The sequence below is a fragment of the Streptococcus sp. 151470009-6 genome (genome assembly GCF_053628175.1).
The window spans coordinates 1-115,343 of sequence record NZ_JBSEZF010000001.1 but is presented as its reverse complement, the minus strand read 5'-3'; the positions used below and the strand labels follow the sequence as shown (position 1 = coordinate 115,343).

The following is a 115,343-nucleotide window of genomic DNA, read 5'->3' as shown; positions in this document are numbered from 1 at the left end:
GACTTCCCCTCTTTTGATCTCAAGGTCAATCCCTTTCAAGACTTCGTTTTTCCCAAAAGACTTATGCAAGCCTTCAATTTTCATCAAGGTTTCTGTCATTATTTTTTGTCTCCTTGTCCAATGTAATTTTCAAATGCTTTCAAAGCCACTGTCAAAATAGAAGTCATAATCAAGTAATAAAAGGCTGCAAATAAAAGAGGAGTCAAGGGTAAATAAGTTGTTGTCGCTACTGTCGTTGCACCATTCCACAACTCCATCACCCCAATCGCTGACAAAAGCGAACTATCCTTGATAATGGTAATAAATTCATTTCCCAATGCTGGCAAAATATTCTTAATTGCCTGTGGTAAAATAACATAACGCATAGCATTTTTAGGACGAATACCCAAGGAATAAGCCGCCTCCAACTGCCCTTTAGGAACTGCATTGATCCCTGCACGAACGGTTTCAGACACATAAGCACCACTGTTCATCGAGATAATCAGAATACCTGGAATCAAACGAGAAAGGTCCACACCTAGAATCCCTACTTGAATAGTAGGCGCATCGATATGCATGAGGGCAAAAGCAATCATAATTTGCACCATCATCGGTGTTCCTCGGAAAATCCATACATAGACATTTGCAAACCAGACAAGAGGTTTAAAACGTGAACGTTGAGCAAAGGCCAATAAGACACCTAGAATGGTACCGATAAAGACTACCAGAATTGAAATCACTACCGTGATAAGAGCACCATAATTAAAATAAGGTAAATACTTTGGTAAAAAGGAAAAATTCATATAAACTCAGCTTTCTAAATATCAGATTGTATGATTATAACATGTTTTGAATTAAAATTCAATATTTTTTCACTGATTTTCACCAATAATTTTATGCAGAAGAGAAATAGCGAGAAATCTTAGTTTTTTCTAGTCAAGTCCCCGTGGTTTATGGTAAAATAGTAACGATAAGAAATGGAGGAGAATCATAATGGAATCACATTTGGTTAGAATCATCAACCGCCTAGAAGCTATGACAAAAGATGGCGGAAATCTTAAACGTAATTTTGAACGTGAAGGAGTTGTTGTTGCAGAAGTTGCTTACAGCTATGACGAAGAAAATGGATCACTCTTCACCCTTCGCGATGTTGAAGCACGTGAAACCTATACCTTTGATAGCATTGACTTGATTGCAATGGAGATCTACGAACTCCTTTACTAATAGAATAACAGTGGGGAAACCTGACTGATGAACGAGAATCCTTTTTGTCCCTACAAATAGGATTTTTTCTTACCATCAGTAACAGAGATTTTCTTAGAGAACTTTCTCTAGAAATCTCCCTAGCCCAATCTTTTTACTTGCTTTACACCTTAATCATGCTATAATGAGAATATAAAAACTTTGACTATTTTTGACCTTTTATCAGGCCAAGGGTAAGAATGAAATGAGGTAGATGTATGCTCTGTCAAAACTGTAAAATTAACGACTCAACAATTCATCTTTATACCAATCTCAATGGACAGCAAAAACAAATTGATCTCTGTCAAAATTGCTATAAAATTATCAAAACGGACCCAAACAATACCCTCTTTAAAGGAATGACTGACCTAAACAATCGTGACTTTGATCCTTTTGGAGACTTTTTCAATGATTTGAACAATTTCAGACCCTCTTCTAATAATGTCCCTCCAACTCAATCAGGTGGAGGATATGGGGGTAATGGTGGCTACGGACCTCAAAATCGCGGACCCATTCAAACACCGCCTCCAAGTCAAGAGAAAGGTCTTTTAGAAGAGTATGGGATCAATGTTACTGAGATTGCCCGTCGAGGAGATATTGACCCTGTTATCGGTCGAGACGAAGAAATAATCCGTGTTATCGAAATCCTCAACCGTCGAACCAAAAACAATCCTGTCCTTATCGGTGAACCAGGTGTTGGTAAAACAGCCGTTGTTGAAGGTCTAGCTCAAAAAATCGTTGATGGTGATGTTCCCCATAAACTCCAGGGCAAGCAAGTCATCCGTTTGGATGTGGTCAGTCTAGTTCAAGGAACAGGGATTCGAGGCCAATTTGAAGAACGTATGCAAAAGCTCATGGAAGAAATTCGCAAACGCGAGGACATCATTCTCTTTATCGATGAAATCCATGAAATTGTCGGCGCAGGATCTGCTGGCGATGGCAATATGGATGCAGGAAATATCCTCAAACCTGCCCTTGCCCGTGGTGAATTGCAATTGGTCGGTGCTACTACTCTCAATGAATACCGCATCATTGAAAAAGATGCTGCTCTCGAGCGCCGTATGCAGCCTGTCAAGGTAGACGAACCAACTGTCGAAGAAACCATTATCATCCTTAAAGGGGTTCAAAAGAAATACGAAGACTACCATCACGTCAAGTATACTGATGCTGCTATCGAGGCAGCCGCTAATCTGTCCAATCGTTACATTCAAGACCGCTTCTTACCTGACAAGGCTATTGACCTTTTGGACGAAGCTGGTTCAAAGATGAATCTGACCCTGAACTTTGTTGATCCCAAAGTGATCGACCAGCGTTTAATTGAGGCTGAGAATCTCAAGGCTCAAGCTACACGAGAGGAAGACTTTGAAAAAGCTGCATACTTCCGTGATCAGATTGCCAAGTACAAGGAAATGCAGAAGAACAAGGTGACCGATCAGGATACTCCTATCATTAGCGAGAAAACCATTGAGCATATCATTGAGCAGAAAACCAATATCCCTGTTGGGGAGCTAAAAGAAAAAGAACAGTCTCAACTCATCCATCTAGCAGAAGACCTCAAGTCCCATGTTATCGGACAAGACGAGGCTGTCGATAAGATTGCCAAAGCCATCCGTCGTAATCGTGTTGGACTTGGAACTCCCAACCGCCCAATCGGAAGTTTCCTCTTTGTCGGACCAACTGGTGTCGGTAAGACAGAACTCTCTAAACAACTAGCCATTGAACTCTTTGGTTCTGCTGACAGCATGATTCGCTTTGATATGAGTGAATACATGGAAAAACACAGCGTGGCTAAATTGGTCGGAGCCCCTCCAGGCTATGTCGGCTACGATGAAGCTGGTCAATTAACAGAAAAAGTTCGTCGTAATCCCTACTCTCTCATCCTTCTCGATGAGGTCGAGAAAGCCCATCCTGATGTCATGCACATGTTCCTTCAAGTATTGGACGATGGTCGTTTGACAGATGGGCAAGGACGGACAGTTAGCTTTAAGGATGCCATCATTATCATGACCTCAAATGCTGGAACTGGTAAAGCCGAAGCCAGCGTAGGTTTTGGAGCCGCTCGTGAAGGGCGAACCAACTCTGTTCTCGGTGAACTCGGCAACTTCTTTAGTCCAGAGTTTATGAACCGTTTTGACGGCATCATCGAATTTAAACCTCTCAGTAAGGACAACCTTCTCCAAATCGTCGAACTCATGCTAGCAGATGTTAACAAACGGCTCTCTAGCAACAATATCCACCTCGATGTAACGGACAAAGTCAAGGAAAAGTTGGTTGACCTAGGTTATGATCCAAAAATGGGGGCGCGTCCACTCCGTCGTACCATTCAAGACTATATCGAGGATGCTATCACAGACTACTACCTTGAAAATCCAAGTGAAAAAGACATCAAGGCAGTTATGACAAGCAATGGCAAGATTCAAATCAAATCTGCCAAAAAAACTGAGAAAACAGAAGAGATTGCTTCTGAAAAAGAAGAATAAAACGATCTAACAGGTGCAGGAAATCTAACAATTTCTGCACCTTTTTTACTAAAATAACTGTAAATTCTTGACAGCTCGCCCCCTCGTCCATTATGATAATAATAAAGATACTAGAGAATGAGGACAGTTCAATGGCAAACCCAACTTTTGGTGAAAAAAAAGAGAATGTGACCTACCAGCCCCGCTATGGTGTGTACGCAGTTATTCCTGATCCTGAAAAAAAACAAATCGTTTTAGTTCAAGCTCCCAATGGGGCTTGGTTCTTGCCAGGCGGAGAGATTGAAGAGGGAGAAAACCATCAAGAAGCACTGAAGAGAGAACTCATCGAAGAACTAGGTTTTACTGCTGAAATCGGGACCTATTACGGACAAGCTGATGAGTATTTCTACTCTCGCCACCGTGACACCTACTACTACAATCCAGCTTATCTCTACGAAGCCATTTCTTTTGAAGAAGTACAAAAACCTATAGAAGACTTTAATCATATTGCTTGGTTTCCTATTGATGAGGCAATAGAAAAACTCAAACGTGGTAGCCACAAATGGGGAATTGAAGCTTGGAAAATCCAGCATGGAATTGGCTAAAATACACGATTTTTTCCAAAAAGTGCTATAATAGAGTTAGAAAATCGGAGGAACTATTATGAAGCTTATCAACACGACTAATTCACACTCGCAACTTGTTAAAAGCCAATTAGAAAGCACTGACGCAACGCTTGTTGAAGTCTATTCAGCTGGAAACACAGATGTGATTTTCACTCAAGCTCCTCTTCACTATGAAATCCTCATTTCCAACAAACACCGCGCTATTCGTGAACCGGAAATCGAAACCATCCAAGATTTCTTCATGAAACGCAAAATCGATAAAGATAATATCGATGAAGCTAATATCAAGACGCTTTATTCAGATAAATTGATTGAAATTTCTATTCCTACAAAATAAGAAAGCCAGCCAAAAGCTGGTTTTCTTTTGCAAAAAAAGATTGGTAGTTTCTACCAATCTTTTATTTTTATTTTACAGCTTCTTTCAAAGCATCTACCTTGTCTAAACGTTCCCAAGGAAGGTCAATATCTGTACGTCCCATGTGTCCATAAGCCGCTGTTTGACGGTAAATTGGACGTTTGAGGTCCAACATTTGGATAATTCCTGCAGGGCGAAGGTCAAAGATTTGACGGGCTGCTTTCTCAAGCTTGCTTTCAGCTACTGTTCCTGTACCGAAGGTATCGATACGGACAGAAACAGGCTGCGCAACACCAATAGCGTAGGCCAATTGAACTTCTGCTTTCTTGGCAAGACCTGCTGCAACGATATTTTTAGCAATATAACGAGCTGCATATGAGGCTGAGCGGTCAACCTTAGTCGCATCCTTACCAGAGAAGGCACCACCACCGTGACGAGAGTAGCCACCATAAGTATCCACGATAATCTTACGACCAGTCAAACCGGAGTCTCCTTGAGGTCCACCGATGACAAAGCGACCAGTTGGGTTGATGAAAAATTTTGTTTGCTCATCCAAGTAAGAAGCTGGGATCACCTCTTTAATAACCTTGCTAATCACATCATTGTGAATTTGTTCATTGCTGACATCTGGATCGTGCTGAGTTGAAATCACGACTGTGTCCACGCGCACTGGACGGTCATTTTCATCATACTCAACAGTAACTTGTGATTTAGCATCTGGGCGAAGATAGCTGATTTCACCAGATTTACGAAGTTCCGCCAAACGACGAACCAGTTTGTGACTAAGTGAAATTGGTAATGGCATGAGTTCCTCTGTCTCATCTACTGCAAATCCAAACATGAGACCTTGGTCTCCAGCTCCAATCAAGTCGAGCGGATCTTGATCTGCATTCCCACGAACTTCCAAGGCTTCGTTCACACCTTGAGCAATATCTGGTGACTGCTCAACAAGTGAAGGATGAACTCCCACTGTCTCCGCAGAAAAACCATACTCGGTATTGGTATAGCCAATCTCTGCAATGGTATCACGAACCACACGGTTAATATCCACATAGGCATTTGTCGAAATTTCACCAAAAACGTGGACAGATCCAGTGTATACAGCTGTCTCAGCAGCAACGTGCGCTTCTGGATCCTCTGCTAAAATAGCATCCAAAATCGCATCTGAAATTTGGTCTGCAATCTTATCTGGATGCCCCTCAGATACAGATTCAGACGTGAATAATTTACGTTCTGACATAAAAATGTCCCCCCTTAAAAAAATATTGTTATAGAGTTACAAAGTACTGATAAAAATCCTATCCTCTACGGTTTCGACTCGAAAGAAATAAAAACGATGTTTTTTTATTTCTGAAGCTAGTAAGGCGCATAGGGTGACCGCGTTATAGCGGCAACCGTAGAAGGACGAGCTACTTTGGAGCCGTCATTCTTTGCGAGTTACAAAGTACTGATAGAAATTTCTACCATCTTATCGGGACTATATAACCTTATCATTATACCACTTTTTATTTTTTTTTGCAGTATTTTTAAAAATTCATAAAATGAAGTTAAAAAAGGAGCTATGCAGCTCCAATTTTATACTTAAAATGTTTGGCGTTTAGCTTTACGCTCGGCACGGCCACGCGCACGATTTTCAGCACGCTTGGTTTTGCGACGTTTTTCATCTACCGCCCATTGAATCTTCTTCTTATAGCCTGGTTTGACTTTTTTCTTTTTCTTTTTGACTAAGCCAATCATTTCAATATCAAGCTTATCCTGCTTCTTTTCACGGTTGGCACGACGATCACGATCATAGGTATCTTGAAACTCTCCGTCTTTGACCATCTTAGGAGTAAACTTGATTCCTAATTTCTCCAACTCACGGATATCCGAGTCATCGCTTGGCTGGTAAAGGGTAATAGCTGTACCAGGCAGTCCGTTGCGACCAGTTCGTCCAACACGGTGAACAAAGAAGGACAAGTCTTGCGGAATGGCGTCATTGATGACATGACTAACCCCTTCAATATCAATTCCACGCGCTGCCAAGTCCGTTGCGACAATGTACTCAAAATCAAGATTTTTCACCTGATTCATGATCCGCTTGCGCTCACGAGGGGCAATATCCCCATGAATCTTAGCCACCTTCAAACCTTGAGCTGTTAGATATGTATGCAATTCATCTGCACGAGTTTTGGTATTTACAAAAATCATAGCCAAATAAGGCTGCATGGCTTGCGTCAACTCATAAATCTGAGCATTCTTATCTCGTCCCTTGGTCGAAATCAACCAGTTATCAATGGTCTCAGAAATGACTGTTTTTGTTTTGATTTTTTCCATAACAGGATTTGACAAATATTTTTTCAAGAATGGCTGCAACTTCTGTGGAATGGTTGCTGAAAAGACCATGAATTGCAAGTCCTTAGGAAGGCTTCCTGCTATCTTATCAACTGTCTCTAAGAATCCCATATCCAAGGTCATATCGGCTTCATCGACAACAAAGGTCTTAGCCTTGTGAATAGCCAGATCACCAGATTTGACCAAGTCATAGATACGACCTGGAGTCCCGATGACAATGTGGGGCTGGTTACTTGCCAATTTATCAATCTGACGTGCCTTATCCGTCCCCCCCACATAATTAACCACACGAACTTCGACATCCGAGTGGGCCGCAATCTGACGTGCTGCTTGGTAGATCTGAGTAGCTAACTCACGACTTGGAGCAGTAATGACCGCCTGCACACTATCGCTAGTTTCATCTAATTGCTGGAAAATTGGTAACAAGAAAGTATGAGTCTTTCCAGAACCTGTTTTTGATTCACCAACCAAGTCACGACCTGCCAAGACTATAGGAATTAACTTATCTTGAACCTCTGTAGGAGTCTCAAATTTCAACTCCTCCAAGGCTTCTGCTATATAATTTTTAAATTGAAATTTCGTAAATGACATGCTATCCTCGATTCTATTCATCTAACCATTATACCATATTTTGAACATTTTCAGTAGTTAAGTCCGACTAGCAAAAAATGAAAGGGAACAATCCCTTTCATTTTCTATTTCCAGTTTAAAATGGCATTCAAACCATAATGATCACTGACTTGTGGACCATTCTGCCCATCAAAAACCACATGCAAACTTTCTACTTCTAACTCTTTCGTTGTAAAGACATAGTCAATTCGAAGCGGTTCAGTATTGCCTTTCCAACCATCAATTTCTGGTGGAACGGTATAGCTACCACTTCTCTCCTTAGCAACTTCAAAAGCATCTTGTAACTCTAGAGGACTAGCTAGGATCGCTTGATAACCTTCCTGACCAGCTGGATTATTGAAATCACCTGCTAATATTAGAGGTTTCTTCAAATCTTTCAGTACAGCCTGGAATCGTGCCCATTCTTCCTGAAAACCTTTATCCCACCATGAAAGATGGACGCTTGCAAGAGCGAGTTCTTTACCCTCAACTTCCGTCTCTACCAAGGCGACACGGCGAGTATGGTAGTCTGTTGGATCATCTACATCCGAAACTAAAATCTCACGCGCTTGAATAGGTGTCTTGGATAAGATAGCAACACCCTCATGGTAGCGGTCATAACCGATATGGTTATAGGCCCAGGTCCAATAGTAGCTTCTTCCTTTCTCAGCCAATTTTTCAACCAAAAGTCTAACATAGTGGTCTTGGTGAATTGGCTCTGCCGCTGGCAAAGCTTGATAGAGGTCATTAACCTCCACCTCAGGAGAAGTGATTTCCTGATTGATTTCTTGGAAACAAATCAAATCATAGTCTTTATCAAGAATATCTTGGAGCAAGAGCTGGAATTTTTCTTCTGCTTCTTTCTCCATCCAACTATGAGTATTGAGTGTTAAAAATTTCATGCTTTTCTCCTAAAACAAGAGGTTGGAAAACAGCTTCCAACCTCAAGTATATTACAATTCTACTTTTGCAACTGCTGTTTTCGCTGCAAGAGAACCAGTTTGTTCTAATTTAACAGATTTAATTGCTTCAGCATTTGTGAAGACAACCACTGTTGAAGTTTCACGATCTGCTGCACGGATAGCATCCAAGTCAGCTGTAACAAGAAGATCACCAGCAGCAACCTTTTGTCCTTCAGCTACGTGAACTGTGAATGGTTTTCCTTCAAGACTTACTGTGTCCAAACCGATGTGAACAAGTACTTCAAGACCTGCTTCAGTCACAAGACCGAGAGCATGTTTAGTTGGGAAGACACTTGATACAGTACCAGAAACTGGAGATACGATATTTCCATTTGCTGGTTCTACTGCAAAACCGTCACCCATCATTTTTTGAGCAAAAACAGGATCTTTAACTTCGCTCAATTCAACAACTTGACCATCAGCTACTGAGTAAACTTCCTCTGTTACACCTTTGTAGTGTACAGTGTTTTGTTGAGCTTCAGTCATTTGGCTTGGAAGAGTTTCAGGAATAATTTCACCTGAGTCAAGAATATCTTGAATATCAGATTTCAATACGTCAGCTTTTGGTCCGTAGATAGCTTGGACACCTTGTCCTTTCATGACAAGACCCATAGCTCCTTCTGCTTTCCATTGTTCCTCAGTACCAACGCGATCTGCATCTTTAACAGTTACACGAAGACGAGTCATACATGCATCCACATCTACGATATTTGCACGACCACCAAGAAGGTTAATGATATTTACGGCTTGAGAAGCTGCTGCAACTTTTGGAGTTCCAGAAGCTGCTTCTTCTGATACTCCTTCAGCTGTTTCGTAGTTTCCGTTACGTCCTGGGGTTGCGTAGTTGAATTTCTTGATCATGAAGTTGGCAATGAAGTACATGATAACCGCAAAGAGAACAGTTACCCAGATAAAGTTAACGATATCCATACCAATACCAGCATTAATTGCCAATGGTGTACGAGTCAAGAATTCAATTGAACCGAATGAGTGGACACGAAGGTGAACAATATCTGCCATAGCAAAGGCAGCACCTTGAACTACTGAATAAACAAGGTAAAGCGGTGTCGCGATGAACATGAACATATACTCGATAGGTTCAGTAACCCCTGTCAAGAATGTTGCAAGGGCTGTCGCAATCATCATACCCTTGTATTGGTGTTTCTTGTCAGCATCAACATTGCGGTAGATAGCAACGATGACACCCATCAAGATACCAAATGAACCGATCATTTGTCCAACTTTGAAACGAGCTGGATGTACTGTATCTAACAAGTGTTGGTATTGACCAGCATCAGTACCTTTAAGGTTTACAAGGTCTGTTACCCATGCAAGCCAAAGTGGATCTTGACCAAATACTTGGCTACCTTTTGCTGCACCAGTTAAGACTTCATAAGTACCACCAAGAGCTGTGTAGTTCATTGGGATAGTCAACATGTGGTGAAGACCAAATGGCAAGAGCAAACGCTCCAAAGTACCATACAAGAATGGTGCTAAAATTGGTGCAGTTTCTTGAGAGTTTGCAATCCAGATACCAAAGCTATTGATACCTGTTTGAACAAGTGGCCAGAAAATTGAAAGAACAATAGCAGCAATTACTGAACGAACAATAACTACAAACGGTACAAAACGTTTTCCGTTAAAGAATGAAAGTGCATCAGGAAGCTTACGGAAGTTATAGTATTTGTTAAAGGCAGTTGCCCCTATAAAACCAGAAATAATCCCTACGAAAACACCCATGTTAAGTGCTGGAGCTTCCATAACACTGATAAAGTAATCAGAAACTTTGATTGACCCACCCAATAGTGTTGAAACCATAGCATTTGGATCTTTTAGCATATCGCCAGATACGCCAAAGATTGTACCTGTGATACGGTTGATAAGGATAAAGGCAAGACCAGCAGCAAAAGCACCACCAGCGCGTTCTTTAGCCCAGCTTCCTCCGATAGCAAGGGCGAACAAGATATGAAGGTTAACGATAACTCCCCAACCGATTTGCTCTAGTACACCACCAGTAATTACAAGTGGTGAAAAGTTAGGGTTAATCATCACGAGCGACTTACCGATTGAAATCATCAATCCAGCCGCTGGCATAACAGCGATAACCACCATCAAAGCCTTACCGAATTTTTGCCAAAACTCGAAAGACAAGACATTTTTGAATGTAGCTTTCATCATTCAAATCTCCTTTATTTTATTTTAGGCAAACGTTTTACGAAAACGTTTGCACCAACTTATATACTAATTATACCACTTTTTATTTTTTTGTAAAGGCTTTTATAGAAAAATTTTCTCCTTTTTCTTAAATTTTTATACAAAAAAGAGAAGTTCTTTAAAACTTCTCCTTTAAACTGTCTGGATATTTCCACTAAGCTATGCAATTTGCATTGATATCCAATTAAATTTTCAAGAATCGACGCATTGAAATTCCTGATCCGATTGATCCAATGAAGATTCCGATGACAAACAAGAGAACTGTCATCAAAGGAATAAATAGATCTGGCGTAATCATGGATAGGTTTTGACCAACCAAGGATTTATTGACAGACTGGTAAACCATATTGTAGATAAAGAATACTAGGACTGAAGGAATAGCTGCTCCAAATAAACCAATGAAGGCACCTTCCAACAAGAATGGACCACGGATGTAACTATTCTTAGCTCCTACCAGACGCATGATCTGAATTTCACGACTACGCGAAATAATGGTGATACGAATGGTATTGGAAATCAAGAAGACCGCGATGAAAATCAAGAGTCCTGCAATAATCAATCCCCACACACGGATGAAGGAAGCTAGTTCAAAGAGTCGTTGAGTGTTGGCTCCACCATCTTGAACTTCTGAAACCCCCTCGATTTTCTTAGCATCTTCAGCTACTTTCTTTACATCACTTGGAGATTTGGTATCTACGATATAGGCATCATAGAGTGGGTTGGCATCCCCTTCAAAGACCTTCCAGTCATCCCCCATCGTTTCAGTCAATTTTTGGTATTGCTCCTCTTTACTTGAGAAGGTAACGCTTTTTACAGCTGGCATAGCTTTCAAAGCATCATAGACCTTGTGGTAGTCATTGTTGGTAACTGTCTGACCTTCTTTTTCAATCGTTTCACTGTTATCAGCCACATCCTTACGAATGTAAACCATGACACGAACGTTGTTTTCAATATCGGTAGCTAGTTTAGCTGTGTTAAAAATTACGGATGCAAACAGGGCAACGAGTGTCAAGGTAATCATAACCGAACTCACTGCTGCTACTGTCATCCAGCCATTTCGCTTTAAACTTTTAAGTGATTCAAATAAATGGCGAAAAAATCTACTAATCATCGTATCCATATTCTCCTTTTGCTTCGTCACGAACGACACGGCCATTTTCAATGGCAATGACACGGTGGCGCAAGGTATTTACAATCTGACTATTATGGGTAGCCATCAATACTGTAGTACCTTGGAGATTGATGCGTTCCAACAGATTCATAATTTCCCAAGAATTATCTGGGTCCAAGTTTCCTGTCGGCTCATCGGCAATCAAGACTTTCGGATTGTTGACAATCGCGCGAGCAATGGCAATCCGTTGTTGCTCTCCACCTGAAAGTTCATTAGGGAATGAACGAACCTTATGTTTCAAACCAACTAGGTCCAAAACTTCCATCACACGTTTTTTAATGGTACGGCGGTTCTCACCGATTACTTCCATTGCATAGGCAATATTTTCATAAACGGTTTTCTTTGGCAAGAGTTTGTAGTCCTGAAAGACAACTCCAACACTACGACGAAGAAGAGGAATATCTTTCTTCTTGATTTTAACCAAATTAAAACCTGCAACTGTTAAACTACCTTTTTCAATCTTTACTTCTCGATATAAAGCTCGAATAAAGGTGGACTTCCCTGCTCCTGAAGGTCCTACAATGTAGGCAAATTCTCCCGGTTCAATAGTGACAGACACACCACGCAAGGCAGTCGTCCCGTTGTCATACTTTTTGACAACATCTCGCATTTCAATGATTGACATGTGAGTTCCTTTCTATCTTAGCTGATTCTCCATTTGAGATAGGCATCGATGAAACCATCTAGATCTCCATCCATAACCTTATCTACTTGGGCAACTTCAAAGCTCGTACGGTGATCTTTCACCATAGTATAAGGTGTGAAGACATAAGAACGAATCTGACTTCCCCAAGTGATTTCTTTTTTCTCACCTTTGAGGGAATCAACTTCTGCAGCTTTCTTTTCTTGCTCCATTTGATAGAGCTTAGCCTGCAACATCTTCATAGCACGATCTCTATTTCCATACTGGGTACGATCGACTGTCGATTGAACGACTGTCCCCGTAGGAATGTGCGTCAAACGCACACCTGTTGAAACTTTATTGACGTTCTGTCCACCAGCACCACCTGAACGGAAGGTATCCATTTTGATATCGTCGTCACGGATTTCTACTTCGATGGTATCATCTAACTCAGGCATAACTTCCACAGAAGTAAACGAAGTGTGACGACGTTTAGCAGAGTCAAATGGTGAAATACGGACCAAACGGTGAACACCCATTTCCGACTTGAGAAGACCGTAGGCATTTGGACCTTCAAAGGACAAGGTCACAGACTTGATGCCCGCTTCATCACCAGCTTGGTAATCCAAGACTTCAACTTTAAAGCCTTTTGCATTTCCATAACGAGTGTACATACGAAGTAACATATCGCCCCAGTCCTGAGCCTCAGTCCCGCCTGAACCTGGATGAATTTCCAAAATTGCATTATTATGGTCATAAGGTTCTGACAAGAGAAGCGTCATCTCATAGCTGGTCATCATCTTATCCAACTCAGTTAGTTGCTCTACCAGTTCATCATGGACTGACTCGTCTTCTGCTAAAAAGTCTAATAAAATTTCAACTTCATCCTGCGACTCCTCCATTTTATGGAAGGTGTTGTAGGTATTTTTTAATTCATTTAATTCTTGCGACGTTTTTTGGGCCGCAATATTATCGTTCCAAAAATCAGGTTCTGTCATCTTGTTCTCCAAGATGGCAATCTCTTCCTCTAATCCTTCGAGGTCAAAGAGACCCCCTGAAAGAAGCTAATTTTTCACGATTTGCATCAATTTTTTGACGAATTTCTGAAATGTCCATAAATACTCCTTTTCATATCGTTTTATTATACCATAATCTCTCATTTCTTTCCATATTTTGCTTTTTTATGCTTTTATTGCCCAACAAAAAGAGGCTCTAAAGCCTCTGGTTTAAAGGATTTTTGCAGAGGTTCGAGCAATCTCCTCTACTTGAATTCCTTCTCTTTCAAATTTTTCTTTTAAGGAATCTAGGTCAATCATTCCATCAATTTGAACCTCAATGACAACCTTACCATCCTTACGAGGGATATTAACTGTGTGAGAAATATTCAAATTTTCCTCAACAATCAAGGTCACGATTTTTCCTAAAACTCCGACCTCGTTTTCCGTAATAAAACGAACACGAATCCCTTCTTCTCCATAACCAGCGATTTCCAAAAAGGCTTGGAAGACATCGCGGTCCGTAATCACTCCATATACCTGCTGGTTATCAACAACCGGTAAAATGCCAATCTTGTTTTTCAACATCAGGTAGGTCGCATCCTCTAGGCTTGCGTATCCAGAAACTGTCACAACATCCCGAATCATGACGTCTTTAACTTTAGTCTTATTGAGAAGATAATTCATCTCGTAGATAGAAAGACTGGTTGCTTTAGACGGACTTGCCTCTGCGATGGTTCCTTCTGTAACAAGACCAACCAATTGATCATTTTCGATAACAGGTAAACGGTGCAAGCCTTGCTCGCGCATCAAATCTGCTGCGTGTGCTACAGTCGTATCAGGACTGATATAAACTACCTTGCGTGTCATAAAATCTTTAACTGCCATGAGACTTCTCCTTCTCTATTTCTACTTTCATTATACACTTTCTTAGACAATCAATCAAACGCTTTCAGATCTTTTAAAAATTCTAAAAAAGCTAATCTCTTACAAAAAAGAGCTCTGATTTCGAGCTCTGTGAATGAGGGATTAACAATCCTCATTCGGTTTTATTTCATCACTTAGGAAATTGCTACGCAATCTCCATCCACAACCTAGACTGGTCTCCCAGACTAAAGGAGAATTGCATACGCAATTCTTATCCGCCGACTAAAACAATCCACTGGTTCTGATGATTGCTACGCAATCTCTATCTTCCGACTAAAAAGGTCCCCCGGACGTTAGGGGAATTGCTTTTGCAATTCTCATCCGCCGACTAAAACAATCCACTGGATTGTTTTAGCCACCTAGATATGCTTTTCTGACTTCGTCTGATGCTGCGAGTTCTTTTCCTGTTCCCGATAGGACAATCTCACCTGTTTCAAGTACATAACCTCGATCAGAGATAGCAAGGGCCTTGTTAGCGTTCTGTTCAATTAGGAGAACCGTTGTTCCCTGCTTCTGGATATCTTGAATAATATCAAAAATTTCTTGGATAAAGATCGGAGCCAGTCCCATTGACGGCTCGTCCAAAAGGAGAAGTTTAGGTGTAGACATGAGGGCACGTCCCATAGCAAGCATCTGTTGCTCACCACCAGATAGAGTTGCCGCATCTTGGTTTTTACGCTCTTCAAGACGAGGGAAACGCGAAAAGACTTTTTTCAAGTTAGCTTGATTTTCTTCACGATTTTTCTTTAAAAAGGCTCCCATTTCTAAGTTTTCCATAACAGTCAGGCCTGGAAAAACATGGCGTCCCTCAGGTACTTGTGAAAGGCCAGCAGCCACGATTTTTTGCGCTGGCAACTTTTGAATTTCTTTGCCTAAAAACTGAATTTTTCCAGCACTTGGACGAACCAGACCTGAAAGGGTACGAAGAATAGTTGTTTTACCCGCACCATTAGCACCAATCAAGGAAACAACTTCACCTTCATTAACCTTGAAACTTACATCACGAACCGCTTGGATCATACCGTAATGCACAGAGAGGTTTTCAACTTTTAACATAGACATTAGGCTTCACCTCCTAGATAAGCTTCGATAACACGTTTGTCGTTCTTGATCTCATCCGGAGTCCCATGAGCAATCAACCGACCATATTCAAGAACATAGATACGCTCAGTGACTTCCATAACCAAATTCATGTCGTGTTCGATGAGCATGATGGTAATTTTAAATTCATCTTTGATACGACGGATCAATTCTGTCAATTCAGCTGTTTCTTGTGGGTTCATCCCAGCTGCAGGTTCATCCAAAAAGAGGATTTTAGGTTCTGTTGCCAGAGCACGAACGATTTCTAATCGACGTTGTTGACCATAGGCCAGATTCTTCGCAAAAGTATCTGCGTCACCATCCAAATCAAAGATCTTCAGCAAGTCCAAAGCTTTGCTTTTTAATTCTTCTTCATTCTTATAAAAAGCTGGTAGGCGTAGAAAGCTCGCAAGGACATGTTGTTTATGATGATTGCTAAACGCAATCAAAACATTTTCCAAAACTGTCAAGTCCTTGAACAAACGAATATTTTGGAAAGTACGACTGAGTCCAAGTGAAGCAATCTTATAGGGAGTTTTCCCATTTAGGAGGTGACCATCTAGAGTCACAGTACCTTCACTTGGTTCATAAACACCAGTCAAGAGATTGAAAAGGGTTGTTTTACCAGCGCCGTTTGGTCCGATCAAACCAACCAATTCTCCCTCGTTCAATTCAAGAGTGACATCTCCAACAGCTGTTAGACCGCCAAAATGTTTGGTTAACTGTTTAACTTCAAGTAATGCCATTAGTTTTGTCCCTCCTTCTTAGATTTTTTAAAGAAACGTGATAGACTCAATTCCCATGTTCCAAGGAGTCCGCCTGGTCTGAAAATCATGACCAATACAAGGGCCAAAGCGTAGATAATCATACGTACGCTAGCTACATCTTGAAGGAGCATATTTAAAATTCCTAAAACAATCGCTGAAACGATGGTACCAGTAATAGATCCAAGTCCACCAAATACAACGATAATCAACACGTTGATGGAATTAATAAAAGTGTAATCTTTTGGGACAACAGAACCGATAAAACCGGCCTGAAGTGAACCAGCAATACTTGCTGTAATGGCACCAAAGACAAAAGCGATAATCTTGATCTTTGTAGTGTTTACCCCAACGGACTCAGCAGCAATCTCATCCTCACGAACAGATAGAGTAGAGCGTCCAATTGGACTACGTAAGAAGTTGAGAGTTGCAATAGTTGTGATCACCACAAATAGATAAACCATTTGCCAGTTGGTAAAGTTTGGAATACCCAAGATACCAGCGGCACCGTTGGTCAAACTTCCACCATTAATGATAAAGATACGAATGATTTCTGAAACACCTAGTGTCGCAACAGCCAGGTAGTCACCCTTCAAACGGAGTGTTGGAATCCCAACGAGCAAAGCAACTGCACCAGAAATCAAGGCGCCCAAGAGCATTGCACCAAAGAAGGCTCCATAGGTTGGTGATTTTGAGCCAACAATCGCTGCTGCATAAGCCCCAATTGCCATAAAACCTGCATGACCAAGTGAGAATTGTCCTGAAAAACCAACGATTAAGTTCAAACCTACTGCAAGGATGATATTAATCCCAATTTGTTCTAAAATTTGTACATGGAATAGATTGAGAACACCAGCAGAAACCAGTACGCTAATCAATCCATAACCCGCTAACAGAAGGAATAACCAGAGAATATTTACTTTAAGATTTGTCTTCATTGTTTACACCTTCTCTTTCACATTCTTACCAAGGATACCCGCAGGTCGAACAATCAGAATCAAAAGCAAAATTCCATATACGATAGCATCACGGAAATCAGACATACCGAAGGCAGTTGCAAAAGTTTCCAACAAGCCAATAACAAATCCCCCTAGAGCTGCACCAGGAATAATCCCGATACCACCAAGTACAGCTGCAACGAATGATTTTAGACCTGGAGTCACACCCATCAAAGGTTCAAGAGAGTTGTAGTAAAGGGCAATGAGGACACCTGCTGCACCAGCAAGAGCTGAACCCAAAGCAAAGGTAAAACTGATTGTACGATTTACATTAATTCCCATCAATTGAGCTGCATCACTATCAACTGATACAGCACGCATCGCTTTCCCCATTTTTGTTTTTTTGACGATCAATTGCAATAAAACCATTAACAATATAGAAACTGTTAAAATCATCAATTGAACATTTGTCAAGCTAATTGGCCCAAAATCAAAGCGAATTGTTTCAATCGCTTGAGGGAAAGCACGAGTATTGGCACCTACTAGATAAACCATCCCATATTCCAGTAGGAAGGACACTCCGATGGCAGTAATCAATACAGAAATACGTGTAGAGTTTCGCAGAGGACGGTAGGCAAGAAATTCGATCACAACACCAAGTAGTGCAGTTCCCGCCATTGAAATAATTAAAGCTAAAAAGAAATTCATTTGGAAAGAATTAATCAAAAAGTAACCAATAAAGGCACCCATCATATAAATATCACCGTGGGCGAAGTTAATGAGTTTGATAATTCCATAAACCATGGTATAACCTAGGGCCAAAAGTGCATAAACACTACCCAGAATTAGACCATTCACAAGTTGTTGGAGCATAGCATTCACTCTTTTCTATCCTTATTTTTTAGAAAATTTCATTATTTTCACAAGTTCATAAACACCGAAACAGGGAGTGAGTCAAAGGCTCATTCCCCATTTCAAGTACTATTCTAATGTTATGGTTTTACAACTTCTGCTTCTTCAACTTTACCATTGTTCATGGTCATCATGTAAGCAGTTTTCACTGTATTGTGGTCAGCATCAAAGCTTGTTTGACCAGTTACACCATCAAAATCTTTGGTTTTAGCAAGGTTGTCCTTGATTTCACCTGAGTTTTTAGCACCTTTTGCAGCATTTGCTACTAGGTAAACTGAGTCATAGGCTAAAGCTGAGAATGTTGAAGGTTCTTCGTTGTATTTAGCACGGTATGCTTCAAGGAAAGCTTTAGCTTTTGCAGAAACATCAACAGTAGTTGAGAATCCTGAGATGAAGTAAATGTTTGATGCTCTTTCAGCAGTTGCTTGTTGAACAAATTCTTCACCGTTAAATCCATCACCACCAATGATTGGTTTATCAATTCCCATTCCACGAGCTTGGTTTACAATTTTACCAGCTTCTGTGTAGTAACCTGGAACTACGATAGCGTCAAACTCTTTCCCTTTCATTTTAGTAAGGGCTGCTTGGAAGTCAGTATCACCTGCTACAAACGTTTCATCTGCTACAATCTCACCCTTATAGGATTCGCGGAATGATTTAGCAATACCTTTAGCATAGTCACTAGCATTATCAGTATAAAGAACAACCTTCTTAGCATTCAATTTGTTTGTTACATAGTTAGAAATAATCTTCCCTTGGAAGCTATCTTGGAATGTTCCAATAAATAAGTAATCTTGACCTTTAGTCAAACCGTCTTGAGTAGCACTTGGTGAAATCAATGGCACTCCAGCTTTAGTAGCGTTAGCTACAGCTGCAGCAGTTGCACCAGATGTCGCAGGTCCTACAATAGCTGCTACTTTTGATTGGGTAACAAGGTTTGTTGTAACAGAAGCTGCTTCAGCAGTTTCTGACTTGTTGTCTTTGTCTACAACTTCGATTTGTTTTCCATCGATTCCACCTGCAGCGTTGATTTCGTCTACAGCAAGTTGGGCACCTTTTTGTTCAGCTGTACCGTAAGCAGCTACAGCACCTGTCTCTTCAAAGTTAAAACCGATTTTGATTGTTTTTTCGTCTACTGGATTTCCAGTTGTGTTTGACGCTCCTGATTTAACTTCACCACATGCAGCAAGAAGGGCCACACTAGCAAGAGCCACAAAAGATAGGGCAAATTTTTTCTTCATTTTTAATCTCCTTATAGTCGTTTCAAAAATTGTATGTTAAGAATATACCGAATTATCAGAAAATTGTCAATACATTTATTTATTTTTTTAAATGATAACGTTTTCTTCGTTACGATAGAGATTGCCAACAAAGGGAGTCTCTAACTCTTGAATATGACAAGGCCTTACCTTTTTGATAAATCGTTCCTTAGCTAATTTCTCAACCAAGCTTTCTAGATTCTCAGTCGGAACATAAAGTTGCAGGTAGCGATGCTTTTTAGAATGATAGAAAATGTCTCCATATTCCTGTAGTTTTTTCGCATCTCTATTATAGTAGAGATAGATGATTAATCCTGATCGATTTGTTTTTTCAAACATGAGGAAGCCTCTTTCTAAGAAATCTTATCCTATTATATCAAAAAAAGCAAACTCCGTCGAGTTTGCTTTCATGCATTATTAGTTCAAAGAATTGTTAGCCATGATTTCATCAATAAAGCCATATTCAAGTGTTTCTTGGGCACTCATCCAGTAATCACGTTCCGCATCTGCATGAATCTGTTCAACTGATTTACCAGAGTTATCTGCAAGGATTTTTTCCAAGGTCTTACGGGTTTTGAGCAAGTGTTCTGCAGCGATTGCCATATCTGTTTGTTGGGTACCACCACCGGTTCCACCCATTGGTTGGTGAATCATGTACTCTGCATTTGGAAGCATGAAGCGTTTGCCTTTTGCTCCACTTGATGCAATAACAGTCCCCATAGATGCAGCCATTCCCATCACGATGGTTTGGACATCTGCCTTGATAAAGTTCATAGTATCAACGATTGCCAAACCAGCTGAAACAGAGCCTCCAGGTGTGTTGACATAAAGGTAAATATCTTTTGTACTGTCTTGGGCATCCAAGAAGAGCAACTGGGCAATAACGGAGTTGGCCATATTGTCTTCGACTGGACCTGTTAGCATGATGATGCGGTCTTTCAGAAGACGAGAGTAAATATCATAGGAACGTTCTCCACGGCTTGTTTGTTCGATAACTACAGGAATCATTTATTTCTCCTTTTAACTTTTATTTTTGTTAGTCACATGACTGAAGTTATGACTATTATAATATTTTGGTCAAAAAAGGTCAAATCTTTGCTCTATTACCTAAACAGAAACAAAAACTCAACCTCCTTTCAAGTCAAAAACGAACTTCTAGTTTCAATATTTACTTTGGAATTTTATTTAGTACCAAACAAGCGGTCTCCAGCATCTCCAAGACCTGGAACGATATAACCGTGTTCGTTCAAGCGTTCATCCAAGGCTGCAGTAAAAATTTCTACATCTGGATGTGCTTCTTGGAGAGCTTTCACTCCTTCTGGAGCAGATACTAGGCAGACAAACTTTATATTTGAAGCACCACGTTTTTTAAGGGAATCTACAGCCAAGATAGCTGAACCACCTGTTGCCAACATTGGGTCCACTACAAAGATTTGACGTTGGTCAATGTCCTCAGGCAATTTCACCAAGTATTCAACTGGTTGAAGGGTTTCTTCATCACGGTACATACCAATGTGCCCAACTTTCGCTGCTGGAACCAAGCTCAATAGTCCATCGACCATTCCGATACCTGCACGCAAAATTGGGACAATCGCCAATTTTTTACCAGCCAATTGTTTTTGAACTGTTTTTGTGATTGGTGTTTCGATTTCCACATCTTCAAGTGGAAGATCACGAAGTACTTCATATCCCATCAACATTGCAATCTCATCTACGAGCTCACGAAAAGCTTTTGTAGAAGTGTCTGTACGACGCAAGATTGACAACTTGTGTTGAATAAGTGGATGATTAATGACTTCAATTTTTCCCATTTTCTGAATTCCTTCTTTCAATTTATTCTTCTCATTATACCAAAAAATGGTTTAAAAATCTCTCTAAACCATTCATTTTTTTTAATTCTAAATTAAATTGGCTTCCTGGATAGCTCCTTGAACAGTCTCAAGTGGTAAATGGGTCAGCTCGGTCTCTTTTTCTTGATAGAGGTATTTGGCATAGTCATCCATACGGTACTGGTTGATATAGACTACACGTTTGCAACCGACTTGTAAGAGTTGTTTTGTACAGTTCAGACAAGGGAAATGGGTCACATAAGCTGTAAATCCTTTCGGAACCCCTCGCTCGGCTCCTTGTAAAATGGCATTGACCTCGGCGTGAAGGGTTCGGACACAGTGTCCTTCAATAACTAGACATTCATGGTCAATACAGTGCTCAGTTCCTGATACAGAACCATTGTAGCCTGTTGAAATGACCTTATTATCCTTTACTAGGACAGCTCCCACCTTGGCACGTTTGCAGGTCGAACGATTGGCAATCAGTAAGGCTTGAGCCGCAAAGTACTCATCCCAAGCCAGTCTTTTTTCTGTCATAAGTCTTCTCCTTATCCCCTATTTTTTGAAAAATGGCAAGCGTAAATCCGCAATTTTTTCAGCTGGAACCTTCATTCCATCCTTGATCCATTTGAGTAGAACCGATACGATGGCAGAACTCCAAAAGGAATGAAGGTAGCTGCTGACGCCTTTTGATTTTCCGTGGTATTTTTCCAGAAATTCCTGCATAGCTTGGACAAAAATCTTTTCCAAGTGGTAGTCCAAAGCAAGTTGGATAACCTTAGCTTCTTTCTTGGCTGCCCGAAAAAGATGAACCCAGACCAGATAAAGATCCGTTTTGACATCGTAATGGCTCAACTGTTCCATGATATTGTGAACACTGCGTTTAAAGACGCTTTCCAAAATCTCTTCTTTGGAGTCATAATTTCGATAGAAGGCAGCACGAGAAACGCCCGCCCGTTTGACCAGCTCTGAAATGCTGATCTTGGCTAAGTCTTTTTTTTCCAGAAGTTGCAAAAGAGCCGTCTCAATCGCTTCTCTGGTCAAGAAATTGGATTCTTGATTTGATTTTCTGAGATTTTCAAGTGATTTTTCAGATATTTTGCGTTCAGACATAACAATTTCTTTCTACTTGTGACAACAGAGAGGTGGTACTTTTGTTTCAAGGGCTTTCATGATATAATTGTAAAAAAAGACAGAACCTTTGTCAATGTATAAGTGACAAAGATGGAGAATTTCTATGACTTGGAAGATTGTAGCTGACTCTGGTTGTGATTATCGTCAACTGCCTACTCTTGCTATCGATACTGAATTTGTGAGTGTTCCTTTAACCATTCAAGTAGCTGATCAGGTCTTTATCGATGATGCCAATCTCGACATTGACCACATGATGGAAACTATGTATGCAACTTCTGAAGCTTCAAAATCAGCATGTCCTAGCCCTGATGATTACTTGCGTGCTTTCGAAGGCGCCAAACATATTTTTGTGGTGACGATCACTGGAACTCTCTCTGGTAGCCACAATAGTGCACAATTAGCTAAAAACATTTATCTTGAAGAACACCCTGACATTCAGATTCATGTAATCGACAGCTTATCAGCTGGTGGGGAAGTTGACTTGATCGTTGAAAAAATCAATGCCTTGATTGACCAAGGACTTTCTTTTGAAGAAGTGGTTGAAGTTATTACTACTTATCAAGAAAAAACTAAGTTGTTGTTCGTTCTTGCCAAGGTTGATAACCTGGTTAAGAACGGTCGCTTGAGCAAGCTTATCGGTACTGTTGTCGGGCTTCTCAATATCCGTATGGTTGGTGAAGCAAGTGAAACTGGAACCTTGGAACTTCTCCAAAAGGCTCGTGGTGCTAAAAAATCTCTTCAGGCTGCCTATGAAGAACTCATCAAGGCTGGTTATGCTGGAGGCCGTATCGTCATGGCTCATCGCAGCAATGAAAAATTCTGTCAGCAATTGTCAGAACGCTTGCTGGAAACATTCCCCCAAGCTGAAATTAAGATTCTTCCAACTTCTGGACTTTGTAGTTTCTATGCAGAAGATGGCGGTTTGTTGATGGGATATGAAATTAACTAAGATTATGAGCAACAAGAGATGCCAAGCATCTCTTGTTTTTTGTGGTACAATAGAGCTATGAAACATTTTGATACTATTGTCATCGGTGGAGGGCCTGCTGGCATGATGGCTACCATTTCCAGTAGCTTTTATGGTCAGAAAACTCTTCTCATCGAAAAAAATCGGAAACTCGGAAAAAAATTAGCTGGTACTGGTGGTGGCCGTTGCAATGTCACCAATAACGGAAGCTTAGATGACCTTCTGGCTGGAATTCCTGGTAACGGGCGCTTTCTATACAGTGTCTTCTCCCAGTTTGATAACCATGATATCATCAACTTTTTCACGGAAAACGGTGTTAAACTCAAGGTTGAAGACCACGGCCGCGTCTTTCCTGCCAGCGACAAATCTCGGACTATTATCGATGCGCTGGAAAAGAAAATCGCTGAGCTAGGAGGACAAGTTCTCACTCAAACTGAAATTGTTTCGGTTAAAAAAATAGATGACCAGTTTGTCCTTAAGTCCGCAGACCAAACCTTCACTTGTAATAAACTGATTGTCACAACAGGTGGTAAGTCTTATCCTTCGACTGGTTCGACTGGTTTTGGTCACGAGATTGCTCGCCATTTTAAGCACACCATTACCGAGCTTGAAGCTGCTGAAAGTCCTTTATTAACGGATTTTCCACATAAGTCCTTACAGGGGATTTCCCTAGATGACGTGACCCTAAGCTATGGCAAGCATGTCATCACTCATGATCTGCTCTTTACCCACTTTGGTTTGTCAGGTCCTGCTGCCCTACGTATGTCTAGCTTTGTCAAAGGCGGGGAGGTTCTCTCTCTCGATATCTTGCCTCAACTTTCTGAGAAGGACTTGGCTGCATTTCTAGAAGATAATCGGGAAAAATCCTTGAAAAATGCTTTAAAAACCTTGCTTCCGGAACGCTTGGCAGAATTTTTGGTGCAAGGCTATCTTGAAAAAGTCAAACAACTAACTGAAAAAGAACGCGAGCAACTACTCCAGTCTATCAAGTCTCTCAAAATTCCTGTCACTGGTAAAATGTCATTGGCTAAGTCCTTTGTCACCAAAGGAGGCGTCAGTCTTAAGGAAATCAATCCTAAAACCCTTGAAAGTAAGCTGGTATCTTGCCTCCACTTTGCTGGCGAGGTACTGGATATCAATGCCCACACGGGTGGCTTTAACATCACTTCTGCCCTCTGTACCGGCTGGGTGGCAGGCTCCAATCCAATAAATACCAAATAAGAAAGGAAGTCCTTTGGAACATATTATTTTACTAAGAGGCGTTACTCCTAATGGAAAAAATGCTATCCCGAAAATGTCTTATTTGGTAGATATTTTGACAGAAGCTGGTTTTCAACACGTTCGAACCTATATTCAAAGTGGGAATATCATTCTTGAGAGTGACTCAGATTTAGAAGAAATACGAGAACACGTTCGAACCTATATTCAAAGTGGGAATATCATTCTTGAGAGTGACTCAGATTTAGAAGAAATACGAGAACGCGTTCATACTTTGATACAGGAAAAAATTGGGGCCGACTTAAAAATGGTTATCAAGAATAAGAACGATTTTGAAAAGATTGTTCATGAGAATCCATTTAAAGAAGACTATCTTCATGATCGTGTGCATGTAATTCTTTATCAAGGACTTATCCAAAGTCTGCCACTAGAAAAATTGAAAACTGACTACGGCGAGGAAGAAATCTGTGTAGGCGATTACTGTCTCTACCTCTATCTTCCTAGAACTGCAAAACAAAAAAAGCTCAATACCAACTATCTTGAAAAATTGTTTGGCGTGGTTCTGACCATGCGAAAGTTAAACGTAGTTGAAAAACTATTAACCAAATAGTACTTGAAACCAGAAAAAATCAGCAGAGGTAACTCCGCTGATTTTTATTTTGTCTGTGTCTGAACGTAAGCTGCAATGGCATCTGATGTGTACTGGGCTGTTCCAGGTCCAAACTTGTCAATGTTTTCCTTAAACTCTGGGTTGTAGACGTATCCTTTTCCGATATGACCGAAGACTTCAATAGAGCAGTCAAATCCATAAGTACGAATGGCTTGCAAGAGCTTGGCTGCTTGCTCTTGGTTTTCGGCTGCTGTTGCAGGTAAACCAGCTTGAAGATTTTGTGCCAAAGTTTGAAAGACTTGGTTAAAGGCGGCCGTAGACTCATCTTCACGACCTTTTTGTCGCTCGAGGGCTTGATCCATGACTTCGTGCCCATATTTCTCTATCGCTTCTTGGTGGTATTTTTGGTTGTCTTGATAGCTAAATCCCGTGAATTTTTCCTCAATGGTCATTTTTCTTTCTCCTTTTTGTTCTTGAATGGTTTTTTGCAAGGTGGAAATCAAGGTATCTAGATGTTGCCTTTCTCGAGTCAAATAGTCCAACTGTCTAGTCAAGTGAGGCAACAAATCTGATCTATCTTCCTTTAACAGCTCTGCTATTTTTTCTAAAGAAAAACCTAGATATTTATAGTAAAGAATGACTTGAAGGCGTTCCAAATCCTCTTGACTGTAGGTTCGATAGCCGTTTTCCGACTTCAAGGGAATCAAGAGTCCTATCTTGTCATAGTGGTGCAGGGTCTTGACAGAGACACCTGTAAGCTGCGCAGCTTCTTTTATATGGTACATGATTTCCTCCTTACAAGAATAGTATAAACCCTCCCCTTAGGTCAGAGTCAAGCGTTTTTGCGAAACATTTTTAACTTTTTGTGAAAGGTGTGAAAACTTGAAAATGGTTTTCTTGACAGACATTAGAAAACATGATAGGATAGTCAAGTCTATCAATCAAACAGAAGGCTCATAAAGAGCCATTGAGAGAAGGCTATTTGACAACTCAAGTAGCCTTTTCTTATTTTAAAAAACGAGATTGGAGTTTAACTATGTCAGAAAAATCGCAATGGGGCTCGAAACTTGGCTTTATTCTAGCATCTGCTGGTTCAGCCATCGGTCTTGGTGCCGTTTGGAAGTTTCCCTACATGACTGCTGCAAATGGCGGTGGAGGCTTTTTACTGGTCTTTCTCATTTCTACCATTTTAATCGGTTTCCCGCTCTTGCTTGCTGAGTTCGCCCTAGGCCGTAGCGCTGGTGTTTCAGCAATTAAAACCTTTGGAAAACTTGGCAAGAATAGCAAGTACAACTTTATCGGTTGGATTGGTGCCTTTGCCCTCTTTATCCTCTTATCTTTCTACAGTGTTATTGGAGGATGGATTTTAGTCTATCTAGGCATTGAGTTTGGGAAATTGTTCCAGCTTGATGGAACAGGTGATTATGCTCAGTTATTCACTTCAATCATTTCAAATCCAGCCATTGCTCTAGGGGCTCAAGCTTCCTTTATCTTGTTGAATATCTTTATTGTATCACGTGGGGTCCAAAAAGGGATCGAAAGAGCTTCGAAAGTCATGATGCCCCTGCTCTTTATCATCTTTGTCGTGATCATTGGGCGCTCGCTCAGCTTGCCAAATGCCATGGAAGGGGTTCTTTACTTCTTAAAACCAGACTTTTCAAAACTGACCAGTGCTGGTCTCCTCTATGCTCTGGGACAATCTTTCTTTGCCCTCTCACTAGGGGTTACAGCCATGCTGACCTATGCTTCTTACTTAGACAAGAAAACCAATCTGGTCCAATCAGGGATTTCCATTGTAGCCATGAACATCTCGGTATCCATCATGGCAGGTCTAGCCATTTTCCCAGCCATGTCAGCCTTCAATATCCAGTCTGAAGGGGGACCAAGCCTACTCTTTATCGTCTTGCCTCAACTCTTTGACAAGATGCCCTTTGGAACCATTTTCTACATCCTTTTCCTCTTGCTCTTCCTTTTTGCGACGGTCACTTCTTCAGTCGTCATGCTGGAAATCAATGTGGGCAATGTCACCAATCAGGACAACAGCAAGCGTGCTAAATGGAGTACCATTTTAGGGATTTTGACCTTTATTTTTGGAATTCCTTCAGCCCTATCTTACGGTGTCATGGCGGAAGTTCACATTTTTGGAAAGACCTTCTTTGACGCTATGGATTTCTTGGTTTCCAACCTTCTCATGCCTTTCGGTGCTCTCTGCTTGTCTCTTTTTACAGGCTATATTTTCAAGAAGGCCCTTGCCATGGAGGAACTGCATCTTGATGAAAGAACATGGAAACAGGGACTTTTCCAAGTCTGGCTTTTCCTCCTTCGTTTCATCATTCCAATTATCATCATTGTGGTCTTTATCGCCCAATTTATGTAATCAAAAAGGACTTGAGTAGTGAACTCAGGCCCTTTCTTTTTTTTATGGATGACTGACAATCAATTCCAGCCCTTGCCCTTCTAGGATCCAAGTTTCAACATCACTTGGTAGGATAAAGTGGCTCCCTTTTTGAATCGGGTAGTTTTTCCCTTCAACAATAAGCTGACCTTGACCAGCCAAGACACTAAACAAGCTGTAGTCAGCAGTCTTTTCAAAATCAACTTTTTCAGTGATTTCCCACTTGTAAACGACGAAGAAATCATTGGATACAAGGAGAGTTGAACACAAATCATCAGCTTTGACTGTTACAGGACGGCTATTTGCTGGTTCACCAATGTTCAAGACATCGATGGATTTTTCAAGGTGAAGTTCACGCAAGTTGCCATTGTCATCCTTACGGTCAAAGTCATAGACACGATAGGTTGTATCACTAGACTGTTGGGTTTCAAGAATCAAGATTCCCGCCCCGATAGCGTGCATGGTTCCACTTGGTACATAGAAGAAATCTCCAGCCTTAACAGGGACTTTTGTTAATAGACCATCCCAGTCTTTAGCTTCGATTTGCTGACGGAGTTCTTCTTTTGACTTGGCATTGTGACCATAGATAATCTCTGAACCTTCGTCTGCTGCGATGATATACCAGCATTCTGTTTTTCCAAGTTCGCCTTCATGCTCTAGTCCATAGGCATCGTCTGGGTGAACTTGAACACTGAGCCAGTCGTTGGCATCGAGAATTTTAGTTAAGAGAGGAAATACTGGTTCTGGACGGTTGCCAAACAACTCACGGTGTTCCGCATACAAAGTAGCAAGGTCTGCTCCCTCAAAGCGCCCATTAGCGACCTTAGAAACTCCATTTGGGTGAGCTGAGATAGCCCAGTATTCCCCGATTTTTTCACTTGGAATGTCGTAACCAAACTCATCACGTAGCTTGGTTCCACCCCAGATTTTTTCTTGCATAACTGATTGTAAAAATAATGGTTCTGACATGTCGATCTCCTGTCTGATTTTTCTCCCCTCATTATAGCAAAAAAAGAGTTCGAATTGAACTCTTTTTCCTATCTTATAAAGTAGGGAGAAGATTTTGTAAAAATAGTAACGAAACAATCTTTTACTTGATGGAGGAAACCCTAAAGCAGCACTCAGAAAGCAAGCTGTCAACGGCTGTTTTCCTCAACTCTCATTAGACTTTCTTTACTTGAGAATCTATTTTTATGTACAAAAAAAGACTGAAACCAGTCTTCTTTTTAAATCAATGCCGTGATAGCCGTTACTAGACCAAAAACGATACCCGGTGCATTCGCTGCCGCAAGTGGAATATCTCTTTCCTTTTTGAAAAGACCGTAGTAAACCCAGAGACTACAGTTGATGGCTGCAACCAAGGGTTGTATGAAATTTCCTTTTTGACCAGCCAGGTTGTTCATGATTTGTGGGAAGTAAGAGACATACATCATAACGGACATGAAGGTCGCTACCCAACCCAAAATTTTCATTTGTTTTTCAGACATTTTCAAAACCTTTTTCATTTTTATGAATCATATTTTATAATCTTTTTTCAAAACAATCAAGACTTTGAAGCTTTTGTTATGAAGATGTAAACTATCACAATCTTGTGATAAGAAAAAGACCGGATTGCTCCGATCTTTCAATAGTTCCTATTCTCACATTCTGTTTCAAGAATGATTAAGGTTAACTTCAAATGACTAATCGTCCTATTTCATACGATAAAAGTCAATCACTAGGCCAGCAGGGCCTTTAACTAATAAGGACTCTGTTCCCCAATCCGTTTCAGAAGGACCGTATAAAATCTCAGTACCAAGCTCTTTCAATCGTTGGTAGTTCTGCTCTACATCCTCAACCTCGATGTGAAGAATGATTCCTGACTGAAAATTGTTCAAATGAATCAAATGATTCTCTGACAACATAAGACAGTGACTGCCAATCGTGAACTGAGCAAAACTGTTATCAACATAGTCCGCCTTTTTATCCAAGATACTCTCTAATTCAGCACAGACCTGGGGAACTTCTGACACGATAATATCTAATTGATTTAAATTCATTTACTATCCTCCACAAAAAGACCGGATTGCTCCGATCTTTTTAAGTTTCTCTCTATGAAAATCAAAGATTAAATTCGACGAGAGAAATTATTTGATTGCGCGTGATTGCAACCCTTCTTCTTCCAAGAAGAGGCGGAATGGTACAAGTTCTTCTGCTTCGTATTTTTCCTTGAAGGCTTTGATTGCTTCTTCTGAGTGAAGTTTTGGATCCAATTCAAGTACTTCTACTGGAAGTGGACGGTGTTGAGTGATGTGAGCATCGATAACAACAGTTTTACCTTCTTTGTTCAATTTAACAGCTTCTGCAACAACTGCATCGATGTCTTCGATACGGTCAACTGTAAATCCAACAGCTCCTTGAGCTTCAGCGATTTTCGCATAGTCAGCATTAGGGAAGTCACAACCAAACAAGTGTTTGTTTGTGTCTTCGTATTTGTCCTTGATGAAGGCATATTTACCATTTGAGAAGACAACGTTGATAACTGGAAGGTCGTATTGAACGTTTGTGATAACGTCTGGGTAGCACATGTTGAATGCACCGTCACCCATGATGTTCCATACTTGGCGATCTGGATTGTCTTTCTTAGCAGCGATACCACCAGGAAGGGCAATACCCATTGTCGCAAAGAGTGGAGATGTACGCCACATGTTCTTAGGTGTCATATGAAGGTGACGAGTAGATGTTTGAGTAGTGTCACCTACGTCGATTGAGTAGATAGCGTCTTGGTCAGCATGTTTGTTGATAGCATTGTAGACTTGGTACAATTGCAATTCACCCTCAGTTTTACCTTCGAGTTTGTTCATGTAATCACGCCAGTTTTGGTTGTTCTTAACGTTTGCACGCCACCATGGAGTAGACTCAACTGGGTTTACCTTATCAAGGATAGCTTGTGCTGCTTGACCTGCATCACCAAGGATAGAAGCGTCAAGGGCATGACGTTTACCAAGTTTGTAAGGGTCGATATCAACTTGGATGAATTTTTCAGTGTTCTTGAAGGCTTCGTAAACTTCAGCAAACGGGAAGTTTGAACCAAGGAAAAGAACTGTGTCTGCTTCGAAGACCACTTCGTTGGCTGGTTTCCAACCAACACGGTAAGCAGAACCTGTCAACCCTTCGTAGTTCCATTCGAAAGCTTCAAAGTTTTTACCAGTTGTGATGATTGGTGCTTTGATTTTACGTGACAACTCAGTAATCACTTCACCAGCTTTGACACCACCGTAACCAGCGTAGATAACTGGACGTTCAGCCTTGTTCAAGATTTCAACAGCTTTGTTGATTTCAACTTCGTTCAATGCAGGAGCGATGAATGAACGCTCGTATGAACCTGAACCGTAGTATGAGTTTTCATCGATTTCTTGGAAACCGAAGTTTACTGGGATTTCAACAACAGCTGGACCTTTTTTAGAAACTGCAGCACGGCAAGCTTCGTCAATAACTTTTGGCAATTGTTCAGCGTAAGCTACACGTTTGTTGTAGACAGCTACTCCGTGGTACATTGGGTTTTGGTTAAGCTCTTGGAAAGCATCCATGTTGAGTTCGTTAACTGGACGTGATCCAAGGATAGCAAGGAATGGAGTGTTGTCCATAGCTGCATCGTAAACACCGTTAATCAAGTGAGTCGCACCTGGACCACCTGAACCTACTGCAACCCCGATTGAGCCACCAAATTTAGCTTGCATAACCGCAGCAAGAGCACCTGTTTCTTCGTGGCGAACTTGCAAGAAGCGGATATCTTTGTCTTCAGCCAAAGCGTCCATCAATGAGCTGAGTGTTCCTGATGGGATACCGTAGATTGTGTCTACGCCCCATGTTTTCAATACGTTGAGCATTGCTGCTGATGCAGTAATTTTCCCTTGAGTCATTATAACTCTCCTTCAAATATTTTTAAAATTTGATTCATCCGTTTTCATATACTAATTGGAAACGTTTCAGCAAATTTTTACTCTACTACTTTACCATAATTGTTTTTTGTCTCCTAAAAATGTGCTCAGAAGTTTTTATTCTCTATTACAGTACAGTTTGAAAGCGTTTTTCAGAACTGTTTTATAATACTCAATGAAAATTAAAGAGCAAACTAGGAAACTACCCGCAGGTTGCTCAAAGCACAGCTTTGAGGTTGCAGATAAAGTTGACGTGGTTTGAAGAGATTTTCGAAGAGTATAAAAAGCGGGTAAGCCCGCTTTTAGTCTATCTTAGTAACGTTTAACATGAGTGAACTGATCAAAACAGATACAGAACTAAAGGCCATGGCTAGACCAGCCAGTTCTGGATTGAGAACGAGACCAATTCCTGAAAAGACTCCTGCTGCAATCGGAATTCCGATGACATTGTAGATAAAGGCCCAGAAAAGATTGAGCAAGATACGATGAAAAGTTTTCTTACTCATATCAAGGGCGCGAACCACTCCTAGGAGGTTATTAGTTGTCAACACCAAATCTGCTGACTCGATGGCAATATCTGTTCCAGCTCCCATAGCAATTCCCACATCCGCTACACTGAGGGCAGGAGCGTCATTGATACCATCACCAACAAAGGCTACTTTGCCAGCTTGTTGCAGTTTATGGATTTCATGGGCTTTTTCTTCTGGCAATACACCTGCAATGACCTCTTCAATGCCAATCTGATCTGCAATGGCATGCGCCACGCCAGCATTATCCCCTGTCAGCATGACTGTTTTAAGACCTCGTTTTTTCAACTGACTGATGGCAAGCTTAGCATTTTCCTTAGGAATATCTTGTAGTGCAAGCAAGCCTTTGATTTCATTGTCAACAGCCAAGAACACAACTGTCTTAGCTTCTTTTTCTAGTTCTTCAAGTTTTTCTTGATAATTGCTTGAAATATCCATACCATCTAGCATTTTAGCATTTCCAAGTAAGACTTGTTTCCCATTGATTTGCCCTGAGACACCTTTTCCGTGCAAGGCTTGGAAATTTTCAACAGTTTGAATCTCAAGTCCAGCTTCACTCGCTCTTTTGACAATAGCCTGAGCCAGTGGGTGCTGAGAGGCTTCTTCTAAAGAAGCTGCTAAGCCAAGTACTTCTGTCTCATCGCCAATGATATCAGTGACCACTGGTTTTCCTTCTGTCAAAGTTCCTGTCTTATCAAAGACGAGAGTTTTGACTTTCTGGATTTCCTGTAAGACGGTTCCATTCTTGAGGAGAACGCCCATTTTGGCACTACGCCCAGTTCCCACCATGAGAGCCGTTGGTGTTGCGAGTCCCAAGGCACAAGGACAAGCGATAATCAAAACTGCCACCCCATAAAGGAGAGAAGTCACAAAGCTAGCCCCAAGTAAGACAAACCAAACCCAAAAAGTCAGAATCGCTAAAATGACGACTGCTGGGACAAAAATCCCTGAAATCTTATCCGTCAAATCCTGAATTGGTGCTCGGCTAGTCTGGGCTTTCTTCACAAAGTCCACAATCTGAGCCAAAACTGTCTCTGAACCAACTTTTTCTGCTTTAAAAACCAGTGTTCCGCTATTATTGATAGTGGAGCCAATGACGGTATCTCCAACTGTCTTGTCTACCGGCAGGCTTTCACCTGTCACCATGGATTCATCAATACTGGACACACCTTCTACTACGACCCCATCAACCGCAATCTTTTCACCTGGTCGTACTCGAATCAGGTCACCTACCTTGACTTGCTCCAAGGGGACTTGAACATAGCGATCATCACGCAAGACTTCTGCAGTTTTAGCCTGCAAGTCCAGTAATTTCTCCACAGCTTGGGAAGTATTTTTTCGCATTTTTTCCTCAAAAACTGCTCCCAAAAGAACAAAGAAGAGGATAAATCCAGCACTTTCAAAGTAAACGGGGAGACCAGCGAAGAGGGCAACTAAGCTATAGAGATAGGCCACTAGGGTTCCAAGAGCCACCAAGGTATCCATATTGGCATTGTGCTTTTTAAAGCTGGCCCAAGCGCTTTGGATATAGGGACCACCTGCTACTAGCATAATGGGTGTTGTGGCTAGAAAGGTTCCCCAATGCATGACTTGGTGACTAATGCTGCCTGTCAACATCCCAACCATGAGAAACACAAGAGGAAGAGTAAAAATACTAGTAATCCAAAAACGTTGTAGGAGGGATAGAGATTTTCGAGTCTTCTCAACTACGGTGTAGCTTCCCTTTTGCATCTTCATGCCACATGAGAATTCATGCTCACCCAACTCTTGAGGTGTAAAACGAATTGTCTTCTCTTCATCCACGCCGATTGGTTCCAAGATGTCTTCTTCTTCAAAAAGGATTTCCTTGTAACAGTTTGAAGGAGTTATACGATGAAAGGTAATTTCAGCGGGAATCCCTTTTTGAAGCTGAATATGGGCTGGATGGTAGCCTTTGTCTGCCGTGATACGGATTTTTTGAACACCATTTTCAAGACTTGCTTTTACGATTTCAGTCATATCATTCTCCTATTCTACAATCATCTTACCGTGCATCATATTCATGCCACAAGAGAAACCATACTCTCCAGCCTGTTCAGGTGTGATTTCCACTACATACTCTTCACCCATAGGCAGGTCCGCATGCACTCCAAAATCTGGGAAAACAATCTGATCTAGGCAGGGTGAAGGGTCCTTACGGTCGAAGACGATACGGGCTGGCACTGATTTCTTGAGAATAATCAACTCAGGCGTATAGCCCCCCATGACCTCCACACGAATCTCTTGGTAGTCCTTTTTTTGCTGGGCCTTTTGTCCAGATTTTTCAGGCTTTTTGAAAAACCAAAACAAGATAAACGCTATAAGGGCAATACAAATAATGGTTACAATACTATTTAACATGACGTCTCCTTTACATACAATTACATCTTACTTCTGTTACAGCGCTAACTTTCTTCTCAGAAATCACAGCTTCTAAGTCTTCCAAGTCAGCCAGAGTAAAATCACATTCCATAATCAAATCAGCCAACAAGTTCTTAATCCTACGGGAACAAACCTTGTCTTTGATATCTTGGACAAGCAAATCCCGACTTTGGTCCAAAGTTAAAAGAGCCGAATAGACAAAGGACTTGCCTTCTTTTTTCCTTGTCAGACACTCTTTCTCAACCAAACGAGCCAAAAGAGTTTGAATGGTTGACTTGGACCAGTCGAACCGCTCCGCTAAAACCCTGATCAAATCGCTACTGGTCTGTTCCCCTTGCATCCAAATAATCTTCATGACCTGCCATTCTGCATCTGAAATCTGCATAATCACACCTCCTAAATCTACATTTGTCGATCACAGTCATTAGTATACTCCGAAAATCTACATTTGTCAACTATAATTTTTATTATTTTTTCGAAAAATAGAATAATAATCATGTAACGAGAGATTTTCAGTCAAATTTCACTATATAAACTATAAAAATATGCTATACTGTAGAAAAAAGAAAACAACCACTAGGGGTGCGTAAAGCTGAGATTAACGACTGTTAGATCCCTTTGACTCAATCTAGGTAATGCTAGCTGATGGAAGTGGAAATGATAATGAGGACTACTTGTCTTCTATTGCTTTCCTGAAACAGACTAGCTTGTTCTTAAGAATACAAACTTCAGTTGGTTGGGAGGTTTTAGATGACTTATTTACCCGTTGCTCTAACCATTGCAGGAACTGACCCTAGTGGCGGTGCAGGCATTATGGCTGATTTAAAGTCGTTCCAAGCTAGAGATGTCTATGGAATGGCCGTTGTGACAAGTCTTGTCGCTCAAAATACCAGAGGCGTTCAATTAATCGAGCACGTCTCCAACCAAATGCTGGAAGCTCAATTGGAGAGCGTCTTTTCGGATATCAAGCCTCAGGCTGTAAAAACAGGGATGTTGGCAACTACTGAAATCATGGAGATCATCCAACCCTATCTTAAAAAGCTGGACTGTCCCTATGTGCTTGACCCTGTTATGGTCGCTACGAGTGGGGACACCCTGATTGATTCCAGTGCCAGAGACTACCTAAAAACAAATCTGCTTCCCCTTGCGACCATTATCACGCCCAATCTTCCTGAGGCAGAAGAGATTGTTGGTTTTTCGATTAATGATACAGAAGACATGCAGCGTGCTGGTCGCCTGATTATAAAAGAATTTGGTCCTCAGTCCGTTGTTATCAAAGGTGGCCATCTTGAAGGTGGTGCCAAGGATTTCCTCTTTACCAAGGAGGAGCAATTTGTCTGGGAAAGTCCAAGAATTCAAACTTGTCACACCCATGGTACTGGATGTACCTTTGCTGCTGTGATTACGGCTGAACTAGCCAAGGGCAGAAGTCTTTACCAGGCAGTTGATAAGGCCAAGGCCTTTATCACGAAAGCCATCCAAGACGCTCCTCAACTCGGACATGGTTCTGGCCCAGTCAACCATACAACTTTTAAAGATTAAGAAAAAAACTCTCTAGTTCCCTCAATAAGGAAATTAGAGAGTTTTTGATTAGGAAACAATGTCATTTAGCTTTGTTAAAAAGGCTTGCGTTTTTGTCTCAATATCTTCTGCCTGCATCAGATCACGTACGACAGCTACTCCAGCTATACCCGAGCCGATAAGTTGGTCAATATTCTCTGACGTCAGGCCTCCGATAGCAACTACTGGAATGGCGACCGTTTGGCAAATTGTTTTCAAGGTTGAAATCAGGGTAATGGGTGCATTTTCTTTGGTCGTAGTCGGGAAAATGGCTCCTGTTCCCAAGTAATCCGCACCCGATGTTTCTGCTTCGAGAGCTCTTTTAACTGTTTTAGCAGTGACACCGAGGATTTTTTCAGGACCTAGGACTTTGCGGGCAACCGAAACTGGTAGTTCATCGTCGCCGATATGCAAACCTGCTGCATCGACTGCAAGACAAACATCCAACCGATCATCGATAATCAAGGGGACCTGATAGGCATCTGTTATTTCTTTGACTTGTTTTGCCAAGTGATAGTATTGATTGGTTGTGAGATTTTTTTCTCGTAATTGGACAATGGTAACACCTGAACGGCAGGCTGTCTCAACTTTTTCAAGAAAGCTTTCCAAGGAATCTTGGTAGCGATTGGTAACTAGATACAGTTTAAGTGCTTCTCTATTCATAAAAGTCTCCTTTGATAGCTTCTAGCCAGTTTTCGTCTCTTTTTAGGAGAGACAGTTGATTGAGAACTTGGTAACGAAAATCTTCTAATCCCATTCCTTGAACAACTATTCTCTCAGCAGCGATATTGAGATAAGAGACCGCTAGACAAGAAGCTTCAAAGGCAGTCATTCCTTGGCTAAGAAAAACGGCTGTCAAGGCTCCAACTAAGTCTCCTGTCCCTGTTATCCAGTCTAATTCTGCACAGCCATTTCCCAGTACAGCAACTTGATTTTCCGAAACGATGAGGTCCTTAGGGCCAGTGACTAAGAATGACATACCTGAATAGGTCTGACACCAGTCTTTCAAAACTTGAAGCAAATCCTCAGTTTCTTGATCTTTAGCACTGGCATCGACCCCAACGGCATGGTGTTTTAAGCCAACAAGACTTCGAATTTCTGACATATTTCCCTTAAGGACCGTAGGGCTATAGTCTAAAAGGTCTCTGACTAAGGTCTTACGAATGGATGAAGCCGTTACGCCAACCGCATCTACTACCATCGGGAGAGAAACTTGATCTGCATAAGAAGCTGCCATACGGATTGCTTTTTCCTTCTCAGCTGACAAATGTCCCAAATTAATGAAGAGTGCCTGGCTTTGCTTAGTAAAATCAAGAACCTCACGGGAATCATCTGCCATAACAGGTTTGCATCCCAGAGCCAAAATCCCATTTGCCAGCATCTCACAAGAAATCTCATTGGTGATGCAGTGAATTAAGGAGCTAGAGCTCAGAGGAAAGGGATTTGTCAATGCTTGCATCAGTCTATCCTTTCTCCAAAGAAATATCCTTGTACTTTTTTAAAGAATTCCTGCTTGATTAAAAATCGAAAGGCAAGAAAAGCTATGGCTGTACCGATCAAGGTCGCTCCGAAAAATCGCGGAGTATAGATAAACCAGCTGAGCTTGGCCGCAGATCCGGTAAAGAGAACCATGACAGGATAGGAAACAATAGAACCGATAATACCTGTTCCCAAGATTTCTCCTAGGGCAGAAAAGTAAAATTTTCTACCGTACTTATAAAAGAGACCTGCAAGAAGGGCTCCAAAAGTAGCTCCTGTGAGGGCCAAGGGCGGAATGCCTTGAGTAGACATACGGATAAAGGCTGTGACTGTAGCCATGACCAAGGCATAAACAGGCCCCATCAAGATTCCTGCAAGAATGTTGACTACACTGGACATTGGTGCCATCCCTTCAATTCGAAAGATGGGTGTAAGAACTACGTCAAGGGCAATCATCATGGATAAAATAGTTAATTTGTGAACTTGAAGTCGGTGGTTTCTCATTTTCTATTTCTTCTCTTTTCCTAAGGACTGCAAATCACTCGTCCATGTTTGGTGTTGGTAAGCCATCTCCCAAAACTTGGCTTCCATGTGAACACTGATGTGGAAGGCATCTAGCATTTTTTGTTTGTCCGTCTCATTGCTTTCTCGATAGAGCTGATTGACCAGCTCTCCCTCCTCTCTGATCTGCTGCTCTAACTCATCCGTAATATAAGTTTCAATCCATTGTTGGTAGAGAGGATTTGGTGATGGTTTAAGATTAAGTGATTTACCTATATCATGGTATAGCCAAGGACAAGGTAGCAAACTTGCAAAAGCAATGCCCAAGTTTGGCTCTGCAAATTGCCGATAAATGTGAGAAATGTAATGATAGCAGGTGGGAGCGATTGGATGTTGCTCCATTTCCTGATCGCTGATTTCCAATTCCTTGAAAAATTGTTGGCGGATAAACAACTCACCCTCCACTAGACTCTGAGCATTTTGTTTCAAGAGTCTTTTCATCTCTTGATTCGAAGTCTTATCAGCCAAGAGGTGATAGATTTCTGAGAAGGCCTTCAGATAGTAGGCATCTTGAATCAGGTAATAGCGGAAAATATCAGGTTCTAAATTTCCCTCTTGTAATTGTAAAATAAAGGGATGATGAAAAGAAGCCTGCCAAGCTTCCTTGGATAATTCCATCGCAATATCTGTAAATTCCATAATAACTCCTTTATAAAAATAGACTGGTTTGAAGCAATAAAAAGAAAAGCAGGTAGATTAATTTTGTTTTTTTAGGAATATAAAAAGTCCGATAGCTATTCTCCACCTGTGCATGCTCGTCATATCCGTGCGCAGATAGAGCTCTCAGATAAAGATGGCGCCATCTAAAGACCGTCATCAGAACCTTACTGTATATCAAGGGCGACCAAACATGCAATTTTTGGCCACGCAGTAAGCACGCTTCCTTGAGAGACTTGATTTCCTGCTGAATGAGGGGAAAGGCATTGAATACCACAATTAAGGCATAGGCCCAAGAACGCGATAACCCCTTTTGAGCCAAGTACAAGAGAAGCTCTTTTAGGGAAATACTGGAAACAAAGACAAGACCAATACAAACCGTCACAAAGGCCCTCGTTCCAAGCATCACTGCCTGCGAAGCATCTCCGTGTAACTGAACTGCCCAGTAGTTGGCCAAAGATGGTAAAATGGCGAGCACAATCATCCAAGCCAATACTTTAAATCGACGGTAATAGAGCATAAAGAGAATACAAAATGTGGCTACCGAAAGATTCAGAGCAATCGAAGGAATGAAAGATGTTTCCAAGGATAAAATTAGAAAGAAGAGACTGATAATCGGTGTCTGGGTTGCTACTTTGATCATACTACCTCACCTCCCCTAGAGTATCATTATTCAGAGATGGGAGAGGTTTGGTAATTGTAACTTCTTTCACATGACTGAGACCCTCACTAGTCATCTCAATCCAATAATCAACTACAGAGATCAAGGGATCTAAACGATGGCTAATGATCAAAAAACTTCTCCCTTGATTTCTCTCCTCCAGAATCCACTGACAAAAATAATGGCAGGCTCTATCATCCAAACCAGCAAATGGCTCATCTAGCAAGATCACAGAAGCCTTGCTGGTCAAGATGGTCAAGAGCTGAAGAATCTTTTGCTGACCACCACTTAATTGATAGGGACTCTTATCAAGTGCCTGCTCCAGATCAAAATATTGTAAAGCTTGGAGAATCCGCTGATTTCTTTCAGAATCAGCTCCATCTAATTGAAGCTCTTCTCGCAGACTGGCTCTGATAAACTGCTTCTCAGCTTCCTGAACAACACCCGTCAGGTCACGGTACAAACTCTTTTTCTTTTTCAGGACTATCCCCTTCCAGGTAATGCGCCCCTTATACTTTTGAAATTGAAGAATAGACCGAAAGAGGGTTGATTTCCCAACACCATTATCACCCAAAATACAGGAGATTCCTTGGTAGAATGTAAAATCCGCAATTGAAAAGAGGGGACGCTTATCCAGCTCACAAGTCGTTCTATCCATATGGAACAATTCCGGGCTAGAAGCAACATTCTTTGAAGAAACCTGTGTCATCTCAGAGGTAGGGATTTGAAACACTTCCCTTAGTTGTCCATCTCTTAGCTCCACCATATGGTCGATATAGGCTTCATAGTCTGATAAATCATGGTCACACAGGATGACTGTCTTCCCATCAAGAGCCAACTCTTTTAGAATCTCCAATATCTCGATTCTGCTCTTGCGGTCAATGGAAGCGAAGGGCTCATCCAAGAGATAGACCCTAGGATTCATAGCAAAGAGAACAGCCAAAGCAGCCTTTTGCTTTTCCCCACCTGATAGGTGATGAATGGGACGGTGCAAGATTGGCTCACAGCGACATTGCTGGACCACCTCTGCTATTTTAGAATCAATTTTTTGAAGTGGACAGCCGATATTTTCCAAGGTAAAAATCAGCTCCTCAAACAAGTTCTCCATGGTAAATTGATGATTGGGATTTTGAAAGAGAATGCCAACCGTCTGGACACGTTCGACGATAGAAAGCTGACTGACCTCGCTCCCATCTATCAGGACTTGACCACTATAGGGAAGAGAACTTACTTGAGCAATGACTTGAAAGAGGCTGGATTTTCCTGAACCACTGCTCCCAACTAACAAGGTAAAAGCTTGCCCATGAAAAGTAAAATCAAGAGACTCAGAGAAGATTGGGGACTGAATCGCTCGTAGTTCCAGCCCCATCTATGCCTTTCCTCCAGCTGCAAACTGATGATAGAGTTTGACAATGGCACGAACCAAAATGGTACAGAAGAAAAAGACGGAAATAAAACGCACCACCAGCAAGGAAAGGACAAAAGGAAGAGAGAAGGCGTAGTAACCTAACTTAATGTATTCATAGACAAAACTAACAAGCGTAATCCCAATACTATTAGCAGTTAGAGAGAGCCAACTTTCATAGCGATTCTTGGTTACGATAAAACCAAGTTCACTTCCCAACCCTTGAACCAAACCGGACAAAAGAGCACCTAGACCGAATTGGCTACCATAAAGAACTTCAGCAAGTGCAGCTAGCACTTCTCCAATCGTTGCGCTTCCCACTCTTGGAACAAAGATGGCAGCAATGGGCGCAGCCATACACCAGAGACCAAAGAGGATTTCATTGGCAAAGGCCTGCAAGCCAAGAGGGGCTAAAATCAGAGTGAGGATATCAAACAGATAGCCAGATCCCACAAAAACGCCACCAAAAAAGATAGACAAGAAAGCAAGTAAGATAACATCTTTTAATTGCCATTTTTTCAACATAAAAAACTCCTTTTTTTAAAGAAAAGTGGGGCATTCAAGGAGACCTACCTAAATGCTTTGTATCGCCTTCATCCAGCTTATATAAACAAAAAAACTCCAATTACAATCAAGAATTAGAGTTTAGCTTACAAGATTAGACAGTTCTTTTCGACATACGAAAAAACGTTTCACATTTCCCTTCGCCAGTCTTAACTGTATCAGGTTCAATGGGTATCATCTCAGCCTAAAGCACCCCAAATGTCTTTATTATTTTATTTCTTGACCAGTATAACAGAATTTGAAAGCTCTAGCAAGATATTTGACTGGAAAATATATTTATATGGTTTGTTTGTTAATTCTTTTAATCTACATAAAAGTATTGAATCTGTCCTATAATTCATAACCAATATCAAAAAAAGCTAATTCTAAAGCAACTGCTTGATTCCAGCGTTGCTGAAGTTCTGTCAAATCTTCTCTACCTTTCCCGACACGATTGAGTTCGTCAACCAGAAATTGAACCCACTCTGTAAAGAAAGGACCTCTATGGAGATTAATCCATTCCAAATGAATATAGGCTTCAGGTAGAGCCAAATCTTTAGAACCCCAGTCTAAATAGAGACCTTCTGCAATGACCAGCATGACTAAAAGATGAGCATAGTCTGATGAAGCAACAGCAGAATACATTAGCTCCTGAAAGGCTTTTGTTACAGGGTGCAAGGTCACTTCTAGATAGTCATTCTCTTCTACTTTTAACTCTTTGAAAGCCCTTTGGAAATAACCATCTTCATCTGCTTCAAGAAAGCCTAGTTGCTTGGCAAAACGAAGTTTGGATTCAAGCTGGTCTGCGTGAGCTACACAAGCACCCAGCATGGATAAGAAAGCATCAAAGAAATGATAATCTTGAATCAGGTAGTCTTTTAAGACCTTATTCTCAATTGTCCCCGCAAAAAGTTCCTTAATAAAACGATGATTGATTGCAGCCTGCCAATCCTTCTGACTGCTTTTTAATAATTCTCCAACGATCAAACCTGGCTGAAATGCATAGTCTTGTGTTTCCATATTTATTTTTCCTTTCTTTACTCCTTAGTAATCAATAAAATACCAAGAGATACCAAGCAAAATCGTAATTCCACTTGATACTTTTAAAGAACATCGAGGGCATTTGCAGAGAGCTACCTAAACAAGCCTATCCTCTTTTGATAAACAAAAAAACTCCAATTACAAACGAGAATTAGAGTTTACCTTACCAGATAAGACAGTTTCCTTCAACATACGAAAAAAACCTTTTCACATTTCCCTTCGCCAGTATTAACTGTATCAGGTTCAATGGGTATCATCTCAGCTTAAAGCACCCCAAATGTCTTTATTATTTTATTACTGGACCAGTATAACAGAATTTGAAAGCCCTAGCAAGATATTTGACTGAAAAATATATTTATATAGTTTCTGATAACGATTTAATCTTTCTATACACGAAGAAAAATCTCCACATCAAATGGAGACTTTCTACTTTCATCAATACAACTTCAAATCACGTGAATCAACTGGGAAGGATGGATTGTATGGATTGTGACGCAGTTTGAAGCGTTTAACATCTTCAATAGTCTGAGTTCCAGATAACTGCATGACTGTCTTTAATTCTGCATTCAAGTGTTCAAAGACTTGACGCACACCAACACTACCACCGAGAGCCAAACCATAGATTACAGGGCGTCCAATAGCCACTAGGTCCGCACCTGAAGCCAAAGCTTTAAAGACGTGCTGACCTCGACGAACACCAGAGTCAAAGACAATTGGTACACGTTTATCAACTGCTTCAGCCACTTCTTGAAGCGAGTCAAAGGATGCTGGTCCACCGTCGATTTGGCGGCCACCATGGTTGGTTACCCAGATACCAGAAGCACCTGCAGCAAGCGAACGTTCAACATCCTCACGGCATTGTGGCCCTTTCACATAGACAGGAAGACCTGAGTAAGCAGCGATAAATTCTACATCGCGTGGAGACAAGCGTTGTTTGGCTGATTTGTAAACAAAGTCCATTGATTTACCAGCACCTTCTGGCAGGTATTCCTCAACAATTGGCATACCAACGGGGAAGACGAATCCATTGCGCTTGTCGACCTCACGATTGCCCCCAACAGTTGCATCTGCCGTCAAGACAATCGCTTTGTAGCCTTCAGCCTTCACACGGTCCATGATGTGGCGGTTGATCCCGTCATCCTTACTGAAGTAAAATTGGAACCAGTGAGGCGTCCCTTGAAGGGCTTCTGTAATTTCTGGAAGATCTACAGTAGAGTAAGAGCTAGTTGTGTAAAGAGAACCAAACTCATGCACACCACGCGCAGTAGCTACTTCACCTTGTTCATTTGCTAATTTATGAGCTGCAACAGGCGCCATAATGATTGGTGAAGATAATTTTTCACCTGCAAATTCAATCTCTGTACTTGGGTTTTCAACATCACAAAGAGTATGTGGAACAATAAGCTTGTGGTTAAAGGCGCGGATATTCTCCCGCAAAGTGAAAGTATCTTCCGCTCCACTGGCGATATAGCCAAAGGCAGCTTTTGGAATGACTTGTTGAGCCATTGCCTCTAAATCATAAGCGTTAATAAAATCTACAGGTCCTTCTGCATTACTTGTTTTATATGACATAAAATGCCCTCCTTATTAAGTAAGCGTTTGCTTTTTATCTTACCTAAACATCTTAACTCTTTTTCAAACTGTTTTCAAAAAATTTGTCTGGGAATTTCAAACTGATTACCTGGACCTTTCAAAAAAATCAGGTAATCCTAGTGACTACCTGATTTTCTATGTTTTAGGCATTTTGCCAATTTTCTTGGTCTTCTTTAAAGCGTTTTAAGAGAGCCAATCCCTCTGGTGTGATGTAACCTTCTTCTTGGGCTAGGTGAATAAGCTCGCTATAGTTAGATAGTGTCACCAATTTGACACCAGCATCCGCAAAATTCTTATCTGCTTTTGGTAGTTGATAACTAAAAATCGCTACAACACCAAGAACATCTGCCCCTTCACGTTTGGCAGCTACAACGGCTTCTAGTACAGAACCACCAGTTGAAATCAAATCTTCGACAACGACCATCTTTTGACCTTGGGCTACACGGCCTTCGATTTGGTTGCCTGCTCCGTGGTCTTTTGGTTTGCTACGAATATAGGCAAAGGGCAGATTCATTTTGTCAGCAATGATGGCTCCGTGGGGAATCCCTGCCGTCGCTGTTCCTGCAATCACTTCTACCTCTGGAAAGGCTGTCTTGATAGCATCTACAAAACCATTTTCAATCAAGGTTCTAGTTTCTGGGTAAGCCAGAGTCACGCGGTTATCTGTATAGATAGGTGACTTGATACCCGATGCCCAAGTAAAAGGCTCTTCTGGTTTAAGGTAAACTGCCTGAATTTTCAATAGGTGGCTAGCAATGTCTTTAGCAAGTGTCATGGTTTTCTCCTTCTTATCCTTACATCTCTTAGCGAATACGCTTTAGGCCCAGTCTCGTGTCCATTCTTCCTTGATCGCATGGTAGGCTGCTACAGGGTCTTCCGCCTGCGTGATTGGACGACCTACTACAATGTAGTCACTACCGATTTGATAGGCCTGACCAGGGGTCACTACGCGTTTTTGATCCGCAGCTTCAGCACCTGCTGGTCGAATACCTGGCGTCAAGCAAATAAAATCTTCGTTTGTAGCTTCCTTGATGAGTTGGGCTTCTTGGGCTGAACAAACCACACCATCTAATCCAGCTTCTGCTGTTTTCTTAGCATAGTGAATCACTGATTCTTGCAAACTCGTTTGAATATTTTGGCAGTCTTGCATCTGTTCTTCGGATGTTGAGGTCAACTGGGTCACCGCGATGAGAATTCCCTTATCTCCCAACCCTTCACGCGCAGCCTGCATCATTTCAACCCCACCTGCAGCCTGAACATTGGTCATATCGACACCCAAACTAGACAAGATTTTCATGGTCGATTTGACTGTGTTTGGAATATCATGCAATTTGAGATCCAAAAAAACGCTGTGTCCTAATGATTTTAAATAACGTACAACCTCTGGGCCTACCGCATAATAGATTTCCATTCCAACCTTGACATAGAGCTTTTCCTCTGCTGGAAAAAGGGCTAAAAATTCCTTTGCTTCTTCAAAACTTGGAAAATCTAGGGCAATGACTGGGCGACTCTCACGCATATATTTCTCCTTCTCATTCTTCTTGCAGTCCACCAAACTCCTTAAAAGGACTATGAAAAAAGGAACCTGCTAGCAGCAAGGTTCCACGAAAAATGGGTAGTCTCCACCCTTTCACCGTCTAACCTTAGCTGCCTCTCTGGACTGCTTTAAAGGTTTTTTACTATTCTATTATTTATATAGGAACTTGTCAAGTAAAAACTGGGCTTTATTGTTGTTGCTGTTGTTGCTGTTGTTTCTTTTCTTCAGCTTCTTTTTCTTCCTGTTTTTTCTTCTCAGCTTCCTGTGCCTCTTTTTTAGCTTTTTCCTCAGCTTCTTCCAAAAGTTTATCCGCTAGGCTCGTACTATAGATTCCAGCTTCCATATCGATAAAACTCGGTTCTGCTAGTTGTGGCTTAATTTTGCTGTAATAAGGCAATTTCTTGCTCAATTCTGACAAGGGAACCAAAATCTCATCTGTATCTAGCATGGTGATTTTTAGAAGATCGGCAGTTGCCTTACTTGGGGCTAGTTCGATCTTCTGGATTTGACTCTTTATGTCCTCACTGATGCTAGAAAGACCCGAAATCAGATCCTTCACCTGCTGCTCATCGTTAAAGGTAACTGTTAGGTAGGTCTCAGGCAGGTTCAAAAGGTTGACAGGGCTTGAGTCAATTGTTCCACTAGACAGGATTGGATAGTGGTCTTCACCTGTCACATAGTAGCCCACAATCTCAAACTCTTTGACTTCAATCGTAAAGTTTGTTGGAAATTTGTAGTCAATCGTTGCTGACTCTATCCAGTGATTCGACTTGATCTGCTCAGCGTGCTTGTCCTTGTTCAATAACAAAGACAAGGTATAGTCACTATCCTGAATGCCAGAAACCTGTTTAATGTCATCCGCTTGGGTCTGGACATTCCCCTTAACCTCGATATGCTTAAGAGTCGAAAGAGGAGTCAAGAGATAGATAGAAAGGAGGAGAACCAGAACACTCGGCACCAAGATACTGACTGCCCTCCAAATATGAACAGGAGCAATTTTCGGCTTGGCAGGTTTTTCTGGCTTTTCTTTTTTCTTTTTCTCTTTCTCTTTTTTTACTTCGCTGTCTTCCTTTTGAGCTTTCTCATCTTTCTCGGAGGGTTTCTGACTTGGACTTGTATCTTCCTCGTCGGACTGACTCGAGGATTTCTTGGCCTCCTCCAATAACTTCGAGTTGGCTTCCTTTCGAGCTTGTTTTTCCTTTTCCTTCTCCGCAGCTAGAGCAGCTTCCTCCTCAGCCTTCTTTTTCAGGTATTCTTGGTTCCGTTTCTGCCATTCAGACAATTCTTGTTTCTGGTTTGATTCTTTTTTCTTATCCTTTGACATTGGTTTTCCTTATGATAAGTCTTTTCTTAGTAGGGCATAAAAATCATTAAGAGATTTCAATTCAGTTGAAGCCTTCATACTAACTTGGTATTGGTCCTTATGACTAAGCAGGTGACTGACTTTCTCCTCCAAGCTTTCCAAGGTCAATTCTGTCTCTTGGAGTTCTACTGCATAACCCTTTTTAACAAAATAGGCAGCATTTTCAATTTGGTCTCCTCGGCTAGCCTCACGTCCAAGAGGGACAATGAGATGGAGTTTAGCCATAGCCAAGAGTTCAAAAATCGTGTTGGCCCCACCTCGAGTCACCACCACATCCGCCATCTCCATCAAGGGTTGATAGAGATCCGTCACATAGTCGATACGGAAGAGATTTTGGCTCAACTCATTAAGGCTAGAATCTCCTGTGAGGTTAATAATATTGTAGCGTTCTGTTAGCACTTTCTTGTGGTCTGTTACCAGTTGGTTAAATACACGAGCTCCTGCAGAACCTCCGACAAATAATACGGTTGGCAATTTGGGATTAAAGTGAGTTTGGATATCCACCAACTCGTCTGGTTCTGGCGTCTCTTGATCTGTTACCTTGGTCACTGCCCCCACATGCTCGACTTTTGCAAGACTAGCAGGCTGCTCAAAGGTTGAGTACATCTTGGTTGCGAATTTATAGGCAATTTTATTGGCCAAGCCCATAGATAGGTCCGATTCGTGAATAAAGACAGGTACTCCTGACACACGCGCTGCGATAACCGGCGGTACTGAGACAAATCCTCCCTTAGAAAAAAGAGCCTGTGGACGCAGTCGTAACATGATAAAGAGGGATTGGACAATTCCCCAACCAACTTTGAAGACGTCCAGCATGTTTTGCCAAGAGAAATAACGACGCAACTTTCCAGTCGCAATAGAATGGAAAGTAACATCCAAACCTGACTTGAGGATTTCTTGGTGTTCGATTCCATGCTTGTCACCAATATAGTGAACTTCCCAGCCGTCTTCGATGAACTTAGGCATTAACAAAAGGTTGAGGGTGACATGTCCAACCGTCCCCCCGCCTGTAAAGACAATTTTTTTCATATTATTCCTTTAACTCCGCTACTGTGTCGATAAAGAGGTCTCCACGTACTTCAAAGTTAGCATACATATCCCAGCTAGCATTTGCAGGACTGAGAAGGACTACATCTCCTTGAGTCGCAAGCTCATAGGCCTTGCAGGTCGCATCAGCAATATCTGTCGCATCTACATAAGTCACACCAGCCTTATCCGCTGCCCGTTTGACACGTTCTGCAGACTGACCGAGGATGACCATTTTCTTGAGTCCAGTGATGTCTGGCACCAGCTCGTCAAATTCATTCCCACGGTCCAAACCACCTGCAATTAAGATGACCTGGCTGTTGTCAAATCCTGACAAGGCTTTTTGAGTAGCTAGGATATTGGTTGACTTGCTATCGTTATAGAATTTGACACCCTTAATCTCATCCACGAATTGGAGACGGTGTTTGACGCCACCAAAGGCTGAGAGAGTTTCCTTAATGGTTTGATTGTCCACACCACGAAGTTTGGCTACTGCAATTGTTGCAAGGGCATTTTCTACATTGTGGCTACCTGGAACACCGATTTCATCTGCTGCCATGACCTCTTCACCACGGAAGTAGAGCAGACCGTTTTCTAGATAAGCCCCATCAACCTTTTCCTTTGTTGAAAATGGTACAACAGTAGCCTCTGTTTTTGTGGCCAAGTCTTTTGCCAAGTCTTGGTTAAAGTTCAAGACAAGAAAATCAGCTGCTGTCATCTTGTTCTGGATATTCCACTTGGCTGCCACATACTCCTCAAAAGAGCCATGATAGTCAAGGTGGCTAGGCATGAGATTGGTAGTGACCGCAATTTCCGGATGGAACTCCTGGATTCCCATCAGTTGGAAAGAAGAAAGTTCCATGACAAGGGTATCCTTTTCTGTCGCAGTTTGAGCCACTTGACTAGCAGGATAGCCGATGTTCCCTGACAAGAGACCTCGTTGACCAGCAGCAGACAAAACTTCCCCAATCATGGTCGTTGTGGTCGTTTTTCCATTTGAGCCAGTGATACCGATAATTGGCGCTTCCGAAATCAAATAAGCCAATTCCACCTCAGTCAAGACTGGAATCCCCTTTGCCAATGCCTTTTCAATCATGGGATTGCTATACGGGATACCTGGATTTTTCACCATCAAAGCAAAATCTTCATCCAAGAGCTCCAAAGGATGGCCACCAGTGACAACCTTGATTCCCTCTTCTAACAGACTTTGCGCAGCAGGATTTTCCTCAAAAGGTTTGCCGTCATTAACAGTGACAATAGCACCCAGCTTGTCCAGCAAACGAGCCGCAGACTCACCAGACTTAGCCAAACCTAAAACAAGTACTTTCTTATTTTTAAATTGATCGATTACTTTCATGTCTCAAACTCCATTTCTACTCCTACTATTTTACCATTTTTATGGAAATAATACTAAACGAAAATGCTCTAACTCTCATTATACAATAGAAAAAGAGAGCCGTAGCTCTCTTTCTATTTATCTTCTTTTGCTCTTTTTTACAGACATGAGCGTAATGTCTCTCAAGCTAAAGTAGGCTAGGGCCAGCATGGCGATTGTGACAAAGAATTCTGTAGGTAATTGGAAGATTTGCAAGATGGACAACATCAGCAAAATCAAGAGTGCAACAACTACAAAGACCAAGATAACGATGTTGACTGTTCCTTTGATACTTTGGGGTGTCGCAAATACATAGAGTAGTAATAAGAGTATCCCTATGATTAAATAGACCATCTTTATCTCTTTCTAGCTCTTACTCAGCTGATTTTTTCTTTTTATTGGCTTTCTCACGCTCTGCCTTGTTAAGGATTTGCTTACGCAAACGGATAGACTCAGGCGTTACTTCCATGTACTCGTCGTCGTTCAAGAACTCAAGTGATTCTTCAAGGGTCAAGATACGAGGTGTCTTGATAACCGCTGTTTGGTCCTTAGTAGCTGAACGGACGTTGGTCATTTGTTTGGCCTTGGTGATATTAACTGTCAAGTCGTTTTCACGAGAGTTTTCACCGATGATCATTCCTTCGTAAACCTCAGTACCTGGGTTGACAAAGATTGTACCACGTTCTTCGATCGACATGATTGAGTAAGTTGTAGCCTTACCAGCATCGATGGAAACAAGGGCACCACGGTGACGTCCACCAATTTCACCTGGAATCAATGGCAAGTATTGATCAAAGGTATGGTTCATGATACCGTAGCCACGAGTCATTGACAAGAACTCAGTTGAGTAACCGATCAAACCACGCGCTGGAACAAGGAAGACCAAACGAGTTTGACCATTACCAGTTGAAATCATATCCAACATTTCACCCTTACGTTCAGAAAGGCTTTGGATAACAGAACCTTGGTATTCTTCTGGAGTATCGATTTGCACACGTTCAAATGGCTCACATTTAACACCGTCGATTTCTTTTACGATAACTTCTGGACGAGATACTTGAAGCTCATAGCCTTCACGACGCATGGTTTCGATCAGGATTGACAAGTGCAATTCTCCACGACCTGAAACAGTCCATTTATCTGGTGAGTCTGTTGGGTCAACTCGTAGGGAAACGTCTGTTTGCAATTCTGCTTGCAAGCGTTCTTCCACCTTACGAGAAGTCACCCATTTTCCTTCACGACCTGCAAATGGTGAGTTGTTGACCAAGAAGGTCATTTGAAGAGTTGGCTCATCGATATGTAGGATTGGAAGAGCTTCAACTGCATCTGTCGGAGTAATGGTTTCACCAACAAAGATATCTTCCATACCAGAAACAGCAATCAAATCACCTGCTTTTGCTTCTTGGATTTCACGACGTTCCAAACCAAAGAAACCGAAGAGTTTTGTAACACGGAAGTTTTTGGTTGTGCCGTCTAGTTTAGAAAGGGTAACTTGGTCCCCAACCTTAACCGTACCACGGAAGACACGACCGATACCGATACGTCCAACGAAGTCGTTGTAGTCCAAAAGTGACACTTGGAATTGCAAAGGCTCATCTGAGTTATCTACTGGAGCTGGGATGTGGTCGATAATCGTGTCAAAGATTGGCGCCATTGTTTTTTCTTGATCAGCTGGATCGTCTGATAATGAAGATGTTCCGTTAATAGCTGAAGCATACACTACTGGGAAATCAAGCTGATCATCATCTGCACCAAGCTCGATGAAGAGTTCCAATACTTCGTCCACTACTTCTGCTGGACGAGCTGATGGTTTGTCGATTTTGTTGACAACCACGATTGGGACAAGGTCTTGTTCCAAGGCTTTTTTCAATACGAAACGAGTTTGTGGCATGGTTCCTTCGTAGGCATCTACGACCAAGACAACACCGTCAACCATTTTCATGATACGCTCAACTTCTCCACCGAAGTCCGCGTGTCCTGGTGTGTCCATGATGTTGATACGAGTTCCGTTGTAAGCAACGGCAGTGTTTTTCGCAAGGATGGTAATTCCACGCTCTTTTTCGATATCATTTGAGTCCATAGCGCGCTCTGCCAATTCAGTACGTGCATCAAGCGTTTCTGATTGTTTCAACAATTCATCAACGAGGGTTGTTTTCCCGTGGTCAACGTGGGCAATAATGGCTACGTTACGGATATCTTCTCTTAATTTTGTCATGATTTCCTCTATATTATTTAAAATTTATTTTCTAACTGAGCAATTATACCACATTTTCAGTCAAATGACATAACTCAAGCAAGTGTAAATGTTTTCACTCTGTTTTTCTAGTCAAGGCAACTCTTTTCAAAGTCAGAGACTTATGATAAGATAGGCTGGTATGCGTTTAGATAGATTATTAGCCCAAGAAAAGGTCAGTCGCAAGGCTATGAAACAGGCTCTATTAAAAAAAGAAATCCTAGTCGACGATAGTCCAGCTCGCTCCCTCGCTCAAAATGTCGACACTGGATTGCAAAAACTAGTCTTTCAAGGACGGCAGATTCAAGGATACGAGCACAGCTACCTCATGCTTCACAAGCCAAACGGAGTCGTTACAGCGAGCAAGGATAAGAAACTGCCAACCGTAATGGACCTCCTTCCACCTGACATCCAGTCTTACCAGCTCTATGCTATCGGCAGACTAGACCGCGATACGACGGGACTGCTCCTTTTGACAGACAATGGACCTTTAGGCTTCCAACTCCTTCATCCCCAGTACCATGTCGATAAATCCTATCAAGTGGTAGTAAACGGACCGCTCACGTCAGAACATATCCAAAAATTCAAGGATGGAATCGTCTTTTTAGATGGGACCACTTGTAAACCAGCTCAGCTCGAAATTCTGTCCTCAAGCCCAACAGAGAGCCATGCCTCCATCACCATTTCAGAAGGGAAATTTCATCAAATTAAGAAAATGTTCCTCTCAGTCGGTGTCAAGGTGACCTCTCTCAAACGAGTTCAGTTCGGTGATTTCACTTTAGACCCAGAACTATCAGAAGGTCAATTCCGTTCCTTGAATCCAGAAGAATTAGAGTTGATTAAAAAACACTTAGAAAAAAGTGGATAAAACAAAAAAGCTTTATGTTTAAAGCTTTTTTGTTTTTACTTATCTAAAAAATATTGCGACGGCTAGAATCCAGTTAAGAACAGAAACTACAAGACCTACGATGTTGAGAATTTTTTCTGTTTTATAGTCCAGTCCAGATTCTTTTTGGTATGAAAAAGCCAAGACCAATCCTATGATCCCCAAAATCAGACCAACTATTGGAAATAGCAAACCAAGGACGATAGATAAGATACCTAAAATAAGTGAAGGTTTTTTCTTTTGTTGTGAATTCATATTACAAAATCTCCTTAAATTTATTATAAATGATGATACCTTAAGATACTAGCTTTATCTATCATTAAACAGTTTTTAATAAAATATTAGCTAGTCTTGACCTTACCAATCCAAGAATCCAATCCATAAGAAAGGATATAAATCTCAGAAAAACCTTGTTTTTTCAGATAGAGAGCTGCATTGGTCACTCGTTGTCCGCGTTGGTTTTCGTAGAGAAGGACAGGTTTATCCTTACGAAGGGCTGCAAGGCTTGACTTCAACTGATTTGAAGGAATATTGCGAGCTCCGAGGATATGTTTTCTGTGAAATTCTGCTGCATCACGGACATCAATCAACTGCCCTTTTCGAATCAAGGCTTCAAATTCTGCATTGTCCACAATCTTAGCCGCACGACGAATACGAAGGTAGTTATACCCCATCCATGCCGCCATCGCTAGTACGATTCCCCACAAAATCCAAATTGTCATAAGTTCTTATCTCCATTTTTCTCTATGTAGTCTAATTCTATCTTGTGCTCTCTACGAAGAACAGCTTCTGCCTCTAGATAGTCTAGCTTGTCCATCAGACCTGCATCATAGATCCGAGAGAGTTCGAGCTTCATCAGTTCAATATCATACAAGCGCTTCCCCACATAGACAATAATGCCAAACTGTTTGAGAAATTGCTGCACATCATAGAATGTTTTCATAGCTTTCATTCTAACAGATTTCAGACTTTTTTTCAATACTGGACCGGCTCTTTCCCCCTATTTTCTTCGTCTTCATTGCCCATTCTTCCGCAAGTATGGTACAATAAAAGCATGAGAATTCAACAATTACACTATATTATCAAAATCGTCGAAACTGGCTCTATGAATGAAGCAGCCAAGCAACTCTTTATCACCCAACCAAGTCTCTCTAATGCCGTTCGAGACTTGGAAAATGAAATGGGTATTGAAATCTTTATTCGCAATCCCAAGGGCATTACCTTGACCCGTGATGGGATGGAATTTCTCTCCTATGCCCGTCAAGTTGTCGAGCAAACCCAGCTTCTGGAGGAGCGCTATAAAAACCCTGTCGCCCACCGCGAACTCTTTAGCGTTTCCTCTCAACACTATGCTTTTGTAGTCAATGCCTTTGTCTCTCTGCTTAAGAAAAGTGATATGGAAAAATACGAGCTTTTCCTTCGTGAAACTCGGACTTGGGAGATTATCGACGATGTCAAGAACTTCCGTAGTGAAGTCGGTGTCCTCTTCTTAAACAGCTACAACCGTGATGTTTTAACGAAAATGCTAGATGACAACCACCTCTTGGCCCACCATCTCTTTACAGCCCAGCCCCATATCTTCGTCAGCAAGACCAACCCTCTAGCAAAGAAAGATAAGGTTAAACTAGAAGACTTGGAGAACTTCCCTTACCTCAGCTATGACCAAGGGACGCACAACTCCTTCTACTTCTCTGAAGAGATTCTCTCTCAGGAATACCACAAAAAATCTATCGTAGTCAGCGACCGTGCCACCCTCTTTAATCTCTTGATTGGTTTGGATGGTTACACCATTGCAACAGGGATTTTGAACAGCAACCTTAACGGAGACAATATCGTTTCCATTCCACTGGACATTGACGACCCGATTGAACTAGTCTATATCCAGCATGAAAAAACCAGCCTGTCTAAGATGGGCGAACGCTTTATCGAGTATCTACTAGAAGAAGTTCAGTTTGATAATTGATAAAAAATAAAGATTAAAAGGGAAAAAAAGAAAAAGTTAGGAAATAGAAAGTGAAAAAGATACTACTTGCCAGTGCTCTGATTCTGTCAATAGCAGGATCTACTCTAGCACCCGTCTCTGCAGAAGAAAACCAATCACAAACTCCTTCTGCAGTTAAAGAAAAGCAAACCAAAGATGATCAAAAAGATGCTATTGTTAAGGAGAATACAGAATCCGAAGTTCTTCCAAAAGTAGATGCGCAAGAAGCCAAACCCAAAAAGGAGGGCTGGTACCAAGAAGATCACCACTGGCGCTTCTACCAAGATGACCAACCTGCAGTGAACTGGAAAAAAATTCAAGGCAAATGGTACTACTTCGACCAAAATGGTGACCGTCTCCAGTCCACTATCTATAAAGGTTATGCCTTTGACCAAGAGGGTGCTATGGTGGAAAATAGCTGGACTAAATGGGAGAATCAATGGTATTACGCTGCTCCTTCTGGACGATTAACTCAAAATGCTTGGAAAAAAATCAATGGTGCTTGGTACTATTTTGACCAAACTGGAATCATGCTCAGCAATACAAGAATTGATGGCTATTTCTTAAGTCAAAGCGGAGCCATGGCATCACAAGGTTGGCAAGAGATCAATCAAGTTTGGTACTACGTTCTGCCGTCAGGAAAAATCTCTCAAGACAAATGGGAGAAAATCAAGGGTGCTTGGTACTATTTTGACAAAGAGGGAAGAATGTTGAGCGAAACAACCTTCAAGGGCTACCTCTTTAAGAAGAGTGGTGCCTTGGCTGAGAACAACTGGGTCAAAATCAAGAATACTTGGTTCTATGCTAGCGGTTCAGGGAGATACGTCCAAGACAAATGGCAAAAAATCCAGGGCTCTTGGTACTCTTTTACTCATGATGGGGGAATGCTAGCAGATAAATGGCAAGGAAGCTATTACCTCAAGGCCAGTGGGGCGATGGCTGAGAAAGAGTGGATATTTGATAAATTCTACAAGAGCTGGTTCTATCTAAAAGCGGATGGCCGTTATGCAAATCAGGAGTGGATTGGAGCTTATTATCTCAAGTCTGGTGGCTATATGGCCAAAAGCGAGTGGATCTATGATGGTCAAGACAAAGGGCGTTACTATTTGGATGAAAATGGTCGCTATGTCACAGGAATTCACAAGATTTCTGGAAAAGATCATCTCTTCCAAAAAGATGGGAAATGGATTTCTGAAGTTTCAACTGAGGGTGGATTTGTAAAAGGCCAATACAGTAACACCATCTTCCTCGATCCCGGACACGGTGGTCGAGATTCTGGCGCCTTTTACTACAATGTAGCCGAAAAAGATCTCAATATGCAAATCTACCGTAAACTTCGTACCAAGTTAGAAGAACTAGGCTACAAGGTTCTCACCTCACGTGATAGTGATATTGATGTAGATTTCATTACAGAACGTTCTCGTATGGTTAATAAGACCAACTCGGATATTTTTATCAGTATTCACTTCAACGCTACTGGAAACTCATACTCTAAAGCGAGTGGTATTCAAACCTACTCCTATAGCGATGAACCTGATTACCCAAGTAAGATTAATCCATACTGGCACAACCATCCTGATCGCATTAGTGAAAGCAAACGCCTCGCTGCTGCTATCCACTCCTCTCTCTTAGCCGAAACAGGGGCTAAGGATGCTGGTCAGTTAGAAAGAAGTTTTGCCGTACTACGCGAAACAGCTAAACCAGCCGTCCTCCTGGAGCTTGGTTATATGGATAATTTCTCCGAAAACCAACAAATCAGAGATAGCCGCTACCAAGATAAACTGGTGGCAGGCATTGTAAAAGGGATTCAAAAATATTACGCTGGTAAATAAAAATAAAGTCTCGAGAAACCTCGAGACTTTTCTATTTGCCTTCTTTTTTATCTTTATCAGGAAAGAGGTAGCCAAGTCCTACACAAGCTAGCACTCCCGCACCAATCACCAGACCACTTGAAATTGGCAAAATATCAAAAATAGCATTTGCAATGATAAAGGCAATAATCAAGCACATCAGACTAGCCTTATAGTCTTTTTTCAAAAGATTTTCTAGAGTGAAATAGAGGAATAAGCCAACTGGAATCAGTGACCAGAGATTGACATCCAAGCTTGGCCATCCAACAGATCCGAAATACAATACTAGCGCTGCTGCTACTAAAAATACAAGTCCCAATAATTTTTTCATTTTTTGTCTCCATTTTCTTTTTTATTGACTTGAGTTGTCTGATACTGACCCCTCACGTCCTTTACATGAACCATTATAGCAGAGGAATTTTTCAAGAACAAGCCCGTTTGCCTATCTGGTCAATATCTCTGTCTAAGTGGTTGAATAGTGGTGATAAAAGAAAAAGAAGCCCGTTTGGGCTTCTTGATTCTGCCGATTGTAACAGTATTTTTGAACGAATACCATCTAGTTTTTCTTTTCCTTTGACTCTAGAGAAGATTTGATTGCTTCACGATCAGCTTGCAGTTGAGCTAAGTTCTTTTCTTCTTCCTCAACTTTACTAGTATCTGGTTTCACACGATAATAAACATCTTCTGGTTTCATTAACATCGCTTCATATTGTTGTCCAGAAAAAAGTCTCTCCTCAGCATGATTGCTTTTATCCGTAATCTTCCCATCATCACCAGGTTGCATAACAACTCCACTTGGAACAGCAACTACTACAAATCCTCCAGCAACAGAATCTTTTACCCACGCACTGATAGACGCTGTCTCAGGGTTCCGACTATCTTGTCCTTTTGATACCTTTAATCCAACTACAGATTCGTACTTTTGATCATTTGTAAACCAAGTCGCATCTACTTCTCCAGAATTCTTAATGATATATTCATTACCAGATTGACTACGCCAAGTCCCCTCTAAACTAGACAAATCATTGTTCCTGATTGCTTCAATATCGAGTTTTGGAACGGTAGTTTCTTTCTTCAACTTGCTAACAAGTGCTTCTGCTTCCGTAATTTTGGTATCTAAAGTAGCCAGTTGATTCTTGAGTTTTTGAATTTCCTCTTGTTTATCCTTATCAGTCTCATCTGTTTTTCCTTGGCTTGTAGACGATTGACTTGTTGACCCTGTAGTTGAAACGGCAGACGATGCTTGATTTGACTCTTTCTTTCCAATCAAAGAATGCGAGAAAACACTTACTAGGATTATAGCAACCAAAATACCGAGTACTATGCCAATATAGATTTTTATATTTGGAGCCGACTTTGATTCAGACCGCTTAGGTCCATTGATCTCTTCAAATTGTTTTTCCCGTTCTTTCTTATTCATAATTTTCTCCTTTTTGATTTATATTCAGCCAATCTTGCGAGACTTCATCCGTTATTATCCATGGATTTTTATAATTTTTAGAAAATCTATGCAAAAAATTCTAAAATAATTAACTATATAATCATCTCTAGATTGCTATCAAAACAAGTGCTTATTAAAATATATTATACCACAAAATATAAACAACCGTTTGTAATTATATTTTAAATAAGCCGAAGAAATGGATTTTAAACAGAACCCATCTCCATTAGAAAAAGCCTGTCCTGAGACAAGGCTTTGATATTCTATTATTTACGAACCCGCACTTTCGTAGGCATCCAATCCCCTGTCCCAAAGTTTGAGGGAAATGATAAAGAAAACAAGAGAAATCAGAATCAAACCACCAATGTTAAAGAGCCCATCCTTGTCCTGCAAGAAATAGCTGGCAGGATAGTAGGCCGTAAAGGCGAAAGGCACGATAAAGCTAATCAACCAACGAAGGAGCGAATTGTAAATGGAAATCGGGTACTTGGCAAAGTCATTAAACATATAGAAAATGTAAATCATGGCTCCTGACTGCTTGGTCCAAAAAGCGATACTGGCAGTCGCGATTTTCAAGGAAGTATAGATCAAGGTCGCAAAAGGAATACAGACTAGGAAAAGCAGGAATTTGGGAAGAGTCCAAGCAATGCTAGTTACTGTTGTCGCTAGTAAGATCCCACCTACCAAAAGTTCACCCAAGGCATCAATCTGAAAGGTCTCGACTAGGATGTGGAAGAGCGGATTGATAGGACGCGTCAGGTACTTGTCAAACTCTCCTTTTCGCACCAAACGTTGTCCCAGAGCCCAGAGATTGTCAAAAAAGAGATGGTCCAATCCCTTGGGAATCAGGGAAAATCCATAGATAAAAGCGATTTCTTGGAAAGTCCAACCTTCTAGCGAGGGGATGTGTTGGAAGAGTACGTTGAGAAACAAGAGGTTCAAACCTTGGGTCAGAAAAACTCCAAGGACACCAACCACAAAATCCACCTTATATTCCATGATTTGCTTGATGTATTGTCTGATAAAAATCAGATGCATGCGTTGATATTTTTTCATACTAACCTCCCTGAATGGTGATGAATGACTGGACTCGTTTCCAAATCAATTGAGACAGACCCACCATCACTAAGAGCCAAAAAAACTGGAGCAAAAGCGCCTGAAGAATCTGACTGTCATCGTATTTCCCAACGATAATCATGACCGGAGTGTAAATCAAAGATGAGAAAGGCAAGAAGGACAGAATATCTGAAACCACCTTTGGAAAGAAAGCCAAGGGAATCAGACTTCCAGACATAAAGGCCACTATGGAAGTCTTGAGTAGATTGGAACCCCATAGATTTTTAAAGACAAAGGCTGAAAATCCAAAGCAGATATTAAAGAAAAAGTTAATCAGGTAGGCCAGCGTCAAGCTAAAGAGATAAAGGGTGGTTAATCCCAGCACTTCTACAATACCTTGCCCAGAAAGGATTTTCATCAAGACAATAACACTCAAGAAAGGAAGTCCGACACTGACAAAAATCAACCACTTAGAACCAAGCTCGGTGAAGAGATAAGAGGTCGCAAAATGCACTGGTCGCAACAAGCGCATGATAATGGAACCATCCTTGACCTCCTCCCCAATCATGAAGGAAGAATCTGACTTGGTCAACAGATTAGTCACAAAACTCATGATGATGTAGAGGGTAATATCTGCCATGCTGAAGCCCTGAATCAAAGACTCTTGCGAGGAATCAAAGACCGCCTTCCAGAGATAGAAAGCGACAAAAGCCCCCATGACATCGCCAATCCGATAGAGAATAAAGTTGACTCGATAGGTAATCAACTCCTGAATCCCTGCATTGATAAAGGGTTTATAACGTCTCCACAATTTGACCATCTTAGAGCTCCTTTCGGTAGAAGCGACGGATAATATCCTCGATATCCGTATCCAACATCTTCAAATCGCGAATTTCAAAATCAGACAGAGTTTGCTTGATAATATCAGCTGACTGGTAGCGGGAACTATCAAATTCAATATTAAGGCTATTCCCTTGTCTATCAATGGTCATATCCGAAGAGCCTTCATAGTGAGAAAGGAGATGACTTTGACCTGGTACCAGTTCAAAAGAAAGAGTCTTCATCTTGCCAAAGGTTTCCTTGAGCTGGCTAACCGTTCCATCAAAAATCTCTTGCCCCTTGTCAATCATAAAAATCCGATCACAGAGTTGCTCAATGTCACTCAGGTCATGAGTGGTCAAGAGAATGGTTGTTTCTTCCTCCTGATTGATTTGGGTAATGGCCCGACGAATATTGTCCTTGACCGACACATCCAAGCCAATGGTCGGCTCATCTAAAAAGAGAACCTTAGGATTGTGGAGCAAGGAAGCCGCAATGTCCGCCCGCATCCGTTGCCCCAGTGAAAGAGTGCGCACGGGGTCTTTGATAAAGTCCTTCAAATCCAAGACTTCATTCAAAAAGTCCATGCGCCTATGAAAGAGCGAGTCTGGCACATCGTAAATCTCTTTCAAGACCGTATAGGTCTCTTGCAGAGCCAAATCCCACCATAGCTGAGTGCGTTGTCCAAAGACAACCCCAATATCCTTGACATAATCTTGACGATTATCCTGCGGAATCTTGCCGTTAATCCGACAAAAACCAGATGTCGGTTTCAAAATCCCGGTCAGCATCTTAATAGTTGTCGACTTCCCAGCACCATTTGCCCCGATAAAGCCTAGAATTTGGCCTTTTGGAACTTCAAAGGTCAAATCCTTGACCGCTTCAAAGGTCTGCTTTTCAGGATGAATAAAGGAGCGTAAAGCCCCCTTTAACCCCGGCTCCTTGACAGTCTTTACAAAATTTTTCTGAAGATGCTCTACTTCTATCATTGCCATATCTATCTCCCTATCGCAAGGAATAGCAACATTGTATTTTTGACTACAAATATTCTAAGTCCTTACTTTCTAAACTTTCTAATTGTTATTCTTACAGAAGGCTTTATACCAACCTATTATAGTCCAATAAAAAAAGGAATGCAAGCGTTTGCCTAAAGATTATGAAATTAAAGATTTCACTCTTAAAATAATACTTTTGAATCAAAAATTCTGGTTTAATAGTTTCCTTAAAACACCAAAAAAATCTGCCCAATGGGCAGGTTACGAATTGTAAAAAGCAAACTATTTTAATCAATATGATTCACTATTTAATCAAAGAACTAATCTTTCAAAATTCTTTTCACAATCCCATCTCTATCAATTAGAAAACAATCTGGAAAGGTCATCTGCTCCCATTTTTCATAATCAAAACTGGAATCAAAGTGATGTAGTAGTATTCCTATCAAATTCCCGTGTGAACTAAGTAAAATCATTTTTTCTGAGTATCTCTCTTCCAATTCCATTAAAAAATTTAGTACTCTAGCTAGTGCGTCTTGATTTGATTCCCCTTCTGAAAGAGATTCACTAGGATTTTGCCATAAATATTTAATACTGTCTTCAAACTCAGAATCTTTTATAAAGGTTGAAGATAATTTTCGCTCTCGTAACCGATTATCAAGAACTATTTTATCAAATTGAATTGGCGAGCTATTAATCGTTTCAAATGCTCGTTTATAAGGACTAGAAAAATAATAATCAATATTAAAAGAATTCAAAAACTCTAACTGGTCAAGAGATGAAAATCCTTTTTCTGATAAAGTTCTATTAAAATCATCACTTGAAAATCTTGAATGAGCATGTCTAAGTAAAATATAAGAATTATTCATAAGTCATTACCTTTCAATTATTATCATCTGTCTCAATGGATTTTTAATCCCTCAATTATTCTCTAAAAATTCTTTAATGCGAGAAACAATAACGTCGCTTTGATAATGATAGAGGTCGTGAGGCGCATCCATATAGACGACTTGAACATTAGACTGGTCGCTTGCAAATCTCTCTGCATAACATTGCCACTCAGATTGGCTAAAGCTAGTACCATCAGCATTAGAAACCATTAGTAACGCTGGAATTTTCGGATTAATGTTTGAGGGAACTTTCTTGGCATTTTCCTTTACCGTTTGGGATTCATGAAGCATGGCTTGTGACATCAACTGCTTATAAGCTAGAAGTTTATATTGTTTTCGTTCATTTTCGGTCAGAGCTTGATTTTTTATATAAAAAGACTCAGGGAAGTAGCGTAATAAACCAATCTTGCTGCTCCAATAGGCCAACGTAAGCAAGGCCTGATTATTCTTTAAATTCTCATAACTTGACGGCAGTGCCCAATCCAGACCAATCAAGGCTTTCACTTCATCAGGATACTTCTCCTGCCAAGCCAAACTCTCTAGACTAGCCATGGAATGAGACAGAATGATAAACGGCCCTGTGATATTTGCTTGCGAAAGAGCTTGGCGAGTCTCAGACAAAACCTCCATCACATCTCTTGAATGATTGCTATCATCACTATAACCATATCCCGCCCGCTCCACGATAACTACCTTATACTGTTTTGATAAGGATTCCGATACTTCTTTAAAATCCAATATAGGAGAAGTAATACCAGCACCTGAGAGAACTACTATAGTCTCAGGACCATCCCCTTCAACGTAAACATTTATTTGATGTCCATTGACGAGAACTTGTTGCCCCATAGGTGTCAGTGAGGCTTCTTCCTTTTCCAAACTGATACGGTGAAAGATGAATGTAGCGAGTAAAAACAAAAGAATGAAACTGAGAAAGCCAAGAAACCATTTTTTCAGTATTTTCATAGCATTATTGTACAAAAATTAGACTCTTTTAGCAACTTAAGTTTAAGAATTTTCCTGTATAATCTGTCTATATCAAGAAACAAAAAACCCACCTTCACAGGCGGGTTTCGTTTTGTATTGTTCAGCTAGATTAAGCTTTACCTTCTGAACCGAATACGTCGATACGTTCTTCAACTGATGCTTGGATAGCTTTTACACCGTCAGCCAAGAATTTACGTGGGTCGAAGAGTTTTTTCTTGTCGTATTCTGCTTCGTTTGCTTCGTAGTCACGAGCAAATTTACGAGTTGCGTTAGCGAATGCGATTTGGCATTCAGTGTTAACGTTAACTTTCGCAACACCAAGTTTGATAGCTGCTTGGATTTGGTCATCAGGAATACCTGATCCACCGTGCAATACGATTGGGAAGCCTGGAAGAGCTTCTGTCAATTTTTGCAAGTGGTCAAGGTCAAGACCTTCCCAGTTAGCTGGGTAAGGACCGTGGATGTTACCGATACCAGCTGCCAAGAAGTCGATACCAGTTGCAACCATTGCTTTAGCGTCTTCGATTGGAGCCAATTCACCTTTACCGATGATACCGTCTTCTTCACCACCGATAGTACCAACTTCAGCTTCTACTGAGATACCTTTAGCGTGTGCTTTTTCAACAACTTCTTTAGCCAATTTAAGGTTTTCTTCAACTGGAAGGTGTGAACCGTCAAACATGATTGAAGTGTAACCAACTTCGATACACTCAAGTGCATCTTCGTAGTGACCGTGGTCAAGGTGGATAGCTACTGGTACAGTGATCCCCATTGACTCAACAAGGTTAGCGATCAAGTTGCGAGCAACTTTGTAACCACCCATGTATTTAGCAGCACCCATTGAAGTTTGGATCAAAACTGGAGCTTTTTTAGCTTCTGCTGCACGCAAGATAGCTTGAGTCCACTCAAGGTTGTTTGTGTTAAATCCACCAACTGCATAACCGTTGTCACGAGCTGCTTGGACAAATTTTTCTGCTGAAACGATTGCCATTTGTCAGGCCTCCTATATATTTTTTGGGACATCCCATTTACATTGTTCATTTTATCACTTTTTGACAAAAAAAGCTAGTTTTTCCCATACTTTAGATTGAATTTCTTCCAACTCAATCAATGTAAACCCTTTCTTTCCCTTAGTCTTGAGAGACTTTAGGATAAGACATGAAGAAGGTCAAACGATCATCTTGCATCTCAAAATGATAAGGTAATTTCTCGTGTTCTAATAAACTTTTGACCACAAAGAGCCCCATTCCTGAACCCTTGGCCTTGCGACTAGCATTGCCAGAAAAAGACTGGGCTAGTTTTTCTTGTTCTTCAGGACTACAGCTATTCTCGATAAAGAGTTCTCCGTCTCTCTCGCCGATGCGAACCAAGCCACCTGGAGTGGAGTGCTTGATAGCATTGCTGATGAGATTAGATAGAATCAACTTCATCACAGATGGATTTATGTAGGCTTGCTGATGGGTCAAGCTAATGTCTATCTGAACATTTCTTTCCTTGGCTAGTAAAGTATAATCCTTAACCAGAGTTTGCGTCATTTGGAGTAGGTCGATGTTCTCCTTCTCCTCTCGCAATTCCTGAACAGAAGAAAGAGAAAGTATCTGAAGAACGTGGTGACTGAGGTCGTCCACAATCCCCAAGGCAACTCCCAGATAGTGGTCTCTATCTTTATAACGACCGATATTTTCTTTCATATTTTCGATTAGGATTTTGAGACTAGCCAGAGGTGTTTTCAGCTCATGAGAGGCCCCTCGTAGGAATTCAACCTTCATTTTTTCTAACTGGAGAATGGCTTCATTCTTGTCATGCAAGTCCGCAATGACAGTCAAAAGATGCTGGTAAAGGCTATTGATTTGTTCCTTAAGATCACCGATCTCATCCTTAGAGTCCACGCGCAACCGCACTTGAGCATCCAGGTCCATCATCCGACGGGTCACCCGCTTGATTTCCAAGATCGGCGCAACAATGGTTCGAGCATAGATGTAAGATACCAAGAGGGAAATCAAAAACGATGCCAGCAAGGTATAGGGAAGAAACTGGAGGCTAATTTGCTCTGCTTCCTTTTGCAAATCCATGGACGCTAAAAACTGGAGAGTCATAGTGCTACCATCTTGGGTTGTCACCTCACGCTCCTCGATAAAGAGAGAGGTGGTCTGGCGGTCTGTATCTAGAGGAAGGTTGTCCTTGACCTCTAACTTGTCCTCTGTCATCTCTCCCTTGACGGCCCCCTTGATATCACTAGTCTGGGAATACAAGTCTAACACTTGCTCGATACTTTGCCTATCCTTTCCTTCTAGGGACTGGGAAATGGCTGTCGCTTTCTGACCGATGGTTTCCTGACGATGACTCAGATAAGTTGAGGGAAAGAGAAAATAAATAGCTAAATGAAGACAAATAACCAGAACACTAAAAATCGAGAAGGTATAGATGAATATCTTTGTAAATAAACCTGTTCGTTTCATTTTCGCTCCAATTTATAACCAACATTACGCACTGTGAGGATACAATCCAAGTCTAGCTTTTTCCGCAGTTCCTTGATATAAACATCAATAACACGGTCAAAAGGCACCTCATCTGTCACCTTCCAGACGGCATCGATTATCTGAGATCGAGTCAAGGCCCGTCCTTCATTTTTCACCAGATAGTCCAAAATTTCCAACTCTTTGGCATTGATAGCCACTTCCTGACCTGCTAGGCTTGCACTGTAGCTCTCAAAGTCCACCTTGGTATCCTTATAGGAGAAGATTCGTCCCGTATCGTAGTAGCGCTTGAAAATCGCATCTACTCTCACTTTTAAGAGGGAGAGTGAGAAGGGTTTTTCCAGATAGCCATCTGCTAGCGAAACAAAGGCACTCATCTTGTATTCCTCATCCTGAAAGGCAGTCAACATCAAGACAGGAACCTGACTGGTTTTGCGAATCTCAGCTAGGACTTCTAGACCATTCAGCTTGGGCATTTGGATATCCAGTAAAACCAAGGCTACTTCATAGCTGGAAAATTGTTCTAGGGCTTCCTGACCATCCGCCGCCTCAATAGTCTCATAACCACAATCTGTCAAATAGTCACTGATTCCCTCACGGATCATTTCTTCATCTTCTACAATTAAAATTTTCATAGAAAAACGTTTCACATTCCTTTAAATTTCTTATAAATCTTCTCTGTTTCATCCTGATAGGAAGAGTCCTTATCTAGATAAAATAGATAAAAATGCTACCTATATTATACCCCATTTAGGGGAGAATAGGTAGCAAGTTTTTTATTCGCTATCGAGCAAGAGTTCTTTTGGTTGTTTTCTGAGGAGATTGCTTGAAGCAAGCGCCATAACAAGAACGACTAGAACTAAAGCAAGGACAAAGACGATGATAAAGTCTGATGTCTGAATGGAAATGTCTAGGCTCGATAAGGTCTTACTAAAGCCATCTACTTCTGCACCACCACCAAGGTTAGAGGCTTGAGCTGCCTTGCTGGCTTGCTTGGCAACACCTGAAGTGACATTGCCAAGAACAGTATTTCCGATTGCTCGAGCTGTGTAGTTGGCTAGGAAGTAAGCCGAAACGAGAGCAGGGATGGCGATCAGGATAGATTCGGTGATGAATTGACCCAAGATACTTGCCTGCTTGAGACCGATAGAGAGGAGAATTCCCACTTCCTTGCGACGGGCATTGATCCAAAGGCTGAGCAAGAGAGCAAGGAGAAGGACTGAGAAGCTCAAGCTACCCCAGAAGAGGAGGTTGGCCATCTTGTACATACCAGAGATGGATTGCTCAAGAGCTGGGTAGTTAGATGAGCTCTTTACAAGTGTGTAGCTCTTCCAGTTGATACCACTGATGCCATTCAACTCTTTCATGACATCATCCAAGTTCTTGTCTGCTGTTACAAAGAAGGTTGCGTCCCCATAAATAGCTGTGTCTTCTGTGTATCCATAAAGTTTTGCAGCAGTGTGAATGTCTGTGATAGCTGTGTTTTCGTAGAGTTCTTGTGAGTAGGTTACTGCTGACTTATTGTGACCATCAAAGAGTCCCTTAATTGTCACTTCGACTGTTTCCTTGGCACCTTTTTCATTGTCTGCATCGTAGACATTGGAATCCAGTTTAACCTTGTCCCCTACTTTCCAGCCGTGTTTGGCTGCCAAGTCCTTGTGCAAGAGGATTTTGTCTTTGTCGTCGTTGGTTAGGTGCTCACCTTCAACCAGCTTATATGAGCCAGAGACAAACTTATCTTCTTTTGAGGAGTCATTGACACCTGTAATCATCAAACTGCTTCCAAACCGTTTGGCACGGTCTGCAGTGAGGTTTTTCTTGGTTTCTGGCGTTTCGATGAGGTCATATCCAGTCAAATCTCCGATAGCGTTGATGCGTTTCACATAAGACTCGATGGCCTTGTTTTCAGTGATTTTTTTGATATCCTCACCCTTGATATTCCCAGCACCACGAGGCGTTCCTTGATTGACGCGACGATTGATTTGCATGGAGAAGCTGTTGGTGATATTTTTAAAGGTCTCCTGAGAAGCCTTGGCTGTAGCTCCCTTGATCGACAAGCCGACCAAACTCAAGCTCGCCATGAGGAGAATAATCAGGAAGATAACAATCGATTTGAAAAACTTCCTTGTAACATAGGCAAATGCGTTGTGTAACATAGGTTCCCTTTCTAGATTTGATTTCATAATTCTATCAAAACAAGCTCATCTTATTTTGTAGTGTTGCGAGTTTCAGTCAGTTTCTTATTCTTCAATTCAAGTGTAATATCTGACGCTTGTGCCACTTCCTTACTGTGGGTGACGACGATCACACATTTACCTGTTTTCTCAGCAAGTGACTTGAGCAGTTCGATAATATCTCCAGCAGTTTTAGGGTCCAGATTTCCTGTTGGCTCATCAGCTAGAATAACTGGAGCTTCTGAGACCAAACTGCGAGCAATGGCGACACGTTGTTGTTGACCACCTGATAACTGGAGAACGTTCCGCTTAATCTGACTTTCATCCAAACCAAGCTCAAGAAGTGTATCCTTGCTTGCTTTTTTGTTGACCAAGCGGATATTTTCCAGCGGAGAAAGATAATCTATCAAGTTATAATTTTGAAAGACCAGAGAAATATGGTGCATACGATGGTAAGAATATCCCTTATTCCGAATGTCTTCTCCTTGGAAAAGGATAGAACCTTCGACAGGACTATCTAGACCAGCAAGTAGGGACAAGAGAGTGGATTTTCCTGCTCCTGACTCACCAATGATACTATAAAACTTTCCGGGTTCAAAATTATACTTGATCTGATATAAAACTGCCTCAGCAGTGTTCTTATAACGGTAGGTAACATCTTGCAATTGTAATAAAGTCATGATTTCTCCTTCTTAACTAATAGATGATAAAATTTCCTTAGGCGATTTTCTAAATAGAAATACGAAACAAAGGGCTACTGATAAGCAACCAATCAGTAGCAGAAAGACATAGGATTCTGCAAAGGATAGGAGACTGGTTGATAGACTGCTTGCTTTGGCTAGCGTATCTTGTAAGGTTGCCTGATCTCCACTGGCTAGTACAGTTTGTAGCAGATAGGATGTAATGGCTTTCCCAGCAATAAAGGATGGAAGCAAAGCTCCAAGAGATACCAACACCACCTCTAAACAGAACTGTAGGAAGATTGAGCTCTTGCCTTTTCCAAGTGCCAGTAAAATCCCTACTTCGTAGACCCTTTCTCTCAACCAGAGAGACAAGACCAAAATTAAGGCTCCAGCTCCAGCTATCAACATTCCATAAAGAAAGATAGTTAGGAAGGTTTGGAAGGTTGCCACTGAGTCTTTGATCTGTTCAAAGGCCTTGTTTTCCTTTTCGACTTGGTAGCCTTGATTTTCCAAGGCCAAGTTTTCCACCTGCTTCATGAGTCCGTCCATTTCCTTAGGATTTTCTACATAGAAGCGCGCTGCACTAACTTGAGGTTCACTATTTCCCAAAAGGGTTTGGTTACTTTCATAGTCTGTAAAGACTTGGTTTTCACTGAAGTCAGAAGACAAGCCTGTGAATTTCTCTTGTTTTTTACCAGAAAAGATGCCGACAATCTCAAACTCAACTGTTTGTCCTTTTCCTGATTCTGACTGTCCAGCATCCAAGCGAATCTTGTCATGAAGCGAAAGACCGTTCTTTTTAGCCAACTCTTCGTGGATCAGGATTTTCTTGGAATCCCCTTTTTGAAGGTGTCGGCCTTCTTTTAGATTGAAAGCTGAGCTGGTGAAGGTAACATCCTTGGATGAATCCTCAAGAGCCGTTAAGCTAACCAAATTCTTGTCCGCAGCTGACAAGTCATCACGTTCGACGCTCTGCTCACCACTGACCGCTTCCTTGTCTTTTAGTTTTGCGACCGTCTCGAGTTCAGGAGAGACATTTTCCAGTCCCTTAATCTTGCTAACTGATGCTAGGTCCGATAACTTGAAGGTCTGACCATTCTCTATCTTCTTAATAGAAAAAGAGGTATTAAGAGATTTGTAAAGATTGCTTTCTACTGTTTTGTTGGATTTCATCAGCGTCAAACAGGCTGAAATTCCTGCTAAAAGAACAAATAAAATCAGAAATAAAATAAAACTTCTCAGTCGTTTTCTGCTGACATAAGCCCAAGCTCTTTGGATTGGATTCATTTGTCACCTCCATATTTGTAAGACCATTATAAAATCCAAATATGAAATGTTTATGAAATCGAAAAAATTTTTGATTTATTTTTTATAAAAAATAAAAAAGCTAGCGACCGCTAACTTTTCTTCTTATCTAAACAAATAATTTACTAATCAAAAATCCACTCCATTCTATATATGATGGGCATCATCTTTCAGCTAAGTATTTTTCAATTTCTTCGACTTTTAATTTCTTGACTTGTGTTTGAGGAAATTCTTGATAAGGCGAGATAGAAAAGCTTGGTTGCAAATTGTCGCATCTTTTATCTGGATTCTTCTTGAGATAGTCTTTTAAAGCTTCCCTGTTAACAAAAATCTTATATGAAACCCTTCCTTTATTTGACTTGATTTGGTAAATGCCACAGCTTGTCTTCATACTATAATCTGCCGCCCGTAAATAATAGCTAGCAATTTCTAGCGATTTGAACGGAAAATTCCAACGCTGTAAACCGTTTTTCGTATGCTCTATACAGATACAACGATCACAATGGCTACAAATATATTGCCTATGCTCTCTTAAACACTCCAGAGGGTTCAGTAAGGGGGTCACACGATTTTTCTCACTATAACATTCGACACACATGATTTGACATTCCTTTCTCTCACCCTTAGTATAGCAAGCTTTCTCATAAAAAGACAGTTCTTGATACCAATCTCTTCCGATAGTCGAACTGCAGCTCTAGCCCTCCTTGAAAAAACAAAAAGAGCTAGCCAAAGCTAACTCTTACCCTATGCGGAGAGAGGGACTTGAACCCTCACGACCTAAAGCGGTCACAGGATCCTTAGTCCTGCGCGTCTGCCAATTCCGCCATCCCCGCGTCGATTACTTTACTAGTATATCAACTTTCAAAATCTTTGTCAACACTTTTTTCAGATTTTTTTCATTTTTCCAAGGGAATCATTCTTTAATTTCAGACAGATTTTCATCTAGCAATTTAGCTCCCAGAGTGTTCTTAAAATGTCCTAGAGCAAACTGATGATTTTCTGGCCAGATAGAGGCAACCGCAGGTTTGACAACTTCAATGTCATAACCTAAATTGTAGGCATCAATAGCCGTATGAAGGACACAAATATCGGTCAGAACCCCTGTCAAGATAACTGTAGTAACCCGACGTTCCCGCAGGCGAATATCGAGGTCCGTTCCTGAAAATGCTGAATAGTGACGCTTGTCCATCCAAAAGACGCGACTATCGTCCTTATTTTCCGCATAGAAATCAGCTAGGGAGCCATATAGGTTACGGCCACTAGTCCCAATGATGTTGTGCGGTGGAAAGAGCTTACTTTCCGGGTGGAAGGTATCCTTCTCCTCATGAGCATCAATAGTGAAGAAGACATAGTCTCCACGATCAAAAGCCAGTCTGGTTACTTGATTGATTGCCTCTGATATAGCTTGAGCTGGCACTCCAGCAGTTAGCTTTCCATGGTCTGCTACGAAATCCTCTGTATAGTCGATCGAGATTAAAGCCTTTGCCATTAGTAGTCCCTCTTTTTCACTTCCTCAAAAATATCACCAATTAGAACTTTGAGATAAGTCCCCTTCATTCCTAATGAACGACTCTCAATAATTCCCGCCGACTCCAATTTACGAAGCGCATTGACAATCACTGAACGCGTAATGCCAATACGGTCTGCAATGACAGATGCAGTTAATTGTCCTTCATTTCCATCCAACTCAGCTAGAATAGCTGAAACGGCACGAAGTTCTGAATAGGAAAGGGTATTAACTGCCATGGTTACAGCAGTACGACGGCGAATATTTTTCTCATCTTCTTCACGTTGGAAGTTCAAGAGTTGAATCCCTACCACCGTGCTTGCAATCTCAACAAGAATCAAATCCTCATCTTCAAATTTCTTATCATTGCGCCAAATAATCAAGGAGCCTAGACGAATCCCTGATACATGAATCGGAGCAATGGTTGTCAAGCCATCTGGAAAATCAGAGCGACTTTCGACTGGGAAGATACTCAAATCATGATCTACAGTAAGATTAGCTTCTGTATCGTAAATCATGTTTGCCCCTTGCACATAGTCCTCTGGGAAAATCTTAGTTTGGAAAAACTGCTCTACTCGATCTGTATTTGTCTTGTAACGCATGAAATAGCCCAAGAGACGTCCCTTACTATTCACAATACAAGCGTTACAATCAATGATATCTGCCAACTGGCGTGTAATCGCATTGTAGGGAAGTTCATCTTGAAGTTGTTCCTCTGAACGTTTCAAGATGGAAGTAATTTTTCTTGTTTTTTCTAATAAATGTGCCATTTTTTACCTCGCATTTAATCGCTATCATTATAACATAAAGAGCCTGAATTTTCAATTATTATCTGAAAATTGCTTATTTAATTGCAATTTTGAACAGCAAAAATATTTTAGAAAAAAAGCCATTTTTTTATTGACATCCTATTTTATTTTTGATATTATAACATTATAAGAAGATGACATGATAAATCCCTTTCCGTTTCACCTATCCTTTACTATCAACCATCTTCTTTTACCCTTGGTCTCCTTATATATAAAAGCGATTCACCCAGTGAATCGCTTTTTCCTATTTGTCTCCCTTGTTACGAATAACAAAGCCTGTTTTCTTTTCGCTTGAAGTGTTGCGAGGTTTTTTATTGTCTTTATTACGGTAACGTCTGTCTTTATCAAAGCGGTCGTTTCCACGACTACCTTTCTTGAACTCATCACGACGACCATTGCCACGGCGATCACGGTCTCGGCGGTCGTCTCCACGACGGCCTCCACGACCTCCCTTAGCTTTGCCACCAAAGCCATTACCTGATGGTTTAAATGGCAGTGGTTTTTCACGTGCAATCTCAACTTCTGGTAGGCTGTCAGGATCTTGGACAGTCAGACTCAGGATATACATAGCCAATTCTTCAGGACTAAATTCTGCAGCTAACTTACGAGCATCTTTAGCAAATTTCTCAAAGTTGGAACGAATTTCTTCATTTGCGAAATCACGTTCGATTTTCTTGAGCGCCACTTGCTTTTTAGCTTGGAAGGCTTCCTCTGCACTTGCAGGTTTAAGACCTTTCATGCGTTTTTTGGTCAAGTTTTCGATGATTTGAAGGTAGCCCATTTCATTTGGAGCTACGAAGGTAATGGATTGACCTGACTTACCAGCACGACCTGTACGACCGATACGGTGAACATAACTTTCAGGATCTTGTGGAATATCGTAGTTGTAGACATGAGTCACTCCTGAAATGTCCAAACCACGGGCTGCCACGTCTGTTGCTACGAGGACATCTAGATTGCCATTTTTAAAATCCCGAAGGACACGCAGACGTTTGTTTTGGTCCAAATCACCATGAATGCCTTCTGCACGGAAGCCACGGATTTTGAGTCCACGAGTCAATTCATCTACACGGCGTTTGGTACGACCAAATACGATAGCAAGTTCTGGTTGTTCCACATCCATAAGACGTGTCATAGTGTCAAATTTTTCTTGTTCCTTTACACGGATATAGTACTGATCCACCAGTTCTGTTGTCAATTCCTTGGCAGCAATCTTGACATGCTCAGGCTCTTTCATAAACTGAACGCCGATACGTTTGATGGCTTCAGGCATGGTTGCTGAAAAGAGCAAGGTTTGACGATTTTCAGGGACACGAGAAATGATGGCTTCGATGTCTTCAAGGAAGCCCATATTGAGCATTTCATCCGCTTCATCAAGGATGAGGGTTTCGATATCGTGCAATTTCAAAGCCTTGCGTTTAATCAAGTCCAAAAGACGGCCTGGTGTTCCTACCACGATATGGGCACCAGATTTAAGGGCCTTGATTTGTTTCTCGATGCTTGAACCACCGTAAACTGAGCGAACTTTCACTCCCTTGCTACGGCCAAAGCGGAAGAGTTCCTCTTGGCTTTGAACAGCGAGTTCACGAGTTGGAGCGATAACCAAGGCTTGGATGGTCGCTTCTTCTGTACGGATTTTTTCGAGGGTTGGCAAGCCAAAGGCTGCAGTTTTTCCTGTACCAGTCTGAGCTTGACCGATAACGTCTTTTCCTTCGAGAGCCAAGGGAATGGTCTGTTCTTGGATAGGACTGGCTTCTACAAATCCAGCTTTTTCAATCTCTGCTAGCAATTCAGCAGACAAGTTAAATTCATTAAATTTCACGTTATTCTTCTTTCTAAAGGTGGTGCGAAGCCATCCTATAGCGCTTAGTATATACTTTTCTTTTCATGACGTATCTTCAACAAAAATGAGATACCGTGTTGCTTCTTTTCCACGAAAGAAAAGTACGAGTTTCTTTGCAACCTATCTAGTATAACACAAGAGCCGGGGAAAAGATAGTAGAATCCTTAAGGAAAATCATGTAAGCGGTTTTTGGATTTCCTTTTTGATTGAACGACCTAGGTAATAAGACAAAGCCAAGGCTATACTATATAAAATGAGAAAAACGAACAAGGTTTGTGTGTAAGAATGAGCTATTTTATAAGTCTCTGCTAATAAAATAGGCCCTGCTAAACCAGCCATTGCCCAAGCTGTTAAAATATATCCATGCAGAGCTGCCAATTCCTTGGTTCCAAAAATATCACTGAGATAAGCCGGAATCAATGAAAAACCAGCTCCATAGCAAGTCATTAAAATAGACATAGCGACTACAAATAAAACGGAATCTGTAAAGAGCCAAAGTGAGAGAGAAAAGAAAAGATTGACAAGCAGTAATATACTAAAGGTTAGAGGGCGACCGATATAGTCAGATAAACTCGCCCAGAGCAAACGACCAAACCCATTGAAAATCCCTAAAACGCCCACCATTACTGCTGCATGACTTGTAGACATGCCAGCCATCTCCTGTGCCATTGGCGATGCCGCTGAAATTAAGCCTAAACCACAAGCTATGTTGATAAAGAAAATAATCCAAAGTATATAAAACCGATTGCTTTTCAGGGCCTGATTCGCAGCCATTCCTTGGGTCAAAGAGGCTGTTTTTTCTTTCCCTGAAACAGATAAAATTGCAAGCTCTTGCTCATTTGGACGCTTAATGAATTGTGAAGCTAGGAGCATGATAATAAAGTAACTTGCACCTAAAATATAAAAAGTTTCTACAAGCCCTACCCCTGCGATGAGATGTTGCGCTATGGGACTAGTCAATAAAGAAGCAAAACCAAACCCCATAATCGCTAAACCTGTTGCGAGACCACGTTTATCAGGAAACCATTTTATAATCGTTGACACAGGGGTAATATAGCCTGCTCCCAAACCAAGCCCACCTAAAATGCCATAAGCGAGATACAACAACCACAGCTCCTGACGGTCTATTGCAAATCCTGTTAAGATATTTCCACCTGCGTATAGAAAAGCAGATAGACTCCCCATGACTTTCGGACCAAATTTTTCTACCAAACGCCCCATAAATGCAGCCGATAATCCCAAACAAAAGATTGCTAAACTAAAGGCAAAGGCAACAGAAGCCTGATCCCATCCCGTTTTTTCAATAATAGGGTTGCGATAAACACTCCAAGCATAAGTCGAACCCAGCATTAAGTGTAAAATGACCCCAGCAAAGGCAATAATATAACGATTCGATTTCATAAAACCTCCTATTTTCGAACATTTATTCTATTTTATATAAAAATAGATAGGATTTTAGTCTATCAAGCTTGTCAAAAAATTACTAGTTTTTTGTCTGGAAAGCGTTTTTATCTTTTTCTGTCTTTTTCGTAGCAGAATTGTGCAAAAGTTTTTTTCTTGTGCTAGAATGAAATTCGAATAGGAGGACTATAAATGTTAACATATGATTTAATCGTTATTGGATTTGGTAAAGCTGGGAAAACACTAGCTGGTAAATTGGCTTCAGCTGGCAAAAAAGTTGCCCTCATTGAACGAAACAAAGCTATGTACGGTGGAACTTGTATCAACATCGGCTGTATCCCAACTAAAACCTTACTAGTTGCTGCTGAGAAAGACTTGTCTTTTGAAGAAGTCATTGCTACCAAAAATACCATCACTGGTCGCCTTAACGGTAAAAACTATGCTACTGTTGCGGGAACAGGTGTAGATATCTTTGATGCGGAAGCTCACTTCCTTTCAAACAAAGTCATCGAAATCCAGGCTGGTGATGAAAAACAAGAGCTGACTGCTGAAACTATCGTTATCAACACTGGTGCTGTTTCAAACGTCTTGCCAATCCCTGGACTTGCTACAAGCAAGAATGTCTTTGACTCAACAGGTATCCAAAACTTGGACAAATTGCCTGAAAAACTTGGAGTACTTGGTGGTGGAAATATCGGTCTTGAATTTGCAGGACTCTACAATAAACTTGGTAGCAAGGTCACAGTCCTAGATGCCTTGGATACTTTCCTTCCTCGTGCAGAGCCTTCCATTGCAGCTCTTGCTAAACAATACATGGAAGAAGACGGCATTGAATTACTTCAAAACATCCATACTACTGAAATCAAAAACGACGGTGACCAAGTTCTCGTCGTAACTGAAAACGAAACTTACCGTTTTGATGCTCTTCTCTACGCAACTGGACGTAAACCAAACGTCGAACCACTTCAACTTGAGAATACCGATATTGAACTAACAGAGCGTGGTGCTATCAAAGTAGACAAACATTGTCAAACAAACGTTACTGGTGTCTTTGCAGTCGGAGACGTCAACGGTGGACCTCAATTTACCTACATCTCACTTGATGACTTCCGTGTTGTCTACAGCTACCTTGTTGGTGATGGCAGCTACACTCTTGAAGACCGTCTCAATGTGCCAAACACTATGTTCATCACACCTGCACTTTCACAAGTTGGTTTGACTGAAAGCCAAGCAGCTGATTTGAAACTTCCATACGCAGTGAAGGAAATCCCTGTTGCTGCGATGCCTCGCGGTCATGTAAATGGAGACCTTCGTGGAGCCTTCAAAGCTGTTGTCAATACTGAAACCAAAGAAATTCTCGGAGCAAGCATCTTCTCAGAAGGCTCTCAAGAAATCATCAACATCATTACTGTAGCTATGGATAACAAAATCCCATACACTTACTTCACAAAACAAATCTTCACTCACCCAACATTGGCTGAAAACTTGAATGACTTGTTTGCGATTTAAGTTGAGACTACATCGTATCTAACAGCCCTCATCGGGCTGTTTTTGTTTATGCGAAATCTCAAATCTATCTTTTCTTTCTTTTATGATATAATAGAAACATGAAATTAAAAACCACTTTGGGCCTCCTAGCTGGGCGTTCTTCTCACTTCATCTTGAACCGTCTTGGTCGTGGAAGTACGCTCCCTGGAAAACTTGCCCTTCAATTTGATAAAGATATTTTACAAAATCTAGCTAAGAACTATGAGATTGTCGTGGTCACTGGAACCAACGGGAAAACCCTGACAACTGCCCTCACTGTCGGCATTCTAAAAGAGGTCTATGGTCAGGTTCTGACCAATCCTAGTGGTGCCAACATGATCACAGGGATTACGACAACCTTCTTGACTGCCAAATCTTCTAAAACTGGAAAAAATATTGCCGTCCTTGAAATTGACGAAGCCAGTCTATCTCGTATCTGTGATTATATCCATCCTAGCCTTTTTGTCATCACTAATATTTTCCGTGACCAGATGGACCGCTACGGTGAGATTTACACGACTTATAACATGATTTTGTATGCCATCCGTAAGGTGCCTACGGCTACTGTTCTCCTCAATGGTGACAGTCCGCTTTTCTACAAGCCATCTATTCCAAATCCAGTTCAGTATTTTGGTTTTGACTTGGAAAAAGGACCAGCCCAACTGGCTCACTACAATACCGAAGGAATCCTCTGTCCTGACTGCCAAGGTATCCTCAAATACGAGCACAATACCTATGCCAACTTGGGTGCCTATATCTGCGAAAATTGTGGCTGCAAACGTCCTGACTTGGACTACCGTCTGACAGACTTGGTTGAATTGACCAACAATCGCTCCCGCTTTGTCATTGACGGTCAAGAATATGGCATCCAAATCGGTGGACTCTATAATATCTACAATGCCCTTGCTGCGGTTGCCATCGCCCGTTTCCTCGGGGCTGATTCACAACTCATCAAGCAAGGATTTGACAAGAGCCGTGCTGTCTTTGGACGCCAGGAGACCTTCCATATCGGTGACAAGGAATGCACCCTTGTCTTGATTAAAAATCCTGTTGGCGCGACCCAAGCTATCGAGATGATCAAACTAGCTCCTTATCCATTTAGCCTATCTGTCCTCCTTAATGCCAACTATGCTGATGGGATTGATACTAGCTGGATCTGGGATGCGGACTTTGAACAAATCACTGACATGGACATTCCTGAAATCAACGCTGGTGGTGTTCGTCATTCTGAAATTGCACGCCGTCTTCGAGTGACTGGCTACCCAGCTGATAAAATCACTGAAACAAGTAGTCTGGAACAAGTTCTCAAGACCATTGAGAACCAAGATTGTAAGCATGCCTATATCCTAGCAACCTATACTGCTATGCTTGAATTCCGCGAACTGCTGGCTAGTCGTCAGATTGTTAGAAAGGAGATGAACTAATGGTTTATACTTCACTTTCCTCAAAAGCTGGCAACTACCCTTATCAGCTCAACATCGCCCACCTCTATGGAAACCTCATGAATACCTATGGAGACAATGGAAACATCCTTATGCTCAAGTATGTGGCTGAGAAACTCGGAGCTCATGTAACAGTTGACATCGTTTCTCTCCATGATGACTTTGATGAAAACCACTACGACATCGCCTTTTTCGGTGGGGGTCAAGACTTTGAACAAAGTATTATCGCTGGCGATCTTCCTGCTAAAAAAGAGAGCATTGACAACTACATCCAAAACGATGGTGTTGTTCTAGCCATCTGCGGTGGTTTCCAACTATTGGGCCAATATTATGTTGAAGCTTCAGGCAAACGTATCGAAGGGCTAGGGGTCATGGGCCACTACACCCTCAACCAGACCAATAACCGCTTTATCGGTGATATCAAGATTCACAATGAAGACTTCAATGAAACCTACTATGGATTTGAAAATCACCAGGGTCGTACCTTCCTCTCAGATGACCAAAAACCACTGGGACTGGTTGTCTATGGAAATGGAAACAACGAAGAAAAGGTCGGCGAAGGGGTTCATTACAAGAATGTCTTTGGTTCCTACTTCCACGGACCTATCCTCTCTCGTAATGCCAATCTGGCTTATCGCCTCGTCACTACTGCTCTCAAGAAAAAATACGGTCAGGATATCCAACTCCCTGCTTATGAAGACATTCTCAGTCAAGAAATCGCTGAAGAATACAGCGACGTGAAAAGCAAGGCTGACTTTTCTTAAACTAAGGAAAATTAGATAAAAGAACTCCGCTATCTTGTCGGGGTTCTTTTTGCCTGTTCTTTTACCCTTCTCCCTTGCATTTTCTCTCTTTTTTTGCCAAAATAGAGGGGTAGAAAGAAGGTAGCATATGTCTAAATTACAACAAATCCTAACATATCTTGAATCAGAAAAACTAGACGTCGCTGTCGTATCTGACCCCGTCACAATCAATTACCTCACTGGCTTTTACAGTGATCCCCATGAACGCCAAATGTTCCTTTTTGTCCTAGCTGATCAGGAACCTCTCCTCTTTGTCCCAGCCCTTGAAGTGGAACGTGCAAGCAGAACTGTCTCTTTCCCAGTTGTGGGCTATGTAGACTCTGAAAATCCATGGCAAAAAATGAAACATGCTCTTCCACAACTTGACTTCAAACGTGTCGCAGTTGAGTTTGACAACCTCATCTTAACCAAGTATCATGGTTTGAAAACAGTCTTTGAGACTGCTGAGTTTGAAAACCTCACTCCTCGCATCCAACGCATGCGCCTCATCAAATCAGCTGATGAAGTGCAAAAAATGATGGTTGCAGGTATCTATGCTGATAAGGCTGTAAAAGTTGGTTTTGACAATATTTCTCTTGATAAGACTGAGACAGACATCATTGCCCAAATTGACTTTGCCATGAAAGGTGAAGGCTATGAAATGAGCTTTGATACCATGGTCTTGACTGGCGATAACGCTGCAAATCCACACGGAATTCCTGGTGCAAACAAGGTTGAAAAGGACGCCCTTCTCCTCTTTGACCTCGGTGTCATGGTTAATGGCTACGCCTCAGATATGACTCGTACGGTCGCTGTCGGCAAACCAGACCAGTTCAAAAAAGATATCTACAACTTGACCCTTGAAGCTCAACAAGCTGCTCTTGACTTTATCAATCCAGGAGTAACAGCTCATGAAGTGGATCGAGCTGCCCGTGAAGTCATCGAGAAAGCTGGTTACGGTGAGTACTTCAACCACCGTCTCGGTCACGGTATCGGTATGGATGTCCACGAGTTCCCATCTATCATGGAAGGTAACGACATGGTCATCGAAGAAGGCATGTGCTTCTCTGTTGAACCTGGTATCTATATCCCGGGCAAAGTCGGTGTTCGTATCGAAGACTGCGGTTTTGTCACTAAGGATGGCTTTGACCTCTTTACCAGCACCAGCAAAGACTTGCTTTATTTTGATTAAACATAGAGACAAGCAAAAAGTCAGCTCAAATAGCTGACTTTTTTATTTTATCTTCTTAACACTCTGAAAAATTACAAACCCTACAATCATTCCCAAGGTATTTTGCAGGAAGTTTGGAAGGATTTCTGGCAAGGCTGCTGACCAGCCATTCATTAGGGTAGAACCTAGGGCGTAGCCACTTACCATGACGATAGTAGCCAAGACAAGGCCTAGCCATTGCCACTTCCCTTTAAAACCTGCAAAAAATCCTTGCAAGCCATGGTTCACTAAACTAAAGAACATCCACTGTGGATAGCCTGATAAAAGGTCAATTAGGAATCCTGCTAGTCCTCCAACGACAGCTCCTTCTTTACTGCCAAAGTAAAAGGCAGTAAAGAAAATACCTGCATCCAAGAGAGTCAATATTCCTGTTGGCGTTCCAATTTTCAAGTAATAACCTAGAACCACAGAAAGGGCGGTTAGAAGGGATACAAGGGCGATTTTAGTTGTTTTTGTTTGCTTCATATTGTCTTACTCCATATTGATCTGCTTGTGCAATGGCACGGTAAACGAAAGCTTTAGAGCTCTCCACTGCTGTTAAAAGTTCATCACCTTTAACCAAGTGACTGGCAATGCTTGAGGCAAAGGTACAACCTGCCCCAGCATTCTGTCCTTGGATAACGGGATTTTCTAGGATAGTAAAAGTTTGTCCATCATAAAAGACATCCACAGCCTTGTCTTGTCTGAGACGATTGCCTCCCTTGATAATAACTGCTGGCACTCCTAAATCATGCAATTTCTGCGCTGCAGCTTTCATATCTTCCAAAGTTTTGATTTCTTGACCCGCCAACAATTCTGCTTCAGGAAGATTTGGCGTAATCACACTGACATGAGGAAAAAAGCGAATCAACTCTTGACAGAGTTGGCTGACTGCCACATCATGGGTTTCCTTGCAGACCAAGACGGGGTCCAATACCACCGGCACTCCAGGACGTTGCTTGATAAAGTCCAGTGCCTTCTCAGCCACACTGACAGTAGGGAGAAGACCAATCTTGATCCCTGCAAAGTCCACGTCACGCAAACTATCCAACTCATGTTGAAAAATAGTATCGTCCGTAGGAAAGACTTCAAACCCTTTTTCTGTCAAGGATGTCAAACAAGTTACAGCTACAAAGCCATGCAAGCCGTTCAATGTATAGGTAGCCAAATCAGCTGACAAACCACCACCACTAAAAATATCATTCCCAGAAAGAGCTAAAATACGATTATTCTTCATAACGAATCTCCTTTAAATACAAGCCATTTGGTGCTGCAGTAGGACCAGCAAGCTGCCTGTCCTTCTTCTCCAAGATGAGATCAATCTGCTCAACTGGCATGCGGTTGTTGCCGATTTTGAGAAGAGTTCCCACCATATTGCGAATCTGTTTATATAAGAATCCATTTCCTGAAAAGGTAAAGGTCAAAAACTGGCCTGTATCATCCACCCCAAGACTCGCTTCTGTGATGGTGCGAACCTTATCCTCCACACTAGTCCCAGAGGCTGTAAAACCAGTGAAATCATGGGTTCCTTCTAGCTTTTTGATTGCTATCTGCATCCGTTCCACATCGAGCGGATAAGGAAAGTGAGTAGCATAGTGACGGCGCATAGGATTTTTGGGACGCCCTCTATCCACGATAAACTCATAGGTCTTGCTATGTTTTGCATAACGGCAATGAAAATCATCCGCCACATGCTCCATCGAGATTACATCAATATCTTCAGGAGATTGGGTATCCAGGGCAAAACGAAGCTTCTCCTCATCCATCTGATAGGGAAGATCAAAATGAATGACCTGACCAAGAGCATGAACCCCACTATCCGTCCGACCAGCACCGTGGACAGTGATGGTCTGTCCTTTATTGAGTCTCGTTAAGGTTTTTTCGATTTCCTCTTGAACGCTCCGCGCATGAGGCTGGCGCTGAAAACCAGCAAAGGCATAACCGTCATAGGAAATGATTGCTTTATATCTTGTCATAACTTCTATTTTATCAGGAAATAAAAGTGTAAACAAGTTTAAAAACTAATAATTGTCTGGGTACAAAAACTCCGAAAAGAAAAACTTAGGAAATCAATCCTAAGCTCTCTTTTGAAGTGCGTACATAACAAAGATAGAAGTGACAATCAACCAGCATCCTAGAATGGTGAAGACCAACATACCGTTTTGAGTCACAAAGCCAATCGCCCCAAGAATGAAAGGTGTCGTAAAGGCTCCAAAGCTGCATCCTAGCACTGCAAAAGATGTTGCCTGATTAAGGAGCTTGGCTGGGATTCTTTCAGAAAGAAGCTGAAAGACAGTGGTCAAGGCTACGCTGTAGGCAAAACCTGCCACAACACTTCCAACTACCATCACACCCAATGACGGAGACAAGGCAATCACAATCTGACCCAATCCAAAGGTGATACCTGACCAAAGAAGCAACCTTTCTTTAAACAGAGAGATAAAGAAAGAAAAACTCACACCTGCCAAGATACCAATCAACTGCATGATACTTAAAACCAAACTCGATAACTGGGCATCCCCTAGACCTCTTTCTACCATCAGACTAGGAATACGAATGGTGATAGCTGTGTTGGTACAGACAACGACTGCTGCTTCAACAGCCAAAAGGAAAATCAAGCCTTTCATCTGTCCTGTCAGACGAGCGCTTTCAACCTCTTTTTTCTTAGTCTCTTTCTTTTCTTTTCCATAAGGGACAAATAGCAGATAAAGGATCAACACTAAAAATCCAGCACTATAAGCTAAAAAGGTCGCTGTCCATCCAAAGGAAAGGAGTTGACCTACCATTAGAGTTAAAATCGAAGCACCAACCACCTCTGCTGATCCCCTTAGACCTAGCATCTGGATCCGTGTCTTTCCGTGATAGCGTTCACTGATAATGGAAATGGCCTTGGCATTGATCATCCCCACACCCAAACCAAATAAAATCCGCATAGCAAAGACAAAGTTATAATCCTGATACCAGAAGGGAGCTGTTCCACCGATAGAGAGGATGACAAGGCCCAGACTAATCTGAAGACGTTCAGGCAACAAACGTTCCAAAACCCCATTTAAGACTAGCATAATCATAATCCCAAAAGAAGGGAGGCTAACGAGAAGCTCGATTTGTTCTTTGGGATAGCCCTGATAGTAGTCAAACATAGCTGGTAGAGCACTTGAAATGGAAAAGGAAGTAATCAAAACGAGGGAGAGGGCTAGAATGCTAGCCCGTTCTAAATATTGTTTCATGGATTCTCTTTCTGTTTTTTTCTCTCACTATCATATCTTTTTTTAAAGGATATGGCAAGAAAAGAAGGAGCCCAACTGACATAGGGACTCCGTCCTAATTTCCCTTATAGGAAGACTATTTTCGCTTGATTTGCTTGATCAGGTAGAAGATAAATCCTGCAACCATATAGGCCACAAAGATAGTCAAACACCATTTAATAACCACGTCCCAACCCTTGGCCACATCTAAAAAGAAATAAGGGAAAGGACTAACCTTGGAATTTGGTACAGGTAGTTTCAATACTAAGCCATTAAAAAGGGCAAAAAGCATGTAAACCAAGGGCAAGATGGTCCACAAGACTGGATCCCAGATCTTGTATTGACCTTGCTTATCAAATAATAAGGTATCAGCTAGAAACCAAAGAGGAACGATATAGTGACAGAGGAAATTTTCCAAACGGTAAAAATCAGTCGCTATCGGCGCTAGCATAAAATGGTAAATGACACAAGTAATCATGATACTCATGGTAACTCCGCCCTTGAGACGGAGTAGATGCCGACTTTGCCATTTTTCACCAGATCGTCTCATCACATAAAGCAGATAAGCTGTAAAAAGTGTTACCAAGAGATTGGATAGCACTGTATAGTAGAGGAGCATGCCAAAACCACCACGCTTGGTAATCTCTAGGTAAACTCCTGTGAAAGCCGCTAAGAACAAGAGCACACGGCTATAAAAGATAAATTTCAGGTTCATTTTCATGGCTAGATTTTCTTAACAAATTCTGATTTGAGTTTCATAGCTCCAAAACCATCAATCTTACAATCGATGTTGTGGTCGCCTTCTACGATACGGATATTTTTGACACGAGTTCCTTGTTTCAAATCCTTAGGTGCACCTTTTACTTTCAAGTCCTTGATGAGGGTTACAGTATCACCGTCAGCCAATTTATTTCCATTAGCATCGATAGCAACAACACCTTCTTCTACTTCTGCAACTTCAGCAGGATTCCATTCATAGGCACACTCTGGGCAAACCAAGAGACTTCCGTCTTCATAGACATATTCTGAATGACATTTTGGGCAATTTGGTAAGTTGTTCATGAGTTCTCCTTATAACGTTTCACTATTCTTTGAAAATCAAAATTTCTCGAACAGCAACTATTATACCGTAAAATCCTAGATTTGACAATGTATCCTAAGTCCAGCAAACAAAAAATCATGCAACTTTTTACAGTTACATGACTTTTAAAAGATGATTGTTCATGGGTACAAATCTAGCACCACATGATAAAAGGGGTAGCAACTATATCTTACAGACCAGGAGCTTGTCCAAGTTCTGCTGTAAGCATCCAAACTGTTTTCTCAAGTTCAGCCTTAGCCCCAACAAAGATATCGTTTGTAACATCATCACCTTCTTCGTCAGTTACATCCAAAGCTTTTTGGAAAAGAGTGATGAGGTAGCGATAAATAGCTAGAACACGTTCCAAGCTTTCTTCAACGTTACGGAATTCTCCTTCTTCTTCTTCGATTTCACTGTGTTGAAGGAATTCTGTCAAAGTTGAATAAGGTTTTCCACCAAGAGTAATCAAACGTTCACTGATTTCGTCAAGATAACCATCAAGACTGTCCATGTATTCATCCATTTTTGGATGCCATACGAGGAAGCCACGACCACGCATATACCAGTGAACTTGGTGAAGGGCAACGTGAGCCACATACAAGTCCGCTACTGCTTGGTTCAATACTTCCTTTGTTTTTGCCAATGCTACTGGCGCTGTTTTAGATAATGTTGTTACGTCTTTTACTGCTTCTTTTTTCAATTCAACCATATTTCTTACCTCTTTTCATTTTTTTATAACTACTTCACAGTAGCTATAATACAAGTATACTACTACCAGAAAATGATATCAAGGAAAGTGTACTATCTGAGAAAAGTTGCAATAGACTGATAATTTAAGAAAATATACAGTCTCTATAAAAAAAGACAGTCTTAGCAGACTGTCTGGAATAACCTAGTTTATTTTACAAAGTCAAGCAATGCCAAGAAGCTTTCAGCTTCAAGTGATGCTCCACCAACAAGAGCTCCGTCCACATCTGGACAAGCCATGTATTCTGCAACGTTTTCAGGTTTAACGGAACCACCGTATTGAACACGAACTTTGTCAGCAACTTCTTGACCAAAGTCAGCTGCTACAACGTCACGGACAACTTTACACATTTTTTGTGCATCATCTTGTGAAGCAGATTTACCAGTACCGATAGCCCAGATTGGCTCATAAGCGATAACTGATGCAGCAACTTGTTCAGCTGTCAATCCAGCCAATGCAGCAGATACTTGAGCACCTACGAATTCAGCTGCTTTACCAGCTTCGTAAGTTTCAAGTGACTCACCACAACAGATGATTGGAAGCATACCGTTTGCAAAGATTGCTTTTGCTTTTTTATTGATGTCTTCGTCAGTTTCATGGAAGTAGTCACGGCGTTCTGAGTGACCGATAACAACGTAGTCTGTACCGATTTCTTTCAAAACTTGTGGGCTAGTTTCACCAGTGAAAGCACCAGCATTTTCAAAGTAGCAGTTTTGAGCAGCAACTTTAAGGTTAGTTCCTTTAGCAGCAGCAAGAACAGTTGTCAAGTCAAGTGCAGGAACTGCGATACCTGCTTCAACAAGGTCTGATGAAGGAAGTTTTGATGCAACGGCTTCAACGAATGCTTTTGCTTCTTCTGGATTTTTGTTCATTTTCCAGTTACCAGCGATAAATGGTTTACGTGACATTTCACATACCTCTTTTTCATTTTATTCACTATTATTCTATCATATTTATAAGGAGCTTGCAAACCTTACTCTAATTTTCAAGAGTTTTCAAGCGACTAATCTTGCCACAAATTCATGGCATCGAGGAAATCAGCCGAAGCTTGAACTTGTTTGGGATTGTTGGCTTCTCGCTCTGCTCGTTTGGCCTCTACCTGAGCCACAGACTGAATACCTTCATGGCGCCAGTTTCGTAGGATTGCCTGAATATATTTCCAGTTTGGCTTGCCATTGAGAACAGCCTCTCGGAGAGCTTCTTTGATCAAATCCGCCTTAACTCCGTCTTCTTTGACAGTCTTAGAAAGATCTTCGATTTCAAATGGTGTTAATAAGCGTCCCAATTCTTGCTGAAAAGTTTCAACCAGATCCTTCAATTGATTCTGCGGGTTGGGGGCAGTTGTATCTGGAGTTTGGGTATCTAGCAAGCTATCCAAGCGTTCAAAAGCCAAACTAGCATCAAAAATCAGCTCAATTTCCCCATTTAGTTCAATGGTCCGATATTGTAGCAAACCATTTTCAGTCAAATTCGAAATGGATTGGTTGACATCTGCCACTTCTTTCCCAATGATTTCAGCAATCTGGCTAGGCGAAACATCTCCTAAGGCTGTGGTGTTTTGTAGATAGAAAAATTGCCAGACGAGAAAATCTTCGCTGGAAGGAAAGAGTTCCTTAAAATGCAAGAGCAGGGCACTTGGCAAAACCAAGTTCCCTGATTTAAAAGCGTCAAAATATGTCATAATTCCTCTTATAAATATCCAAATGAAGCTGCATCGTCCTCTACCTTTTTCCAGTCAAAAGGAGTTTCCTGATAAACGGCATAGTTAACCCAGTTACTGAAAAAGAGGGCAGCTGATGAAGACCAACAGAGACACGGTGTCTCATTCACATCATCATTTTTGAAGTAATTTTCCGGAATGTGAGGATCAAGTCCTGCCTCACAATCACGAAAATACTCTTTTGCTAGAGTATCACGGTCATATTCTAAATGACCAAAACTATAAATCTCACGAAGATCCCGACTGGCTAAAATAGAAACGCCGACTTGTTCTCCCTCAGAGAGGATTTCCAGATTGGTTTTTCCTAATATCTCTTCCTTATAGATTTCTGTATAACGAGAATGGGGAGCTACATAGCTATCATCAAAACCACGAAAGAGAAGATGGCCCTCTTTCAAGGTATCCTGCGGGTAAATGCCTGACAATTTCTGCTCCATCTGGTGTTTATCAACTCCATAGCGAGCATAAAGACCTGCTTGGGCACCCCAGCAGATATGAAGGGTCGAATAGACATGGGTCTTGGACCACTCAAGCACCTGACTGAATTCCTCCCAATAGTCCACTTCCTCAAATGGTAAATGCTCAATCGGAGCCCCTGTGATAATCATCCCATCAAAATACTCGTCCTTGACTTCAGGAAAAGTTTTATAAAAAGTCTCCATATGCTCTGCACGAGTCGTCTTGGAACGGTGGCTCTCCATATAGAGAAAGTCTATGTCCAATTGCAAAGGAGTATTTGCTAAATGCCGTAACAACTGGGTCTCTGTGACCACTTTTTTGGGCATTAGGTTTAAAATCAAAATTTTCAAGGGACGGATATCTTGGTGGGCCGCACGTTGATCATCCATGACAAAGATATTCTCTGTCCGTAAAATCTCAACAGCTGGCAATTTTTTATCAATTCTAATCGGCATAACCTTCTCCTAACTGTACTCTTTTAGAAATAATTGAATGTGTTTGAAGTCAAATCTCAAACACTTAGTCCTTTTATTATACTGCAAGAAGATATAGTTTTCAATTATAGTTTTTCTCTAACTAGCTATAGTTTGTTTATATAGCAGATGAAGAGAAAACAGCCCCAAGGACTGTTTTTCATTAATAATGCATAAGTACTTTGTAATCGTAATCTCCGATTTTTTCACGGCCTTTAAGCTCATCCAACTCAATCAAGAAGGCACAACCGGCTACAACTCCACCAAGTCTTTCAATCATCTCAATGGTTGCTTTGACAGTTCCACCTGTTGCCAAAAGATCATCTACGATGAGAACACGTTGACCTGGCTTAATCGCATCAGCATGCATGGTCAAGGTATCAATACCGTACTCTTTCTCATAGTCAGCAGAAATGACTTCACGTGGCAATTTCCCTGGTTTACGAACAGGTGCAAAGCCAATTCCCAACTCAAAAGCAACTGGGCAGCCAACAATAAATCCACGAGCCTCTGGCCCAACAATCATGTCGATCTTCTTGTCTGTTGCATACTGAACAATTTCACGAACAGCGTAGCTATAAGCATTTCCATCTGCCATCAAAGGGCTGATATCACGGAAGGTAATACCTTCCTTAGGATAATTTTCAATCGTTGCGATATAATCTTTTAAATTCATCTTTTTCTTTCTTTCAAAGTTTTTTACTCTCTATTATAGCATATTTTTTAAGAAAGAAAAAAGGAAAAGTTAACTTCAATAATTATCTAACGATTTGACGATTTATAACTAGCCATAGCAATAAAGCCCAATTTCTGTTTATTCTTAGCAAACATTTTATACATAGTTAAAAACTGCTTTCTATTCTCCTTCTTACAAGCATTTATGCAAATTTTCAAAGTTCCTAGCCAACCTTCGTCATAAATCATACCTGATAATTTCATTAATGTCATTTCACCAGTCAATATTTTCACATCACGATAACCTGATTCTATCATCACCTGTTCCCAACCATCTTGAGTTAAAGGACCTACATTTACATGAATTGCTTGTGACAATTCCTGTCTGACAGACTCTTCAGCTTCCTTAAGAAGCACATCATGTGTCAAAAGAAGACCTTCAGGTTTTAAAACCCTCAGATACTCCATTACACATTTTTTCTTAGCTTGATCAGCTTGCATAGTCAGCATAGCTTCATTTATAACAATATCAAAACTAGCATCTTCATAAGGAAGTTTCATTGCATTTGCTCTTTCAAATCTAATCAAATGACCAACACCTGCCATTTCAGCAGATTTTTTAGCCACTTCTAAGGCTTGTCCATCCATATCAACAGCAGTTATCTTACAACCAAAACGCTGTGCTAACTCAATTGCTGTAGTTCCCCTATTGCACGCAACTTCTAGTATTCTCTTTTCTTTTGAAAATCCTCCTTCCGCAATTAACCAATCTGTAGCACGTTTTCCACCTGGACGTAAGCGTCTTTTCCCCAGTTTTGCTAAAAACTTATGACCTGCTTCTGACATTTGAACACCTCTATTTTTTCTTCATTATAACATAAAATTATATTGTCTGACAATTCTAATCTATTATTTGACAAACTAGAATCAAAAGCATACAAACTGCCATGACTATAGCATAAATCTATTAATCACCCCTCTAGTTCGAATTCAATTGCTCACGTAGTTTACGCATATAGGTTACGACTACATATTTGTACTTTAGAGTTGCTGGCCTCCTTATACGCTAAGTACGCTTTACTATCACGTGCCTATTCGTATAGCCAAGATTTCTCTATCTCTTTCTCTGCCGATTCTTATTTCCAACGTCAGACTTAAACAGTCTATCCTAATGCCGTTCGATCAGCTACTCACAATAGTCAGGCTTGGGAATCACTTTTGGGTTTACTAGTATATGGTACCCACAGAGGACTTAGACCTCGGATGAACGGAATGCCCGTTGTACCTAAAAAACGAGCACTTTTGTACTCGTTTTTTATATATTTATTGATTAAAGTGAGTTCACGTCAACCTTGATACCAACACCTTGAGTAGTTGTGATTGTCAAGCTTGTTACGTAAGTTCCTTTAGCAGTAGCTGGTTTCGCTTTTTGGATTGTTTCGTTGAATGCTTTGAAGTTTTCAACCAACTTGTCAGCTTCAAATGAAACTTTACCGATGATAGCTTGTACGATACCTGCACGGTCTGCACGGTAAGTGATTTTACCACCTTTAGACTCTTCAACTGCTTTAGCAACATCCATTGTTACAGTACCAGTTTTAGGGTTTGGCATCAAGTTACGTGGTCCAAGGACACGTCCAAGACGTCCAACAAGAGCCATCATATCAGGTGTTGCGATAACTACGTCGAAGTCCAACCAACCGTCGTTGATTTTAGCAACAAGGTCATCTTCACCAACGAAGTCTGCACCAGCAGCTTTTGCTTCTTCAGCTTTTGCACCACGTGCAAATACAAGAACGCGAGCTGTTTTACCAGTACCGTTTGGCAATACCATTGCTCCACGGATTTGTTGGTCAGCTTTTTTAACGTCAATGTTCAAGTTGTAAGCAACTTCTACAGTTGCATCAAATTTTGCAAAGTTAGTTTCTTTTGCAAGAGCTACAGCTTCTTCTACGCTGTACGCTTTTGTGCTGTCGATTTTCTCAAGAGCAGCACGAAGTTGTTTGCTTTTTTTAGCCATTTTCTATTCTCCTTGTAAGTGGTTCAATCGATTTTCATCTCCCACGTCACTTCTCGAAATGATGAAGTCTTGCGGGTTATCTTGGGATGTTATTGATTAGTCAACAACGTTGAATCCCATAGAACGAGCAGTACCTTCGATCATACGCATTGCAGACTCAAGGTTTGCAGCGTTCAAATCTGGCATCTTAGTTTCTGCAATTTCTTGTACTTGCGCACGAGTAACTGAAGCAACTTTAGTTTTGTTAGGTGTACCTGATCCTTTTTCAACACCTGCAGCTTTTTTCAAAAGAACAGCAGCTGGTGGTGTCTTAGTGATGAAAGTAAATGATTTATCTTCGTATACTGAGATAACAACTGGAATAATCATTCCAGCTTGATCAGCTGTACGAGCGTTGAACTCTTTTGTGAATCCCATGATGTTGATACCAGCTTGACCAAGAGCAGGTCCAACCGGTGGAGCTGGTGTAGCTTTACCAGCAGGGATTTGCAATTTTACAAGTTTTTCGACTTTTTTAGCCATTTTTAAATCCTCCTTTGTGGTTTTGGCGGTAATGTAAGATTTTTACCTCCCACAAGTATGCTTTACACATACTTTTCCATTATACACTATTTATCTAAAAATGCAAGAGAAAACTTTCATTTTTAATCGATGTAATCTCCACCTTCAAAGCCATAGTACTCTTCCAAACTGAGACCACTTGCAGCAATTTCTTTGGCTTCTTTTCCAACGTAGCGGAGATGCCATTCTTCTGCCATGTAGCCGGTCTCCTTTTCCTTGCCTTTGAGATAGCGGACAACAAAGCCATAGTCAGCCGCATGGTCCAAGAGCCACTGGGCTGCCTTTTCTTCAGTAACTAAATCACCATCTGTCCCAATAAGATCAAAAGCAAGACCAGTCTGGTGTTCACTGTAACCTGGTCGTGCTGAGTAGCGATCCGCCGCTTCCTTCCCGTCTTGATTGACATAGTCTTGGTAGAGCTTAGCCTGAGTTTCATAACTCCTAAACCCACTGTAGTGGTCACTAATTGGATAGCCAGCTGCTTGCATTGCTGCAATGAGTTTCAGCAACTCCGCTTTAGCTGTTGGATTTTCTCCTGGATTGTAGTCTTTTGACAAAGGATAACGTTTATTAGCTAGGATAATTTCATCGTATTTCCCTTGAATACTATAGTAGTCTCCCTTATTGACAACTTCTGCCTTCTTCTGACTAGAAGCTTGGGATTTGCTCCCTACAGTTCCTTCAGGTTGTCTAGTTTGTTCTGTTTTTTGAGTATTTTCTTCAACTTTCGTTTTTTCTTGCGAACAAGCTGCAAGAGTCAATGCTAGTAAACCAGATAAAATGACATATCTTTTTTTCATTTCTTTCTTCCTCTCTCTTAGGCCAAATGCTTCTCCAATTCATGAGATAAGATTTTAATCATCTCTTCCAGCTCTGGCGATTGTACTTGGCAATCTTCTGCTGCCATTTCTTCCCAGGGTACCCACCAGACTGGGCCACGGCCATTAAGTCCGTGCCCCTTCATATCACCTGCTCTTCGCGGAAAAAGATGCCAATGAGCGTGGGCATCGCCATTTCCTAGGAGTTCAATATTCATCTTTTCAGCCTCAAATGCTTTGGCGACTGCTTCTTGGACCAAACTCATTTCCTCTAAAAAGCGAAATTTTACAGGATTCTCCATATGGTGGAGTTCTGTGACATGATCTTTTGCTAAAAATAAGGTATAGCCCTTAAAGTATTGGTGATCCCCAATAACCACATAGCCTGTTTCTAGTTCTTTGACAAAGTAGGGATTTTCTCCAGCTTTGATGAGTTCGATTCTCTGACAAATTAAGCACATTCTATGATACCGCCTCGCTCTTGAGATAGGCATCTACCATACGCTCAGTCGCTACTACTGAATCAATGTGGGTGCGCTCATAAGAGTGACTGGACTCGATTCCCGCACCAAGGAGGGCATGCTTGACCTCCGCGCCTGCTGACATAGCTGCTGAAGCGTCCGAACCATAAAATGGATAGATGTCCAGCTTAAATGGAATATCTTGCTCTTTCGCCAAAGCTACTAAGTGTTGACGGAAGTCATAGTGATAGGGACCTGAAGCGTCCTTGACACAGATAGACACTGTATATTCGTCTGTTTGCTGGTCATCGCCCATGGCTCCCATATCTACAGCCAGATATTCTACTACCTGAGCTGGAATATTGGAGTTAGCACCATGACCCACCTCTTCAAAGACCGAAAAGGCAAAATGTGTCGTCATCGGCAAGTCGATTCTCTCTTCTTTATAAACTCGAAGAAGATTGAGCAAAATTGCCGCGCTAACCTTGTCATCCAAGTGGCGAGACTTGATAAAACCAGTTTCCGTCACAACTGTTCGCGGATCAAAACTAATAAAGTCACCAACCTCAATACCCAAGGCACGTGTTTCTTTTTCATTGGTCACTTTTTCGTCTAAACGAACTTCCATATTGTCCTGAGTGCGTTCAGCAGTTCCTGCATCTTTGTAGACATGGCAAGATGTCTGGTGGATGAGGATCGTTCCAGATACCGTTTTACCTGTACTAGCTACATGAACAGTACAGTTTTCTCCCTCAATCATGTTCCAAGGAAAACCACCGATACGGTCCAATTTGAGACGACCATCTGGCTTGACTGCACGCACAATGGCTCCAAGTGTGTCCACATGGGCAGTTACATAGCGATGTTGTTCGTCGTTTTGACCTTTGATGGTCACATTGACACCGCCCTTGGCTGTTCGAACAGGCTGGTAACCAAGTTCTTCTAAAGTATGGTCTAGGTAGTCTGAAATCTCACGAGTAAAGCCCGTTGGAGATGCAATAGCGGTTAATTCTTTGATATAGTTTACAGTTTGATTCATTTCTTCACCTCTTCCTACCATTATATCACTTTTCTAGCTGGATCCCTTTGGAAAAGGGTCTTATCCTTCTAGTTGATTTCACTATGGATCCATGTTATAATACAAATACTTTGATTATGAAAGGAAAGTAAAGGATATGAAATCTTACTTTAAAACCTCACTTGCCCTTGCGGCTTCACTTGTCCTCCTACTCGGATGTTCCAAACAAGCATCAACACCTACCAACCGCAGTAGCAAAGAAGACAAAACAACTCAGTCAAGTGAGAGCAAACAAAGCACTGAACAATCATCTGAAAAGAAAGAAACAACTAAAACACATACCTTTGTAAACAAAAGCAATTCTGGAATCACTTCTACCTTGGTTTATACTGTAGACGGCGACAATGTTATCAAGCAATCAGCTCATAACATTGCTGATCCTGAAATCCTTGGTGCAACTCCAGAAGATGTCAAGAGTTTTATCGAAGAAAAGTACAAAGGTTATAATGGACTCAAAGGTGTTAAACAAACGATTGAAATCAAAGATGGAAAAGTTGTTCAAGATCTCGAAGTAGACTTCTCAGTTGCAAGCATTAGCGAACTTAGAAAAGCACTTCCTGAAGAATATTCTGGTATCGGCAATCGTGTCAGCTTCTCAAACTCTAAAAAAGCACTAGAAGGAATGGGATTCACTGAAGAAAGCAACTAATCTTTCATCCTCAAAACAGACAAAAACCTGACCTTATAATGGCCACCCCATACGATAGTCACCAAGCTATCTTTGGGGTGTTTTCTTATATCACGAGGGAATCAATCAAAATGAAATCCTTGATCAAATGAAATAGAGATTAAGAGCTAGAAGCTAGCCAAGAAGGCAAATCCAAGCATATCTTTTTACTGTCAGTGGGATTGTTTACTAGCTTCTTCTGATTGCTTGCATCCTCCATTCGTGTTATAATACAAATACTTTGATTATGAAAGGAAAGCAATGGATATGAAATCTTACTTTAAAACATCTCTTGTCCTTGCGGCTGCTCTCGTCCTTCTAATGGGATGCTCTAAACAAGCATCAACTCCTACCAATAGTAGTGGCAAAGAATACAAAACTGCTCAGTCAAGCGAAACCAAGCAGAGCAGCCAACAATCATCTGAAAAGAAAGAGGAAACGACAACTCACACCTTTGTTCACAACAGCAAGCCTGGTATTGAGTCTACCTTAGCTTATACTGTAAAAGAAGACAACATTCTAAAACAAACAGTTTAAAATGTTTTTGATCCTGCTAAACTTGATAATACAGCAGAAGGCATTAAAGAAATTGTTGAGGATACTTATAAAGGTTATGAGGGTGTCAGAGGGGTAACACAAAAAATTGAAATCAAAGACGAAAAAGTTATTCTAAGCATGGAAGTTGACATGACTGTTGCAACTCTTGCTGACCTAAAAAAAGCAATGCCAAACGAATTTTCTGGCTTTGGAAACCGTATAAGTTATGCAGCTTCGAAGAAAATGCTTGAAGAATCTGGTTACACTGAAAAAACCAACTAAGATTAATAGAAAAAACTTGGCCAAGACCAAGTTTTTTTATTCCATTTCAAAAACATCGCTTTCTTGCTTGTTCGGAAGGACCAAGGAAAGCAAGATCCCGATGATAGCTGGCACCAACCATGGGAGGGATGCCTTGGCAAAAGGCAAAGCATTCACAAGATTTGCTAGAAACTCAATCTTAAAGGAGCTTCCAAGAACACTTGCAACAGCGATTGCTGTGACAACTCCTATTGTTAGTTGCATACCCGGTTTTGATAGAGGTACAAACTTATTAACAATCACAATCATCACAATGGCAATAGTGATTGGATACAAGATAACCAGTACTGGAATTGAGTACTTGATGATCGCATCCAGACCGAGGTTTGCAATGGCAAATCCAATCAAGGTAAAGGCAGTTGCATAGACCTTGTAGCTGATTTGTGGGAAACGTCCGTTAAAGAACTCTGCTGTCGAGACGATCAAGCCAACTGTCGTTGTGAAGCAGGTTACAGTTACCATGACAGCAAGGAAGAGTTGAGCCGTTGAACCAAAGATTTCCTGAGTTGCTTGTGACAAGATATAAACACCTGGAGTTCCACCCTTCATGACTTCTGCCGGAACTGGGAAGTGATTTCCAAGGAATCCTAGACCAATATAGAGAGCACTGAAGGCAAGAGCTACCACAATACCAACAACCCAAATAGTTGAGATGTATTCTTTCTTACTGGAGAATCCAAGTTGTTTCAAGGTTTGAACAGCGATGACACTGAAGGCCACTGAGGCAAGGGCATCCAAGGTGTTATACCCCTCTAGGAATCCTGTTCCGAAAGCAGATGCTTGATAGGCTTCTGAAGCTACTTGGGGACTTGTTCCACCATATTTAAAAGCACCAAGTACTACTAAGATAACGATCAACAAAGCAAAGACTGGCGTCAAGATTCGTCCGATACGATCCAAAATCTTTGATGGATTGAGTGAAATCAGATAGGCTGCGGCAAAGTAAAGCACGGTAAAGATAATCAATCCTAGGCCTTTATTTGCTTCAGACAAGAGAGGGCTGATACCGACCTCATAAGCTGTTGTTGCAGTACGTGGAATGGCAAAGAAGGGACCAATCGATAGATAGAGGACTGCAAGATAAAGAGTCGCAAACCAAGGTGAGATTTTCTTAGAAATCTCATAAATGTATCCTTTAGGATTGAGTGTTCCGATGATAAGTGTCAAGACGGCAATACCGACACCTGAAAAGACAAAACCTGCGATGGCAGGAAGAAACTGTTCTCCAGATAGGGCACCTAGAGAAGGTGGAAAAATCAAGTTTCCCGCACCAAAAAATATTCCAAACAGGAGCAAGCCTGTTAGGGCACCTTTTTTAGCCATAAAAATCTCCTTCATATTTCTAAAATACTGACCTAGTATACCATGATTAGGACTTTGAAAAAAGCATCTCTGATTAAATATTGAATGTTTTCAATATTTTTAAAAATAAGAATTATCTAAAAATAAATTTCTCCTACCTAGTCCACACCAAGTAAGAGAAATGCAAATTTTAAAGATTTTCAAAGGCCGTCATGCCACCTTGAACATTGATGGCCTTATATCCATGCTCCTCCAAAAACTGGTAAGCACAAGCTGATCTCATCCCTGATTTACAAATGACATAATGCAACAGCTGATTGTCCAACTCTTCTACTCCTCTCACATCTAATACAGAAAGGGACTCTTTCTGGTAAAGTTGGTAGAGTTTGTCAAAAACAATTTCTTTCATCATTTCTTCTTTTTGATGCCATTAAGGCAAGATTAAAACCCCATAGGTAAATCCAATCGACTCTAAAAATCGGAACAAGTCTTTGCTTTTGATAAAGATGGTCTTTTCATTAGTATTGGGATGGAAAGTCATGATATCCTCCGATACAATATCCTTATCAAAATAAACTAGAATATCTTTTTCTTCATTATTTAACAAACCAAAAGGTGATACCGTTCCTGCTGGTAGGGTCATTTTCTCAGCCAAGGAGTCCAATGAGGCCATTCGAATCCGATCGGCTCCCACTTGAACTTTAAAGTCATCCATATCCAATCGTTTCTTGTCGTCCATGATGAGCAGATAGTACTGAGTTTTCTTCCTATTGGTCAAAAACATGGACTTAGTCCGGACTCCTTCCATTCCTTCAATATAGCTATCTGCCTGCTCTGTCGTAAATACAGGTGGGTGCTCCACCACATCAAAGGTGATTCCCAACTCTTGCAACTTATTAGCTACTTGTTGATAAGCATCCATAGTTTTTCTCCTTTATTGATGAATAATCTTTTGTACCAATGCTTTCAAATCTGGCACCACTTCTGACTCAAACCAAGGATTCTTTGCCATCCAGATTTGGTTTCGTGGTGATGGATGCACAAGAGGGAAAAACTCTGGAAGATAATCCTGATACCGTCGAACTCTCTCAGTTACCTTGCCACCAACTTTTTCATTTAAATAATAGGCTTGGGCATATTGTCCAATCAAAAGGGTCAATTCAATATTTGGACATTCCTTGAGGAGTTGTGGATGCCATTTTTCTGCAAAACCTGAGCGTGGCGGTAAATCACCTGATTTTCCGTGTCCTGGAAAATAGAAATCCATGGGCAGAACTGCGAAATAACCTGAATTGTAAAAAGTATCTTCGTCAACACCGAGCCAGTCTCGCAAGCGGTCACCACTTTTATCTTTCCAATAAAGACCTGCCTCCTGAGTTTTTAGACCAGGCGCTTGACCGATGATATTGATGCGAGCTGTTTTTGGCGCTGCAAAGAGAGGCTCAATCCCCTGATCTGTATAGCTTTTGTTTTGCGGATCCGCCATGATGGCTTTCTTGATTCTTTCGATTTGAGACATCTAGTTTCCCTCCAAAAAGAAGTCTAAGAATCAAATCTCAGACTTCTATATCATTATTTGATCAATTCATAGATAGCTTCGGCATAGATTGCTGCTGCTCGGAAGAGATCGTCCAAGGCGATAAATTCATTGGCTTGGTGCATGGTATCGATAGAGTCTGGGAACATTGCACCGTAGGCAACACCACGTTCTAGCAAACGACCAAAGGTTCCACCACCGATGACTTGCTCATGACCTTGAAGTCCAGTTTGTTTTTCATAGACATTCAACAAGGTTTGCACAAGTGGATCTTCCATTGGTACATAGTGAGGTGTGTGACCGTGTTCTGACAAGCTAACAGAAGCAACTGGCAAGTTTTCAAGAACTGACTTGATTTGCTCTGGGCTTGTTCCTTTTGGATAACGGAAGTTAAGGGCAATCGTATTGTCAGCACTTGCCTCGTCGAAGCGGAAGACACCCGCATTCATAGAAAGGGCACCCATCTTTTCATCCACATGAGCTACTTTCAAGTTTTTACCTTCGTGGTCATTCAAAAGAATCTTTCCAGCAATGTCAAGGAAGTCTTTTGCAGGACCTTCAAAGGCAAATTGGCTGAGGAAGAGGGCTAGATAAGTTGCACCATTGACACCTGAAGCAGGCATAGCACCGTGGGCAGATTTACCGATAATCGTAACCTTGTACTGACCGTTTTCTTCTTGAATTTCTCCTCTGAGTTTGTGTTCTGCAACAAAAGCATCTAGTTTCTCTTGCAAGTCAGCCAAATCACCTGAAACGAGTGCCGTTGCTGATTCTGGTACCATGTTTTCACGCAAACCACCTGTGAAACTGTGAAGACGGGCAGCGCCTGTATTTTCACCTGCAAAGTGGAGGTATTCTGTAATGTTTCCTTTTTCACCGTTGATGATTGGGAATTCAGCATCTGGAGAGAAACCAAAGTCTGGTTTTGCTAGTCCTACATGGTCAAAATAGTAGTCCATGTCAGCCCAGCCTGATTCTTCATCAGTTCCGACAATAAAGCGAACTTTTTTAGAAGTTGGAAGGCCAAGTTCTTTAATGATTTTCAAACCATAGTAACAAGCTGTTGTAGGCCCCTTGTCGTCCGAAGCTCCACGCGCATAAAGGCGACCATCTTTGATAGTTGGTGTGTAAGGATCTGTGTCCCAACCGCTACCGGCAGGCACCACGTCCATGTGGGCAAAAATTCCAAGAACTTCTTCTCCATCACCAAACTCAAAATGTCCAGCATAGTTGTCGACATTGGTAGTTGGATAGCCATCGCGGTCTGCGATTTCAAGGAACTTTTCCAAGGCTTTTACTGGACCAGGTCCAAATGGATGCTGCGCATCTGCCTTGCTATCATCACGTTCTGAGTTGATTTCCAAAAGGCTAAACAGGTCAGCCAAAAGGTTTTCTTTGCGTTTTTCTACTTCTGCTGTAAAATCAATTGTTGTCATTTTTTCTTCCTTCTATCTTTTCTCGATGATTTCATCTACTGGCAAGCGGTAGCTTGGTTCCAATTTTTCGTCTGTGTAACCCACTGTAATCAAGAGTTCTGGGCGGAAACGGTCTTCAATGTCCAAAACCTCATTGGCTTTTGATTTGTCAAATCCAAGAATAATGTTAGAACCGATTCCTTGGTCTGTCAGAGCCAGAACCAAATTCATGGCAACCAAACCTGCATTGAGGGCTAGGTAGTCGCTGACTTGTTGCTCACTGTAACGCGCAAACTCGGCAGGCAAATTTTTCATAAAGTATTGAAGTTGCTCTTCTGAGAAATTGTTAGCACCACCAATACGGGCAATCTTGCGAGCGCGTTTGGCTAGATCTGTATCGGTAAACAAGGCAATGGTCACTGGCGCAGACGATACCTGTTCAAAGTTGGAACCATAAGCCAATTTTGCCAATTCAGCATTTTTCTGACGAACCACCACAAACTTCCAAGGCTGGCTGTTGTGGGCACTTGGGGCCAAGGTTGCGATTTCGATAGCCGTACGCACATCTTTGGGATCCACCGGCTTATCAGTAAAATGCTTAGTCGCATGACGTTTTTTATTCAATTCAAGAAATTTCATAATCGATTTCCTTTTCTAATTCTACTGCTTACATTCTACCATATTCTGAAAGAGCTTGCAGAGATTTTTCATAGAAAGAAATTGGAACACGGATGAGTAACCAAACGAAGCCCATCATTTAAGTCAGGGATTCCCTCATCCAGTTCCAACTAATTTTCAGTTGCTTAAAGAAACTAGTCCATCTTATATTTTGACTTTATAGCCTCCAAAAATTTCTTCACATCCTCTACATACCCATGTTTTTCAATTAAACTAGCTAAGAGTTCTAGATTGTGCCCCCGATAGTTGTCATCTCGGCGTAGTTCTTCATACATTTCGATAAAGGGAAGCCCCTTGGACTTGGCCAATTCTAACTCCGCTTCGTAATCATAAGAAACTTTTCGAAATAGGATATTGACCAACTCACCATCTTCTACTTCTATCACGGCATACTGGGCACGGTGGTTTTTCAACGCCTCCCAGTCAAAATAGGGCATGCCAATCGTACCTGGATTGATGATTTGTTGCCCTTGACTTCCATAACGAAGCAACTGCTTGTGAACATGACCATAGACTGCCACGTCCGTTTCCGCATCTAGCAGTTGGTCAAATTTTTCTGTATCATTCCCAACCAACAAGTCACCTCCATAATTTTTGTCAGGTAAATTATGAGAGAGAGAAAAGCGCAGTCCGTCAACTTCTTTCTTTTCCAGCATAGGCAAGCTTCGTAGCCAGACAATCGTTGCAGGATCCATTCGCTCCATCAAAAACTGTGTCATACGCAAGAGCTGGACTTCCTGTGGGTCTTCTAAGCCATATTGCCCATCTAAAGCCTCAAGGACACAATCATCCCAATTGCCTCGAACACTTGCTGTGATAGGAAGTTCCTTTAACAGAGCGACCAAGTCATTTGCACCTGGACCAGGGAGGAAAATGTCTCCCATGAGCCAATATTCACTGGCTCCTTGAGTTTTAGCATCTGCAATCACTGCTTCTAGCGCCGTCGCATTGCCATGAATATCTGATAAAATTGCGATTTTATGGTTCATGATGATTTCCTTCCGTTTGGTAATTTACTCTCTCTTCTGCTACTTGAGCCCATTCCACTTCTTCCTGCGGGTTCAACTTTCTCTGAACAGCTTCTGCGACTGCCCTTGGCACACCAACTTCGACAATCTCATCCACACTGGCTTCTTTGATTTTAGTGAGAGATTTAAAATGCTTCATGAGATTCTGTTTGCGTTTAGGTCCCAGACCATCAATCCCATCCAGTTGTGATGAAAAGGAATTTTTTGAGCGCAGTTGGCGGTGGAAGGTGATAGCAAAGCGGTGTACCTCATCTTGAATGCGTTGGAGGAGGAAAAATTCCTGAGAATTGCGAGACAACTCCACCACTTCCAGTGGATCTCCAAAGAGCAGTTCATGGGTTTGGTGCTTATCATTCTTTTGCAGACCTGCAATTGGGATATCCAAACCTAGCTCTTCTTGGATGACTTGCTTGGCGATATTGACTTGACCTTGTCCCCCATCAATCACAATCAAATCTGGCGGGGTTAGACCATCACGCTGAACTCGGCCATAACGTCTGCGAATAACCTCACGCATACTAGCATAGTCATCTGGACCAACAACTGTTTTTATCTTGTACTTTCGGTAGTCTTTTTTACTCGGTTTGCCATTGACAAAGACCACCATGGCTGAAACAGGACTAGTTCCCATGATATTGGAGTTGTCGAAGGACTCAATGCGAACCGGAGTTGGTATTTGGAGCAAGTGTCCTAGATTTTCAATGGCTCCCTGAGTCTTTTCGACAGATTTTTCTAGCAGATTGAACTTCTGCTCCAGACTAACACGGGCATTTTTTATGGCTAGATTGACTAGCTGTTTTTTCTCTCCACGCTGGGGTTTGACAATCTTGGTATCCACCAAGGCCTTGACTGCTTCTTGGTCAATATCCTGCGGAATCAGTACCTCATTGGGAACCAGGTGAGATTTTTCTTGATAAAATTGTCCCACATAGGTCAAGAAGTCCTCGTCCGGATCATTGTAGTAGGGGAAGAGATTGACGTCGCGCTCGATGAGCTTACCTTGACGAACAAAGAAAACCTGGACACACATCCAGCCCTTGTCCACATAGTAGCCAAAGACGTCCCGATTTTGCAAATCTTTCGCCATGACCCGTTGCTTGGTCCGAAGTGTTCCAATCGCTTGAATCAGGTCACGGTATTCCGCCGCCCGTTCAAACTCCATACTTTGTGCTGCTACTGCCATTTTACCCTTGAGATCATCGATGATTTTGTCATCCTGTCCTTTTAAGAAGTCAGAAACCTCCTGAGCCATGGACTTGAAATAAGCCTCATCCTTTTTACAGATGGTGTGGGCCATACATTGGCCGATATGATAGTAAAAACAAACCTTAGATGGTGGATTGGTACACTTACGAAAAGGAAAAATTCGATCCAAGAGTCGCTTGATTTCATTGGCTGCCCCCACATCTGGATAAGGACCAAAATAAAGCCCTCCATCCTTTTTGACCTGACGAGTGATAATCAAGCGAGGATAGCGCTCATTGGTGATTTTGATAAAGGGATAGGACTTATCATCCTTGAGCATGATATTGTACTTGGGCTTGTTTTCCTTGATGAGGTTGATTTCTAAGAGAAGGGCCTCAATATTGGACTCAGTGACGATAAATTCAAAATCCACAATCTCAGATACCAGGGCTTCTGTCTTGGTATCATGACTTCCACGGAAATAGGAGCGCACACGATTGCGCAGATTTTTAGCCTTTCCGACATAGATAATGGTGCCGTTTTTATCTTTGTGAATGTAACAACCGGGACTGGTCGGCAAGAGCTCTAGTTTTGATTTGATCAAGTTATTCATAGTTCCATTATAGCAAAAAGGCTGTAACAGGACGAACAAAAAGCCCCACCGATCACTTGATGGAGGAGCTTTGATTTCATCTCGGATTGCACCGACTTCATCTAGTCGCTACCGGTATAGAGTTCTTGAACAGCCTTCACATCTTGAGGCTGAATCCCATAGTAGGAACCTGCTGGCTGCATGACAGAAGTTTCGTTGGTATGATCCAATCCGATGGCATGCCCCAGCTCGTGCTCCGCCGTGTGCACGATCCGTTCATAAGAATAACCATAGTTTGGATTGGATAGATAATAGTGATTCAGGCGAACCGTTACAGAGATAAATTGTTTGGTTAACAAATTAGTTTGACTCTCGGCTTGACCAGCTACAGCGGTCGATCCATCATTCATCTCACTTGCCACAATATCTGCCTGGCTAGGATCCGCAACCACCTCAAAGGTAAAGGCTCCCGTTTGATTCCAGTTTTTTATGGCTTCTGCATAGGCACCTTGGAAGGTCTCATCCATTTGAGGCTCAATATAGATGCGAGCTGAGGCCTGAGCCCACTTTCCTTCTGCATGTTGGTGACTGTCTGTCTGAGACAAGACTTCCAGCGTTCCCGTCTCCCTCCATTGATTCCAGCCACCTTGACCAATCTTGCTCATTTTTTCAACCTGATTGACCGCAGAATGAAAATCACCAGACAGATACCAAACCACTCCAAAGGCAATGAGAAGTAGAATGACCACGGTCCAAACCAGACGCCAGAAGAAACGCCAAATTCCCAAAAGAAATCGGAAGAATAGTCGAATAATCCAGAACATGACGTCCCACCTTTCATAAAAATAAGAACCTATCTTGAAATCACATTCTACTTGATCAAGATAGATTCTCTATTTTACTGAAGAAAGCTGAAAGAAACCTAAAACTAAGATAAGCGCTCTTCCAAGACAAAGTCAATTGGTAGAGTAGCCAAAAAACGCTCCAATTGTTTTTCCCAGTAGTACCACTCGTGCTTACCTGGACTATGACTATAGGTCACCTCAAAACCTAGTTTTTTGAGGTTTTTCACTGCGAGATTATTGGCAGAGTAGAGATAGTCTTGTTCCCCACACCAAGCCCATAGTTTGGTCTTTTTATCGGATTTTTCAGCAATGCTTTCAAGCGAATGAGGACTAGCTGTCCAGTCTTTAATCTCTCCAAAAACTCCTCGCCAGTAGGCAAGTGACCCCAGATCCTGACTTTCAGGAGAAAATTCCTGAAAACTGAGCGCACCAGAAAAACTAGCCGCATGAGAAAAACGATTTGTCGATAGAGCGAGTTTGAAGGAACCATATCCTCCCATGGAGAGGCCTGCTATGAAAGTTTTTTCTCGCTTGCTGGTCATATTGGGGAAGAAACGTTTCATGACTTGGGGTAGTTCTTCTGCTAGAGCAGTATAGTAGTTATAGCCATACTGAGTATCTGTGTACCAGCCATTGCTAGTATTGGGCATGATAACAATGAGATTGGTTCCACGCAACAAGCGCTCGACATTGGTACGTTTGAGCCAGCTATTTTGGTTTCCTGACATTCCGTGCAAAAGATAAAGAACAGGAATATCTGTGCAATCTGGTTCAGTCACCCGACTGGCATCCGGATAGAGCACGGTAACGCCCCACTCCATATCCAAAACTTTTGAGTAATACTCAATATTCATAACTGCCATGGTTGTCTCCTTTTACTATTCTATAAGAAAAAGCCGAATTTCGACTTTTTCTGTAGGTATTCTGCTTATTATTTTGCTTCCATCACGACTGGCAAGATTGCTGGGCGACGCTTGGTTTGATCAAAGAGGTACTTGGTCAGATTGTCACGAACCTTGCCTTTGAGATCTGCCCAATCAAAGTCATCACCTTGAAGATACTCTTCTACCGTTTGGTTAATCAATTCCGAACTTTCACGGAGAATATCACGACTCTTCTTGAGATAAACAAATCCACGCGTATGGACACGAGCCTTGGCCACAATTTTCTTCTCACGACGGTTGACAGTGATAGCCACGATAAAGATTCCATCCTCTGACAAGACCTTACGGTCACGAAGGACGACATTTCCAACATCCCCGATGGCATTTCCGTCAATCAAGACATCACCTGCAGAAACTCCACCAGCAGGAACAAAGTCTCCATGTTCATAAGACATGGTCGTTCCCTTTTTAGGGATGAAAATGCGTTCTGGCAACATTCCAACTGCCATGGCAGCCTTGGCATGCGCATCCAACTCACGGTACTCCCCTTGGATAGGGAAGAGGTAGTTTGGTTGCAAAAGATTGATCATCAACTGAAGATCACGCGCATTCCCGTGTCCAGATACTCGCAAACTTTGGGTAATGAGTTTCACCACACCACCAGCTTGGTAGATCATATTTTCCACACGCGCCATGACAGCTTCTTTAGCGATAGATGGAGTCGTTACGATATAGACCAAGTCCCCATCTTTGATTTCCACATAACGGTGGCGTCCGATAGACATCTTACGAAGTCCATTGATCGGTTCACCCATACGACCAGTCTCAAGGATAATCAACTCATGATCTTCAAAACGAGACATTTCTTTTGGTTTAATCAAGAGACTTTCATTAGCTAGAGATAATTTTTTGAGACGAATCGCAGTGCGGACGATATTTTCAATATCAAATCCAGTCAAAACAACTCTGCGACCTGTATCTGCTGCAGCATCAAAAACCTGCTGGATACGAGAAAGGTTGCTGGCAACTGCGGCAACGATGATACGACCTTCCCAGTCTGCAATGGTCTGGGTAATTTCATCCCCAACTTCACTCTCGCTCGCTACTTGGATATTGCTGTCCGCATTAGCCGAATCACTGAGAAGAGCCAAGACACCCTCACGACCAATCTCGGCCAAGCGACCAAAATCAGTCGCATAGGATTCGCTAGCTGTCTGGTCAAACTTGAAGTCACCTGTGTAAACAATGCTCCCTTTTGGAGTTTTCAAGACGACTCCCAAACTTTCTGGAATGGAGTGAGTTGTACGGAAGAAGGAAACCACCGTTCCCCCAAAGTCAATCTCCGTATCTTCATCAATCACATGGAAGTCATTGAATTTCTTAACCGTATCATTTCCTTTAACAAAGAGTTTTGCTAACTCGATGGTCAACTCAGAGCCAAACACAGGCACCTTAGCCTCTGCCAAAAGGTAAGGAAGAGCTCCAATGGCATCCGCATGTCCGTGGGTCAAGAAGACCCCAGCGATACGATCACTATTTTCAAAAAGGTATTCCATATTTGGAATGACGACGTCGACCCCAAGCTGTTCATTTTCAGGGTATTTAAGCCCCGCATCCAAAACAAAAATTGAATTGCCAATCTCAGCAATGTACATATTTTTCCCGTTTTCACGCACACCACCTAGTGTTGTTAAACTGATATTACTCATTTTTCCTCCGAAACCTTAGTTTATCTTGATTATAGGGTAGGTTCACCCTCTTATTCTAAAAGTTCTCAAACTCTCAGCCGAATCTTTTCCTACCATTATACCATTTTTTTGATTATTTTCAAAATGAAGATCGGTTTTTAACTAGAGATTAGTCACTACTTTGAATCAAATCTTTTTACTTTGACTTCTCTTTTGGAGGCTTCATCGAAGATAATAGAACGATTATACCATCAAAATTATGGACCTTCTGAATCAATTTGATTTCAGATACCTTTCTCGAACTCTAAATTTCTCTTTTAGTTCAAAAAACTTGCTTTTACCTCTCGACTTGAGAACTATTTTCTACAAAGACATGATTTATCTGCATCTAAAAGCGAGAATTTCCTGTTCGCTACAGAATCTAAAAATTTCAGCAATTAGCCATTAAGATGGAGGTTAACGATAGGAAATTTCTTCAAAAAGAAAAAAGACTTAGAAATTCTAAATCTTTTTATCATCTTTAGTTTGGATAGATATAAGTGACGTTTCCTAAAAATTCATGAGGATTAAAGAAGCCACGATAATTTGCAATCTGCTTTTGACGTCTGTAGTTTGCTTCCAATACCTGGATAGAGTTTTCACTTTGAACATCTGTGACATAAGCAACGTGTCCATATTCACCACCGTCCCAAACGGCGATTGCTCCTACTACTGGAACACTTCCTGTCTTATAACCTTGAGCACTCGCATAGATTGCCCACGTGTTGGCATTTCCCCACCAGTTGCTAGCCCAAGGAGCTAATTCTTTCACACCCCATGTACACTGACCAACAGGATAAGAGTTTCCATAGTTTGTTGGAGTCTTTTCGATAACATTTTCTGTATCTGATACCACGTTCGCAGTGCTAGCTGGAGCACTGTAGGTAGAGCTAGCCTGAGCTGAACCACTCACTTGTAGAACATCTCCTGGGTGGATAGTATCAAAAATGGTTTTTCCATTCAAAGCTGCTAACTCATACGGATCCATGCCGTTTGCAGTTGCGATGGCATAGAATGAATCACCGTCTTGGACAACGTAAGAGTTCGCGTGCACAGTTTGAGCCCCAACTGTAGCCAAAATAGCGGTAGAAGTCAAACCAAGAGTCAGTTTCGTAACTGTTTTTTTCATAACTATATTCCCCTTATATTTTCTTGATAAGAAAATCATACTTGATTTACATGTCAGTTCGTTTAGAGTTATATTTAAGTCATGTTACAAAAATTTATACTTTTACTACATAATGTTTAAAAGCAGACATCGTATAAAGTGATAGAAGAGAATAAAAAATGAATCATTTTTCCCAATTTTTACATCAGTGAACCACTCAAAAGACCGTCTTATCAACCACTCCCACATCAAACATTTATCTGACAAAAAGAGACCGAGATAGGTCATCTCAGTCCCTTTCTATCTATTACTCCATTAAAAAATCATAAATTTCTTGCACCGTACCCAGCGCCATCATTTCTTGATTTTTTACAGTTTGTTAGCTATCTTTTTCTACTAAGTCCGGAAAATAACTTTCAAAATATGCCTTGGTAAGGCTACATAAGGATAATTCCTTGTTCTCAAACTTCACAGACCTTTTTTGATCATTAATTCCTTCTAATTTTAAATCATAGACATACTCATTTTCTAAAATATCAATAAAAAATATTCTAATCTTTTCAATATCTTCAATTTTTGAGTCAAAATGTAACAGTAGATTGTTTGAGGTTTTCTTATCAATCATAAATCTTTCTTCAGCCTTTAATTTATGATTACCTCCCGATCCATTTTTTTCTATATATTCTATTTTATCAATTAAGGCATGACCTAACCCAATATTTCTAATTTTTATAAGAATAGCAGTCGATACTTCATTTTGAGCATCTTCTTTGTTAATCTTTATATAATTATACTGACAGATACAATATTCCTTGACTTGGTTTAAAGATATTTCCAAACAATTAGAGGTCTGTGTATCTTTACTTTCCATTTGTTCATAATTTAATCCAACATTCCATATTGGTCTCACTGAGTCACGTTTTTTTTCCCTATATTTTGTATTTTCATTCTTTAGAGTATATACGATCAAATAACTCCCAATAATTGACCCATAATAAGCTAACCAATCAAAGTCTATTGTTTTTCTCAAATTAATACCAAAATCTTCAATTCCAAAGTACGTTTTTAAAAAAATTTTTACAATAGCATACAATATAGGTAAAAAAGACACAAAAAAGAATATTACTATTACTTTATCTTTAACAATCCAGCTTGAAATTTTCTTTAAAGACATCATGCTTATCCTTTCAAAAAGTCATAAATTTCCTGCACCGTACCTAGCGCCATCATCTCTTGGTCTTTAACGGTCTGTTTGAGATTTTGGTAAATCTGACTTTCAGCAATTTCCCTTTTCGGCGCTTCTTTATTGACTGTCATGACACCATCTTTGATCGTCACAAAGCCCAGCTCTTCAAATACTTGGATCATCTTGACCAGCAAGATTTGTTGGATATTGAGATAAGCCGCCAATTCTTTCAGCTTGTAGCGAATATCAAACTCTGGGAACTGGTAAATGGTCTTGTACAATTTTGCAAACTGTTCTCTAGTCCCGTAACCTGTCAGATAGTAGGCCTTGTCAATGTCGTTCTTGAAATAGACCGCAGAGAAATTTTGTTCCTGAAAAACGGCCTTCAGCAGGCTAATATCCTCAGGAATGGTTTTCACAACAACCGCTTCACTGGTCGCTAATTCTGGTAATTCTCCAGCAAAGTCCAAGACCGGAACCCCTTCTGGCAAGACTGCATTCTTCCCACGAATGTTAAAGAGTTGAACACCTTCCACTCGTGCATCCACCATCATCAACTGGAGGGCAGTTTGGCCATTCCATTGGTTAACAGACAGAGTGACTGCCAATTCTAGATTCTTGGTTTGAGCAAACTCCATCGCCCATCTACCTTGACCAAAGGCTACCACTTCAAAACTAGCTTCTCCCTTAGAAATTTTTAATTTGAGGTGAGTATTTCCCGCCCCCATACTGCGAGCACTCTCGACATTGAAATCCCTGATGTAGAAAACAGGTTTCTGATTATCCATCCCAAAAGGTGCCAAGCGTTCAAAACTTTTGACCGTTTCCAAGCTAAGCGTCTCCAAGTCTAGCTCTTCATCTAGATTTAACTTGTTCTTGCCTCTAGCATCTGCACCTTTTTCACAGACATAGTCTTCCAAAACCTGAGATAAATCTGAAAGTTTCTCGACTTCCAGCGTCATTCCTGCTGCACCAGCATGGCCGCCAAAGGCGATGAAGAGGTCTCGATGAGGATCCAGAGCCTCAAAAATATCGACCGCCTCCACACTACGAGCACTACCCTTGGCACGACCATCTTCTATATTAAGAACGATAACTGTCTGCCCTAGTTCTTCCAACAAACGACCAGCAACGATACCCAGAACGCCAGGATTCCAGCCTTCCTTAGCCAAAACCTGGACCTTCTTCTCAGGATCCACCATGGTCTTAGCTTCTTCATAGATAGATTGTACAATTTCCTTGCGCTCTTCATTTTTCTGGTGAATCATAAGGGCAATCTCGTGCGCTTCCTCGCCGTCAAATCCAGTCAACAAATCAATAGCTGGATTAGGATCGTCCAAGCGCCCCAAGGCATTTAAACGAGGGGCAATCTGAAAGCCAACCGTTTCTTCTGTCACTTCGTTAGCAGCAATCCCAGCCATGTCCAGCATTTCTTGCAGACCGATGCGCTGAGTATGCCCCAACATTTCCAGACCATATTGAACCAAGATACGGTTTTCATCCGTCAGACTCACCATATCAGCAATGGTCCCGATGGCAACCAAATCAAGCAACTCCACTTGTACTTCTTCTAAGAGGGCACAAGCTAACTTGAAAGCAACTCCGCAACCAGCCAGATATTTGAATGGATAGTCAGCATCCGGATGTTCAGGGTGGACAATCGCATAGGCATCAGGTAGGGTTTCAGGCATGGAATGATGGTCAGTCACAATGACATCCACTCCCATAGACTGAGCTAGTTCAATAGCCTCGTGACCTGCAACCCCATTGTCCACTGTCACAATCAAGGAAATCCCCTCTTGCTCGATAAAGTATTTATAGACACTGGCATTAGGGCCATAGCCATCTGTAAAGCGATTGGGCAGGTAAACACGACACTCGGCACCAAGTTGTTCCAAACTTTCCTTCACAATCGAAGCCGAAGTCATACCATCCGCATCATAGTCTCCATAGATGAGGATGTTTTCCCCTTCTTCAATTGCCTGACGAATCCGCTCCACTGCCTTGTCCATATCATGGAGCAGATAGGGATCGTGCAAGTCTTCCAAAGAAGGTTCTAAGAACTTCTTTAGACTTTCTTCGTTCTGAATCCCTCTTTCAAATAATAACCGAGCCACCTCAGGACCCAGTCCAGCCTTCTTGGCTATCTTTGTAAAATCCGCATCTTCAACCTGCGGGGCAAACTGCCATTCATAAGTAGGAGTTATCAAAAAAACATCCACTCTTTCTAAGAATTCTATCGTTTCATTATAACACGATTTAGGCTTTTTCTCTATCCAGATTGCTTTTTATTATACTATCTAATAATGGTGTGATAGCCAAAACTCTACTATAACAACTTTTTTAACTCTGATAACCTTATTTTTAGGCTATTTCTTGCTGTGAAATCATCTCATTCCCTTTTATAATTATAGCATATTATATTGAACCAATAGAGGGTTAGAGAGGCATTTTATGCCTAAGAAAAACTTGAATTTAGATGATGTCATGGTTTATATTAAGAAATTGCCATTTACTCAATTCAAAAGTGTTATAGAACATTACTCAAACCACCCAAGACAGCGATTTCTCCGCTCCCCTTAACAAACCGACCATTTCAAACTTCGAGCAACGTTTAGAGCGCTTAGAAATAAATTCTTCATATCCTACTTGCTCCTCTCACAATATAGTTAAAAATGATCATAAGAATAATATCCAACAATTCAGACGCAAAGAGTGCAACAGGAGGTTGACTCGCTTTACAGACACTATCCTAGAAAAGACACGTTGGCATAGAGATATTTAGATTAAAGTTTTAGAAATGACAATTAACATCTATTTCATACACGATATGATAAACGTTTTGACTAATGATAATGGTTGTGAAGGTATCAATTAAAAACCGTTTGTCTTTGGAGAATGAAACCGATTCACGCTCTAGCTAAAATGCCTATACCAAAGTTGACAGGACCAGAAGGGAAGTCGGAAGTTAAAATCCATTATCGTAAATAACATTGAGCGTAAAGATAGAATTGTCAGTTAAGAAACCCTCCTCACTATGTCAGATCATCAAATTTCTTGAAAGTCATAGGTAACTACGACTATATCATTCAAGCAACAGAAGAATTTGAAAAGAAAGCCAACAAAAAGGTATTAAAACACCTCTACTATGAAGGGATAACAGACAAAATAACGAACCATGGTGAAATCCTATTTGATACTTTCAACGATATAAAGTACCAAAATGTACTTTCTCTTGCTCGTGTCAATGAACTGAATAACGAGATTAAGCAATATATCTATCGTGATATGACAAATGTATCAACTAAGCAAATTCAAGATTACATTGGATTTTTCACTTATATCAGAAATTGGAGAACCACTAACAGTCATTACCCCACTTTTCAAAGCGATGCAGAAAGTATCTTCATCAAGATTTTGAAAACAAAGAAAAACCTTACTTCAACCGAAGTAAGGAAAAAGAAAATATCATTACCGAAACCAACTCATAGATGAAGAAGATTTGGAAGTGATGCGATCTAGTGGGTATGTGTTATAAACTATTTTTTAATTGATTGATGGTTTCATCAATAGTATGTATGTGTTCCAAAAATTCTTTTTGCATATCAGCATCAACAAACGGAATCTGTAAGTTCTTTAACGAAGATATACTCAACTTTGGCGTTCCTGTCCTTGTCGCAGAATGATTCAACTGTTGCTGTATAGAATCAGCCGTCAATATTTGAGCGATATAGTCCCTGTGTAATAGTTCATTTGCTGTTACTTTATGGGCATTTTCTGTTAGCGATACAGTATAGCCTTCAGGTACTGTTGGTAAAACACCCACTTTTCCAATAGTTCCTGCGGCTGAAATGTAGACATCAGATTCTTTCAATTCGTAACGCTTAATAACTTCAAACGTTTTATCATCAATAAACTTAGACTTTTCTAAATTGATACCACCATCTTCAAAATCTCCGACTGTTGGATAATAATGAGTAGTTTCAAATGGAGAATAATCAAGTTCTTTAGGAATCCTTTTCCCCCCAGAAATTTTAATAATCTTTTTCTCTTCAAGACTACCTAGTGTCTCTATGGAAACCTTCTGATTTTTGACAAAATTTGAAATAAATTCCCTTTTGATATTACGTTGTTTTTGTAACTCAAGTTCGTTCTTTAATTTCTGTTCATATTCATTTTTTAGAACAGACAGCAAATTTAGTGATGCTTCTGTTGAACGAGGGATTCTGAAATTCTCCATATCCGATATATAAATATGTTTCTGAACAGAACCTGCTGAATAGTTATAGATTGTGTCTTGCTTATTTTTCAATAAATAGTATAGCTGTCTAGTGGTATATGGGGAATTTTTTTTAGCTTTGATAGTGAAACTGTCAGAACTAAAAATAGGCTCACTATGATATGAAACATACCCTGCATAAGCACCACTCTTTGAAATAGTAATAACATCACCATCTCTATTTGCTTCGTCTATGTAGTAAGCAGGTGTTCTTCCACCAGCAATTACTGGAATATCTCCTGTTTCGATCTGGTCTAATGTAATAGATGTTCCATTTTCTAAGTCTGCATATTCTCGTAAACTTATAGTTTCAACATCTCCATAATCTTTAATATGTTCGCTAAACGCATTCTGAATACGTATTTTATTTATATTATTGATGTTATTAAAATCAACAAGTTTATATCCTTCAGTTATTCTGTAATATGGCATAATCACTTCATTTTTCTCTACATCATCTAAAGAATCTAAGAATGATGATCTTACAATTCTATCTAAAAAATAACCTTTCTCTCCATACAGAAGCGTTAAATCGTCGATTGTATAGTTTTTTATTCTAGGATGAATCCCTTCATGTCCCCTTCGACCAATAAATTTATATCCTAAAAGCTCAACTTCATCAGAACTTTTATCAGATTGAGATTGGATAACTACTAATTTGTTGCTCAATAAAGAAAAATATACCATTCTCTCATCTTCGATTTCTGAAATCTTTGTCATAATCTCTGATTGAGACAATGTGCTATTTTCAAACTTTCTTCTGTAAGTTTCAACAACTCTGTTATCAAAATTAAAATTCCCAGACCTGAAATCAATGTAGTCCTCTAGTGAAAAATTATGTCCATACACATTCTTAACATATTTTGAAATAAAATTTTCTTGACCATTGAAAGAAATGTCTTTAATCGTACTACCATCCATATAAGATAATGAACTGTACATAGTATCAAAATAATTTTTTTTGCGTTTGACACCAAAAATTGTAACAGTTTCAATACTTGTAGCTGAGAATGTTGCTTTTGGGTTTTTCATAATCGCTTTGATTTCAAAATCTCTAAGCAATAACTTTCTAGCTTCAACATAAATTGACGGTTCAGTATCTAAGATAGAAGATGGCAAAATAATAGCAACATAGCCTCCTTCTTTCAATAACTGTGATGCTCTTTCAATGAATAACGCCTCAATTTCCGAACTATTTTCAGTTAAAAACTTAGATAGTACAAAGTCCGTTGAAACATTTGGTAGCTCCTCTTGAAAATCATCCACATGATAAGGTGGATTTGCAATTAGAATGTCAAATCTATGGTTTTCTGTCTTCCCTCCTGTCACATACAAATCGTCAACATAATCTGATGAATCAAATGAGCTTAAACCGTTACCTCGTCTAATAATAGCATCCCCATCTCCATTTAAGAATGAGCTAACTTTAGATGTTTTAACAAGACGGTAGTCAACATCCAAACCATAAACATACTCACTTGACCATGTAAATGGGTCATTAAGAAATTGTTCAAAACGTTGTTTTTTATTACGAGATAGGTTATTACAATCAACTTGTTCTAACAAACACTGCGTTCTGTCCATATACTCTGTTAGAAAGTGTCCGCTTCCTGAAGCAAAGTCTATCATAAGTGGCAATAACTTCCTTGAATCATCTTTTAGAATTGATTCAATCTTATATTCCAGAGGTAATGATTCAACCATAAATCTAGCTAAAGGAACTGGCGTAAAGAATTGTCCCGATTCTTGCTTGAAACCATTTGCAAGTATATTTTCAAAGAAATCTCCTAAAAATTGTTGTTTTTTAGCATACTTAAACTTAAACGGTGCAATCAAGCGAACGAGTTCTTTCATCAATTCAATATTTTCATGATAAGTAACTTCATCATAAACATCCTTAAATTGAAAACTAGGATTATTTTTACTTTGTAACCTACGAACTAAATTGTAGATTTTTTCTCTTTCTGTGCTTGAAGTTTCAGGTTTCAATGAGTTATCAATCTCAGAAATTATTCTCTCAATATCTTTATCACTATCTATGTGAATTTCAATAAACTCTCGCAAACCTTGAGAATACAAAGAATCAATTTTAGATAAAAATTCCTCGTCAGTTTCCTCATTCAAAGTCTGAAATTTCAAAGGTTTTTTATCTGGCGTATTAAATTCATCAACAATTTTAGCTATAAACAAGTTCAGAACTCTATTGAACGCATTTGTTTTATCTGAAATACCGTGTCTCCTCAAAATTGTCAAAAAACGGTGGAAAATTAGCGAAGATGAACTTTCATTTAGTTCTTTTAAGTCATCTTGATAAAGAGTGATAAATTTATTTCCGTAAGGTTCAAGAGTTGAATCAATAGAAAAAGAATTTGATAATTTTGTTCTTAATTGCGTTGCGAATGAGGATGCACTGCCTGCTTTTTTCCATCCCTCTGTCGAAACAATGAAAGAATAATCTTCTACAAATTTATTGTGAAATCCTGCACTAACAACACCAATATACTTTGTATTCGTATTGAAAGAAAAATAACTCGCAATCTGACCTTGACAAAATTCTAACTCAGAAGCATATTTTTCAAATTCTTCCTCATCTTTTTTTACATCTAATATCAAAAATGGCGTATTTGTCTCATCATAAATAACAATATCAATATATCCTGATTTTCTCCCTACCTGAACTTCCTTCTCGATTGCAATTTTATCTGGCTTATACCCACTTTCAATAAGTTTAATAACCCAAAATAGCTGTACAATAGATTCTTTTTTCGATAAATTTGAGCTTCTACCGTGTTCAATATCAGACACTTTCCCCCAATTTATTTTTCCGTTTTTACCAGCATCGAAATCAACGACGAAAGTATTTATTTCTTTATCTTTATATTTTGCTACATATTGGAATCTATTTTCGTATCCATCCACAGGAACGAAGCCGATTACTTTAATAATTTTGTTAGCATTTTTTACAATAGCCATATCTCCCTCCTTAAACACCAAAAACAGAACTTACACGATTAGTAGTAAATTCTGTTTTTCTTGTAGCATAAAAAGAGGTTAAAGAAATAACCTTAATTACTTGTCTTGTCTTGTCTTGTCTTGTCTTGTCTTGTCTTGTCTTGTCTTGTCTTGTCTTGTCTTGTCTTGTCTTGTCTTGTCTTGTCTTGTCTTGTCTTGT

The 115,343-nt window shown here is 40.9% G+C and carries 115 protein-coding genes, 1 tRNA gene, 1 pseudogene and 3 riboswitches (1 of these 120 running past the window's edge); of the genes and pseudogenes, 19 read left to right on the top strand and 98 right to left on the bottom strand.

Translation table 11 applies throughout. From position 1 onward, the window contains the following. Together ACUW6H_RS00585 and ACUW6H_RS00580 are read right to left on the bottom strand one after the other, a co-directional pair. On the bottom strand, positions 1-99 hold the 5' portion of the coding sequence (locus ACUW6H_RS00585; protein ID WP_454359251.1) for an amino acid ABC transporter ATP-binding protein. It extends 636 nt beyond the left edge of the window; the window shows 99 of its 735 coding nt (coding positions 1-99); it begins with the start codon at positions 97-99; its stop codon lies beyond the left edge, outside the window. After that, positions 99-782, bottom strand: a complete 684-nt coding sequence (locus ACUW6H_RS00580; RefSeq protein WP_454359249.1) for an amino acid ABC transporter permease — start codon at positions 780-782, stop codon at positions 99-101. Before ACUW6H_RS00580 ends, ACUW6H_RS00585 begins: the two co-directional genes overlap by 1 nt. 190 nt (positions 783-972) lie before the next feature. Between ACUW6H_RS00580 and ACUW6H_RS00575 the strand changes: the two genes are divergently transcribed. The 4 genes from ACUW6H_RS00575 to ACUW6H_RS00560 all read left to right on the top strand — a co-directional run bounded on the left by ACUW6H_RS00575 (position 973) and on the right by ACUW6H_RS00560 (position 4,643). Then, a complete protein-coding gene (locus tag ACUW6H_RS00575; protein ID WP_000443579.1) occupies positions 973-1,203 on the top strand; it encodes a DUF1797 family protein in 231 nt (76 codons plus the stop codon). Positions 1,204-1,439: 236 nt separating this feature from the next. Continuing rightward, on the top strand, positions 1,440-3,701 hold the full coding sequence (locus ACUW6H_RS00570) for an AAA family ATPase (protein ID WP_454359247.1): 2,262 nt from the start codon (positions 1,440-1,442) through the stop codon (positions 3,699-3,701). 131 nt (positions 3,702-3,832) lie between these two features. After that, entirely contained in the window at positions 3,833-4,285 is a 453-nt protein-coding gene (locus tag ACUW6H_RS00565; protein WP_454359245.1) for an NUDIX hydrolase, read from the top strand. Positions 4,286-4,343: 58 nt separating this feature from the next. Continuing rightward, complete coding sequence (locus ACUW6H_RS00560) at positions 4,344-4,643, top strand: DUF1827 family protein (RefSeq protein ID WP_000767191.1); 300 nt, start codon at positions 4,344-4,346, stop codon at positions 4,641-4,643. A 67-nt stretch (positions 4,644-4,710) separates the two neighbouring features. Here ACUW6H_RS00560 and metK read toward each other — a convergent pair whose 3' ends face one another. The 18 genes from metK to ACUW6H_RS00470 all read right to left on the bottom strand — a co-directional run bounded on the left by metK (position 4,711) and on the right by ACUW6H_RS00470 (position 22,390). Beyond that, positions 4,711-5,901: a methionine adenosyltransferase gene (gene metK, locus ACUW6H_RS00555; RefSeq protein ID WP_000003908.1), complete on the bottom strand. Its 1,191-nt coding sequence runs from the start codon at positions 5,899-5,901 to the stop codon at positions 4,711-4,713. 341 nt (positions 5,902-6,242) lie between these two features. Continuing rightward, positions 6,243-7,586, bottom strand: coding sequence for a DEAD/DEAH box helicase (locus ACUW6H_RS00550; RefSeq protein ID WP_447265910.1), 1,344 nt, complete (start codon positions 7,584-7,586; stop codon positions 6,243-6,245). A gap of 104 nt (positions 7,587-7,690) precedes the next feature. Beyond that, on the bottom strand, positions 7,691-8,506 hold the full coding sequence (locus ACUW6H_RS00545) for an endonuclease/exonuclease/phosphatase family protein (protein WP_447265909.1): 816 nt from the start codon (positions 8,504-8,506) through the stop codon (positions 7,691-7,693). 51 nt (positions 8,507-8,557) lie between these two features. Beyond that, the gene (locus ACUW6H_RS00540; RefSeq protein WP_454359242.1) at positions 8,558-10,744 is read right to left on the bottom strand and encodes a PTS transporter subunit IIBC; all 2,187 of its coding nucleotides are present in this window, start codon (positions 10,742-10,744) and stop codon (positions 8,558-8,560) included. Positions 10,745-10,964: 220 nt separating this feature from the next. After that, positions 10,965-11,891, bottom strand: coding sequence for a permease-like cell division protein FtsX (gene ftsX, locus ACUW6H_RS00535; protein ID WP_000625559.1), 927 nt, complete (start codon positions 11,889-11,891; stop codon positions 10,965-10,967). Then, positions 11,884-12,576 carry a cell division ATP-binding protein FtsE gene (ftsE, locus tag ACUW6H_RS00530; protein WP_000022274.1) on the bottom strand — a complete coding sequence of 231 codons (693 nt, stop codon included), beginning with the start codon at positions 12,574-12,576 and terminating at the stop codon, positions 11,884-11,886. Before ftsE ends, ftsX begins: the two co-directional genes overlap by 8 nt. A gap of 17 nt (positions 12,577-12,593) precedes the next feature. Further along, a protein-coding gene (gene prfB / locus ACUW6H_RS00525; RefSeq protein WP_096407823.1) for a peptide chain release factor 2 occupies positions 12,594-13,689 on the bottom strand; the annotation gives its coding sequence in 2 pieces (ribosomal slippage) (positions 12,594-13,616 and positions 13,618-13,689; 1,095 coding nt in all). A gap of 110 nt (positions 13,690-13,799) precedes the next feature. Beyond that, positions 13,800-14,456, bottom strand: coding sequence for a CBS domain-containing protein (locus ACUW6H_RS00520; RefSeq protein ID WP_000268651.1), 657 nt, complete (start codon positions 14,454-14,456; stop codon positions 13,800-13,802). Positions 14,457-14,846: 390 nt separating this feature from the next. Next, positions 14,847-15,557: an ABC transporter ATP-binding protein gene (locus ACUW6H_RS00515; protein WP_096407828.1), complete on the bottom strand. Its 711-nt coding sequence runs from the start codon at positions 15,555-15,557 to the stop codon at positions 14,847-14,849. Continuing rightward, a complete protein-coding gene (locus tag ACUW6H_RS00510; RefSeq protein ID WP_001186012.1) occupies positions 15,557-16,321 on the bottom strand; it encodes an ABC transporter ATP-binding protein in 765 nt (254 codons plus the stop codon). Before ACUW6H_RS00510 ends, ACUW6H_RS00515 begins: the two co-directional genes overlap by 1 nt. Continuing rightward, the gene (locus ACUW6H_RS00505; protein ID WP_096407831.1) at positions 16,321-17,277 is read right to left on the bottom strand and encodes a branched-chain amino acid ABC transporter permease; all 957 of its coding nucleotides are present in this window, start codon (positions 17,275-17,277) and stop codon (positions 16,321-16,323) included. The genes ACUW6H_RS00510 and ACUW6H_RS00505 overlap by 1 nt, the downstream gene beginning before the upstream one ends. A 3-nt stretch (positions 17,278-17,280) precedes the next feature. Continuing rightward, complete coding sequence (locus tag ACUW6H_RS00500) at positions 17,281-18,150, bottom strand: branched-chain amino acid ABC transporter permease (RefSeq protein WP_096407833.1); 870 nt, start codon at positions 18,148-18,150, stop codon at positions 17,281-17,283. A 119-nt stretch (positions 18,151-18,269) separates the two neighbouring features. Further along, positions 18,270-19,430 (bottom strand): ABC transporter substrate-binding protein, encoded by a 1,161-nt coding sequence (locus ACUW6H_RS00495; protein ID WP_049500092.1) that lies wholly within the window; start codon positions 19,428-19,430, stop codon positions 18,270-18,272. Positions 19,431-19,517: 87 nt separating this feature from the next. Then, a complete protein-coding gene (locus ACUW6H_RS00490; RefSeq protein WP_049536622.1) occupies positions 19,518-19,787 on the bottom strand; it encodes a YlbG family protein in 270 nt (89 codons plus the stop codon). Between the two features lie 78 nt (positions 19,788-19,865). Then, complete coding sequence (gene clpP, locus ACUW6H_RS00485; protein WP_000613463.1) at positions 19,866-20,456, bottom strand: ATP-dependent Clp protease proteolytic subunit ClpP; 591 nt, start codon at positions 20,454-20,456, stop codon at positions 19,866-19,868. A gap of 173 nt (positions 20,457-20,629) precedes the next feature. Further along, on the bottom strand, positions 20,630-21,259 hold the full coding sequence (upp, locus tag ACUW6H_RS00480) for a uracil phosphoribosyltransferase (RefSeq protein ID WP_000515974.1): 630 nt from the start codon (positions 21,257-21,259) through the stop codon (positions 20,630-20,632). Between the two features lie 87 nt (positions 21,260-21,346). Then, complete coding sequence (locus ACUW6H_RS00475) at positions 21,347-21,814, bottom strand: deoxycytidylate deaminase (RefSeq protein WP_454359081.1); 468 nt, start codon at positions 21,812-21,814, stop codon at positions 21,347-21,349. Positions 21,815-21,832: 18 nt separating this feature from the next. Next, a complete protein-coding gene (locus ACUW6H_RS00470) occupies positions 21,833-22,390 on the bottom strand; it encodes a TetR/AcrR family transcriptional regulator (RefSeq protein ID WP_000003897.1) in 558 nt (185 codons plus the stop codon). A gap of 124 nt (positions 22,391-22,514) precedes the next feature. Between ACUW6H_RS00470 and ACUW6H_RS00465 the strand changes: the two genes are divergently transcribed. From ACUW6H_RS00465 to ACUW6H_RS00455, 3 genes are read left to right on the top strand one after another with little or no spacing between them, the layout of a single operon-like run. Further along, on the top strand, positions 22,515-23,360 hold the full coding sequence (locus ACUW6H_RS00465; RefSeq protein WP_454359078.1) for a DegV family protein: 846 nt from the start codon (positions 22,515-22,517) through the stop codon (positions 23,358-23,360). Between the two features lie 57 nt (positions 23,361-23,417). Further along, entirely contained in the window at positions 23,418-24,599 is a 1,182-nt protein-coding gene (locus ACUW6H_RS00460; protein WP_454359076.1) for an NAD(P)/FAD-dependent oxidoreductase, read from the top strand. A gap of 13 nt (positions 24,600-24,612) precedes the next feature. Continuing rightward, positions 24,613-25,206 (top strand): DUF1697 domain-containing protein, encoded by a 594-nt coding sequence (locus ACUW6H_RS00455; RefSeq protein WP_454359074.1) that lies wholly within the window; start codon positions 24,613-24,615, stop codon positions 25,204-25,206. 44 nt (positions 25,207-25,250) lie between these two features. On the opposite strand, the gene ACUW6H_RS00450 is transcribed toward ACUW6H_RS00455, so the two are convergent. Next, positions 25,251-25,991 (bottom strand): MerR family transcriptional regulator, encoded by a 741-nt coding sequence (locus ACUW6H_RS00450; protein ID WP_454359072.1) that lies wholly within the window; start codon positions 25,989-25,991, stop codon positions 25,251-25,253. 251 nt (positions 25,992-26,242) lie between these two features. Between ACUW6H_RS00450 and ACUW6H_RS00445 the strand changes: the two genes are divergently transcribed. Beyond that, on the top strand, positions 26,243-27,583 hold the full coding sequence (locus tag ACUW6H_RS00445; RefSeq protein ID WP_454359071.1) for a sodium-dependent transporter: 1,341 nt from the start codon (positions 26,243-26,245) through the stop codon (positions 27,581-27,583). A 42-nt stretch (positions 27,584-27,625) separates the two neighbouring features. Here ACUW6H_RS00445 and manA read toward each other — a convergent pair whose 3' ends face one another. The 7 genes from manA to ACUW6H_RS00410 form a co-directional block, all read right to left on the bottom strand. Continuing rightward, positions 27,626-28,570: a mannose-6-phosphate isomerase, class I gene (gene manA, locus ACUW6H_RS00440; RefSeq protein ID WP_454359070.1), complete on the bottom strand. Its 945-nt coding sequence runs from the start codon at positions 28,568-28,570 to the stop codon at positions 27,626-27,628. A gap of 257 nt (positions 28,571-28,827) precedes the next feature. Continuing rightward, positions 28,828-29,088 (bottom strand): SemiSWEET family transporter, encoded by a 261-nt coding sequence (locus ACUW6H_RS00435; protein ID WP_001291473.1) that lies wholly within the window; start codon positions 29,086-29,088, stop codon positions 28,828-28,830. 204 nt (positions 29,089-29,292) lie between these two features. Further along, a complete protein-coding gene (locus ACUW6H_RS00430; RefSeq protein ID WP_454359067.1) occupies positions 29,293-29,640 on the bottom strand; it encodes a VOC family protein in 348 nt (115 codons plus the stop codon). Positions 29,641-29,727: 87 nt separating this feature from the next. Beyond that, positions 29,728-31,503: a pyruvate oxidase gene (spxB, locus tag ACUW6H_RS00425; protein ID WP_454359065.1), complete on the bottom strand. Its 1,776-nt coding sequence runs from the start codon at positions 31,501-31,503 to the stop codon at positions 29,728-29,730. A gap of 320 nt (positions 31,504-31,823) precedes the next feature. Then, positions 31,824-34,046 (bottom strand): heavy metal translocating P-type ATPase, encoded by a 2,223-nt coding sequence (locus tag ACUW6H_RS00420; RefSeq protein ID WP_454359063.1) that lies wholly within the window; start codon positions 34,044-34,046, stop codon positions 31,824-31,826. Positions 34,047-34,055: 9 nt separating this feature from the next. Further along, positions 34,056-34,427 carry a cupredoxin domain-containing protein gene (locus ACUW6H_RS00415; RefSeq protein WP_070656971.1) on the bottom strand — a complete coding sequence of 124 codons (372 nt, stop codon included), beginning with the start codon at positions 34,425-34,427 and terminating at the stop codon, positions 34,056-34,058. A gap of 10 nt (positions 34,428-34,437) precedes the next feature. Beyond that, positions 34,438-34,833 carry a CopY/TcrY family copper transport repressor gene (locus tag ACUW6H_RS00410; RefSeq protein WP_454359061.1) on the bottom strand — a complete coding sequence of 132 codons (396 nt, stop codon included), beginning with the start codon at positions 34,831-34,833 and terminating at the stop codon, positions 34,438-34,440. Between the two features lie 183 nt (positions 34,834-35,016). Continuing rightward, positions 35,017-35,115, top strand: a riboswitch (TPP riboswitch). 83 nt (positions 35,116-35,198) lie between these two features. On the opposite strand from ACUW6H_RS00410, the gene thiD reads away from it, so the two are divergent. Beyond that, the gene (gene thiD, locus ACUW6H_RS00405) at positions 35,199-35,990 is read left to right on the top strand and encodes a bifunctional hydroxymethylpyrimidine kinase/phosphomethylpyrimidine kinase (protein WP_454359059.1); all 792 of its coding nucleotides are present in this window, start codon (positions 35,199-35,201) and stop codon (positions 35,988-35,990) included. Positions 35,991-36,038: 48 nt separating this feature from the next. Here the strand turns inward: thiD and thiE are convergent, their stop codons facing one another. From thiE to typA, 16 genes are all read right to left on the bottom strand, one after another. Further along, on the bottom strand, positions 36,039-36,671 hold the full coding sequence (gene thiE / locus ACUW6H_RS00400; RefSeq protein WP_454359057.1) for a thiamine phosphate synthase: 633 nt from the start codon (positions 36,669-36,671) through the stop codon (positions 36,039-36,041). Beyond that, entirely contained in the window at positions 36,664-37,467 is an 804-nt protein-coding gene (locus ACUW6H_RS00395; RefSeq protein ID WP_454359055.1) for a hydroxyethylthiazole kinase, read from the bottom strand. Before ACUW6H_RS00395 ends, thiE begins: the two co-directional genes overlap by 8 nt. After that, positions 37,467-37,991 carry an energy coupling factor transporter S component ThiW gene (thiW, locus tag ACUW6H_RS00390; RefSeq protein WP_454359053.1) on the bottom strand — a complete coding sequence of 175 codons (525 nt, stop codon included), beginning with the start codon at positions 37,989-37,991 and terminating at the stop codon, positions 37,467-37,469. The genes ACUW6H_RS00395 and thiW overlap by 1 nt, the downstream gene beginning before the upstream one ends. A 3-nt stretch (positions 37,992-37,994) precedes the next feature. Continuing rightward, a complete protein-coding gene (tenA, locus tag ACUW6H_RS00385) occupies positions 37,995-38,687 on the bottom strand; it encodes a thiaminase II (protein ID WP_454359051.1) in 693 nt (230 codons plus the stop codon). 10 nt (positions 38,688-38,697) lie between these two features. Further along, the gene (locus ACUW6H_RS00380; RefSeq protein WP_454359049.1) at positions 38,698-39,348 is read right to left on the bottom strand and encodes an energy-coupling factor transporter transmembrane component T; all 651 of its coding nucleotides are present in this window, start codon (positions 39,346-39,348) and stop codon (positions 38,698-38,700) included. A gap of 1 nt (position 39,349) precedes the next feature. Further along, a complete protein-coding gene (locus ACUW6H_RS00375) occupies positions 39,350-40,735 on the bottom strand; it encodes an ATP-binding cassette domain-containing protein (protein WP_454359047.1) in 1,386 nt (461 codons plus the stop codon). Further along, positions 40,736-41,296: an ECF transporter S component gene (locus ACUW6H_RS00370; protein WP_000915275.1), complete on the bottom strand. Its 561-nt coding sequence runs from the start codon at positions 41,294-41,296 to the stop codon at positions 40,736-40,738. Between the two features lie 157 nt (positions 41,297-41,453). Then, positions 41,454-41,542, bottom strand: a riboswitch (TPP riboswitch). A 123-nt stretch (positions 41,543-41,665) separates the two neighbouring features. After that, a complete protein-coding gene (locus tag ACUW6H_RS00365) occupies positions 41,666-42,334 on the bottom strand; it encodes a TenA family protein (protein ID WP_454359044.1) in 669 nt (222 codons plus the stop codon). Positions 42,335-42,552: 218 nt separating this feature from the next. Continuing rightward, positions 42,553-42,641, bottom strand: a riboswitch (TPP riboswitch). A gap of 149 nt (positions 42,642-42,790) precedes the next feature. Further along, complete coding sequence (gene lctO, locus ACUW6H_RS00360) at positions 42,791-43,927, bottom strand: L-lactate oxidase (protein WP_454359042.1); 1,137 nt, start codon at positions 43,925-43,927, stop codon at positions 42,791-42,793. A 163-nt stretch (positions 43,928-44,090) separates the two neighbouring features. Continuing rightward, the gene (gene pyrE, locus ACUW6H_RS00355) at positions 44,091-44,723 is read right to left on the bottom strand and encodes an orotate phosphoribosyltransferase (RefSeq protein WP_454359040.1); all 633 of its coding nucleotides are present in this window, start codon (positions 44,721-44,723) and stop codon (positions 44,091-44,093) included. Between the two features lie 42 nt (positions 44,724-44,765). Continuing rightward, entirely contained in the window at positions 44,766-45,467 is a 702-nt protein-coding gene (gene pyrF, locus ACUW6H_RS00350) for an orotidine-5'-phosphate decarboxylase (RefSeq protein ID WP_409003357.1), read from the bottom strand. Positions 45,468-45,672: 205 nt separating this feature from the next. Beyond that, positions 45,673-46,809: a cell division protein FtsQ/DivIB gene (locus tag ACUW6H_RS00345; RefSeq protein WP_454359038.1), complete on the bottom strand. Its 1,137-nt coding sequence runs from the start codon at positions 46,807-46,809 to the stop codon at positions 45,673-45,675. Positions 46,810-46,818: 9 nt separating this feature from the next. After that, positions 46,819-47,877 carry a UDP-N-acetylglucosamine--N-acetylmuramyl-(pentapeptide) pyrophosphoryl-undecaprenol N-acetylglucosamine transferase gene (locus tag ACUW6H_RS00340; RefSeq protein ID WP_447265884.1) on the bottom strand — a complete coding sequence of 353 codons (1,059 nt, stop codon included), beginning with the start codon at positions 47,875-47,877 and terminating at the stop codon, positions 46,819-46,821. A gap of 1 nt (position 47,878) precedes the next feature. Then, positions 47,879-49,231: a UDP-N-acetylmuramoyl-L-alanine--D-glutamate ligase gene (gene murD / locus ACUW6H_RS00335; protein WP_454359035.1), complete on the bottom strand. Its 1,353-nt coding sequence runs from the start codon at positions 49,229-49,231 to the stop codon at positions 47,879-47,881. 117 nt (positions 49,232-49,348) lie between these two features. Next, positions 49,349-49,603, bottom strand: coding sequence for a DUF3165 family protein (locus tag ACUW6H_RS00330; protein WP_000262665.1), 255 nt, complete (start codon positions 49,601-49,603; stop codon positions 49,349-49,351). A 19-nt stretch (positions 49,604-49,622) separates the two neighbouring features. After that, positions 49,623-51,464 carry a translational GTPase TypA gene (gene typA / locus ACUW6H_RS00325; protein ID WP_454359033.1) on the bottom strand — a complete coding sequence of 614 codons (1,842 nt, stop codon included), beginning with the start codon at positions 51,462-51,464 and terminating at the stop codon, positions 49,623-49,625. Between the two features lie 160 nt (positions 51,465-51,624). Here typA and ACUW6H_RS00320 point away from each other — a divergent pair, with 160 nt between their 5' ends. Continuing rightward, complete coding sequence (locus tag ACUW6H_RS00320) at positions 51,625-52,350, top strand: pseudouridine synthase (protein WP_454359031.1); 726 nt, start codon at positions 51,625-51,627, stop codon at positions 52,348-52,350. 39 nt (positions 52,351-52,389) lie between these two features. Here ACUW6H_RS00320 and ACUW6H_RS00315 read toward each other — a convergent pair whose 3' ends face one another. From ACUW6H_RS00315 to ACUW6H_RS00305, 3 genes are all read right to left on the bottom strand, one after another. Beyond that, a complete protein-coding gene (locus ACUW6H_RS00315; protein ID WP_454359029.1) occupies positions 52,390-52,623 on the bottom strand; it encodes a DUF4190 domain-containing protein in 234 nt (77 codons plus the stop codon). A gap of 86 nt (positions 52,624-52,709) precedes the next feature. Next, positions 52,710-53,090: a rhodanese-like domain-containing protein gene (locus tag ACUW6H_RS00310; RefSeq protein ID WP_000158115.1), complete on the bottom strand. Its 381-nt coding sequence runs from the start codon at positions 53,088-53,090 to the stop codon at positions 52,710-52,712. After that, a complete protein-coding gene (locus ACUW6H_RS00305) occupies positions 53,087-53,320 on the bottom strand; it encodes a YqgQ family protein (RefSeq protein ID WP_002874361.1) in 234 nt (77 codons plus the stop codon). Before ACUW6H_RS00305 ends, ACUW6H_RS00310 begins: the two co-directional genes overlap by 4 nt. A gap of 102 nt (positions 53,321-53,422) precedes the next feature. On the opposite strand from ACUW6H_RS00305, the gene ACUW6H_RS00300 reads away from it, so the two are divergent. Further along, positions 53,423-54,331: a LysR family transcriptional regulator gene (locus ACUW6H_RS00300; protein WP_001222590.1), complete on the top strand. Its 909-nt coding sequence runs from the start codon at positions 53,423-53,425 to the stop codon at positions 54,329-54,331. Between the two features lie 50 nt (positions 54,332-54,381). Continuing rightward, a complete protein-coding gene (locus ACUW6H_RS00295; protein WP_454359026.1) occupies positions 54,382-56,181 on the top strand; it encodes an N-acetylmuramoyl-L-alanine amidase in 1,800 nt (599 codons plus the stop codon). A 31-nt stretch (positions 56,182-56,212) separates the two neighbouring features. On the opposite strand, the gene ACUW6H_RS00290 is transcribed toward ACUW6H_RS00295, so the two are convergent. The 19 genes from ACUW6H_RS00290 to ACUW6H_RS00200 all read right to left on the bottom strand — a co-directional run bounded on the left by ACUW6H_RS00290 (position 56,213) and on the right by ACUW6H_RS00200 (position 74,580). Further along, positions 56,213-56,530 carry a LiaF transmembrane domain-containing protein gene (locus ACUW6H_RS00290; RefSeq protein WP_096407916.1) on the bottom strand — a complete coding sequence of 106 codons (318 nt, stop codon included), beginning with the start codon at positions 56,528-56,530 and terminating at the stop codon, positions 56,213-56,215. Positions 56,531-56,755: 225 nt separating this feature from the next. After that, positions 56,756-57,619, bottom strand: a complete 864-nt coding sequence (locus ACUW6H_RS00285) for a DUF6287 domain-containing protein (RefSeq protein WP_454359024.1) — start codon at positions 57,617-57,619, stop codon at positions 56,756-56,758. Positions 57,620-57,910: 291 nt separating this feature from the next. Then, a complete protein-coding gene (locus ACUW6H_RS00280; protein ID WP_454359022.1) occupies positions 57,911-58,696 on the bottom strand; it encodes an ABC transporter permease in 786 nt (261 codons plus the stop codon). Between the two features lies 1 nt (position 58,697). Beyond that, positions 58,698-59,516 (bottom strand): ABC transporter permease, encoded by an 819-nt coding sequence (locus ACUW6H_RS00275; protein ID WP_000240146.1) that lies wholly within the window; start codon positions 59,514-59,516, stop codon positions 58,698-58,700. A gap of 1 nt (position 59,517) precedes the next feature. Next, positions 59,518-60,510 (bottom strand): ABC transporter ATP-binding protein, encoded by a 993-nt coding sequence (locus ACUW6H_RS00270; RefSeq protein WP_454359020.1) that lies wholly within the window; start codon positions 60,508-60,510, stop codon positions 59,518-59,520. A gap of 320 nt (positions 60,511-60,830) precedes the next feature. After that, complete coding sequence (locus ACUW6H_RS00265; protein ID WP_001066187.1) at positions 60,831-61,376, bottom strand: histidine phosphatase family protein; 546 nt, start codon at positions 61,374-61,376, stop codon at positions 60,831-60,833. 51 nt (positions 61,377-61,427) lie between these two features. Beyond that, complete coding sequence (locus ACUW6H_RS00260; RefSeq protein ID WP_454359018.1) at positions 61,428-62,360, bottom strand: alpha/beta hydrolase; 933 nt, start codon at positions 62,358-62,360, stop codon at positions 61,428-61,430. Between the two features lie 130 nt (positions 62,361-62,490). Then, positions 62,491-63,372 (bottom strand): class II fructose-bisphosphate aldolase, encoded by an 882-nt coding sequence (locus tag ACUW6H_RS00255; protein ID WP_075566991.1) that lies wholly within the window; start codon positions 63,370-63,372, stop codon positions 62,491-62,493. 139 nt (positions 63,373-63,511) lie between these two features. Then, on the bottom strand, positions 63,512-64,840 hold the full coding sequence (gene vncS / locus ACUW6H_RS00250; RefSeq protein ID WP_096407932.1) for a sensor histidine kinase VncS: 1,329 nt from the start codon (positions 64,838-64,840) through the stop codon (positions 63,512-63,514). Beyond that, positions 64,837-65,493 carry a response regulator transcription factor VncR gene (vncR, locus tag ACUW6H_RS00245; protein ID WP_447265870.1) on the bottom strand — a complete coding sequence of 219 codons (657 nt, stop codon included), beginning with the start codon at positions 65,491-65,493 and terminating at the stop codon, positions 64,837-64,839. Before vncR ends, vncS begins: the two co-directional genes overlap by 4 nt. Positions 65,494-65,634: 141 nt before the next feature. Next, entirely contained in the window at positions 65,635-67,014 is a 1,380-nt protein-coding gene (vex3, locus tag ACUW6H_RS00240; RefSeq protein WP_454359015.1) for an ABC transporter permease subunit Vex3, read from the bottom strand. 50 nt (positions 67,015-67,064) lie between these two features. Continuing rightward, the gene (vex2, locus tag ACUW6H_RS00235) at positions 67,065-67,712 is read right to left on the bottom strand and encodes an ABC transporter ATP-binding subunit Vex2 (protein ID WP_000173736.1); all 648 of its coding nucleotides are present in this window, start codon (positions 67,710-67,712) and stop codon (positions 67,065-67,067) included. Between the two features lie 12 nt (positions 67,713-67,724). Beyond that, positions 67,725-69,002, bottom strand: a complete 1,278-nt coding sequence (locus ACUW6H_RS00230) for an ABC transporter permease (protein ID WP_454359012.1) — start codon at positions 69,000-69,002, stop codon at positions 67,725-67,727. A 181-nt stretch (positions 69,003-69,183) separates the two neighbouring features. Then, on the bottom strand, positions 69,184-69,618 hold the full coding sequence (locus ACUW6H_RS00225; protein ID WP_096407940.1) for a hypothetical protein: 435 nt from the start codon (positions 69,616-69,618) through the stop codon (positions 69,184-69,186). A gap of 149 nt (positions 69,619-69,767) precedes the next feature. Continuing rightward, positions 69,768-69,853, bottom strand: a tRNA-Leu gene (locus tag ACUW6H_RS00220). 80 nt (positions 69,854-69,933) lie between these two features. Continuing rightward, positions 69,934-70,509, bottom strand: a complete 576-nt coding sequence (locus tag ACUW6H_RS00215; protein ID WP_454359010.1) for a cysteine hydrolase family protein — start codon at positions 70,507-70,509, stop codon at positions 69,934-69,936. Next, the gene (gene codY / locus ACUW6H_RS00210) at positions 70,509-71,297 is read right to left on the bottom strand and encodes a GTP-sensing pleiotropic transcriptional regulator CodY (protein WP_000940728.1); all 789 of its coding nucleotides are present in this window, start codon (positions 71,295-71,297) and stop codon (positions 70,509-70,511) included. The genes ACUW6H_RS00215 and codY overlap by 1 nt, the downstream gene beginning before the upstream one ends. 283 nt (positions 71,298-71,580) lie before the next feature. Next, the gene (locus tag ACUW6H_RS00205; RefSeq protein ID WP_454359008.1) at positions 71,581-73,158 is read right to left on the bottom strand and encodes a DEAD/DEAH box helicase; all 1,578 of its coding nucleotides are present in this window, start codon (positions 73,156-73,158) and stop codon (positions 71,581-71,583) included. 195 nt (positions 73,159-73,353) lie between these two features. Continuing rightward, positions 73,354-74,580 (bottom strand): L-lactate MFS transporter, encoded by a 1,227-nt coding sequence (locus tag ACUW6H_RS00200; protein ID WP_454359006.1) that lies wholly within the window; start codon positions 74,578-74,580, stop codon positions 73,354-73,356. Between the two features lie 192 nt (positions 74,581-74,772). On the opposite strand from ACUW6H_RS00200, the gene ACUW6H_RS00195 reads away from it, so the two are divergent. The 4 genes from ACUW6H_RS00195 to ACUW6H_RS00180 all read left to right on the top strand — a co-directional run bounded on the left by ACUW6H_RS00195 (position 74,773) and on the right by ACUW6H_RS00180 (position 79,523). Next, entirely contained in the window at positions 74,773-76,089 is a 1,317-nt protein-coding gene (locus tag ACUW6H_RS00195) for an FAD-containing oxidoreductase (protein WP_454359004.1), read from the top strand. 98 nt (positions 76,090-76,187) lie between these two features. Then, complete coding sequence (gene murT / locus ACUW6H_RS00190; RefSeq protein WP_454359002.1) at positions 76,188-77,531, top strand: lipid II isoglutaminyl synthase subunit MurT; 1,344 nt, start codon at positions 76,188-76,190, stop codon at positions 77,529-77,531. After that, positions 77,531-78,313 carry a lipid II isoglutaminyl synthase subunit GatD gene (gene gatD, locus ACUW6H_RS00185; protein WP_454359000.1) on the top strand — a complete coding sequence of 261 codons (783 nt, stop codon included), beginning with the start codon at positions 77,531-77,533 and terminating at the stop codon, positions 78,311-78,313. Before murT ends, gatD begins: the two co-directional genes overlap by 1 nt. 127 nt (positions 78,314-78,440) lie before the next feature. Next, the gene (locus ACUW6H_RS00180; protein ID WP_454358998.1) at positions 78,441-79,523 is read left to right on the top strand and encodes a M24 family metallopeptidase; all 1,083 of its coding nucleotides are present in this window, start codon (positions 78,441-78,443) and stop codon (positions 79,521-79,523) included. A gap of 42 nt (positions 79,524-79,565) precedes the next feature. On the opposite strand, the gene ACUW6H_RS00175 is transcribed toward ACUW6H_RS00180, so the two are convergent. The 17 genes from ACUW6H_RS00175 to ACUW6H_RS00095 form a co-directional block, all read right to left on the bottom strand. Further along, positions 79,566-80,027 carry an ECF transporter S component gene (locus tag ACUW6H_RS00175; protein ID WP_096407954.1) on the bottom strand — a complete coding sequence of 154 codons (462 nt, stop codon included), beginning with the start codon at positions 80,025-80,027 and terminating at the stop codon, positions 79,566-79,568. Further along, a complete protein-coding gene (locus ACUW6H_RS00170) occupies positions 80,005-80,778 on the bottom strand; it encodes a bifunctional hydroxymethylpyrimidine kinase/phosphomethylpyrimidine kinase (RefSeq protein ID WP_096407956.1) in 774 nt (257 codons plus the stop codon). The genes ACUW6H_RS00175 and ACUW6H_RS00170 overlap by 23 nt, the downstream gene beginning before the upstream one ends. Next, a complete protein-coding gene (gene truA / locus ACUW6H_RS00165) occupies positions 80,768-81,517 on the bottom strand; it encodes a tRNA pseudouridine(38-40) synthase TruA (protein WP_096407959.1) in 750 nt (249 codons plus the stop codon). The genes ACUW6H_RS00170 and truA overlap by 11 nt, the downstream gene beginning before the upstream one ends. A 99-nt stretch (positions 81,518-81,616) precedes the next feature. After that, positions 81,617-82,768 (bottom strand): MFS transporter, encoded by a 1,152-nt coding sequence (locus tag ACUW6H_RS00160; RefSeq protein WP_096407962.1) that lies wholly within the window; start codon positions 82,766-82,768, stop codon positions 81,617-81,619. Positions 82,769-82,883: 115 nt separating this feature from the next. Continuing rightward, positions 82,884-83,507, bottom strand: coding sequence for a Pr6Pr family membrane protein (locus ACUW6H_RS00155; protein ID WP_454358995.1), 624 nt, complete (start codon positions 83,505-83,507; stop codon positions 82,884-82,886). 2 nt (positions 83,508-83,509) lie between these two features. Then, positions 83,510-83,848: a zinc ribbon domain-containing protein YjdM gene (locus ACUW6H_RS00150; RefSeq protein ID WP_001061580.1), complete on the bottom strand. Its 339-nt coding sequence runs from the start codon at positions 83,846-83,848 to the stop codon at positions 83,510-83,512. Between the two features lie 209 nt (positions 83,849-84,057). Further along, positions 84,058-84,576, bottom strand: a complete 519-nt coding sequence (locus ACUW6H_RS00145; protein WP_096407969.1) for a Dps family protein — start codon at positions 84,574-84,576, stop codon at positions 84,058-84,060. 188 nt (positions 84,577-84,764) lie between these two features. Then, entirely contained in the window at positions 84,765-85,523 is a 759-nt protein-coding gene (tpiA, locus tag ACUW6H_RS00140; protein ID WP_438263382.1) for a triose-phosphate isomerase, read from the bottom strand. Between the two features lie 95 nt (positions 85,524-85,618). Then, positions 85,619-86,296, bottom strand: a complete 678-nt coding sequence (locus ACUW6H_RS00135; protein WP_454358992.1) for a DnaD domain-containing protein — start codon at positions 86,294-86,296, stop codon at positions 85,619-85,621. Between the two features lie 8 nt (positions 86,297-86,304). Further along, positions 86,305-87,249 (bottom strand): homoserine O-acetyltransferase MetA, encoded by a 945-nt coding sequence (metA, locus tag ACUW6H_RS00130; protein WP_001122695.1) that lies wholly within the window; start codon positions 87,247-87,249, stop codon positions 86,305-86,307. 181 nt (positions 87,250-87,430) lie between these two features. Beyond that, positions 87,431-87,943 (bottom strand): adenine phosphoribosyltransferase, encoded by a 513-nt coding sequence (locus ACUW6H_RS00125; RefSeq protein ID WP_001049316.1) that lies wholly within the window; start codon positions 87,941-87,943, stop codon positions 87,431-87,433. Positions 87,944-88,029: 86 nt separating this feature from the next. Next, positions 88,030-88,788, bottom strand: a complete 759-nt coding sequence (locus ACUW6H_RS00120; protein ID WP_454358988.1) for a class I SAM-dependent methyltransferase — start codon at positions 88,786-88,788, stop codon at positions 88,030-88,032. A 484-nt stretch (positions 88,789-89,272) separates the two neighbouring features. Continuing rightward, positions 89,273-89,962: a 50S ribosomal protein L1 gene (rplA, locus tag ACUW6H_RS00115; protein WP_001085672.1), complete on the bottom strand. Its 690-nt coding sequence runs from the start codon at positions 89,960-89,962 to the stop codon at positions 89,273-89,275. Between the two features lie 96 nt (positions 89,963-90,058). After that, positions 90,059-90,484 carry a 50S ribosomal protein L11 gene (rplK, locus tag ACUW6H_RS00110; RefSeq protein ID WP_001085804.1) on the bottom strand — a complete coding sequence of 142 codons (426 nt, stop codon included), beginning with the start codon at positions 90,482-90,484 and terminating at the stop codon, positions 90,059-90,061. A 122-nt stretch (positions 90,485-90,606) separates the two neighbouring features. Further along, complete coding sequence (gene ldcB / locus ACUW6H_RS00105) at positions 90,607-91,323, bottom strand: LD-carboxypeptidase LdcB/DacB (protein ID WP_454358985.1); 717 nt, start codon at positions 91,321-91,323, stop codon at positions 90,607-90,609. A 17-nt stretch (positions 91,324-91,340) separates the two neighbouring features. Continuing rightward, the gene (locus ACUW6H_RS00100) at positions 91,341-91,802 is read right to left on the bottom strand and encodes an HIT family protein (protein ID WP_454358983.1); all 462 of its coding nucleotides are present in this window, start codon (positions 91,800-91,802) and stop codon (positions 91,341-91,343) included. Position 91,803: 1 nt separating this feature from the next. After that, complete coding sequence (locus tag ACUW6H_RS00095; RefSeq protein ID WP_454358981.1) at positions 91,804-92,841, bottom strand: M42 family metallopeptidase; 1,038 nt, start codon at positions 92,839-92,841, stop codon at positions 91,804-91,806. A 136-nt stretch (positions 92,842-92,977) separates the two neighbouring features. On the opposite strand from ACUW6H_RS00095, the gene ACUW6H_RS00090 reads away from it, so the two are divergent. Then, complete coding sequence (locus tag ACUW6H_RS00090) at positions 92,978-93,529, top strand: DUF1307 domain-containing protein (protein WP_454358979.1); 552 nt, start codon at positions 92,978-92,980, stop codon at positions 93,527-93,529. 285 nt (positions 93,530-93,814) lie between these two features. After that, a pseudogene (locus tag ACUW6H_RS00085) lies at positions 93,815-94,366 on the top strand (DUF1307 domain-containing protein). Positions 94,367-94,402: 36 nt separating this feature from the next. On the opposite strand, the gene brnQ reads toward ACUW6H_RS00085, so the two are convergent. The 14 genes from brnQ to recJ form a co-directional block, all read right to left on the bottom strand. Continuing rightward, positions 94,403-95,728: a branched-chain amino acid transport system II carrier protein gene (gene brnQ, locus ACUW6H_RS00080; RefSeq protein ID WP_268705497.1), complete on the bottom strand. Its 1,326-nt coding sequence runs from the start codon at positions 95,726-95,728 to the stop codon at positions 94,403-94,405. Between the two features lie 169 nt (positions 95,729-95,897). Next, entirely contained in the window at positions 95,898-96,116 is a 219-nt protein-coding gene (locus ACUW6H_RS00075; RefSeq protein ID WP_454361254.1) for a rhodanese-like domain-containing protein, read from the bottom strand. A gap of 21 nt (positions 96,117-96,137) precedes the next feature. Further along, entirely contained in the window at positions 96,138-96,629 is a 492-nt protein-coding gene (locus tag ACUW6H_RS00070; RefSeq protein WP_093586463.1) for a prolyl-tRNA synthetase associated domain-containing protein, read from the bottom strand. Between the two features lie 12 nt (positions 96,630-96,641). After that, a complete protein-coding gene (locus tag ACUW6H_RS00065) occupies positions 96,642-97,226 on the bottom strand; it encodes a uracil-DNA glycosylase family protein (RefSeq protein ID WP_454358976.1) in 585 nt (194 codons plus the stop codon). A gap of 53 nt (positions 97,227-97,279) precedes the next feature. Further along, positions 97,280-98,680, bottom strand: a complete 1,401-nt coding sequence (gene pepV, locus ACUW6H_RS00060; protein WP_454358974.1) for a dipeptidase PepV — start codon at positions 98,678-98,680, stop codon at positions 97,280-97,282. A gap of 12 nt (positions 98,681-98,692) precedes the next feature. Beyond that, complete coding sequence (locus ACUW6H_RS00055) at positions 98,693-99,298, bottom strand: nitroreductase family protein (protein ID WP_454358972.1); 606 nt, start codon at positions 99,296-99,298, stop codon at positions 98,693-98,695. 173 nt (positions 99,299-99,471) lie between these two features. Continuing rightward, positions 99,472-100,326: a metallophosphoesterase family protein gene (locus ACUW6H_RS00050; protein ID WP_454358970.1), complete on the bottom strand. Its 855-nt coding sequence runs from the start codon at positions 100,324-100,326 to the stop codon at positions 99,472-99,474. Continuing rightward, complete coding sequence (gene uvrC / locus ACUW6H_RS00045; RefSeq protein ID WP_454358968.1) at positions 100,316-102,163, bottom strand: excinuclease ABC subunit UvrC; 1,848 nt, start codon at positions 102,161-102,163, stop codon at positions 100,316-100,318. Before uvrC ends, ACUW6H_RS00050 begins: the two co-directional genes overlap by 11 nt. A gap of 101 nt (positions 102,164-102,264) precedes the next feature. Beyond that, a complete protein-coding gene (locus tag ACUW6H_RS00040; RefSeq protein WP_454358966.1) occupies positions 102,265-102,966 on the bottom strand; it encodes a M57 family metalloprotease in 702 nt (233 codons plus the stop codon). A gap of 104 nt (positions 102,967-103,070) precedes the next feature. Next, a complete protein-coding gene (locus tag ACUW6H_RS00035) occupies positions 103,071-103,850 on the bottom strand; it encodes an alpha/beta hydrolase (protein WP_084877811.1) in 780 nt (259 codons plus the stop codon). A 68-nt stretch (positions 103,851-103,918) separates the two neighbouring features. Further along, the gene (locus tag ACUW6H_RS00030) at positions 103,919-105,580 is read right to left on the bottom strand and encodes a ribonuclease J (protein WP_454358964.1); all 1,662 of its coding nucleotides are present in this window, start codon (positions 105,578-105,580) and stop codon (positions 103,919-103,921) included. Positions 105,581-106,079: 499 nt separating this feature from the next. Next, on the bottom strand, positions 106,080-106,727 hold the full coding sequence (locus ACUW6H_RS00025) for a COG3942 and LysM peptidoglycan-binding domain-containing protein (protein ID WP_096408015.1): 648 nt from the start codon (positions 106,725-106,727) through the stop codon (positions 106,080-106,082). A gap of 358 nt (positions 106,728-107,085) precedes the next feature. Then, the gene (locus tag ACUW6H_RS00020) at positions 107,086-107,880 is read right to left on the bottom strand and encodes a hypothetical protein (protein ID WP_231906663.1); all 795 of its coding nucleotides are present in this window, start codon (positions 107,878-107,880) and stop codon (positions 107,086-107,088) included. A gap of 5 nt (positions 107,881-107,885) precedes the next feature. Continuing rightward, positions 107,886-110,102: a single-stranded-DNA-specific exonuclease RecJ gene (gene recJ, locus ACUW6H_RS00015; protein WP_454358961.1), complete on the bottom strand. Its 2,217-nt coding sequence runs from the start codon at positions 110,100-110,102 to the stop codon at positions 107,886-107,888. An 847-nt stretch (positions 110,103-110,949) separates the two neighbouring features. On the opposite strand from recJ, the gene ACUW6H_RS00010 reads away from it, so the two are divergent. Then, complete coding sequence (locus tag ACUW6H_RS00010; protein WP_454358959.1) at positions 110,950-111,387, top strand: hypothetical protein; 438 nt, start codon at positions 110,950-110,952, stop codon at positions 111,385-111,387. Between the two features lie 37 nt (positions 111,388-111,424). Here the strand turns inward: ACUW6H_RS00010 and ACUW6H_RS00005 are convergent, their stop codons facing one another. After that, a complete protein-coding gene (locus ACUW6H_RS00005) occupies positions 111,425-115,144 on the bottom strand; it encodes a restriction endonuclease subunit S (protein WP_454358957.1) in 3,720 nt (1,239 codons plus the stop codon). Positions 115,145-115,343: the final 199 nt, after the last annotated feature.

Coding starts and splice junctions, on each gene's coding strand:
- ACUW6H_RS00580 (WP_454359249.1), bottom strand. CDS start 782: ATGAATTTTTCCTTTTTACCAAAGTATTTACCTTATTTTAATTATGGT.
- ACUW6H_RS00575 (WP_000443579.1), top strand. CDS start 973: ATGGAATCACATTTGGTTAGAATCATCAACCGCCTAGAAGCTATGACA.
- ACUW6H_RS00570 (WP_454359247.1), top strand. CDS start 1,440: ATGCTCTGTCAAAACTGTAAAATTAACGACTCAACAATTCATCTTTAT.
- ACUW6H_RS00565 (WP_454359245.1), top strand. CDS start 3,833: ATGGCAAACCCAACTTTTGGTGAAAAAAAAGAGAATGTGACCTACCAG.
- ACUW6H_RS00560 (WP_000767191.1), top strand. CDS start 4,344: ATGAAGCTTATCAACACGACTAATTCACACTCGCAACTTGTTAAAAGC.
- metK (WP_000003908.1), bottom strand. CDS start 5,901: ATGTCAGAACGTAAATTATTCACGTCTGAATCTGTATCTGAGGGGCAT.
- ACUW6H_RS00550 (WP_447265910.1), bottom strand. CDS start 7,586: ATGTCATTTACGAAATTTCAATTTAAAAATTATATAGCAGAAGCCTTG.
- ACUW6H_RS00545 (WP_447265909.1), bottom strand. CDS start 8,506: ATGAAATTTTTAACACTCAATACTCATAGTTGGATGGAGAAAGAAGCA.
- ACUW6H_RS00540 (WP_454359242.1), bottom strand. CDS start 10,744: ATGATGAAAGCTACATTCAAAAATGTCTTGTCTTTCGAGTTTTGGCAA.
- ftsX (WP_000625559.1), bottom strand. CDS start 11,891: ATGATTAGTAGATTTTTTCGCCATTTATTTGAATCACTTAAAAGTTTA.
- ftsE (WP_000022274.1), bottom strand. CDS start 12,576: ATGTCAATCATTGAAATGCGAGATGTTGTCAAAAAGTATGACAACGGG.
- ACUW6H_RS00520 (WP_000268651.1), bottom strand. CDS start 14,456: ATGGCAGTTAAAGATTTTATGACACGCAAGGTAGTTTATATCAGTCCT.
- ACUW6H_RS00515 (WP_096407828.1), bottom strand. CDS start 15,557: ATGTCTATGTTAAAAGTTGAAAACCTCTCTGTGCATTACGGTATGATC.
- ACUW6H_RS00510 (WP_001186012.1), bottom strand. CDS start 16,321: ATGGCATTACTTGAAGTTAAACAGTTAACCAAACATTTTGGCGGTCTA.
- ACUW6H_RS00505 (WP_096407831.1), bottom strand. CDS start 17,277: ATGAAGACAAATCTTAAAGTAAATATTCTCTGGTTATTCCTTCTGTTA.
- ACUW6H_RS00500 (WP_096407833.1), bottom strand. CDS start 18,150: ATGCTCCAACAACTTGTGAATGGTCTAATTCTGGGTAGTGTTTATGCA.
- ACUW6H_RS00495 (WP_049500092.1), bottom strand. CDS start 19,430: ATGAAGAAAAAATTTGCCCTATCTTTTGTGGCTCTTGCTAGTGTGGCC.
- ACUW6H_RS00490 (WP_049536622.1), bottom strand. CDS start 19,787: ATGTTTGAAAAAACAAATCGATCAGGATTAATCATCTATCTCTACTAT.
- clpP (WP_000613463.1), bottom strand. CDS start 20,456: ATGATTCCTGTAGTTATCGAACAAACAAGCCGTGGAGAACGTTCCTAT.
- upp (WP_000515974.1), bottom strand. CDS start 21,259: ATGGGAAAAATTGAAGTCATTAATCATCCACTTATTCAACACAAGTTG.
- ACUW6H_RS00475 (WP_454359081.1), bottom strand. CDS start 21,814: ATGACAGAAAAAAGACTGGCTTGGGATGAGTACTTTGCGGCTCAAGCC.
- ACUW6H_RS00470 (WP_000003897.1), bottom strand. CDS start 22,390: ATGTCTGAACGCAAAATATCTGAAAAATCACTTGAAAATCTCAGAAAA.
- ACUW6H_RS00465 (WP_454359078.1), top strand. CDS start 22,515: ATGACTTGGAAGATTGTAGCTGACTCTGGTTGTGATTATCGTCAACTG.
- ACUW6H_RS00460 (WP_454359076.1), top strand. CDS start 23,418: ATGAAACATTTTGATACTATTGTCATCGGTGGAGGGCCTGCTGGCATG.
- ACUW6H_RS00450 (WP_454359072.1), bottom strand. CDS start 25,991: ATGTACCATATAAAAGAAGCTGCGCAGCTTACAGGTGTCTCTGTCAAG.
- ACUW6H_RS00445 (WP_454359071.1), top strand. CDS start 26,243: ATGTCAGAAAAATCGCAATGGGGCTCGAAACTTGGCTTTATTCTAGCA.
- manA (WP_454359070.1), bottom strand. CDS start 28,570: ATGTCAGAACCATTATTTTTACAATCAGTTATGCAAGAAAAAATCTGG.
- ACUW6H_RS00435 (WP_001291473.1), bottom strand. CDS start 29,088: ATGTCTGAAAAACAAATGAAAATTTTGGGTTGGGTAGCGACCTTCATG.
- ACUW6H_RS00430 (WP_454359067.1), bottom strand. CDS start 29,640: ATGAATTTAAATCAATTAGATATTATCGTGTCAGAAGTTCCCCAGGTC.
- spxB (WP_454359065.1), bottom strand. CDS start 31,503: ATGACTCAAGGGAAAATTACTGCATCAGCAGCAATGCTCAACGTATTG.
- ACUW6H_RS00420 (WP_454359063.1), bottom strand. CDS start 34,046: ATGACTGAAATCGTAAAAGCAAGTCTTGAAAATGGTGTTCAAAAAATC.
- ACUW6H_RS00415 (WP_070656971.1), bottom strand. CDS start 34,427: ATGTTAAATAGTATTGTAACCATTATTTGTATTGCCCTTATAGCGTTT.
- ACUW6H_RS00410 (WP_454359061.1), bottom strand. CDS start 34,833: ATGCAGATTTCAGATGCAGAATGGCAGGTCATGAAGATTATTTGGATG.
- thiD (WP_454359059.1), top strand. CDS start 35,199: ATGACTTATTTACCCGTTGCTCTAACCATTGCAGGAACTGACCCTAGT.
- thiE (WP_454359057.1), bottom strand. CDS start 36,671: ATGAATAGAGAAGCACTTAAACTGTATCTAGTTACCAATCGCTACCAA.
- ACUW6H_RS00395 (WP_454359055.1), bottom strand. CDS start 37,467: ATGCAAGCATTGACAAATCCCTTTCCTCTGAGCTCTAGCTCCTTAATT.
- thiW (WP_454359053.1), bottom strand. CDS start 37,991: ATGAGAAACCACCGACTTCAAGTTCACAAATTAACTATTTTATCCATG.
- tenA (WP_454359051.1), bottom strand. CDS start 38,687: ATGGAATTTACAGATATTGCGATGGAATTATCCAAGGAAGCTTGGCAG.
- ACUW6H_RS00380 (WP_454359049.1), bottom strand. CDS start 39,348: ATGATCAAAGTAGCAACCCAGACACCGATTATCAGTCTCTTCTTTCTA.
- ACUW6H_RS00375 (WP_454359047.1), bottom strand. CDS start 40,735: ATGGGGCTGGAACTACGAGCGATTCAGTCCCCAATCTTCTCTGAGTCT.
- ACUW6H_RS00370 (WP_000915275.1), bottom strand. CDS start 41,296: ATGTTGAAAAAATGGCAATTAAAAGATGTTATCTTACTTGCTTTCTTG.
- ACUW6H_RS00365 (WP_454359044.1), bottom strand. CDS start 42,334: ATGGAAACACAAGACTATGCATTTCAGCCAGGTTTGATCGTTGGAGAA.
- lctO (WP_454359042.1), bottom strand. CDS start 43,927: ATGTCATATAAAACAAGTAATGCAGAAGGACCTGTAGATTTTATTAAC.
- pyrE (WP_454359040.1), bottom strand. CDS start 44,723: ATGACACTTGCTAAAGACATTGCTAGCCACCTATTGAAAATTCAGGCA.
- pyrF (WP_409003357.1), bottom strand. CDS start 45,467: ATGCGTGAGAGTCGCCCAGTCATTGCCCTAGATTTTCCAAGTTTTGAA.
- ACUW6H_RS00345 (WP_454359038.1), bottom strand. CDS start 46,809: ATGTCAAAGGATAAGAAAAAAGAATCAAACCAGAAACAAGAATTGTCT.
- ACUW6H_RS00340 (WP_447265884.1), bottom strand. CDS start 47,877: ATGAAAAAAATTGTCTTTACAGGCGGGGGGACGGTTGGACATGTCACC.
- murD (WP_454359035.1), bottom strand. CDS start 49,231: ATGAAAGTAATCGATCAATTTAAAAATAAGAAAGTACTTGTTTTAGGT.
- ACUW6H_RS00330 (WP_000262665.1), bottom strand. CDS start 49,603: ATGGTCTATTTAATCATAGGGATACTCTTATTACTACTCTATGTATTT.
- typA (WP_454359033.1), bottom strand. CDS start 51,464: ATGACAAAATTAAGAGAAGATATCCGTAACGTAGCCATTATTGCCCAC.
- ACUW6H_RS00320 (WP_454359031.1), top strand. CDS start 51,625: ATGCGTTTAGATAGATTATTAGCCCAAGAAAAGGTCAGTCGCAAGGCT.
- ACUW6H_RS00315 (WP_454359029.1), bottom strand. CDS start 52,623: ATGAATTCACAACAAAAGAAAAAACCTTCACTTATTTTAGGTATCTTA.
- ACUW6H_RS00310 (WP_000158115.1), bottom strand. CDS start 53,090: ATGACAATTTGGATTTTGTGGGGAATCGTACTAGCGATGGCGGCATGG.
- ACUW6H_RS00305 (WP_002874361.1), bottom strand. CDS start 53,320: ATGAAAGCTATGAAAACATTCTATGATGTGCAGCAATTTCTCAAACAG.
- ACUW6H_RS00300 (WP_001222590.1), top strand. CDS start 53,423: ATGAGAATTCAACAATTACACTATATTATCAAAATCGTCGAAACTGGC.
- ACUW6H_RS00290 (WP_096407916.1), bottom strand. CDS start 56,530: ATGAAAAAATTATTGGGACTTGTATTTTTAGTAGCAGCAGCGCTAGTA.
- ACUW6H_RS00285 (WP_454359024.1), bottom strand. CDS start 57,619: ATGAATAAGAAAGAACGGGAAAAACAATTTGAAGAGATCAATGGACCT.
- ACUW6H_RS00280 (WP_454359022.1), bottom strand. CDS start 58,696: ATGAAAAAATATCAACGCATGCATCTGATTTTTATCAGACAATACATC.
- ACUW6H_RS00275 (WP_000240146.1), bottom strand. CDS start 59,516: ATGGTCAAATTGTGGAGACGTTATAAACCCTTTATCAATGCAGGGATT.
- ACUW6H_RS00270 (WP_454359020.1), bottom strand. CDS start 60,510: ATGGCAATGATAGAAGTAGAGCATCTTCAGAAAAATTTTGTAAAGACT.
- ACUW6H_RS00265 (WP_001066187.1), bottom strand. CDS start 61,376: ATGAATAATTCTTATATTTTACTTAGACATGCTCATTCAAGATTTTCA.
- ACUW6H_RS00260 (WP_454359018.1), bottom strand. CDS start 62,360: ATGAAAATACTGAAAAAATGGTTTCTTGGCTTTCTCAGTTTCATTCTT.
- ACUW6H_RS00255 (WP_075566991.1), bottom strand. CDS start 63,372: ATGGCAATCGTTTCAGCAGAAAAATTTGTCCAAGCAGCTCGTGACAAC.
- vncS (WP_096407932.1), bottom strand. CDS start 64,840: ATGAAACGAACAGGTTTATTTACAAAGATATTCATCTATACCTTCTCG.
- vncR (WP_447265870.1), bottom strand. CDS start 65,493: ATGAAAATTTTAATTGTAGAAGATGAAGAAATGATCCGTGAGGGAATC.
- vex3 (WP_454359015.1), bottom strand. CDS start 67,014: ATGTTACACAACGCATTTGCCTATGTTACAAGGAAGTTTTTCAAATCG.
- vex2 (WP_000173736.1), bottom strand. CDS start 67,712: ATGACTTTATTACAATTGCAAGATGTTACCTACCGTTATAAGAACACT.
- ACUW6H_RS00230 (WP_454359012.1), bottom strand. CDS start 69,002: ATGAATCCAATCCAAAGAGCTTGGGCTTATGTCAGCAGAAAACGACTG.
- ACUW6H_RS00225 (WP_096407940.1), bottom strand. CDS start 69,618: ATGTGTGTCGAATGTTATAGTGAGAAAAATCGTGTGACCCCCTTACTG.
- ACUW6H_RS00215 (WP_454359010.1), bottom strand. CDS start 70,509: ATGGCAAAGGCTTTAATCTCGATCGACTATACAGAGGATTTCGTAGCA.
- codY (WP_000940728.1), bottom strand. CDS start 71,297: ATGGCACATTTATTAGAAAAAACAAGAAAAATTACTTCCATCTTGAAA.
- ACUW6H_RS00200 (WP_454359006.1), bottom strand. CDS start 74,580: ATGAAATCGAATCGTTATATTATTGCCTTTGCTGGGGTCATTTTACAC.
- ACUW6H_RS00195 (WP_454359004.1), top strand. CDS start 74,773: ATGTTAACATATGATTTAATCGTTATTGGATTTGGTAAAGCTGGGAAA.
- murT (WP_454359002.1), top strand. CDS start 76,188: ATGAAATTAAAAACCACTTTGGGCCTCCTAGCTGGGCGTTCTTCTCAC.
- gatD (WP_454359000.1), top strand. CDS start 77,531: ATGGTTTATACTTCACTTTCCTCAAAAGCTGGCAACTACCCTTATCAG.
- ACUW6H_RS00180 (WP_454358998.1), top strand. CDS start 78,441: ATGTCTAAATTACAACAAATCCTAACATATCTTGAATCAGAAAAACTA.
- ACUW6H_RS00175 (WP_096407954.1), bottom strand. CDS start 80,027: ATGAAGCAAACAAAAACAACTAAAATCGCCCTTGTATCCCTTCTAACC.
- ACUW6H_RS00170 (WP_096407956.1), bottom strand. CDS start 80,778: ATGAAGAATAATCGTATTTTAGCTCTTTCTGGGAATGATATTTTTAGT.
- truA (WP_096407959.1), bottom strand. CDS start 81,517: ATGACAAGATATAAAGCAATCATTTCCTATGACGGTTATGCCTTTGCT.
- ACUW6H_RS00160 (WP_096407962.1), bottom strand. CDS start 82,768: ATGAAACAATATTTAGAACGGGCTAGCATTCTAGCCCTCTCCCTCGTT.
- ACUW6H_RS00155 (WP_454358995.1), bottom strand. CDS start 83,507: ATGAAAATGAACCTGAAATTTATCTTTTATAGCCGTGTGCTCTTGTTC.
- ACUW6H_RS00150 (WP_001061580.1), bottom strand. CDS start 83,848: ATGAACAACTTACCAAATTGCCCAAAATGTCATTCAGAATATGTCTAT.
- ACUW6H_RS00145 (WP_096407969.1), bottom strand. CDS start 84,576: ATGGTTGAATTGAAAAAAGAAGCAGTAAAAGACGTAACAACATTATCT.
- tpiA (WP_438263382.1), bottom strand. CDS start 85,523: ATGTCACGTAAACCATTTATCGCTGGTAACTGGAAAATGAACAAAAAT.
- ACUW6H_RS00135 (WP_454358992.1), bottom strand. CDS start 86,296: ATGACATATTTTGACGCTTTTAAATCAGGGAACTTGGTTTTGCCAAGT.
- metA (WP_001122695.1), bottom strand. CDS start 87,249: ATGCCGATTAGAATTGATAAAAAATTGCCAGCTGTTGAGATTTTACGG.
- ACUW6H_RS00125 (WP_001049316.1), bottom strand. CDS start 87,943: ATGAATTTAAAAGATTATATCGCAACGATTGAAAATTATCCTAAGGAA.
- ACUW6H_RS00120 (WP_454358988.1), bottom strand. CDS start 88,788: ATGTCAGAAGCAGGTCATAAGTTTTTAGCAAAACTGGGGAAAAGACGC.
- rplA (WP_001085672.1), bottom strand. CDS start 89,962: ATGGCTAAAAAAAGCAAACAACTTCGTGCTGCTCTTGAGAAAATCGAC.
- rplK (WP_001085804.1), bottom strand. CDS start 90,484: ATGGCTAAAAAAGTCGAAAAACTTGTAAAATTGCAAATCCCTGCTGGT.
- ldcB (WP_454358985.1), bottom strand. CDS start 91,323: ATGAAAAAAAGATATGTCATTTTATCTGGTTTACTAGCATTGACTCTT.
- ACUW6H_RS00100 (WP_454358983.1), bottom strand. CDS start 91,802: ATGTGCTTAATTTGTCAGAGAATCGAACTCATCAAAGCTGGAGAAAAT.
- ACUW6H_RS00095 (WP_454358981.1), bottom strand. CDS start 92,841: ATGAATCAAACTGTAAACTATATCAAAGAATTAACCGCTATTGCATCT.
- ACUW6H_RS00090 (WP_454358979.1), top strand. CDS start 92,978: ATGAAATCTTACTTTAAAACCTCACTTGCCCTTGCGGCTTCACTTGTC.
- brnQ (WP_268705497.1), bottom strand. CDS start 95,728: ATGGCTAAAAAAGGTGCCCTAACAGGCTTGCTCCTGTTTGGAATATTT.
- ACUW6H_RS00075 (WP_454361254.1), bottom strand. CDS start 96,116: ATGAAAGAAATTGTTTTTGACAAACTCTACCAACTTTACCAGAAAGAG.
- ACUW6H_RS00070 (WP_093586463.1), bottom strand. CDS start 96,629: ATGGATGCTTATCAACAAGTAGCTAATAAGTTGCAAGAGTTGGGAATC.
- ACUW6H_RS00065 (WP_454358976.1), bottom strand. CDS start 97,226: ATGTCTCAAATCGAAAGAATCAAGAAAGCCATCATGGCGGATCCGCAA.
- pepV (WP_454358974.1), bottom strand. CDS start 98,680: ATGACAACAATTGATTTTACAGCAGAAGTAGAAAAACGCAAAGAAAAC.
- ACUW6H_RS00055 (WP_454358972.1), bottom strand. CDS start 99,298: ATGAAATTTCTTGAATTGAATAAAAAACGTCATGCGACTAAGCATTTT.
- ACUW6H_RS00050 (WP_454358970.1), bottom strand. CDS start 100,326: ATGAACCATAAAATCGCAATTTTATCAGATATTCATGGCAATGCGACG.
- uvrC (WP_454358968.1), bottom strand. CDS start 102,163: ATGAATAACTTGATCAAATCAAAACTAGAGCTCTTGCCGACCAGTCCC.
- ACUW6H_RS00040 (WP_454358966.1), bottom strand. CDS start 102,966: ATGTTCTGGATTATTCGACTATTCTTCCGATTTCTTTTGGGAATTTGG.
- ACUW6H_RS00035 (WP_084877811.1), bottom strand. CDS start 103,850: ATGGCAGTTATGAATATTGAGTATTACTCAAAAGTTTTGGATATGGAG.
- ACUW6H_RS00030 (WP_454358964.1), bottom strand. CDS start 105,580: ATGAGTAATATCAGTTTAACAACACTAGGTGGTGTGCGTGAAAACGGG.
- ACUW6H_RS00025 (WP_096408015.1), bottom strand. CDS start 106,727: ATGAAAAAAACAGTTACGAAACTGACTCTTGGTTTGACTTCTACCGCT.
- ACUW6H_RS00020 (WP_231906663.1), bottom strand. CDS start 107,880: ATGTCTTTAAAGAAAATTTCAAGCTGGATTGTTAAAGATAAAGTAATA.
- ACUW6H_RS00005 (WP_454358957.1), bottom strand. CDS start 115,144: ATGGCTATTGTAAAAAATGCTAACAAAATTATTAAAGTAATCGGCTTC.